A 115343-nucleotide genomic window follows, 5' to 3' on the forward strand; every position below is an offset into this window, starting at 1 on the left:
TATTCTTTGAGAGCCTCATTTCATCCCTTTCCCACTGTCATCTTTCTGGACTTCCAATCCTCTTTCCAATATCCCAACGGACTGATTTTTACTATTCCAAACAAAACCGGTCTATTTCATCCTTATTCCCTGATTATTAACGAAATTAACAAGATTTCATTACCTGCGAAGTAACGGAATACTTAGTAACAAAACAAGTATGCGAAAGGGGTTCAAAATGAGAGATTATTCACTTTTTATTTTTTTAAATTTATAAATTTAAAGTTTTCAATTATGAACAAAAAGTTTCTAAGTGTGATCCTGTTCAGCGCCTTAATGGTGGGCACTGCAGGAACGTTCACGTCTTGTAAGGACTATGATGACGACATCGAAAGCTTGGACAACCGCGTATCAGCAGTAGAAAAGCTGGTAAGTGACCTTCAAGCTAAGATTGACGCTGGATCGGTCATTACCGGCGTTGACAAAACAGAAGATGGCATTGTCATCAAATTAAGCAATGGCGAATCTTATCCTATCAAGAACGGAACAAACGGCACAAACGCTCCCGTTTGGAGTATTGTAAAAGACGCTAACGGTGACTATTGGTGGGCTAAAGACAATGTACAAACAGAGTTCCCTGCACGCGGTGAAAAAGGTGAACCGGGCAACGGTAGCGCTGGTCAAGACGCTAAAACCATCTATTACTACCCAGGTACTGAAGAAACTGGCAAGTTGCATGGCCAAGCAGAAGCTGGCTACTGGGTGAAAGTAACAGAAGAGAAGGGTAAAGATCCTTTATATGAAGTACAAACTACGAAATGGTTACCGGAAGGGACTCTTTCAGCAGTTTGGAATACAAAAGATGAAACTCTGACCCTTGGTAACATGAAGGATGAGAACGGCAAATTGGTTGAAAAGACTATTTCTCTGACTACTAAGTTGAAAGCATTGGTATTCATTCCTGATTTGTATGAAGACGGAGTAGAAGCTACTAAATACAAATATGCCAACGGTGATTTCATCGAAGCTGAAAAGAACGCAATAGAAAGTAAAGATGACCACAATGTAGCTTATGTAATCAAGAAAGGTACAAGTGCTACCAATTGGATTACTTTGAAAGATGCCACTAAGAAAACTTATTGGATGCCTTCAACCAGCGCAATGTACTATCACTTGAACCCGCTAAATGCCAAGCTGAAAGATATTGAGTGGAAATTCTTGGCAGCTACTCCGGAATATGTAGCTACAAAAGCTACTCCTGCTGTGGTAACCCCTATCTTCCAAAACGCAGGTAAGACCATTGACGGCGAAAAAATGTATGCTACATACAAACTCTCTGTAGAGGATTTGAAGAAGGGCAATTTGAGCACTCCCGGTGAAAACAACTATATTTCTATCGCAGCTCTGGAAGCAACATTGGTTAATGGCGAAAAAGAAGGTGAAGAAAAGTCTACAGTTACTTCTGACTATGCAGCCATCATGCCGATGATTCAAGGTTTTAAAGCCATTGCGTATACCGATGACAGCAAAATCGTAACAAAAAACACTTGTAAACCTGAACTGTATAAGACAGCTAAGGAAGCTATCGAAAACGTATATACTGTTCCTGCACAATACAATGGTGGTTCTATTGAATTGGCAGATTTACTGTGTATCCATCATGTAGAAAACTTTGGAGAGAAAATTACTGCAACCACTCACAAAAGCATGAGTCTTGCTGAAGCTGCCCAGCTATATAATCTGACTCTCAAGTTTGAAGCTGTTCACTATATCAGCGGTGACAATGATACAGAGGAAAATGCTTACTCTCAATTGGAAGAAGACGGTACTTTCACTCCTTGCTATGTAAACGACAAAGAAGAAAGTGTGGTTATTCCTGAAGGAAGCACAGAAAAGATTGGCAGAAGTGCTATCGGTCGTCGTCCGGCAGTATTGGTTAAACTGGTTGATGCAACAAATAATGTAGTATTAGCAGGTTACATCAAGTTGGAAATCACTGAAAAAGCCGCTACTCCTGATGCAATTGTTATTGACAAGAGCACTCCGCAGTTGCCGTACTTGTGTGGTGAACAAACTGTATCCATCACTTGGAAAGACATGTCCGGTAAGATTCTTGAAGAACTGGGTATGACCAAGGAAGAATTCACAAAGGGTTATACATTTGTAAAAGACGAAACTTATGTAGCAGACGGTAAGGGTGGCTTCATTCAAGTAACAGCTGCTAATAAATTTGCAGCAGACAATACTTACGGTGTAGTTACTGAAACTCCTGACGGTAACACTAGTACAAATGCTATCCTGAACTGGACTAGCAATAAGACTCAAAGAGACCAACTCATCAAGGATTACAAAGATCGCGCCTTGACACTTTATGGCAAGTACAAACCTGTAGCAGGTGGAACAACTTACGCTATTTACGTAGGTATCAAGATTTCCATAGCAGAATTGCCGACTACTGCAAGTTATGGTAACAAACGTGATGCGTTCTGGTATCCTGCTGAAACAGCTTTGGCTGACAGAGATACTGTACGTACCAATGTTCCTGCTCCGGATGCAGCAAACAATGTAGCAAATTATGTGAAGAATCTTGATGACTACTTCTATCACTACGTAACAGAAGCTGGAAAAGAAGTTGAAAAATCAGGCATCGAATTCATTGTATCAGAAGCTTCCAAGCCGGTTTATGGTGAAATCTGGAACAACAAAGACAAAGGTATGGAAATCAAGTACAGCTACTTGTTCTCTGCTAAGAACGATGGTCTGACTATAGGTGGAAAGAAGTTGTTTGTAAGTACAGTTGAAGCTGACAAGAGCAAGAGCAGCACTAAGTTATACTGGGGTGAAAAGAGAGCAACCGCTTCTCTCATCGCAACTCTTGATAAGACAGCCAAGACAATTACTTATGCAAACAACGATGAAGCAAAAGTATTCTTGAACCTTTTCGGTCATAACGAAAACAAGCCTAACCAACAGTTTGCCATCATCGAGGTATCCGCTGTTTATGGTGACTGCGAAATTGAACTGGCTCCCGCTTACAACTTCAACGCTCGCTTCTTGCGTCCGCTGGATATTGAAAGCAACGACAAAGCCAAGTTCTTGGATGCAGAGGCTAACGGTTCTTCCGTATTACTTGGTAACTTGTTCAAGGCCAACGACTGGCGCGACAAACCGGTTATCGTATACAATGATAAAGACAAAGTATATGAAGCTGCTAAAGAAAACAACGTTAACTTGTACGAATACTACGGTATCAGCGCAATAACTTTGGATATTGACAATGCAACTTGTGACGTTAATGTTATCGGTGAACAGAAGCCTATCAACAAGGACGTTATCAAGCTGACAATCCTTGATAAAGTAGGTGGTACTGCAATTTCTAACCCGATTGACATCAAAACTACCAACATCAGCAAGTTGAACTCTGTAGTATTGAACTACAAGAACAATATGGGTAACACTAAAGACTTCACCATCATGGTTCCTGTAAAGGTCACATACACATGGGGTACAGTAAGTGCTAAAGTTGCCATTGCTGTTGATGGTACTATTGCCAACAGATAATTTTGTAAAGAACTCATCGCATCCTAAAATGCGGTAATATAATAAAGGTGCGTCATAATAAGGTGACGCACCTTTTTATTTAACAATGCACGATTAATAAATATATCAACAATGAACAATAAACAAATCCTTTTTATGCTTCTTCTCTCAGCAAGCTTTCTACTCGGAGCATGTTCAACAAAAGGACACGAAGAGAAGATGAAGACACAGAAAGAGGCAGAAGATGAGTTTGTAGCCACTTTGACTGCTGCAGACTCAAGCGCTGTTCTTACATTATGTACACAGTGTATGGATCTTCTAAAAGCTAAAGAGACTGACAAGGCTCTTGATATGCTTTACTCCATTGATGACGCTGGTATAGCCAAACCCTTAACGATACAACAACGGGAAGCACTGACCAAACGTTTCCAGCGTTTCCCGGTAATTCGTTATCGATTGGATTACCTCAGCTTCTCTACACAAGGAAATAATGACGTGAAGTACAAAATAGAATTTACGCCACGTTCAGATTCTGACACTCCAGGTAGTAGTATGGGGTTCATGTTCAACCCCATAAAAGCAAATGGGGAATGGGTACTCGCCATCAAAGACGGTAGACAGCCTAGTCGCGAAGCTGCTACCCCACTCCATGATGATGCACCTGCCCCAGTAGATGTAATTGTAGAAAAGTAATCAAAAACACAAGAAAGGCCCTCCTTTTTGTAGGAGAGCCTTTCTTTATATTCCACAAATCGTTTTACTACATTTAGAAGAGATACGCCGCAGACACCTGCCAAGTCTTATTCTTGGCACCGATGGCATCACCCGCATTCTTCCACGTAAATGAGTCGCCCATCGGGAGCTGATAGGTCACGCCAACCTGGAGATGCTTCAGCAGCTTCACACCGGCACCCAGATTAAGTGCCACTTGAGCCTTCTTGCGGTCTACGTAATCCTTCTTCTTGAAGTCGAAGAAGAAATCGGGACCGGCTGCCACATAAATACCCAACAAACTACCCAAGCCAATGGTATATTTCAGATTTACGGGTACTTCCAGTCCTGTTTGCTTCACCTCGTCCTTGCCGCGCTGAGAGAACAGCAAAGCACCATCAACACCCAAGCCTACAATGGGAATGGTAAACTCAGCCATCGGACCAATAAAGAAACCGGTAGAATTATCCTTGTTTCCCTTATATCCGCCATCCCAATCTATTTTCGTCATATTCACACCACCCTTAACACCCCACTTCAATAGTTGGGCCTGGGCAGGCATAGCCATAAACATACAGCATACAGCTATCACGAAAGCACTAAAAATCTTTTTCATAATCAATTGTGTTTAATATTACGGGACAAATATATGCAAATTCTTCCTAAAGAAACAACGTATGTTAGCATTTGTTCATTTACGAGAACAATGAATCACAAAACGCATTACCTTTGCAACCTGAATCAAAGAAAGATACCACACAGATAAAATAAAAAGCTATGATAAAAATCAGAAAGACGCAACCCACAGACATTGCAATCCTTATGGACATCTTTGAACAAGCGAAGCACATCATGCGGAAAGACGGAAATATGCTGCAGTGGAGAGGCAACTACCCTTCCAGGGAAATCGTCATAGCAGACATCGAACAAGGAAACAGCTATGTGTGCACCGACGATACCGAAGAAATTATCGGAACCTTCGCCTTTATCCGTGGAAACGACCCCACATATACGCATATCTATGAAGGAAAATGGGTGGAAGATACGCTTCCTTACGGCGTCATTCACCGGCTGGCAAGTACAGAACACAGCAAAGGAGTGGCCAATGCCTGCCTGCAATGGTGCTACGAACAAATACCCAACCTACGTGCAGATACCCACCGGGACAATCATATCCTGCAATACATACTGAAGAAGCACGGATTCAAATATTGCGGCATCATCCTTCTGGCCAATGGAGACGAACGGCTGGCATTCCAAAAAGTAGAAGGATAGACAAGGAAACCACGAATCTTTCATTTAAAGGAGTTATCAGCCGACAAGTCGGCTTAGGAGTTAAAGCCAATACTCGTGCGTATGTATTCACAGAAGTATCGGCTTTAACTTCTTCAACTCCTGACGGAGCGGAGCGAAGTGATAACTCCTCCAATTCCTTTAAATGAAAGAACCGGGCAAGAAAACTCAAATAATCATAACCCTTCAAACATTATCTGCCATATAATTGTATATATAGCAGGTTTCCACAATGTTGTGGAAAACAAAAACAAGATAACATATGAAGGATTATAAACGTATGACAGTCGGCGAAATCGTAGCCGACAACTTCAACAATGCCGGGATATTTGATAAATATGGCATTGATTTCTGCTGCCATGGTTCCGCACTGCTTCCCGAAGCCAGTAAAACTGCCGGAGCCGATATGGAGAAGGTGATAGAAGAAATAGAGCATCTGGCTCCGACAACCTCCGAAAATATTGATTTCAAGAGTTGGCCTCTGGACTTATTGGTGGACTATATTCTCAAAATCCACCACCGTAATATCCGTACACAAGGTCCCGAGATTGAAGAACTGCTGGATAAAATATGTCGCGTACACGGTGAAAAACATCCGTCACTCTACAATGTGCAGGCTCTCTTTCATGATTCCCTCTCCGACCTCAATGCCCATCTCGACAAAGAGGAACTGGTACTGTTTCCCTACATCTATGAGATGGTAAAGGCTAAGCTGGAAAATACTCCCCTGCCCGAATTCCACTGTGGAAGCATCGAAGCTCCCATATCCGTCATGATGGCAGAACATGACATTGAAGGAGAACGCTATCGCCACATAGAGCATCTGACCAACGGCTATACAGCTCCAGAAGATGCCTGCAACAGTTACCGCCTCGTACTCCAACAGCTTAAAGCATTTGAAGAGGCCTTGCACCAGCACATCCATCTGGAAAATAATATCGTTTTCCCACGCTCCATCAAAATGGAAGCAAAATTAAGAGAACAGCCATGACACAAATCAGAATCAAACGGGTATATGAAGAACCCAATGCAACAGACGGCTACCGTGTATTGGTGGACCGGCTGTGGCCTCGCGGCATAAAAAAGGAACATCTGAAATACGATGTCTGGGAAAAGGATATTACCCCTTCACCTGAATTAAGAAAATGGTTTCACGAAGACCAAGCGGAACACTGGGAGGGGTTTGCAGCCATGTATCGCAAGGAACTGGAAAATTCGGAAGCCGCCCTTAGGTTCATTGACACCATAAAACACCACCATACCATAACCTTACTATATGCTTCCAAAGCACCGATATACAACCATGCACGCATCCTGCAACGGTTTCTGCAGGAGCACTTAGACTAATTACTCACAATCTTTACAGTAAAAGCAAAGATGAACTGTAACTCTGGAAAGGCTGTTCAACGAATTGGTGCTACAAGGACACAAACTTCTTTTTCAAGTCGTCCACTCCCATTCCCGTAAAATAATCCTCTATAAAGTCCCAGCGCTGTTCATCCGTCAGCTTATCTGTTCCGAAGAAGAAAGAGAACAAGTCAATCTGCTCCTGGAATATCTGCCCGTTGGTATCCAGAATCAGATTGCGGTAATCATCGCCAAGCGCAAGTTCCTGCAGAGTTTCGGGGTCATTGAAACGGACAAATACGCAAGGCGTACCGCCACCCTCCACACTGAACGAAAGGCAGTCAAGCATAGAAAGCAGATTAAGCAGCATATTCAAGTCCGAGAAAGGAGTGCAATAAAACACCAGGCGGTCTCCCTTACTGCCCACTATGCGTTGGCTAAACAGTTTTTGATAGCGCGACAAAAGCAAATCAAAGCCTTTGGTCACCGTAAAAGAGAGTTCATTGGAATCCTTCTTTTTCACACTGCTGATATAGCTTACACTGCGGCCTTCCTCCGTGCGACTCTCCAGCAGGGAACCGATAAAGCGTTTGGCAGAGCGCACGTCCATGCCATGCTCGGCAAAGACAGCCCGCAATTCTTCTTCATCAAAACGTCCTTTCGACTTTATCAATGACGTTTTCAGCATCGTTGTCAGGCTCTTGAACAAGGCATCCATCCGCTCACGGATGACAGTGGCATCTTCCTTCAACAACACCTCATGCTTGCCTACAGACACGGCACGGGCTCCCTCCCACAACGTTCCATTATTCAGTTTCTGTTTGAATTCCTTGTAGCCAAGCTCAGGGAAACGCTCTTCCCAAAGCGCTTCCAGACGTGCGACGTAAACCCCGTCCTCCCCTTCTACCTTTGTCAGATAGCTATGGAATTCACGGGCAAAGACATCACCCGTCTTGTCCTGGACATATCCTTCGGTCAACAGATTCTTGGGGCTGATTTCAAGCAGATGCCTTCCATAACGCTGCATCAAATCGTCTTCCAGCCAAAGCAAGGCGGTCTTGATGAGCTGTCCCAACTCCGCTTCATACTCCAGCTTGTTCTTTGTACGCGGCAGTTTCACCACAAACTCGAAATCGGACAAAGATACCATGATTTCCGGTTTTTCCCCTTTCATGCGGTACACTTCCATGAGTTTTCTCAGAATAAGCACCAGCTGTTCCTGGGCAATGTTCCCTGTCTGATGCAGACGCTTCATATAATAGAAATCCCGTTCATGGTAGTCGGTAGCGGCAATACCCTGTATCTCCGTATCACGCGCGGCACGCCCTATCTCCTGAATATAGTCGACAAACGTACTGGATGGCGCCACATGGTATACACGGTCTATATCACTGATGTCCACTCCCATACCAAAGGCTTTCGTAGCCACAATCAGTTTCTTGGTTCCTTCCTTGAACTCTTGTACAATGGCAGCTTTCTGTTCCTTGTCCTTCTTGCCATAATAGGAGGCAACCAGACGCCAGTCCGCCGGCTTCACCCACGTCTTCAAGCGCATGTCGATGCCACCCGCAAAAGGATAATAGAGCAATGTCTTGTGCCCGTCCAGGAAGTCCTCCACCCGCGCAGCCACCACGCGCTGCTTTGCCTTGTCGTATGTCTCCCCGTCCTCCATCTCCATCTGACGGATGTCAAAGCCAATATTCCGGCGCTTCACTGTACCTACATAAAGCACGCAAGGCTCCATCTGCAAGGAACGAATAGTCTCGAATATCATGTCATTACCTCCTTTCGGGTTCCAGACAGCCGTAGCAGTCAATGCAAACAACGGGAAATTATAGCCGAGAGTCTGTTTCAAAGCAGTCAGGTAGCGCCCCAAGAACCAATAGTCCACGCGGAACTCCTTGCCCCACGTAGTGACCGTATGCGCCTCATCGACCACCACCAGACCGATGCGGCGCTCGCCTACAAAATGCTTAATGTCGTAAGAGAGAAGCAATTCCGGCGAGAGATAGAACAAATCAATCTCCCCCTCACGCACCTGCCGGTAAACCTCCATCTTCTGTTCCGGCGATAAATCGGACGAGGCGTATGCCACACGCATATACCCCAGCTCTTGCAGACTTTCCACCTGGTCTACAATCAACGCCTTCAAAGGGGAAACCACAATGGTAAGCAGATTATACTCCTTCCCCAGATAGATGGCAGGAAGCTGGAACAACAAAGATTTTCCGGAGCCGGTAGGGGCAGTCAGCAAGATATTGTCTACCTGCGTTTCACCTTTCCAAGCCTTTTCAGCCTCCAGTATAACGTTCTCTATCAGCTGTCCCTGCGAAATGCAGAGTTTCTCTTTTCCCTTGGACAAGTCATCGTAAATCTCAAGATTACGAAACTGTTCGTAGCCGTAAGTCTCCTTTAAAATCGTGTTTATGGTTTCGCGGCAGTTTTCAGGCAGATGCCTTTCCTTCAAATCCGGTAACCGGCGTGTTGTTGCTTCTTGTACATTCATTATTATTGTAGTGTGGGGATATTAAAAAGAAAAGAAGTAATTCTTCAACCATAGTTATCGGTTTTGGAATTACTTCTCCCTATGTTTCAAAATATTACCAGACATACCGGTAAGTTTTTTCTTTTAAAGCGTATCAATATTCCTCCTCGTTAAAGAAAAAGTCCTCTTTGCTGGGATAATCGGGCCAAATATCTTCTATGCTTTCATAAATCTCGCCTTCATCTTCCATTTCCTGCAGATTCTCAATCACTTCAAGCGGAGCACCCGAACGCATGGCATAATCTATCAATTCATCCTTAGTTGCCGGCCAAGGAGCATCTTCCAATTTAGATGCTAATTCCAATGTCCAATACATAGTCTCTAGTATTAAAATTGTGAATATTAAGTCCTATTTCTATTTTTCGGCAAAAGTATAACAATTTATTTCACTTGCAACTATTATTCCAAAATATTTCACCTTTTTTGTCGTCTTGATTCATTTTACGGGAAAGAACGAACAAATAATCAGACAAGCGGTTCACGTAAGCCAGTAATTCCGAAGCGATTTCCACTTGTTCGGCCAGAGCAAGAATCCGACGCTCTGCACGACGGCAAACCGTACGGCAAACGTGGCAGACTGCCGCACCGCGACTTCCGCCGGGAAGAATAAAGGCTGAAAGAGGAGGCAAAAGAGTATCCAAACGGTCTATCTCCCGCTCCACCATTTCCACCTGCTCCGAGCTGATGATACTGGCTTCTTTCAGCTCCATTTTCTCCCGGTCTGTGGCCAGATGAGAGCCTACGGCAAAAAGTCTGTCTTGCACTTGCTGCAGAAAATCTTTATCCTTTCCGTCAAGCAGGTACGTGATGAGAAGACCCAGATTGGAATTTAGCTCATCCACCGTACCGTATGCCTCAAGGCGGATATGCGTTTTAGGTACACGGGTTCCACCTACAAGAGAGGTGGTTCCTTTATCTCCGGTTTTGGTGTATATCTTCATAAGGAATTAATGTTTAGGGGTTAGAGATTAATGTTTAGCAGCCAGTAAGTGGAGCTAAGCACTAATCACTAACCGCTAATCACTATTGAAACGCCTAAAGATAATCAAAAGTTGACAATATAGTCTTGTTTTATCTTTGTTTTATCGAAGAATATGATACCAAGGTCATAAAGGTCGAACGTAATACCCGCCCGCCCGTCCTGCTTCATACGTTTCCAGAGGGCAGACATCTGCGGAGTGTAACGGATACCCTCAATCACAAAAACAGACTTTCCCCTGGTACGGGTGGAACAGATGCGGAAGACCTCCTCTACAAAATCGGGATGACGATAATCGTGCAAATAAAGGAAATCAACGGGAACGCCACTCTCCAGAAAGAGCTCGGAAAGGTCGGAAGCCGAAGTATAATCTGCCCCCTCCTTCCCCGCTTTCAGATAGAGGGCAGAAGCGGCAAGCGTACCGGCATCTACAATAGTCTCCGGCTGGGTATAGTTTACCAGACGGAACAGAAGGCGTTTTACTTTCTTCGATTCGTACTTCCAACGTTTATCTTTCTCCAGCTCCAGTTGCTTCTGGGCCTTGGCCAGCTCTTCATATTTATAATAAGCCGTACTTTCGTAAATTACATGCGTAATCAGGTTAAAGGCAAAAGGAGAATGTACACCGTAGCCGCAACGGTGCCGGAAACGGTACAGCCAGATAAAAGGCCGTTTTAGAGTAAGCAAAATACGATTCATTATTTTAATGCGCTAATGTACCTTCGAAAGTCACCCCTTCACCCGAAGAATAATTCTCCGTAACAGTCAGGAGTACCTTGTTATCCTCAAAGCAGAGCGTAAGCCCAAGAGCGCTTATCCAGTTGACATAATGTACTTTCAGTTGCAAAGCATCAGGTGACGCCCACGCATAACTGCCTGCCACCTGGAAAGGGCCTTCTATACCCTTAAAACGCCCCTTTGCAGCAACCGAATACGGAGGATAGCCATCAATTGCCGCTTTCGACCATTGCTTATAGCCAAACGGAAGACTGTATGTCTTTCCGTCTTTCTCCACCACAGTCATCACTACTTCTTGCTGCTTGAATTGCAGCTCGATAGATTGCCATCCGTATTTGTTCTCTCCGAGCAGGATGCGCTTGCCTGCGTATTTCTGTGAAAGGGAGGAAGCAGCCTTTCCTTGCACTAACGGCAGTTGATAAGAACGCTGTTTCTTCTGCAGGCGCTTGTAGTCCTTACCGGGCGCTAATACCTGGTCACCGACCTCCGGCAACAAGCGGTTCCAGACCAGACGACGCTGCCGACGACCGTCTATCAATGTACATTCGGTAATAACCACTACCATATCCTTATCCGGAACAATCAGAATGTATTGTCCCAAAGCCCCGTCAGCACGTACAGCACCCGGATATTCGCAAAGCCACATCTGATAGCCATAATCTCCTATCTGTCTGGTCATCATCTGCTCCACCCAGGAAGCCGGAAGCAACTGCCTGCCTTCCCAAACACCCCGGTTCAGCAGCAGCAATCCGAATTTTGCCAATGACTCGCTCTGGATATGCAGTCCCCAGCCACCGGTATTGATGCCTTCGGGGCTTATCTCCCACGCAACGTCCGTGATATGCATCGGGATGAAAAGCTTCTGCTTCAGATAATCCAGCAAGGTCATGCCCGTCACCTTCTGCACAATGGCAGAAAGCATATAGGTACTAATCGAATCATATTCAAACTTCTTGCCCGGAGTTTTCACCGGTTTGGCAAGGAAGGTACGTATCCAGTCGGAAGTGAGGTTGCGCATATTCCAGTCGGGAGTGATACCCGACGTCATGGTAAGCAGGTCACGGACAGTCATGTCTGCCAGATTAGCGGAAACCGAATCCGGAAGAAATTCCGGGAAGAAAGCGGCGACGCGGTCTGTCAAACGCAAGCGGTTGTCTGCAATGGCAGGCCCTACGGCAGCCCCGACAAAGGTTTTGGAGCAGGAATACATGGTATGGCGATATTCCGGCGCGAACGGAGCCGGATAGATTTCTCCGATGACCTTGCCGTGACGCAGCACCACCACGCTGTGGATGTCTGTTTTCGGCAATGCCATCAGTGAATCAAACAAGGCAGTGACAGCCTTGGAAGGGACTCCTTCTGCCTCGGGTGTGGAACGTGGCAACTCATTGATTTGTGCATGAACTGCCAACGCTCCCAGCAAGCCGAGAAACAAGAAGAAAAAACGTACTCTATTTTTCATAATTATCTAAGATATTTGTTCTACATGCGCTGCAAATGTACAGCATTCGGGCGCGAAAGGCAAATTACTTGATAATTTTGTCGGGGAACTATTTTTAGACAGAAGAACAAAAGGACATATTTTACTTTATGACTTTTGTTCTTCTGTTCTTTTGTTCTTCTGTCTAAAACATCTTCTGTTCTTCTGTCCGAATCATCAGAAGAAACACACCGTCGCTTCTTCTCCCTTGTTCAAGTCCAACGAGAATGCCGGTTTCTTGTAAGTATATGTATGTCCTCCTACCGTCACTTCGGCACGGACAGCACTTGCGGGCATCTTTACTGTAAATTTACCCGGAACAAGAGCGGTAACAACAGCCCTCGTTGCCCGTCCATCCTTCCAGTCCAGGTCTATGGAAGCACCGCCGCGTACGCGCATTCCACGGAAGTTGCCGGTAGTCCAGCTATCCGGCAGGGCAGGAAGCAGATGGATAAAGCCTTCATGACTTTGCAGCAGCATTTCGCCGACTCCCGCCGCACCACCGTAGTTGCCATCAATCTGGAAAGGAGGATGCGAACAGAACAAATTAGGGAAAGTGCCGCTACCATGACCTCCCGTCGCAGCATCGACAGCAGGATGCAGCAAACTCTTGAAGAGTTTCCAAGCACGGTTTCCGTCACCCAAACGAGCCCAGAAGTTTATCTTCCAAGCACGGCTCCAACCAGTACCCTCGTCTCCACGACGGTTCAAGGTCATCCGGCAGGCTTCGGCAAGCTCGGGGGTAAACTCCGGCGAAATCAGGTTTCCCGGATGCAGGCCGTAGAGATGGGAAACGTGGCGGTGGTGTACATCCACTTCCTTATAATCTTCCAGCCATTCCTGCAAGTATCCTTCCTTACTGATTTGCATGGGCGGGAATCTCTTCAGGTCCACCTCAAGCTTCGCCACATAATCCGCATCACAATCCAGCAGGCGAGCGGCGGCGATGACATTAGTATAAAGCTCAGTGAGCAGTTGCACATCCATAGTGGGACCCATACAAATGCTGACGGGAGTCACGCTGTCACCCGGCACATAGAAACTGTTTTCCGGAGAAGAAGTGGGGGCAGTTACCAGCCAGCCATGCGAAGGCTCCTGCACCGTAGTGGAACTAAAGAACCGGGCGGCACCTTTCAAGACTGGATAGATACGGCGCAGATAATCCTTGTCCTGCGTATACAGATAGTGTTCCCACAAATGGGCACACAACCAAGCGCCACCGGTATTGGTAGCTCCCCAGGAGGGGTGTTCGCCGGGAGCGGTATAATTCCATACGTTGGTCATCATGTGGAGCACCCAGCCATCTGCCTCATCGCCATAGAAGGTACGCGCACTTGCCTCTCCCGAAGGGATAAGGCGCTCCATCAGCGTCGTCAGCGGCTGATAGAGTTCGGAGAGGCCGGCTTGCTCCAAGGGCCAGTGGTTCATCTGGATATTGATGTTCGTATGATAGTCCCCGTTCCAGGGAGTCGATACTCCATTTGCCCAGAGTCCTTGCAGATTGGGCGGCAAGCTGCCGGGACGGGTACTGCTGATGAGCAGATAGCGTCCGTAGTTATAGTACAGAGCAGCCAACGCCGGCGATTCCTGCTGTGTGAAGCGGAGGATGCGCTCGTTCGTCGGGAGCGTATCATCCGGCGTGGCAGGAAGCGTCAAGGAAACACGGTCGTAGAGGGAACGGTGAGCGGTGACATGGTTGGATAATGAAGAATGGAGAATGGCACATGGAGAATTAGCGGGGGCGGTGAAAGGACGGAGCAAGCTGTCGCAGACTTCCGCATAGCGTTCGCCCGGGAAGTCGGTACCGGCAGCGGCATAGGAGGTAGCGGCAGAAAGTATCAGCCAGGCTTCCTGCCCGTTCTTCAAGCGGATACCGTTTTCCGGGCTGACAGATGATTCACCACCGTTCTGTACGAGTTGCATGGCTACACAGTATTTCATACCGTCCAAACCGGGTTTACCGCTTTCCAACATGCCGTCCATCAAAAGGGTGTTCCCTTGGACAGTCACCGAGCTATGTTCCGCACGGCTCAAACGGGCAGAGAAGTTCAGAGCCCCTTCATGTCCGGCAACCAGATGAATCAGCATGACATCACGGTCACGGGAAACAAAATACTCACGGCGATAATCGACATCTTCCAGCCTGAAAGCCGTGTATGCCACCGCATCGCGCAAGTTGAGCCAACGGCGATAGTTGTTTAATGGAGAGTTGAGAATGGATAATGAAGAATTGTAGGTAAAATCTATATCCAAATCGCCCAATACCTGATAGGTTCCATATCTCCCGTCAGTCTCCTGCTTCTTCGGAACAAAACTGCTGTACATCAGCTCCTGTGCCTCTCGGTTCTTTCCCTCAAACAACAGTTGCCGGATGGCAGGCAGACTCTTCGAAGCATCCGGATTGCTATAATCCGCCTCCATTCCGCTCCATAATGATATTTCATTCAGCACAATGTGCTCACGGAGAATGCCTCCGTCGGGCATCATGCCCAAGCGTCCGTTGCCCAAAGGAAGAGTCTCCTCCCAAATAGCGGCAGGCGACGTATAGTACAACTGATGATTACAACTGTCGGCAGGCGCATCGGCTGCACGAAGCAGCAACGAGGCTGCAAGCAGAAATAGAGTGGCAAGTGTCTTCATATTGTTTTTTGATTCTGATTTCAGGCTGCAAACTTACTGCATACACTTTGCAGCACTGCTGCATACCTTTTGCAGTGACGCTGCAAAGCAATTGCAGTAGCGCTGCAAAAGGTATGCAGTACCACTGCAAAACAGTTGCACTGATTTTGCAGTGGTTACGCACTGATTATAAGATTATTGCATTTCGAACGAAACTATACCACGGACGTCGGCAGACGAAGCGCAAACGTATGCCTTGAACTTACCCGGTTCGTACTTCCAAGCTGCGGAAGCCTCATCGTAGAACTTCAAATCATCCGGAGTAAGGGTGAAAGTCACGCTCTTCTCCTGGCCCGGTGCCAAAGCGACTTTTGCAAAATGTTTCAGTTCCTTTACAGGACGAAGCACACTGCATTTATCATCGCCTACATAAAGCTGTACAATCTCTTTTCCGGCAATGCTACCCGTATTCTTCACGGCAACTGTCACCGTCAGCGTACCGTCGGCAGCCATGGCCTTGGCAGAAGCCACCGGTTTGCCATATGTAAAGGTAGTATAGCTCAAGCCATGACCGAAGGGGAAGAGAGCCGGAATCTCCTTGGTGTCGTGCCAACGATAGCCCACCAGAATATCTTCCTTATACTCCTGCTTAATGCTGTCGCCCGGATAACTGAGTTCATCAAAAGCATGTGCACCGCAATCCGTCAACTTGGCAGGGAAAGAAAAGGGCAACTTTCCGCTTGGATTCACCGCACCACTCAGGATGTCAGCCAGAGACTTGCCACCCATGGAGCCTAAATACCAGCCTTGCACAATGGCAGGAACCCGGGATACCCACGGCATTTCCACCGCATTACCACTGAGAAGCACCAGAACCAGGTTCTTGTTTACCCCCAGCAAAGCTTCAATCAGTTCATCCTGCCCGAAAGGCAAGCCGTATTCCAGACGATCGCCGCCTTCACAATCCTGGAAGTGGTTCTTGTTCAATCCGCCTACCAGTACCACCAAGTCTGCCTTTTTCGCCATTTCCACGGCTTCTGCACGGAGTGAGTCTACCACATTCTGCGGAATTTCATCTGCACGGCCGTACATCGGACGACCGGCGGCATAGCCTTTCGCATAGGCTACCTTATCACCATAAACGGCACGCAAGCCATCCAGCGGAGATACCATATCCTTCACTTTCAGTTCGGAAGAGCCTCCTCCCTGATTCAGCAAGCGTACGGCATTATCGCCCACCACCAGGATATTCTGATACTTGGCTGCATCAATCGGCAGCAACGGGGCACCTTTCTTTATCACCGGAGCATTCTTCAACAGCACAATTCCCTCATTGCCTATCTCGCGGGCAGCGGCATAATGCTCTTCCGTAGCTACCGAACCATAGGGTTTCTGACGGTTCATCGCCGTACGGAATATCAAGCGAAGAATGCGGGAAGCCTTGTCGTCTATTGTAGACATCGGCACTTTGCCATCCTTCAACATCTGGAGGTAAGGGCTGGCAAGGTAATAATCGTTATAGGTAAATACACTCTCGGACGTCAGACCGTTGGTGTAAGAACCCATTTCAATATCCAGACCGTTGACGGCAGCTTCATAGGTGTCGTGGGCACCGCCCCAGTCGGTAATGACACAGCCGTCGAACTTCCAGTCATCTTTCAGAATCTTGTTCAGTGTGAAATCGTTATGGCAGGCGTGCTGGCCGCGAATCTTATTGTAAGCGCCCATAATGCTCCAGGCACCTCCCTCTTCTACTGCAGCCTTGAATGCCGGCAGATAGATTTCATACAGAGCACGGTCGCTAAGATTCACATCAATATGTCCGCGCCACAGTTCCTGGTTGTTCAGCGCATAGTGCTTGACACAAGCTGCCACTCCGTTCTTCTGCAACTCCTGGATGTAAGGTACGCACATCACACTGGCCAGATAAGGGTCCTCGCCCATATATTCAAAATTACGACCGTTCATCGGAGTACGGTAGATGTTGACGCCGGGGCCCAGCAACACATCCTTTTCACGATAGCGCGCTTCCTCACCGATGGCCTTGCCATACTTTGCAGACATGTCCGGATTCCAGGTAGCGGCCAGACAAGTCAAAGCCGGGAAAGCGGTAATGCTGTCATTGGTCCAGTTGGCATATCCCCAGTCATTCCAGTTGATTTCGGCACGGACACCGTGAGGGCCGTCGCTCATCCAAAGCTCGGGAATGCCGAGCCGCGGAACACCCGCACTGCTGAATTTACTCTGCGCATGGCAAAGGGCTACCTTCTCTTCCAGTGTCATCCGGCTGAGAGCATCCTTTACACGTGCTTCAATAGGTTGTGCATCGTCCATATAGACCGGTGTCTGTGCAGACACGGTACTGATGGAGCATGCAAGAAATAAGGTTGCTAAAAATTTATTCTTCATGTCTTAATTGGTTAATATGCTAATGTGCCAATTAGCACATCAAATTATCATTTAACTTTAATCGCCGTCGTCGCCTTCTCCAGTCCATCAGCCGTAGCCGTCACCTTGACACCACCCGGTTCACCGTTGTTCTGCAGTACCACCAGGCACTTTCCGTAGAAAGCCTTGCGGTGGTTGTCCTTGAACTTCTCCATAGAGATGGGGCTTCCGTTATCCACTCCAGCAATGAAGCCGGCACCTTCTACGGCAAAGGTCACATCGTTTTCGGCATTCGGACACAAATTTCCATCTTTGTCCAGAATCTCAACCGTAATGAAACTCAAGTCTTTGCCATCTGCCTGAATGGTACTGCGGTCGGGGCTGAGACGAATCTGCGCAGGTTCGCCCGCTGTCCGGATTTCCTGCTCGGCCACAGTCTTTCCTTCCTTGCGGGAAACAGCCTTTACCGTACCCGACTCATACTTCACGCGCCACATGACGTGGAAATCGTCTTTTCCCTTGCTGCGCACACCCTGCGATTTTCCATTCACGAAAAGCTCCACTTCGTCGGCATTGTTATAATATGCCCACAAATCGATGTCTTGTCCCTCCGTCCAATTCCAATGCGGGAAAAGATGCAACACCGCCTTATCCGGACGCCACTCGGACTGATACATGTAGTAGACATCCTTCGGGAAACCGGCCAAGTCGATAATGCCAAAGTAAGAGCTGCGTGCCGGCCAACCGTAAGGAGTAGGCTCACCGATATAATCGAAGCCCGTCCAGACGTATTGTCCACTGATAAAGTCGTTGTTCTTCACATGACGCATAGTACCTTCGTGACGGTTGCCCCAAGGAACATGACAGTTGTCGTAGGAGGAGCAAGAGAACGAGGCATCATAGAAAGGCTTATCCCAACGTGCGGGCCAGACAAACATCGAATCACTCGGCATTCGGTAGTAACCGCGTGTCATCAGGCCGGAAACACTTTCCGTCACGATGAACGGCTTGCCGGGGAAGTTCTGAGGAACACCTGCAAACCAATTGTCATGGTAATTAAAACCGATTATATCGAGCGCACCGGAACGGAACAAATGATTGTTCGGGTTCGGCTCGTTGCAGCCTGCCGTCACGGGGCGCGTGGCATCGAGCTTTCTCACCATATCCGCCAGTTTCTTTGTCAGCAGTGAGTTGACGGACATTTCTCCGTCCTTTGCCAGCATATCCGCACTGTGACCGAAGTTCAAGACCAGATTGGCCTCTTCCAGACTCAAGGTGTCGGCTTTGGCATCCGTCCACTGCTCCAGCACTTCGTTGCCGATGCTCCACATGAAGATGGAAGGATGATTGCGGTCACGCACGATAAGGTCAGTCAAATCGCGTTCGTGCCATTCGTTGAAATAGCGTGAATAATCGTGGCGGGTCTTTTTCTTGCGCCACATATCAAAGGTCTCGTCCATCACGATGAAGCCCATACGGTCGCAAAGGTCGAGCAACTCCGGTGCGGGAGGATTATGGGAGCAGCGGATGCCGTTGCAACCCATTTCTTTCAGAATCTCCAACTGGCGCTCGATGGCGCGCGTATTCACCGCAGCTCCCAGGCAACCCAAGTCATGATGCATGCAGACACCATTTATCTTCACTTGTTCACCATTCAGGATAAATCCTTTTTGTGCATCGAAGCGGAAAGTACGGATGCCGGTAGGAGTATAGTAACGGTCGAGTACCTCGCCGGTCTGCTTATCCTTGAGGATGCTTTCTACCCTATACATATAGGGCGTATCAATACTCCAAAGACGGGGATTCTTCAAGTGTATCTCCTGCTCCACTTCTGCCGGAGTAAGAGGCATCAACTGCGCTTCCGACACAGCCTCACCCACCGCATTGCCGTCAGCATCCACTAACCGGGATTGCAGGACGACATCGGCCATCTGTGCTTCTGCATCGTACTGTAGTTTGGTGCGTATCTTCAACTGGGCACTGTTCTTCGACACATCTTCTGCCGTAACATAGGTACCCCATTGCGCTATATGAGCTGGATTCAGCTTTGTCAGCCATACATTACGGTAGATGCCGCAACCGGAATACCAGCGCGAATTGGGCTGTTCGGCATTGTCCACACGAACCGCCAACACATTCTCCACTCCCCACTTGATATAGGGAGTCAGGTCATAACTGAACGAGATGTACCCGTAGGGACGTGTCCCCAATTCATGGCCATTGATATAAACGGTGGAGTTCATATAGGCACCATCGAAATCTATGCGATAGCGTTTGCCCTCATCGGCCTTATCGGCAGTAAAAGTCTTGCGATACCAGCCTATACCACCAGGCAGTGCACCTCCACCCGTTCCCGAAGGATTGTCTTTACTGAATTCTCCTTCAATGGCCCAATCGTGGGGTAAGTTCAGTTTCCGCCAGTCTGCGTCATTATAATCCGGACGGGCTGCCGCCGTATCGTCTCCCAAGCGAAAGGCCCAGTCGGCAGTAAAATCCAAGCTACGGTCATCGCCAGCTACCTCTTTAGGAGCATTGCAACCGGCCAGCAGGGACAGCCCGATGGCCAAAGACAATATGATTTTATTCATAGTAATAAATATCTAAAAGATTATCGAGTGCCTATTCCTCTCTCACAGCTATTCAGAAGTAGGGAAGTTCCTGGCACCGGGGAAGGCATCGTTCGGCACCGAGGAACGACGAGAACGGTACCGGGAAGATTTCTCTCCCTGGCACCGTCGTCTATCATTCTGATTATAATTTTACGGTTTGTGCTTTTCCGTCATACTTCACCGTTGTGCCTTTCGCCTTCAAATCGAACGGTTGCGGCTGGTCTTTGCTTACCTTCACCACATTGAAAGTACGTTCCTTCAGCATACCGGGGAAGTCACCCGTACGGTCGCCGATAACCAGTGTACCCTCAGCATCGTTATAGGCAAACGGTATAGTGGCATATTGTCCCTTCTCGTAGTTATAGTTCACACCTTCATCCTCATAGAGCGTAAACGCGCCGTCCTTACCCGTATAAACATAGAGAGTGATTTCCGAAGCCGGTTTTTCATCACTGTATTGCATATCCGGACCATAAGGTACAATGGCACCTTCGCAAACGTAGAGCGGAATACGTTCATAAGGAGCATCCACTGTCAACTTCTGGCCACCGTTCACATACTTACCGGAGTAGAAATCATACCAACCGCAGCTTACCGGGAAATAAACCTCGCGGCTGCGTGCACCGTATTCGTAAACCGGAGCCACCATCAGGGCAGAACCGAACATAAACTGGTCACCTATATTGTTGACGTTTGCATCAGCTGTGAAGTCCATTACGAGCGGACGCATGATGGTATAATCATTGAAGTAAGTCATACCAGCCAAAGAATAGATATACGGCATCATGTTGTAACGCAACTTCGTATAGTAAACGATGGAGTTGTAGCACGGATGTCCTGCCGGAGCAATGTTCCAAACCTCACGGTACGGATACTGGCCGTGTGCACGGAACAACGGGCAGAAAGCGCCGAACTGATACCAACGGGCATTCAACTCTCTCCATTCCTTATAATCGGTATTTTCACGTCCGGTCTTGTTGAATTCCATCTGACCAGCCACATAACGGTTCTCTACACAGAATCCACCGATGTCCATAGTCCAATAAGGGATACCGCTGACAGCAAAGTTCAAGCCGGCAGAGATTTGCGCTTTCATATCTTCCCAACGGGTAGCGATGTCACCACTCCAGGTGGCGGTAGAATAGCGCTGCAATCCTGCAAAGCCGGAACGTGTCAACAAGAAGACGCGTTTGTCCGGTTCCACGCCACGCTGTCCGTCATAGATGGCTTCGGCATTCATCAGTGCGTATGCATTGAAGAACTTGGCAGAGGGGCCGAGTGCTGTCGGACCGCAAAGGTCCTTGCGGTATTGCAAATCCGTACAGTCGCGTATGTTCGGTTCGCTGGCATCCATCCACCAAGCGTCAACACCCAGAGGATAGTAGTGGTCTTGCATCTGCTTCCAGAAGAGCTTGCGTGCATCGGCATCGTATGCGTCATAGAAAGAGCCCAGATAGCCAGGACCGACCCAGTCTTTGATGCTGTCTTTGATAGCCTGCTGATACATCCAACCTTTTTCGTCAAATTCCTTGAAGTGTTCGGTCGTAGCATAGAACTTGGGCCATACGGAAATCATCAGACGTCCGTTCATGGCGTGGATGGAGTCGACCATTCCTTTCGGGTCGGGGAAACGTTCAGGGTCGAACTCATGGCTTCCCCATGCATTCTGCTTCCAGTGCAGCCAGTCGATTACGATATTGTCGATAGGAATCTGACGTTCACGGAATTCCTTCAAGGTGGAGAGAACCTCCTCACGCGTATTGTACTTCTCACGGCTCTGCCAGTAACCCATCGCCCATTTCGGCATAATCTGGGATTTACCTGTCAATGTACGGTAGCCGCTAATCACATCGTCCATATCATCACCATAAACGAAATAGTAGTCTATTTCATTCTGCATTTCACCCCACCAGGAGAGTTTGTTCTGTTCTTCATCAGCCACCGGACTCAATACCCGCAGACCGCAGTAAGAAACACCGGCATCAGGCTTCCACTCTATCTTCAACGGAACGCGCTTGCCCGCTTCCAGATTGACAGCAAACTTATAACTGTTAGGATTCCAAGCCGTACGCCAACGTTCGGGAACCACCAACTCATTATCAATATATACTTTCATGTAGCCTGCATAGTAAAGGATGAAGCGGAACAAGCCGCTTTCTGCCGGTTCTATTTCTCCCTCATAAACTACGTCGGACCCTCCGAACGGGAACTCCGCAGGCAAATTAATCACCTTACTCAGATGTGCGGCACGGTCCAGATGTTCAAAATAAAGAGAATCCTCACGACGTACAAGGGTTTCCACGTCTTTCTTGCCCGGAATATATGTACCGGTCAAAGCACCTTCCTTGCCCTCTTTATCATAAAGTTTGAAGACATCACCCAGCTGTGAGTAATCGCGCGGGTCACCGAAACGGCAGAGCGAATAGCTGTCCCAAAGCACACCGTAGTTCTTATTAGACACGATAAAGGGTACAGACACCTTTGTATTGTACTGGAACAGTTCCTCATTCTTACCTTTATAGTTGAACTCATCCGCCTGGTGCTGGCCCAAGCCATAGAAAGCCTCATCATTGCCTGCCGACTGGAATACCTGACGTACTGTATATCCTTTCGTACCTTCCACTTCCACCGGAGTAAAGGTCCGCCCGTCAGAGTCTTCAGCCAGAATCTGCTTGCCGTCGGCATCCGTGAAGCGTACCTCACCCGTTGTCTTGGACACAATGGCACATAATTCCGATGTCTTGACAGTCACTTCATCGCCCTGCTCTTCGACCTTAAAGTCGGTCTTATTCTGTTGAGGGATCACAATGAGACTCTGCTCCTTTGAAAATTCCTTCTCAGGAGTAGCCGATACATGAATGAGCTTCTCGCCCATTACTTCTAATCTTACTTTACGCACATCCGTCGGTTGCTGCTGCTTGACTTCCACAACAACACCGTTCTCGGTCTTTTGGAATCCGCCTCCGGAACATGCGGCGAGCATCCATCCGGCAAGCAAATAAACTGAAGTGTTTTTCAATTTCATATTACTGTTTTTAAAGTGATTTTTCTCCGATATAAAAATAGAAAGTTTACTTCAAAAACGAGTCCTCCCGATGTTGAAACAATAGGGCGCTTTTGATTACCCTAAAAGACAATATGTTTCCGTAAGGGGTATCTTTTGTTATTTACCCTCTCTTTCCTGATAAACAGAGGGCAAAACACCGAATTCATCCTTGAAATATTTGCTGAAATACTTGGGGTTGTTAAAGCCCAACTGATACGCTATCTCCGATACATTTTGCTGACTCTCGCGCAGCATCTGCGCCGCTCTTTTCAGACGGATGACACGGATAAATTCAATGGGTGTCTTACCGGTTATCTGCAAGAGTTTCTTGTAAAGATGTACCCGGCTCATACCCAATCCCCGACTCAACTCTTCTACGGACAAGTCACACCGACCGATGTTCGCCTCCACATATTTGATGGCATTTTCCACCAGCTTTTCATCCAACGAAGTAATGGCTATTTCACTTGGTTCGGGGTCAATGAGCGACTTTGCCTTGCGCTTCTTGCTCAGGTCAATCAACTTGCGCATACGCAGAATAAGGATTTCCACATTGAAAGGTTTCGTCACATAATCATCCGCACCGATGGTCAACCCCTCCACTTTATCTTCCACAGCCTGCCGTGCAGTGAGTAATATCATCGGAATGTCACTCGTGCGTTTATCGGTCTTCACCCAGCGGCACAATTCATTCCCATCCATCTCGGGCATCATTACGTCGCTGACAATAATATCCGGCATCAGTTCCGATATTTTCTGCCAAGCTTCCCGACCATTGGAAGCTGACTGTATACGGAAATACAAGCTCAGACTATCTTTCATGAAGGCAACCAAATCTTCATTATCATCCACAATCAGGGCCAACGGCTTTTCTTTTTCATCTTCATTATCCTCCATATCGTCCAGCAAATCAACCGAAAGCGCTTCCTCTTCCATACCCGGCAAAAGTTCCTCATGCTCTTCCACCTCTTCTGTAAGCGGTGCAGGCTTGGGAGGACTTACACGTATATGTTTAACCGGGAGCTCAACCAGAAACACACTACCGGAACCCACATTGTCGACAACGCGCACCGTACCCTCATGCAGCGTCACAAAGTCGCGTACCAGGCTCAAGCCAATACCGCTACCCGTTGACTGGTGCTCCGGTTCTTCCTGCTCCACCTGATAGAAACGTTCAAAAATCCGCTCCTTGTCTTCATCCCTGATACCGACACCGGTATCCGATACCTTTATCAGCAATCTTCCGGACATCTCTTTCGACATTTCCAATGCCACATCCACGCGTCCCCCGTCCGGAGTAAATTTGAAAGCATTGGACAGAAGATTCATCACAACTTTACCAATTTTATCCTCGTCGAATGACATATTCAGCGATTCCATAGCCGAAAAGAATGTCAGATGCACATGTTTCTTTTCAGAAAGCATCAGGAAAGAAGTACAGATGCTACGCACATACGCCACTATATCTCCCTCGGACAAGGTGAGATGCAGTCCTGCCATCTCATTCTTACGGAAATCGAGCAATTGGTTGACCAGATTCAACAAACGCTGTGCGTTGCGGTACATCAGTTGCAGCTTGCCATGCAGCTTTTCGTCCGTAATCTCCTTCATCATACTTTCCATCGGCGATATAATCAGCGTAAGCGGCGTACGCAACTCATGGCTGACATTCGTAAAGAAGCGGAATTTCATCTGGCTCAACTCCTCCTTCTTCTTCGCATCTTCCTCTATCTGGCGGATTCTGAACTTATTGCGTTCCCTTCGTTGTACGACATACAGTGAAAAGAAGACAACTCCTACTATCAGAAGGGCATAAACAATATATGCCCACGGAGTCATCCAGAAAGGTGGAAGAATGACAATCTTCAAAGAAGCCTCTTCAGTACCCGCATATCCGTCACTGTTTGTAGCCTTCACTCTTAAGATGTAAGTTCCCGGAGCCAAATTGGTATAGGTAACGCGATGCATATCGGACATACTCGTCAGCCAGTTCTCATTAAACCCTTCCAATTTATAGAAATACTGTGTCTTTTCGGGCAGCACGAAATTGTCCGACGCGAACAGCACCGTGAACACATTCTGCTTATAAGCCAAGACAACTTCTTCTGTTTCATTCAAAGCTTCCTTCAAGATGACACGTCCTGCATACTCCTTGCCCACCTTCACGTCTTCATTGAACAACTGGAAACCGGTAAACATGACCTTGGGCAACGTACGGTTATACTTTATGTTGCCCGGCTGGAAGCGATTCAGCCCATACAGTCCTCCCACTACAATCTCGCCCGTATGCAGTCGTTTGAGGGAACGCTGGTTGAAGTCACAACTCTGCAACCCGTCCTTGTCATTATAGGTATAGCAACGGAACACAGGCTGCTCCGTCTTGCTGTCAACGGACAACACCACGTTTATCAGTTCTCCTCCGGTGCTGATCCATATACTTTTGTTTTCATCTTCCGTAATACCTAATATCAATAGTTTGGAGAAACCGGGTTTGATAGGCACTTCGTACAATTCATCCCGTTTGCTGTCATATACATTCAAGCCTTCACGCGTGGCTATCCATAACAAACCGCGACTATCTTCGTAAACTTGATTGATATTTTGGTTGGAAAGTCTGGTCTTACCCGATTTTGTACCTGCAAAATTTGTAATCTCGACGGTCCTCAGGTCCATGAAAGCCATCCCTGCCGAAGTACCGATAATCAGATTATTGTCACAGCTGATGCAGAGGGATGAGATATAGTCCGACACAAGGTTTGAATTACCTGTAGAATAGGTGGTAAATATCCCCGTCTGAGGATTCAGGCATTGCAATCCTCCCCCCAACGTACCGATCCAGATATTTTTGTCCGCATCTTCTGCCAATGCCCATACATTGTCATAGACCAGCGAGTTACTGTCTCCCTTACGGGACCGGTAATGGATAAAGCGGTTTCCATCATAACAATTCAGTCCGCCCCAGAAAGTACCAGCCCACACTCTGCCGCTACTGTCCCGAAGAAGGCAGACTATGACATCACTCGAGATAGAGCGGGGATCTGCCGTATGCGAAAAAAACATACGTTCATCCGTCACGCTATTCCAGCGAATCAACCCGCGGTCGTTGGTCCCCACCCATACGATATCACCGCCTCCGTCCTCCACACAATTGATGTCGCCTACATCGGCAATGCCGAATTTGAAGACACTTTCATTATAGAAAGAGACGCCCTTCTTGTAGGTTCCCACCCACATCGTACCGGCCTCATCTTCATAAAGAGCCGTTATTGTATTGTTGGACAGAGTACGCCCGTTATTAGGATCGTTCGCCAGACGGATTTTCCGTCCCGCCGGTTCTATCAATTCAATGCCATCCTGATCCCTGCCTACCCATATACATCCGTATTTATCCTGTGCCACTGCACGTACGGTATTGTAGGTGTCCGTTCGGGGAGAACGCTGTTCCCAAACCTTCTGAGAAAGGCTATAAATCCACATCCCCTCCACACTGAATATCCACGCCCGCCCACTATGGTCGACAAACAAATCAAAGGTAGCATTCTTTACTTCCCTGCAATCTTCGGCAATGCCCGGATTGGTCCACTTGATATTTTGCTTTTCCTCATCTATACAAGCCAAGATACCGTTACTCAGAACCAGCAGGATTCCTTCGCCGCATTCTTTCATGTCGGACACTTCGGCTTTCGCAAGCAGTTCATCCGCTCCCTTTACTGCTACGGCATTTTTCTGTTCCTCTCTATAGCTGTAAACACCTTTACCATTAATATAGATCCAGAAAGTCTTTTCCTTATCAATATAGATAAGCGAAGGATTTCCGGTCAGACCGACGTTCCACATCCAAGCTTCCACATTACGGTCAAAAACATCGGAAGCCGAGTTGTAAATGGCATACCCACTTCCCGTACGTATCCACAAATTACCGGACGCATCTTCTTGTATATCCTCGACATAACTATCGGGAAGAGATTTCTCATCATCTTTCTGGCTGCGATAAATCTTAATATTGTAACCATCATAGCGATTCAGCCCCGAAGCTGTACCAAACCACATGAATCCGTTTGAATCTTTATAAATAGCATTAACCTGATTATTGGAAAGTCCGTCTTTCACTTCCAAATGTTTAAACATGTAGTCGTGTGAAGCAGCAGAGAAACATACCATCCAAACCCACAAGAGCAGTAGTTGCAGTCTTTTCATACTATCAGAGCTAAGGGAAGTTATTTTTATTGCAAATGAAGTGAAAAACGAACAGAAAAGCAAGAAAAGGCAAGGATTTTTAAAGAAGGAGAAGCATATCCCTCGCGGACATACTTCTCCGTAACCAATCAAAAAAACTATATCAACAATCCTTGTAACCTATAAAACCTATTTGTATGATACTTTTAAAAACTGTCTTTTATTCTATCCACCACTCAATCAATAAGGGTATTGACCGGCTGCGGCTCCCTTCATGATGCCCTCAATGGCATAAGCCTCCTTCGCCGTACCCGTACCACGGTTCATGTCACCGCCGGTTTCCCAATAGAAGGGGACGCAACCGTGGTTTTTCGCCTCGCGGGTGACTACCTCATTCCAATAGGCGCGGCTCTTGTTGTGCATCTCCTGGTCAATGTCGGGATAGGCAGGTTCGGCAGTACCCTCTATCTTGTCTTCTTTTGTACGCTTCATGGCGCTGTATTCACCCACAATCACAGGAATTCCCTTATCTGCATAGGCCTTCTTCATCTTCTGGAACTGTTGCTTCACATAATCTTCTTCGTTAGCGGTGGCATTGTGAATGGAGCCGGACACATGATTGTCCTTACCCCAATAAAGGAATACATTGCTCCAGGTTTCGTCATGGTTCATCATGGTGAACTGATAAGGATCATAGAAGTGAACTTCCACCATCAGACGGTCGGGTACTTCATCCTTGGGCATCGTATAGTCATTCACCGTCTTGTCAATATTGGTATAAGGGCCTTGCACAATCAGACAACGGCTCGCATTATTTCCTCCGGTGGCACGCACGGCATCTATGAAGGTCTGTTCATATTTCAGAATGGCATCTATGGCCGATGTCCCAACGTTCCCCTGGTCTTGCTGTCCGGGTTCGTTACATCCGGCAAAGAGCAGGTGTTCGTCATAAGCATTCAGTTTATTGGCAATCTGTGTCCAGATAGCTTTCTGCTTGGCATCTACTTCGCTGCTGTAACCATGAGTGATACTCTCTTCGAGCCAACCGCCATCCCAATGGATATTGACAATGGCATACATATCATTGGCTACACAGTAACCCACCACTTCGCTCACACGGTCGAGCCATGCAGCATCTATCTCATAGGTCGATGGATTCACAATGTAATAATCCCACGCACAAGGGATGCGTACCGCATTAAATCCCAATGCCTTCAGCCCTTTGACATATGCCTCGCTTACTTTAGGATTTCCCCATAACGTTTCGCCCGCTATCTTGTTCTTGTTATCACAAGCTTCCAGCGTGTTGCCGATATTGATACCTGCATACATCTTGGCGGCAAGTGTCCTGGCATCGCTTTCCATATTGCCGGTTTCGCCCGCACCCTGCTTTACGGTCACAGTCTCCGTCAGGCTACCCAAAGTAAAAGAGATATGGCCTTCGCGCGCTCCCAAAGGATTGGGAGAGACGGTAAACTTGAAAATCTTGTCTTCCATGGCACGGGTATTGACCGCCTTTATCCAAGAAACATCGGAAACGGCTTGTACGTCACCATTGGTTTCCACCACCACAGAAACATCTCCTCCCGCAGCTGGCAGGTCGAAAGAGGTAGAGTTGGATATGATTAATCCGTCCGCAGCCGTTTGTTTCACTGTGAAGCTCCCTACTTCGCTGCCTCCGGCTTTCACCGTTACCTTGGCTTCACGGTCACTCGTGTCCGTATTGGCTTCTGCCATAACGGTATACTTCAAAATACTACTCGAAGCAGAACTTTCGGCAGTAACCTTACACCACTCCGGTGCACTGCTGGTAACTTCCAATGCAACGTTCGACTTGATGTTCAGCGTACTTGTTCCTCCGGTCTTGGAGAAAGTCATTCCATCCGTCAGAATGTTCGCGGGAATCGTTATTTCCGGAGTCACAGTATCATCATTGCCGGAACATGCGGCAACGAAAGAAGAGAAAAGCAGTGCCGACAGCACCAGGCAAATTTGGAATTTTTCAATGATATTCTTCATCATGTCTTTACGTATTAAAAATAATGGTTAAATCAGTGAGAGCAAAAGTAGCGGAAAAGGCGGAAAACACACCGATGCCATGTTATCTGCAACGGTATCATTTGTTTCCGAATAGGGCTCAAAAGTTATCATTGAATGACATCAGACACATCCGGCTTGCTTGAACCGAAAGAATACTTTATTTTTGTGTATAAACACTTCCTTCAACTACCCTGATTCATATATCTGATAAACTATTTAAAATACAATGTATTTATGAGAAAGATGATGTTACTTTTAGGACTGGCGCTCAGCCTGTCCTGCTTTTCACAAAACCGGCAAAGTTATCAAAATCCCGTTATTCCCGGTTTCCATCCCGACCCGAGTATCTGCCGCGCAGGAGATGACTTTTATCTGGTCAACAGTAGTTTCCAATATTTCCCGGGCGTACCGTTGTTCCACAGCAAAGACCTCATCAACTGGGAACAAATCGGACACTGCCTGACGCGCCCCTCACAACTGCCGCTTCACGACGCCGGCCCATGGGGAGGAATCTATGCACCTACCATCCGCTACAACAGCGGTACATTCTACATGATTACCACCAACGTGTCCGACAAAGGCAACTTCCTTGTACACACTACCGACCCGCGTGGCGAATGGTCAGAACCCGTATGGCTCAAGCAAGGCGGTATAGACCCGTCCCTCTATTTTGAAGACGGCAAGTGTTACCTCGTCAGCAATCCGGGCGTAGGTATCTATCTGTGCGAAATCAACCCCAAAACCGGCGAACAACTCAACGAGTCCAAACGCATCTGGAACGGCACGGGCGGACGGCACCCTGAAGGGCCGCATATTTACAAGAAAGACGGCTGGTATTATCTGCTGATTTCCGAAGGCGGCACGGAATACGGCCACAAAGTGACAATAGCCCGTAGCCGCGATATAGACGGCCCGTACGAAGAGAATCCCGCCAATCCCATCCTGACCCACATCAACAAGAATGCACAAAACAGCCCGATACAAGGAACCGGCCATGCCGACCTGATACAAGCCCCTGACGGTTCGTGGTGGATGGTGTGTCTCGCTTTCCGTCCGCAAAGCGGCAACCATCACCTGCTGGGACGCGAAACGTTCCTTGCTCCCGTGCGCTGGGACAAGAATGCCTGGCCGGTAGTAAACGGAGATGGCACAATAGCCCTGCAAATGGATGTGCCAACCCTACCGCAACATCCTCTTGCCCCCAAGCCTGCACGCACCGATTTCAAAAACGGCAAATTAGGTCCCGAATGGGTTCATATCAGAAACTATCATCCGGAAAACTATACCTTTGCTTCCGGTAACCTCCGTCTGAAAGCAACCCCCGTAAACCTGAACAACGGGAAAGGCAGTCCTACTTTTGCCGGCCGCCGGCAAGAACATATCGACTTCACAGCCACCACTTCCATGCAACTGAAAAAAGCCGCCAGTGGCGACGAAGCCGGCCTGACGGTCTACATGTTCGAATCGTCCCATTACGATTTATTAGTCAAGCAATTGGCAGACGGGAAACAAGCTGTAGTATTGCGCTACCAATTGAATGAATTGACCCATACGGAAAAGGAAGTTATTCTGCCCCAGGGGAAAGTACAACTCCGTGTAAAAGGCAGCAACGAAATCTATTCGTTCGAGTATGCCACAAACGGAAAGGACTTTAAAGAACTGGGCCGAATGAATACGCGCTATATCAGTACAGAAACTGCCGGTGGCTTTACGGGAATCATGCTGGGATTGTATGCCATCTCCGGTTCTCAAACCTCAAAAGCATATGCAGACTTTGAATACTTTGATTACGAAGGAAAATAGCAGCCAATCTTAGAGAAAGCCCCTGCTTTTCTCCGCTTCCGCCCTTTTGTCTGTCCGGTTCAGTACAAAGATTCATGAACGGCCCACTTAGGTGAACAAGTTTGTTCACCTAAGTGGGCTGATTTGTTCACTACTATGAACAAGGCGGACCACCTTAGTGGAGATACCATAAAATCACTATGTTTATCGCAATAAGTACCCATCCCGTCCGAACAAAGTACAAGGCAAAGAGCTATCAAAGCGCCGCCTTACGGACCACCTCCTTTATTTTATTCTCTCTATGGTTCTTCAATCTATATCAGAACGATGCACACCGGTGAGGGCAAAACAAAAAATCCGGGATGGCCTGCATCCCGGATTTCCTATCTAACCAGTATATTTCCGTCTATCCCTCTTACCATTCAGGAACAGAGAAAAGAGTGTGGAACGTGAACTTCACTTCCATAGAACTGCTGAAACCAAGTTCCTTGATAACATCACCATCAGGAGTACCGAAAGCGCACCCTTTATCCTTTGTTGCCCCATAGCAATTCCAAAGTTCCAGACGATACTTCGGGGATTCATTGGCATCGAGCACTTTGGATGCATCAAATGTCACTTCCTTGCCATCCAGATAGAGGTTGTCAAGCGTGGCATGCAAACCGGGGAAATACTTGTAGATGTCAGCCACTTCAACGAAGGTCATGATGGAACCTGCCGCATAGTCGGCAGATTCGTACTTAATGTCGAACTGAGAAGCCACAAGGCTGTACTGGAAGTTCTCGTATTTCACCTCGAACGTAGCTCCTGCGTTATATCCCCATGCACTTCCCCAATCCGGATTGACAGTAACCAGATTGGGCGTATAAATACCTGCACCGGTACCGTCGGTAATGACGGTGCAGACAATCTCAAGCTTCTCCTTGAAATGGATGGCAGGCTCGGTACCTTGATTTTCTACATTGCTGAACGGACTGAGAGGAACAGCATTGCCTACAGAACCCGCCCCATAAGCATTGAACAACTGAACACGGTACTTGCCGTTTCCTTCAATGTCGCCATAATAGAAGCGGTTGGCATCAAACCGGATGGAAGTACCGTCCAGCTTGATGTCGTCAATGCGTACAAACGAATTGGGATAGCGCTTCGCCATACCGGCAAAGTCAAGCGTAAACACCATAGCATCGGTACAAGTTCCCTCGAAAACAAACGTGTGCTGTCCAGCCAAGTCTTCGGGTGAAATGGCTACAAGCAGTGCATCCCAACTTCCTGCCCATGATGAATCGGCGATATTGAGCAATACAGGAACCTGCGCATCGGCATCGGCCTTGGCCTGGCTGTAATAGTTCAACGAATAGCCATAGTCGCCATCGGGCAGGGCAATCTGCAAGCCGTCGGCAGTCAACGACAGAATGTTCAGCTTACCACTCTTCGTGCCAATCCAAGTATTGGCACAAAGCACATCTATGTCGATGTCAATCACTTTATTCGCCTCGTCAATCGTAAACTTACCGGTTTCATCGGTCACGGTACCGTCTTCGGCAATACGATGAATATTCACCGTACCGTCCTCCTTGAGCTCCATATAACCATAGTCCTTTCCGTAAGTATAACCTATCCAGCCATTATCCGTACCCATCTCCCAATGAATCTGCTGTTCAATGTTGGGTTGTCCGTTGGAAACTGTGCTCCAGTTGTCCGTAACACCCCACTGCGTGAAAGGTCCTTCAAACACGTGCTGCTTACCGTCCTGGCCATTGTCAAGATACCACTTCTGATAGAGCAGAGCCTTGTTGAACGGTACGTTCTTGGCTGTGGAAACAGCGCGTACAGCCATACCTTGATAAACTGCGGCAGTGATACGGTGATTGACAGAAGCTGCAAACTGGTAACCTACCGCAAATTCTGTATTGGAAGAGTTGACAGTACCGGTGAGGTAATATCCTTCAGTACCCAGCGCCGTCACATCGTTTGCCACACGCGTACCGGCTGCAGGCAGGAAGATGGAATTACCATTAGGACCGGTGAACTTGAAACCTGTCACTCCATTCTGCTCAGTCCACTCTTTCTGGCACAACGTGAAGAGTTCCTCGAAATCATCGGCAGTAGGCAGTGTGGCACGCCCTTGAAATGCACGGAAAGCCAAGTCGGAAGCCGTTTTATAAGTATCGGCCGAAGCATAGTCGGCAGGGTCGATGCTATTGTTGCATCCGGTCAGGTCACCGAATCCGAAAAGGCCACCCAGTCCAGTCTCGCTCTTGGCACCCACATTGAAGCGAGCCCACTTCACGGAGAGTCCCAGGTCGACAAGGTCATTGTCGAGATCGAAGTCATAGGCAGGAGTAGTGAAGCTCTTCACCTCACCATACACAATGCCGCTACCCAGATTGAGGTAAGCCGCATAATAGTATTGCGTTTCGGGCACCAACCCTTCATGGACGAATGAATAGCTGTCCTTAAGTTCCTCACTCTTCACTATAAGGCCTGCACGAACCGCTTCTACATCGGATGAAGTAGAGATAACAACACCACAAGTAGCATCGGCCGTAGCATCGGTCAATGTCCCACCCAATACAGCCGAGGCGAAGTCGACAGATGCGGCATCGGCAGTAGCCACCTTGGCATCGGTGGTGAGCAAGCTTTTCACCTCACCTTTGTAATACACCTTACCCTGCAAGCATACATAAGCCTGATAATAGAGCGTAGAGTTATTGTTCAACCCGTTCAACTGAGCACTGAAGGCGCTGCCGTCATAAGCAGCCTGCACGTCCTCGGGCAGGTTGTCTTGCGCAAAACCATAGAAGAAGCCGGTCTTATAGCTTCCGGCATCCATGCCATCCAACCCGGAGAGCGTGGCATGGAGTGTAGCGGTAGTGGCGGTCACATCGGACGACCCCGTCACCACCGACGATTCGTTCAGAATCGGGGTGGTGTGGATAGTATAGTCGTCATCTTCACTGCACGAAGCCAGCGAAAGACCCAGTACAAGTGAAAGTATTCCTAAATATATCTTTGTCTTCATATATACTAAATTCATTTAAGTGGTTATTCAATGGTCATCGAAATTATCTCAACCTTCACATCCGGCTGTCCGTCTTCGGTGGCAGCCACAGTAGCAAGTCCCTTATTCTGGATACCGATACAGATACAACTGCTTCCTTCGTAAGTCACAGTGGCACCGGTGGTATTGGTCACGGACACAGTCTGTACAGCTCCTTCGGCAGTATCAAAGGCCACGGCATGAGCCAGGTTGTAGCAGTCATCTTCCCAAGCATTTCCGATGTTATTGTCCATAATCACGGTCTTAGGAGTCGCGCCCTCGTTCCAAGTGATTCCACTCAGCACTTTGTACTGTATCTTCAGCGTCTGGTTCTTTTTCAACTTCACCTTCGTGATGTCGATCGGCCATCCCGCGTCACCACCGCCCCAAGGATTGTAGAACTGCAAGCGCAAACGATCGGGATTTCCGTCACCGAAAAGAATTTGTACCTTGCTGTTGTCTACCTTGATTTCAGTAGGCCCGGTAGGTCCGGTAGCGATAGGTTTGTAGTTGAGGTTGGCACAAAGATAAGAATCCACGGCTCCCTTGTCATTGGTCGTTGCAGGCACACCCATCTGGAAAGAGCTGGTGACATCGCAAGCCATTACGGTAAACTCGCTTCCCTTCACTTCCACCGTGCGCTTATCACCGGTAGCGGTGAGGACGGTTATCTCAACCGGATTGCCGTCGGCATCCATAAATTTCAATTTGCCGTCTTCAATGGCAAGCTTACCGGCATTGGTACCGTCATCCCATTTGTAGCCATCGGCCGTGCTGCTCAATACCAGCTCATAGTCGGCAATGGAAGCATCGGCCACAGGTGCCCATGAAGAACCGTACTGTCCCTTCACTACGCTTTCCCAAGCAGCAGAGCCACCATTCCACCATGTCCAGTCATAAGGTTCTTCATCATTGATGAGGAAGCGTGCCTCATTGCCCACATAGGTGACACCGTTGATTTCAGTAGTGAACAGTTTGGTTGCCAAATCTTCAATGGCAGGCTGTTGTACTTCGGCAGGCTGAAGCAAACCCGGATCTTCAGTCGGTATGATACTGGGGTCATTATAAGCCTCTTCGGAAATGAAGTTCCACACCAGCCACCACGGACCTTCGCTATTGGTACGCATCGTAGCTACCTGCAGCAGATAAGGAGTACATTCTATAATCTTGATGTCGTTGGTATAGTTGGAACAGACATCATCAAAACCCTCGTTATGCAATGAATAGGTACCGCCATAGAAAGATATGACAGGGCGTTTCGGGTCAGACACATTCAAGTTGAAAGTTCCGGTGGCATCCGTCGTGCCCGAAGCAGCCACCCGATGAAGTTCCACCGTACAGCCTTTCACAGCATCCAGGCCGAAAGTGATGTACGACTGGAAATAGGGGTCGTCTGCCGGAATGAGCCACGATTGGATACCCGGATCCCAGTTGGGAGCCCAATTAGCGCTACCAATCATAAGGTCGGTAATATTGCTTCCATCATTTTTCACATCAGTGTGGCTCATGTACATCACCGGTCCCGAACAACGGCCAATACCAAAGTTCTTGTCAATGGGAACCCACTTACGGCTCTTGCCCACTCCACCTGCAAGGTTAGCCCAGATAGGGTCTTCGAGCATGGCAAAGTTATTGGTCTCTACCTTGAAGGTATATGGTTCGCCATATACCGGACCTGCCGGTGTGGAAGCGCCGAAAGTCACGCTATATTCTCCGGCAAAAGGAAGTGCCAAGTCAAGAGTGGTCTTTTGAGAAGGACCGCTTGGAGTGACCCACAAGGGAGTGGCTCCCTTGATGAGCGAAGTCAGATGAATCGTATTAGGATCATTGGCATCAGGGGTCACCGTATAGGCGATACCTTCCACCAAATCATCGGAAACATAGGTTTTTGCCCCCATCTCGTACTCTTCGGGCGAGCAAGCGGAAAATATCAAAGCCGCTCCTGCCAATATGGAAAAGAATGATTTAAGTCTCATATCTTATTGTTTTTATTTTTTATTTACTCTATTAATGGTACTCACCATCCGGGATTCTGCACAAGTACACTCTGTGAAAGGTTAATTTGATTATAAGGAATCTGGCTCAAGCCTTTGGTGGCTTTCACACGGTCGGCCCGTATGGTTATTGCATCATCAGCGCCTCCACTCTTCACCTTGACACCATTCAAGGCGAGCTTCTCGGCTGCCACGTCTATACCTTGACGCAGGAGATCCCAATAATTAATGCTTTCAAAAGCAAATTCAAGACGACGTTCTTCCATAATAGCTTGTTGAGACACACTCTTAGCTTGATAGTTGGCCGATACTGTTCCGTTGTCATCAACCTGATAAGCACGCTTACGCACTTGGTCGAAATAAGTTTGCGCATTGGGGCTACCCAGTTCTGCGGCCATCAACAATACGTCGGCATAACGGATAATAACGTAGTCTTGGCGGTTCTGTGTCTGGAAGTCACCGCTACCATCCTGCTTACCGGCATGGCTTCCATCGGCATAGCAAAGGGGAGCATACTTCTTCACAGCATAGCCGGTATATTCACGCCAGTCATTAAAACTGGTGGTAAAGTCGGCCGAACCGGTGATTCCTTCCCCTACCAAATCAATGATAGAAGCCGAACGGCGGAGGTCACCAGTGGGAAACGCTTCCACAAAATCAGGATTTACCGTCAATGCGCCCCATCCCTTGCAATAGGGAGCAGCATTAAGCTGGCGCATACCCAACATCACCTGCCAACGGTTGGAGTCATTATTCCCGTTATAATCCTGAGTAGCGGTAAATTTCAACGCAAGAATGGTTTCCTTGTTTCCATCACCGGCATATGTACCCTTCAAAGTTTCATAGTCTCCTTTTTCGGCCACTTTTGCAGAAGAAGCCGGCCATAAATTTTTGAATTGCGGTACCAAACCATATTCTCCTGAAGCGATTACGTCTTCTACAGCAGCCAAAGCTTCGGCACGAGTCACCTCTGCAGGTTCTTCACCGTAATATCCGGTATAGAAAAGATAGGCACGTGCCAGCAAAGCCTCGGCGGCATATTTTGTAATATGTCCGTCGTTCTTGGTATAGTCGGCCTTGGGATAAGCGTCACCGGGAATATTCTCGATAGCATATTTTAAGTCAGTAAATATGGCACTGAACACCTCTTTGGCAGGTGAAGGAGCGCGATTTTCGTTTACCGGTTCCAGAAAGAGTGGGATATTCCCCCATAAACGAACCATATCCAGATAAAGCAATGCACGCAACGTACGACATTCGCCCATATAGATACCACGTTTGCTATCCGATTCATTCCATACAATCTGCTCTTCATGAGCTATCAGCTCGTTGCAACGATAGACGCCCGCATAATAATTTTTCCAGTCACCTTCGTATAGGTTGAGGTCAGCCGGCGATTGGGAGATGTCAAAACGGTCAATGGCCTGATAGCCACGTCCATCGGCATTTCCGGTAGCGCCAAAACACTCGGCACTCATCACCTCGGAAGCCATATAAAACCCTACCATCATGGCTGATGAAGTCTGGCGCCAACCATCATAACAACCTATCAGAGCACGATAAGCATCTTTTTCAGTCTTATAGAATGTACCGGTTGAAGATTCAGTCTTCGACGTAACATCGAGAAAACTGTCGGTACACGAAGCCAGTCCCAAACTCAGGAGCAGGACACTTGCCATAAATATATTTTTGTTTTTCTTCATATCAGTCTATATTTTAAAATTTCAAGTTAACACCAAACAATACGGTACGGGGACGGGGGTAATAACCTAAATCAACGCCCGATACCCAACCTTGTCCGTTATCTCCTTCGGGACCATAACCTATTTCCGGATCCATGCCGTCATATTTGGTAAATGTGAACGCATTCTGTACCTGAGCATAGATACGGCACTGGCTGATGACCTTACATCTCAGTAGCTTGGCAAAGTCGTAGCCCAAAGTAATGTTACTGATTCGCAGGTAATCACCATCCTGCACATAGAGGTCTGAGAACTGCCAGTTGAGATTCTGGTCTGTGACACGAGGTATGCGATTGCTGGTTCCCTCTCCTGTCCAACGTCCTAAAATTGCAGTAGTATAATTGGCTTGCTTGGAGGTATGGTTACGATAGCTCTGGACAATCTGCTGTCCGAAAGCACCGTTGGCCACTACAGAGAAATCAAGTCCTTTCCAGTTGAAACCGAGATTGAAGCCCATAGTGAAATCAGGAATACCGTTACCAAGATCGGTCTTGTCAAGCTCGTTCACCCGTCCGTCATGGTTGATGTCCACAAACTTCACGTCACCTGGTTGTACGTCAGCTTGCAGCACACCGTTACCAGCCTTAATCCAATCCTCTATTTCTTGATTGTTTTGGAATATGCCTGCTGTCTTGAAACCATAGAAATAACCGATAGGCTTACCATTCTCGGCACGATAGAATTCAGGAGTATTGTCATACAACTGGTTGGTAGAGCCATGAATGATACCATCGTCGTTAGGAATCTCTCCGACCTTATTCTTATTGTAGGCACCGTTGATACCGATATTGTAACTAAAGTCTTTGCCTATTTGGTCATTCCAAGTAAGATTGAGTTCCACACCGGTGTTTTTCACTCCACCGCCATTAATATAAGGAGCACCTGCTCCGGCAGTAGCAAGAATAGGAGCCACCACGAGCCAGTCTTTAGTATCTTTAATGTAGAAATCGAAATTAACACCCAGGCGACTGTTGAGGAATCGGGCATCAAGACCGATATTGGTCTGCTGTGAAGTCTCCCACTTGATGTCAGCATTAGCCAGACGACTAGGGTAAGCTCCCCAGTTGGTTCCGAGCTGTGCCGCAGCATCCGAGTCGCCGTAACCGCTGCCGAAAAGATAGTGTGTATTGGTACTCTTGATAGGAGCCAGATATTGGAATGCGTCAATGTTGGCATTACCCACTTGTCCCCAGCTGGCACGTATTTTCAGGAAGTCGAGCCAGTTTTGCGTACTTTCCATGAATTTTTCGTTAGTAATGGTCCATCCTGCCGATACCGAAGGGAAGTAACCAAAACGGTTGCCTTTGGCAAAGTTGCTCGAACCGTCTGCACGCAAAGTAGCATTGACCATATAAGTTTCTTTCCAGTTCCAACCCAATCGGCCGAAATAGGACACCTTGCGGCTCTCGGTATGCGGATTGCCACTGGCACCCAAGCCGTTGGTCGAATCGGAGGCCGTTCCGTTGCCCACAAAAGCATGCTCCCAATCATCAAAACCTTCTTTCAACATACCATTTTTAGCTTCGATATAAGTGCCCTCGTAACGATAGGCTTCCATACCCAGCAAGGCGTTGAACGAATGTTCTCCCATAGTCCAGTCATAAGAAGCCGTATTGGTCCATGTCATACCCAAAGAGTGATTGGCATTTTGAGATACGGTAGTACGTTCTTCATTATATATATATTGGCTGAACTTGTAGAGAGGCTTGAAACTACGGTATTCGCTGGAACCATAAACCACACCGAATACAGACTTTATCTTCAAATTCTTGACAGGCTGCAATTCAGCATAAACATTACCGGAAAAAGTAGCCGTTTTGTTCTCATTGTTGCTGTCGGTCATCATTAAACCATAAGGGTTTCCATCACCTTTATTCCAGTCACTGGTACTGGTGTCATTGTAAGGCGAATCATAAAGATTATTATCGCTATAGACAGGAGCGATAGGCGATGTTCCGAATGCACCGCGTAAGGTATTATTATATTGGTTGCCTACACTGATACCGTTATTCATCTTATATACAAAACTCACCTGCTCGCCCACTTTCAAAATATCCTTGAAAAGTTTGTGCTCGCTGTTCACACGGAAATTGTAACGCGAATAGTTAGACACATCCGAACCGCCGACAATACCTTCCTGACTCATATATCCTAACGAAAGGGCATAAGTGGAAGTTGCGCTTCCACCAGTGACACCCAGCGTATAGCTCTCCGTTGTGGCATTATCTTTGAACATAGTATCTACCCAATCCGTATCATACACATTGCCGTTGGCATCGTAAATAGACTGGTATTGGCTCCAATCGTAAGCCGAAAGTCCGCTATTCAAAGCCTGCTCATCCATAATGGCCATATACTCTTTTGCATTCAGCATATTGGCCTTACGAGCTACATTCTGTATTCCATAATAAGCATCGAAACTAATCTGCGCTTTACCTTCGCGCCCTTGCTTGGTAGTAATAAGCACTACACCATTAGCACCGGCCGAACCGTAGATAGCCGCACTAGCCGCATCTTTCAGTACATCTATACTTTCAATATCGGCAGGATTCAAAGTAGAAATATCACCACCCACACCATCAATCAGATAAAGAGGAGCACTATTTCCCACGGTACCAAGACCACGGATACTCACTTTCATGTCAGCACCCGGTTGACCGGAAGTCGAAGCAATACTTACACCCGGTGTCTGTCCCTGCATAGCCTGCAAGGGATTGGTTGTATTCATCTTGGCTATTTCGTCACCCTTCACCTGAACAGTGGCACCCGTCACCAATTTCTTCTTCTGGACACCATAGCCCACTACAACCACTTCATCCAACATTTCCGTGTCCTCCTTCAGCACCACATTGATGACGGAAGAAGTACCTACCTTGATTTCCTGTGATTGATAACCGATGTAAGAAAACACCAGTGTCTGTCCTTGTTGGGCACTTACCGAATACCGGCCATCAATGTCGGTAATTCCACCCGTAGCGGTTTCTCTCACCTGCACGCTGACACCTATCAACGGCTCACTATCCGTAGCCGATGTCACAACACCCGAAATGGTCTTGTTTTGAGAAGGATTAGCCTGCAGGCTACTGATTGCAGGTACAAGAAAAAAAAGTACCAATGCAACACGGCATAAACGCAGATTTATGCACTTTTCCAAGAATGTTTTTCTCATTGTACATTATTTAATGGTTAATATCAAAGATTCATTGTGTTCTTCAATTAATACCAAAGAACTCGGATGCAAATGTATGGAGGAACAAGAAAAGAATGTCGAGAAATTGTTACGAAGAGTATATGATTTCGTTAATCAAGGCTTCTAAAATGTTACTAAAAAAGGTATAATTTGTTTTCCGTCCCTTCTCTAAGCCTTTTGAAGAGGGGCTATTCTTCCCATTCCCCTCAATACCGGAATTGGTTTCACCTCACTTTTCCATCCCCAATATACTTTCTCCGGAGTACAAAGAACCATTTCTTTCTAAAAACGTTCTCAAGGAAGAACAACCTAAAGCTTAACAGATAATGAAAAAATTAGTAGTATTTGCAGTACTTGCCGCAATCGTGGCAAGCTGCGCCGATGACAATCCGCCCCAGATAGAAAAAAGCAGTGAGTTGGTATCACCACGACTTTTGATGGACGTGTCCACAGAAAGCGGACAAAGCCCGCTGACCGGCATACTGACCATCATGCCCTGCAAGGCGGGCACCTCTATTTATTATGGAAACTACATAAACCGGAAGCTGACACCTTTTTACGGTTACTACCAAGTTAAAGACGGAGCTTTCTATAACGATGGCGTCAATCGAGAGTTATCCTTACCCGCAGGTCTCTATAACATGATTTATTGGGGAACCCCTAAATACGAGGAGCCGATTTATGCACATCCTCTCATGAGGGACCCGGTCTACATCTTAGGCGAAGACATGTCCCGGCAACACTTCTCCCTATTCAAAATGGAAGCGGACACAACCTATTATCCGGTATTCGACCTGGTACACGCCGTCCAGCCTGCCAACATTGGAAGTGAGGACCTGAAAGCATCCCTCAAACGGGTAGTGACCGGACTGAAAGTAATCATCAAGGACAAGAACAACGGCATCCTCAGTTCGAGCATCGACAGCATGGTGGTGCGCATCACCAATATTGCTGGAGAACTGAATTTCTACACCGCCGCTCCTCAAGGAAGCCCACGCACAGTAGCCTTCCCTCTGGTCCGTTCCGTCGACGGTACACAAATGAGCAACGCCACCGTCATGCTCTTCCCTTCTTTCGGGAAACCGGAATTCCAGATGAGCATCATACTGAAAAATGGAAACGTGAAAAGTTTCAAGCAAACATTGAACGGACCTTTGGAAGCAAACTCCAAACTGACCCTGACCCTCACTCTGGGAGACATCTTTTCCGAAGAATCATCCGGAGAATTCACCCTTGACAACTGGAACGAGGAAAGCCAGACAATCGATGTCCCTTCATTGGATTGAGCTTGCAGCATCAAGGAAAGATAGAACGGTGCGCGTCCATCTTATAAAAAGGCAACGTGAACCAGAAAGTGGAGCCCTTGCTCAACTGTGACTCCACCCCTATCTCTCCTTTCAGTTCCTTCACAATGTTTTGCGAAATGGCCAGTCCCAGTCCGGTACCTTGCTTAAAGGAATCCAGCTTCACAAAGCGGTTAAAAATCCCCTGCGCATTCTCAGATGATATCCCCGTCCCGGTATCGGTGACATAAAAACGGATATAGCTATTTTCGGGCATTCCGTAACCAATGGTAATACTACCGGCAGCAGTAAACTTCAGCGCATTACTGATGAAGTTATTGAATACCTGAGTAATTCTGCGCTGATCGGTATACAGCAGCAAACCGGGCAATGGCGTAACCGTGACCAGACGCACGTCTTTATTGGTCAGCCTGATACTTGTAGCCTGCTCTATCTCGGACACCATTTTATTGATATCCACGTTAGCATAGACATACTCCAATGTACCGGCTTCTATCTTCGACAAATCCAGAATGTCATTGATGAGCTGCAACAGCAGTTCATTATTCCGCTCTATAATATCGAGATACTCCACCCGTTCTTCCTCAGACACTTCCGTGGCCAAAATACTCGAAAAACCAACTATTGCATTGAGCGGAGTACGTATCTCATGACTCATATTGGCCAGGAAAGCCGATTTTATCCGGTTGGACTCCTCAGCCTCCTCTTTGGCCAGACGTAGCTTGCGCTCCATGATTTTCAAATCAGTAATGTCCCAAGCAGTATAAACAATCCACTTGCGACCATCAGAAAGCTTTATAAAATTATTGTTCTGGAAGGTAAACCGCTCCTCGTTCTTCTTGGTAAAAAAACGTCGTATACCTTCTTGTGGAATCCCCGTCTTGACCAACTCTTCATCCTCCTTCCTAATTAAAGCCGCAGCCTCTGGCATTGTTTCAAAATCCGTCTTGCCTATAGCCTCTCTGGCCGAACATTCAAAGAGTTCCTCTGCCTTTTTATTCCAAAAAGTATAGCGCATCCCATCATTCACATCCTTCACTTTTGCCGCAATGGGAAGATTATCAAGAATGCCTTCCAACAGTTGCAGATACCTCTCCCGGTCCCTTTCCCTCAATTTCTTCATCCGCCTCTGCATGAAGAAAAAGAAGAGGCACAGCACCAATGTACCTAAAAGAATGGAAATATAGACCATCTCTCTTTGAACAAACCCGTCGGGAATATCAAGCCTTTCCTGCAAGGTGAAAGCAGTATCGAAAAGTTCGGGGCTTTCAGCCATTTTGTCAGCCAATGCCGGATGAACAAAGATTATACAAAAAGAGAAGAATATCGTCAGTAACCGAATACTTCCGAGAGGTAAAAAAAGAGGAACATGTTTTGTCATAATTGGCAAACATTTAATAATTAAATAGTTAGATAAGATTCCAGCTACTGCAAATTTAGAAAAAAATAAATGCGAAAACAGTATCTACGAAATAAATTTGCATTTTACACCCATTATTTTGTATTTAATGCCGAGAAGAGAATATTTTGAGAATAACCCAATACAAAAGGATGATACAGCACAATCAGCTAATGCCTATATGAGCTTATCAGGAAGGAATCGTCGCTTTTCAAAACATGAGATTAAAACCTTTTTTACGTCCAGTATTGTATTTCTCAATCTCTGACGCAAATGATTTTTTCAGCTGCGCTGCCATAAAGTCCAAGAAAGGCTGACTGTTCTCATCTTCTTGCGACTGCCGCAAAGAAAGAATATAGTCGCCCCTATCTTCTTTAAAGATTTTCGTCGGAAAAAGATGATGGCAGAACTGGATATAGTTCATCAACAAACGAGCCGTTCTCCCATTGCCATCTACCCACGGATGAACGGTTACCAAATTGAGATGAGCATTGAAACTCAATTCATATCGTTCCCGAAATGTTTCCATATTCTTTTGCTTTTCTCTCAATATAGAACAAAGTTCTTCTACTTTAGCGGGAACTTTAGGATAGCTCATATAAGAACACCCGCCCACCCCAGCAGTAACGCCGCACAAACGAAATTCACCTTTAGAAGAATCAAAAGAACCGCCCATTACATTATATACACTCCCAGTAGTACGCATTAGAGCAGCATTCAATTTTTGTAAGAAAACAGGCGTAATTTCCGCATTTTGTGCACTTTCTTCTTTGGCGAGTTCGTATGCCTTCTTCAAATCCTCATTCATCAGATGATAGACCAACGGCTTTCCTTTGGCTGTTACCCCCTCATCAAAAAGCAACTGGGTATCCAATTCGGTAAGTGTAGAGCCCTCAATAGCAGTAGAATGGGTAATAAGCGAATAGAGGTAGTACTTTTCATAGTCTACCGACTGACTGATACCAAGCCTCACAAATTCTTGATTCAGTACTTCTATCTCTTGCCAGATATCTGTTCCCATGAGCAAAGGGCATAAAAGATAAGTATAAAAAGAAAGCGGGAAAAGCATTAAAACTTTCCCCGCTTCTTTATTTCGTACCCAGACCCGGGGTCGAACCGGGATGGAAGTGAATCCACTGGTGTTTGAGACCAGCGCGTCTACCGATTCCGCCATCTGGGCATGTTTGACTTCTCAAATGCGGTGCAAAGATACAGCTTTTTTCTAAACCTGCAATACTTTTCCTAAAAAAAGGCGAAAAAAACGATAAAACCTGCTTGAATCATTCCTTGTTTGTAAAATATGCAGTACATTAGCAGAAACTTTTAAAATCAATAGCATGGTAACCAATAAGGATAATTTCTGTGTAATTATGGGCGGAGGAATCGGCAGCCGTTTCTGGCCATTCAGCCGCAAGACACTTCCAAAACAGTTTCTGGATTTCTTCGGTACAGGACGTTCCTTGCTGCAGCAAACCTTCGACCGCTTCAAGCAGGTAATCCCCATGGAAAATATACTTATCGTAACAAATGACTTGTATGCCGACCTTGTAAAAGAACAGCTTCCCGAACTTAAACCCGAACAGATTCTACTGGAGCCGACACGCAGGAATACAGCCCCCTGCATTGCGTGGGCTTCCTATCATATCCGCGCCTTGAATCCGAACGCCAATATAGTGGTAGCTCCTTCGGACCACTTAATCCTGAAGGAAGGCGAATTTCTGGCAGCTATCGAAAAAGGGCTGGACTTCGTTTCCCAATCGGACAATCTGCTGACACTCGGCATCAAGCCCAACCGTCCGGAAACCGGATATGGCTATATACAAATAGCCGAAGCCGCCGGTGATAATTTCTACAAGGTAAAAACCTTCACTGAAAAGCCCGAACTGGAACTGGCAAAAGTATTCGTGGAAAGTGGAGAATTCTATTGGAACTCTGGTCTGTTCATGTGGAACGTAAATACCATCATCAAGGCAAACGAAGCCCTGCTGCCCGAGCTGACTTCCAAACTGGCCCCCGGCAAAGATGTGTATGGAACAGTCCAAGAGAAACAATTCATTGATGAGAACTTCCCTGCTTGCCCCAATGTCTCCATAGACTTCGGCATCATGGAAAAGGCAGACAATGTATATGTGTCATTAGGCGATTTCGGCTGGTCTGATTTAGGAACCTGGGGGTCTTTGTATGATTTGTCTCCCAAAGATGAAGCAGGCAATGTAGCCTTAAAATGTAAATCCCTCATCTATAATAGCAAAGACAATATCGTGGTGCTGCCCGACAACAAACTTGCAGTTATCGACGGTTTGGAAGGTTATCTCATAGCCGAGTCGGACAATGTATTACTGATTTGCAAGAAAGATGAAGAACATACCATCCGCAAATATGTGAATGATGCCCAGATAAAACTGGGAGAGGAATACATTTAAATTAAAAATTAAAGGATAGGTGCCGAAGGCAAAAAAATAGCGGGAGCTGGATGAAGTCCAACTCCCGCTTCCGTTTATTTAGGGGAGGAAAATAAACCGATTAAAGCACTGCACGGATAGCTTCTGCCACAGCCTTGAATTCTTCGTCCGTCAGTTTCAGTTTGGGATTGGAGAAAAGCATATCTTTTTCGTTCTGCATAGGAATCAAATGTATGTGCGCATGAGGCACTTCCAGCCCCAATACCGCTTCTCCTACCTTTCTACACGGAAAGGCCTTGCCGATGGCAAGTGCCACTCTCTTGGCGAAAACATGCATCGCCGCCAAATCCTCATCGTTCAAATCGAAGATATAATCCACTTCCTGCTTGGGAATGACCAATGTATGACCTTTTACCAACGGATTGATGTCAAGGAACGCAAAGAATCTGTCATCCTCCGCCACCTTGTAGCAAGGTATTTCACCTGCGATAATTCTACTGAATATTGTTGCCATAGCTATAAATTATAAAATAAGGCAAGCCCGTATGCGGACCTGCCTTCCTTTAAAAGGATATGTTCACTACTTCCAGGTTAATCATGCCCTGCGGAACTTTAATTTCTGCGATGTCACCTACTTTCTTGCCAAGCAGACCTTGTGCAATCGGAGTATTGACGGAAATCTTTCCTTCCTTCAGATTGGCTTCACTTTCGGAAACGATAGTATAAACCATCTTCATGCCATTCTTCACGTTCTTAAGCTCTACCTTATTGAGAATCTGTACAGAATCGGTTTTCAACTTCGACTCATCAATAATCTTAGCGTCGGCAATGGTCAGCTTCAAGTTGTTAATTTTCATCTCAAGCATACCTTGAGCTTCCTTGGCAGCGTCATACTCTGCATTTTCCGACAAATCACCTTTGTCACGCGCTTCGGCAATGGCAGCCGATATTTTGGGACGTTCCACCGTCTCCAGGTGTTTCAATTCGGCCATCAATTTCTTGTAGCCGTCTTCTGACATATAAGCCATACTTTTTCCTCCTTAAATGTTATGTTAGTTTTTAATGGTACTATAAACAAAAAAGAATTCCAACATGGTCAGCATGCTGGAACCCTCTTTCCGATTTTCCTTTGCAAAGATAGCCTTTTATACAATGCGTGTCAAGCATAAAAGGCTGCTTTGTAACATATTTAAACGAAAACTTCTTATTTATAACATGTTACAGCAATGCTTTCACTGCCGCCTCCAGGTCTTTAATGCTCTCTCCACGGGCACTCAACTCATTGTTCTTGTTGACCAGGAACACAGAAGGCACATTCTTCACATTATAAGAAGCCGCTATAGACGAATAAATTCCATTGCCGTCGCGCACACAAATCCAAGGTAGATTGTCGGCAGTTGTTTTCCAATAGTGCTCGTCTGCATCCAGAGAAACCTGATAGATTTCCAATCCCTGGGCGGCATACTTGTCGTACAAGTCGCGCAACATATAATTATGTGTAGCAGAAACGGCACTCTGATAAACAGTGAAGTCCACAATAACAGCCTTGCCCTTCAGTTCGCTCAACTTACGTGTATTGCCCTTCATGTCACGCAGGTTAATGTCGATGATGCCGGTTTCGGAAATTGCCTCTTCGGGGATTTCCACCACCTTCTGCTGCGGAGTACGGGTATTCTTCATTCCCTTTATCACAATATTGTAGAGGTTCTTGGAGCGGTCGGCATCCGGATAATAATTGTTTAGGCTGGTTGCCACGGCTGCAAAACACTTAATGTCTTCCTTATTGTTCAGAGGGTCGAAAATCAAATAATTATTCAACTTCTGGAACAAGGCGAAATAGGCAGCAGCCGTATTGGGAGCGGCAAAAATATAGCTGATTTTCACTTCATCCTTATAGTTCTTCAATAAAGAGGCAAGACTGTCCTCAAAAACATCGGCACCTATCTTATGTGCCTGCACCGACTGCAGCAATGCATTCACATTATCCTGAAGCTTCATCTGCTTCAGCGTCAAGTCCTTTATCTTCGAGCTATTCGGAGAACCTTCCACTGTATAGGCAGTGGCGAAATCGGTATAAGGTGCCTTTACCAAAACCGTTTCCGTCGAATCTACCGAGAAATTAATAACCTTGTCGTCTACCCGCAGACGGTAAAATTCCGGAGACACCGGACGTACCTGCTTGAAGTGGAAAGAGCCATCCCCTTCCAGTTTTACAGAATCCAAAGGAACAATACCTTCCAATGCCGAGGCTTCCAAATAAAGCATCTTGCCGTCGGCACCAGACACTTCACCCTCTACTTTGAATTTCGGTTCGGAATTACATGCACCCAATGCTATTGCAGCAAGTGCCATAAAAAAGATTTTCTTCATATCGTATCTTCAGTTTTGTTTTGCAAACGTGCCTGCAAATATACTTCTTTTCAAGTTCAGTCAAAGCATTTTCCCTCGTTCTTCCATATAGAAAACTGCAAAAAACAACTAAATACAAACTTTTTATCTCATTCCCACCATTTTACATGAATAAATTATGTATCTTTGCACGAATTTTGAAAGAAAATTAGATATAAAACATTTTTTATGATTAACCCAATTGTTAAGACGATCGAGCTTCCTGATGGCAGAACCATCACGCTCGAAACGGGAAAGCTGGCAAAACAGGCAGACGGTTCTGTAATGCTTCGTATGGGCAACACCATGCTTTTAGCTACTGTTTGTGCCGCCAAGGACGCAGTTCCCGGAACAGATTTCATGCCATTACAGGTAGAGTACAAAGAAAAATTCTCCGCATTCGGACGTTTCCCCGGCGGTTTCACAAAGCGCGAAGGACGCGCTTCTGACTACGAAATCCTCACTTGCCGCCTCGTTGACCGTGCTCTCCGCCCCTTATTCCCTGATAATTTCCATGCAGAGGTATACGTAAACATCATTCTTTTCTCAGCAGACGGCGTAGATATGCCCGACGCTCTGGCCGGACTCGCAGCTTCTGCCGCACTTGCAGTTTCAGATATCCCCTTCAACGGACCTATTTCCGAAGTACGCGTAGCACGCATCAACGGACAATTCGTCATCAACCCTACCTTCGAACAACTAGAACAAGCCGATATGGACTTGATGGTGGGCGCCACTTATGAAAACATCATGATGGTGGAAGGCGAAATGGACGAGGTTTCCGAGCAGGACTTGCTGGAAGCGATGAAGGCCGCACACGAAGCCATTAAGATTCAGTGCAAGGCACAGATGGAACTGGCAGAAGAAGTAGGCTCTACCGTGAAACGCGAATATTGCCACGAAGTGAACGACGAAGAACTCCGTAAGGCCGTTCACGACGCTTGCTACGACAAGGCTTATGCCATTGCCGCTTCCGGAAACAAGAACAAGCACGAACGCATGGATGCTTTCGATGCCATCCGCGAAGAATTCAAGGCACAGTTCTCCGAAGAAGAACTGGAAGAAAAGGCAGCCCTCATCGACCGTTACTATCACGATGTGGAAAAAGAGGCGATGCGCCGTTCCATTCTGGACGAAGGCAAGCGCCTTGACGGACGTAAGACGACCGAAATCCGTCCTATCTGGTGTGAGACCAGCTACCTGCCCGGCCCTCACGGTTCCGCTATCTTTACACGTGGCGAAACACAGTCTTTGTCTACTGTGACTTTAGGCACCAAGTTGGACGAGAAGATTATCGACGACGTATTGGAACACGGAAAAGAACGTTTCCTTCTGCACTACAACTTCCCTCCGTTCTCTACGGGCGAAGCCAAGGCACAGCGCGGTGTAGGCCGTCGTGAAATCGGCCACGGCCATCTGGCATGGCGTGCATTGAAGGGTCAGATTCCTGCAAACTATCCGTATGTAGTACGCGTGGTATCCGATATCCTCGAATCAAACGGTTCTTCTTCCATGGCTACCGTATGTGCCGGAACTCTGGCATTGATGGATGCAGGTGTGAAAATCAAGAAACCGGTATCAGGTATCGCCATGGGATTGATTAAGAATGCAGGCGAAGACAAATATGCCGTATTGTCCGATATCCTCGGTGATGAGGACCACTTGGGCGACATGGACTTCAAGGTGACCGGAACAAAAGACGGTATCACCGCCACTCAGATGGACATCAAAGTGGACGGTCTGTCATACGAAATCCTCGAAAAGGCATTGCTGCAGGCTAAAGAAGGCCGCGAATATATCTTGGGCAAAATCACCGAGTGCATTGCCGAGCCTCGCGAAGACCTGAAACCTCACGCTCCGCGTATCGAGACAATGACCATTCCCAAGGAATTCATCGGTGCTGTCATCGGCCCTGGTGGAAAGATTATCCAAGGTATGCAGGAAGAAACCGGTGCTACCATTACTATTGAAGAAGTGGACAACATCGGTAGAATCGAAATCGCCGGTACCAACAAGAAGAGCATCGATGATGCTATGCGTATCATCAAAGGGATTGTAGCTGTCCCCGAAGTAGGCGAAGTCTACAAAGGCAAGGTACGCTCCATTATGCCTTACGGTGCATTCGTTGAATTCCTGCCGGGTAAGGACGGCTTGCTCCATATCTCCGAAATCGACTGGAAACGTCTGGAAACAGTAGAAGAAGCCGGTATCAAGGAAGGTGATGAAATTGACGTAAAACTTCTCGACATCGACCCGAAGACCGGAAAATTTAAGCTGTCACGCAAAGTATTGCTTCCGAGACCGGAAAGACAAGAAAGACCGGAAAAGAAATAAGAAATCTCTTATTCTTTAAGTATATAAAGCCTGGTGGAACCCCATCAGGCTTTCTTTTTGTCAATACTGCCAGAAATGGCTCTGAAAAAACAAGGCATAATGCTTGCATATTCCAAAAAGATTATGTTTTTTTGCTATGTAAAGCCTTATATTCCATAAAGAACCTCAATTAATGTCCGGTTTAAGGAGCCTACATACTATGAATCTTTTCTCACGCTTTTTCCAGGAAAACCAAGAAAAGTTTTTGGTTTTTGCTTATTCTTATCTCAGGGATAAAGCAGAAGCGGAAGACGTTGTGATGGAATCCATGATTGCCTTATGGGAAAACCGAGACCGCTGGGAAGAAAACAGTAACCTGCATGCCCTGCTGCTGACCATCATAAAGAACAAAGCCCTGCACGTACTCGAGCACAAGCAGGTGCGTCTGCGAGCGGAAGAAACCATCAGCAGCCACAACCTGCGCGAACTGGACTTACGCATCTCCACCTTGAAAGCCTGCGAACCGGACCAGATATTCAACACGGAAATACAGCATATCGTAAATAAGACCTTACAGGAAATGCCCGAGCAAAGCCGGAAGATATTCATGTTGAGCCGATACCAGAACCTGGCAAACAAGCAGATTGCCGATAGTCTGGACATATCACTTAAAACCGTAGAGGCACACATCACCAAAGTGCTGCGGATTCTCCGGCTGAGACTGAAAGATTATCTTGTTACCATACTCATAATATTAATATCCTAAAAAATGCTTCTACGGAATAGGGTTACCGCCCACTTTCCGGTTATATATACAAAAGGTAAAAAGAGCACGTTTTAGAAAAGAAATAAATTATTGACAATGAACCAAGAGCTATTATATAAATATTTCAAAGGTATTACTTCCGTTGAAGAAGAAAAGATGATACTCGACTGGATAGACGCCTCGGATGAAAACCGGAACATCTTCCTGAAAGAGCGCATGATATACGACATTTCTTTGTTCTCGGACAAGCAGGGAAACAATGAAAAGAAAACGGTGCGCATCATGCCGATGCTCCGCTGGACGGCCCGTATAGCCGCCGTCACCATTGTCGCCATTGCCGGTTATTTCATCACCTCCGACTTTTTATATAACAAGGAGGTGCAGTTGCAAACAGTCACTGTGCCTGCCGGACAACGGGCCCAAATTACCCTCGCCGATGGAACACGCGTATGGCTGAACTCCAAGTCCACCATGAAATATGCCGCCAACTTCGGACGCAACGAACGAAATGTGGAATTGGACGGAGAGGCCTACTTTGAAGTAGCCAAAAACAAGAATATCCCATTCTATGTACATACAGAAACGAACAAGGTAAAAGTTGTAGGAACGAGTTTCAACGTCTGTGCCTACAGTGGGAGCCATGAGTTCGGAACCACATTGGTGGAAGGTATCGTCGATATCTATCCGGCCAACAGCAGCCAGATAATCACCAGGTTGCAGAAAGACGAGGTATTTCTCAATGAAAACGGAAAATGTAGAAAGGCCGTCCTTCCTTCCTATGAATATCTACGCTGGAAAGAGGGACTATACTGTTTTGACGACGCTCCATTCAGCGGTATCCTCGGTAGACTGGAGAAATACTATAATGTAAAGATAACCGTTGCCAGTCCTCAACTGCTGAACTACGGCAGCTTTACCGGCAAGTTCAGAGAGCAGGACGGCATCGAACATATACTGCGGACCATCTCGAAAGACCATCCTTTCAAGTTCCGCATCAACGAAGAAAAGGATTCAATTGTTATATATGAGTAAGAAAAAAAGATCGGAAAGTACCCCCATACTTTCCGATCCGAAACAGTCAAAAATCGACCTTAATCAATTTATTAACTTAACACAGTGACAAAGATATGAGAAAAATTTTGTTGATGAGGCTTTTTTATCTAAAAAAATTAGATTTTAAGCAATTATTGCAAACCTATGAAAATCACATTATTCCTTCTCCTGCTTGTTATATTTCAGGTGTACAGCGGGAACTGCTACTCTCAGAATGCCAGGGTCAGCATTCAAAATGCCCGGCTGAGAGTAGGGCAAGTTCTCGAGCAAATTGAATCGCAAACAGAATACTTATTTGTATATAACAAACAGAACGTCGATGTACGCCGTACCGTCGACATCAATGCAAGCAACCAAACTGTTTCCGAAGTACTTGACCAAATGTTCAAAGGGACAGACATCAAGTATGTGATGGAAGGCAAAAACATCGTTTTAACCAAAAACAGCAGGAGTGCTGAGGATAAGACAGACACTCTGCAGGAAATGGCTACTGTAAGAGGAAAGGTGACGGACTCCAAAGGCGAACCGATTATCGGTGCCAACATTCTTGAAAAAGGGACCGCCAATGGTGTTATCACCAATACCGAAGGAGAATTTAGTATGAATATCCCTCCTTATGCCACTATTGTCGTATCCTACATCAGTTATGAACCGCAAACCATTGCCCTGAACGGTAGAAATAATCTCCACATCCGGATGGAAGAAAAGAGCCTCGCCCTGGAGCAAGTAGTGGTAACCGCCATGGGTATCCAGAAGAAAATGTCCTCATTGACCTATTCTACCCAACAAATAAGCAGCAGTGAGCTGACCCGTGCCAAAGAGCCGAACATGATTAATACACTGGCAGGAAAGACGGCCGGAGTACAAATCAATAAAACCGCCAATTTAGGAGGTTCTGCCAAAGTCGTCATTCGCGGTGCACGCTCTGCATTTGCCAGCGGCAACAACCAGCCCTTGTACGTAATTGACGGTGTTCCTATGCTGAACAGCTCAACAGAATCCACCTCCACCGTAATCGGCGGTAACTACGATGGATTGAACCGTGATGCCGGTGACGGGATTTCCAACCTGAATCCGGACGACATAGAAAGCATCAACATCCTGAAAGGTTCTTCTGCCGCCGCGCTTTATGGTTCGCAGGCAGCTAATGGCGTCATTCTGATCACCACTAAAAAGGGAAAGGCCGGACTGCAGCGCGTTACATTCTCCTCCAACCTGACCGTAAGTCACGCCATCAGTACCCCCGAATTCCAAAATACATACGGCCGGAACGAAGATGGCGGTACGGCAAGCTGGGGTACAAAAGGCAATGTAACGGACTATGACAACATAGGCGAATTCTTCAGCAATGGCATCACCACTTTCAATTCGCTGGCCATCACTACCGGAAATGAAAAGGTACAAACTTATTTCTCATACGCCAACACCACGGCTAAAGGAATTGTGGACAATAACAAACTACAGAAGAATAACCTGAACCTACACGAAACGGCCAGCCTCTTCAACAACAAGCTGAAACTGGACGGCATTGCAACACTAATGACCCAAACCGTCAAGAACTCCCCTGCTACCGGCGGCTATTATCTGAATCCGCTGGTCAGCTTGTACAGTTTCCCACGTGGCGTAGACATGAGCACTTACAGAGAAAACTTTGAAACGTGGAATGCCGACCGCAATATGATGACACAAAACTGGATTGAAAAGAATGGAGATGGTACCGTCAGTGAATGGGGACAGAATCCCTACTGGCTGAAAAACCGCGTGCTCAGTGGCTACAAGCGTTATCGCGCTGTGGCATCGGCCAGAGCCAATCTGCACATTACGGACTACTTCAACCTGCAGGTACGGGGTAATGTGGATTATATCAGTGATAAATTCGACAATAAGATGTATGCCACTACAGCTCCCAACATCGCCGGCAAATACGAGGACAAGGAAAACGGACGTTACATCTGGTCGGACAGCCAGGAAATCCAAGTCTACGGTGACGCAATGGTCTTGTTCAACAAGGAATTTGATGACTTTTCCCTCAATACGGCACTGGGAGCCAGCATCAACATGAGTAAAGTCAATTCACTGACAATAGACTCAAGGCTTGCTTCCCTCTACAAACCGAATGTATTTACCGTCCCCAATGTAGTGATGGACTCCAAAGCAGCCGTAAATCAGAGCATCGACAGCAAACGCACGCTCCAATCAGTATTTGCCACCATGCAGTGGGGCTGGAAAGGACTACTATACTTGGACATTACCGCACGTAACGACTGGTCATCCACATTAGCCCACACAGACAGCAAGAATACCGGATTCTTCTATCCCTCCATAGGAGCTACCTGGATTCTTAACAAAACCTGCTCCCTGCCCAAATGGATAAGTTTTGCAAAAGTGCGCGCTTCATGGGCGGAAGTCGGTAATGACCTCCCGATAGGAATCACCAATCCGGTAGACATCATCATGGTAGGCGGCAGTATCAATGTAAATACCGTAGAACAGCGCGGTGACCTAAAACCGGAAATCAGCAGCTCCATCGAATTCGGTACAGAATGGCGCTTCTTCCATCACCGCTTCGGGATAGACTTCACTTGGTATCAGACCAATACCAAGAACCAGTTGTTGAGAATGGACAATCCTACGGGCTCCACCTATAAATACCGGTATGTCAATGCCGGAAAAATACGTAACCAGGGTTTTGAGCTGACGGTAGACGCCACTCCGCTACTATACAGAAACTTTTCGTGGAAGAGTCTCATCAACATGTCCGCCAACAAGAACAAAGTAGTGACCCTGCATCCTGACTATCCGGAATTTTCCTACTACGAAGAAGGTTTCAACGCAGGCTATCAGATGCGTGTCAAAGAAGGAGGCAGCCTGGGGGATATTTATGGAAATGCTTTCCGCCGTAACGAGGATGGCAGCATCATGGTTGATGAAACCAGCAAAAGGCCTTTGGGAAATACCGGAAACAAGGATTTGCTTGGGAATGCCAATCCTGACTTCACGATGGGATGGAGCAACACACTTACCTACAAGGACCTGGAGCTCTATTTCCTGATAGATTTCCGCTTTGGCGGCGAAGTCATGTCACTGACACAGTCTGAGTTGGATGCCAACGGCGTGACCAAAGTCACCGAAGATGCCCGCGCCCGAGGATATGTAGAATACCAGGGACAGAAGTTCAACGACCCGAGAGCATTCTACAGCGCAGTAGGCGGCAGAAATGCCATCTCCGAATATTATATGTACGACGCAACCTGCATCAGACTCCGTGAAGTATCACTGAGCTATTCTTTCCCGAAAACGATACTGGAAAACAGTAGATTCATAAAGGGAATCGACGTATCATTGGCAGCGCGCAACTTGTGTTTCTTAAAGAAGGAAGCACCGTTCGACCCCGATGCAGTAATGTCCGTAGGCAACAACAATCAAGGAGTAGACGTGTTTGGCATGCCTACTACCCGGAATATCGGCTTTAACCTAAGATTAACCTTTTAAAATGAATACCTTATGAAAAACAAGTGCATCATATTCCTTTTCTGCCATAGCATATTGCTGCTTGCAGCTTGCACCGGCGGTTTTGAGAACGACAACGAAATCAAGGGAGGTTTCTCGGACGACAAAAAGGAAATAGATTTCCAGAACCTGACTGCTCCATTCGAACCCATACAGTCGGGTATCTACTTCAATATAGGTTCTGTTGGCTTAAATTGGGTATGGCAGATGACACAATCCCTGAACCATGACATGTTCTCCGGCTACTTCATGGACCCTATTCCTAAATTCATGAAATCCAACGCCTGCTACAACCTGAACTCAGGCTGGACCAATGCCGCATGGCAATGTACTTACGGATATGTCTACACGGAGGTGCAGAAGGCAGAAAAGAACTTTTATGGCAATGACAACTTGAAAGGCTACCTCGGCATTACCGAAATTTTGAAAGTGGAACTGATGCACCGCATTGCCGATACATACGGTCCGCTGGTCTACCATCAACTGGGTGAGACACCCCGGGTTTACGGACTGCAAGAAGCCTATACACGCTTCTTTGCAGACCTGGACGAAGGGCAGCAATTGATAAGGGAATACCTGGACGAGGGCGGTGACAACAACAAATTCAAAGAGTATGATATGCTGACCAACGGCAAGACCTTGAAGGAGTGGTTAAAGTTTGCCAACTCACTACGTTTGCGCCTTGCCATGCGCATCTCCAATGTGGATGCAACACTTGCCAAAGACCAAGCAACCAAAGCACTGAATGACAATCAAGGTGTACTGGAAGGTGCAAGGGAAACCATCGCTGTAATGGGCAAGAACTATATCAATCCTTTGTGTGCCGTTGCCGGTTGGGGTGAAGTCTACATGAATGCCTCGATGGAATCCATTATCAACGGTTATGAGGACCCGCGTGGCAAGAAATGGTATAACACCGCCCTTCTCGAAGGTTATCAAAAACAGTTGTTAGGCATTCCCATCGGGTTACCCATGAAAGACGGTGACGCCAACATTTACAGTTTTTGCTCTTCCCTCAACACAAGTACCATCGGCGAAAAGACCGGAGCCGTATTGATGAGTGCGGCAGAAGTCTGGCTGCTCAGGGCCGAAGCAGCCCTCCGTGGCTATACCAAAGAGAATCCCCGCACATGCTATGAATACGGGGTAAGTACTTCATTTACACAGTGGGACTGTGCCGGTGCCTCCGAATATCTGGAAAGCGACAAAACCCCTGCCGATTATAAAGATGTAGTCTCAGGCGGCAAGGTAGGCAAGGACATGAAAGCCTTGATTACCATATCCCCCAAATGGGAAGAAGATGCAGACATAGAGACGAAACTCGAAAAGATTATTACCCAGAAGTGGCTGGCATGCTGGCCCGAAAGTTATGAGGCATGGGCTGAGCAACGCCGTACCGGATACCCCAAACTTTTCAAGGTCCAAAACAACACCGGAAAAGTGATTGATACGGATATCATGATCCGCCGCCTTCCGTTCTCAACGGACGCCGCCACTGCCGACCCGGCACAATACGCCACCCTCACGGAAAAACTGGGTGGCGCAGATAACGGCGCCACCCGCCTTTGGTGGGATACGGGGAAAAACTCTTTCTAGAACAGACTCCACGCAACCGTAAGCCCTGCCATCACAATGGCTACCATGCTCATCAGCTTGATTAGGATATTCAAGCTCGGACCGGATGTGTCCTTGAACGGGTCTCCTACGGTGTCACCCACGACTGTAGCCTTGTGGACTTCACTGCCTTTGCCGCCAAAGTTGCCTTCTTCCACATACTTTTTGGCATTATCCCATGCACCACCGGCATTTGCCATGAAGATGGCAAGCACGAAACCACTGCTCAATCCGCCAATCAGCAGGCCGAGCACACCGGGAACACCGAAAATAAGTCCCGTCGCAATCGGAGCAATGATAGCTATCAGTGACGGAATCACCATCTCGCGTTGCGCCCCTTTCGTCGAGATTGCCACACAACGCTCATAATCAGGCTCCGTTTCTCCCGTAAGGATTCCCTTGATTTCGCGGAACTGGCGGCGCACTTCGTCTACCATATGGGCCGCTGCACGCCCTACCGCATTCATCGTCAATCCACAGAAAAGAAATGCCATCATCGAGCCCAGAAACATACCGGAAAGAACTTTCGGATTCATCAGCGTCACATCGTAGTGATGCATAAAGTCGAAGAAAGTGGCATCTTGAAGAGCCACGGCATCGCCATGAGGAAGCGACAGTTCGGTAGTCCCGAGGCGGGTCAGCCCGATACGGATTTCCTCGACATAAGAGGCCAGCAAAGCCAATCCCGTCAAAGCGGCGGAACCGATGGCAAAGCCTTTGCCCGTAGCGGCTGTAGTATTGCCCAAGGAGTCAAGCGCATCGGTACGCTTACGCACCTCTTCACCCAGACCGGACATTTCCGCATTGCCACCCGCGTTGTCAGCTATCGGTCCGTAAGCATCTGTAGCAAGCGTGATGCCCAATGTAGAAAGCATACCTACTGCGGCAATGCCAATACCATAGAGCCCCAGACCCACATTAGAGAAGTCGAAGCCCGAAGCAAAGAGATAAGAAGCAATGATACCTATCACCACGGCAATCACCGGAATAGCCGTAGAAAGCATTCCCAAGCCTATACCGGAAATTATGACTGTCGCCGGACCGGTCTTTCCGCTTTCACTCAGCTTTTGGGTAGGACGGTAGGATTGGGAAGTATAGTACTCCGTAGACCGCCCGATGATGATACCTACTATCAAACCCACTATCACGGAGCAGGAAATCCACAGCCAGTTGTCCAACTTCAGCAACCACAGGATAAAGAAAGTGGCGACAACTATCAAAATAGAGCTGAGATTAGTACCGAAAGCCAGTGAGTTCAGCAAGTCCTTCATCTTCGCATTCTCTTTGGTACGCACGGAGAAGATACCGATAATGGAAAGCAATATTCCGACGGCTGCAATCAGCATCGGAGCGATTACGGCCTTGAACTGCATCAGCGTATCACCCGAGTGGATAAAAGCCGCAGCACCGAGGGCAGCCGTAGCAAGGATAGAACCGCAATAACTTTCGTACAAATCAGCCCCCATACCTGCCACGTCGCCTACATTGTCGCCTACATTATCCGCAATCGTGGCAGGATTACGCGGGTCGTCTTCGGGAATACCGGCTTCCACCTTTCCCACAAGGTCGGCACCTACATCGGCAGCTTTTGTATAGATACCGCCACCTACGCGTGCAAACAATGCCTGCGTGGAAGCGCCCATACCGAAAGTCAGCATGGTAGTGGTAATGATGCAGAGTTTATGGGTGGGAGTCATTACATCTTCCGGAATTACAGCATTCAGCAACAGATACCAGAAAGATATATCAAGCAAGCCAAGGCCAACCACTACCAGTCCCATCACCGCACCGCTACGGAAAGCCACGCGTAGTCCGGCATTCAGCGATGTGCGTGCCGCATTGGCAGTGCGAGCCGATGCGTAGGTGGCCGTCTTCATACCCAAAAAGCCGGAAAGTCCGGAAAAGAATCCTCCGGTAAGGAAAGCAATCGGCACCCAGGAGTTCTGCACTCCGAAACCGTATGCCATAATGGAGAAAAGGATAACCAGCCCCAGAAATACCCAGCCCACAATCTTGTATTGTTGGCGAAGGTAAGACATAGCACCTTTGCGCACAGCAGCGGCAATCTTAATCATCTGAGGCGTACCCTCACTCTCTTTCATCATCTGACGATGGAAATACCAGGCAAAACAAAGTGCCATAATAGAAGCGGCTGGAACCAGCCAGAATAGGATTTGGTCCATAGCATTTATTCGTATTAAAAGGTTGAACGAAAGCCTAAAAATATTGATTTGAAACGAAATAAGCAAATGAAAAAGAAAAGAAATCCAAGCAAGCATGTATTTATACTGGCGAATAAAACAACAAGCAGTACCCTTTTTTACCTATTTTTTGTATTTAATGAGAAGAACAGAGCACATATAGATATATATTACAACTTTTATAGTACCTTTGCAACAAGTAAACAAGCTAAAAACAAAGGCATTATGAAACCAATCTATTCTAACCTGACATGCAAGATGCTGGCTTTGACATTATGCAGCATTATGCTGGCATTCCTATCCATAGGATGCGAACATGACGTCTACAATCCCGATAATGGAAAAGACGATGAGAAGACTCCCAACTCTTTTGATTTTTCTACGACATCTTCCATCCAAGTAAACGTAAAGTATGATGTCCCCGAAGGCTATAAAGTACTTTTTGAAATCTATCTTGAAGACCCGTTCACGATTGACAAAGATGGCCAGATTATAAAACGCACAGACCTGGAACCGGTCATCAGACGCATGACAGACGGTAACGGTGCATATAGCGGCAAGGAAATCATCAATTCGGACCATGGGGACGAAGCATATATCTATACTTCTTATATAGGGGTCCCCACCCTCTTCAAAACAGTTATTGCAGGAGATGCCATTACTGCCGACATCAAATGGGATTCCACCGATGATAATCCGCAAACACGGGCGGAGGGATGGCAGGCACCCAAAGGATACCATGTATTAGGAACATGGAGCTCCAAAGGATATCCTCATTATTTAGACACAGACAACAAAATCACAATTCCCGGTGATGTATTGACAATCATCAATACGACCTTGAAGGAAGGAGGCACATGCCCTAAGCAATACCGACAAGCCATAGATTTTGAAATCAATGATCCGGAAGGGCGCAATGCGGAAGTATCCATCCGGATAATTGGAGGAACCAGCGGTGCAGCGAGCGCCTTTGGCTATTATTGCTATAGGGCAGACGCATCTTTAAGTGAAATTAAAAAAGCCCCCAAATGCATTGTTTTTCCAAACACTCTGATGGATAATTATTATAATAAAAAGGCTTCCGGACTACAAGGCGGTGAAAGTGTAAAGCTTCATTACATAGACCCCGACGGAGTGGACCAAGGCACCGTATTTCCCAATGGAGTAAAAATCGGATGGTTCCTATTGAATGACAGCTTCTATGGCGGAAACAATAAGCCTTTCTACTCTACTACAAAGCTGAATGGGGACGGCCGTACACATACAGCCGCATTCCGCATCGATGATTTTGTCGTATTGTCCTTTGAAGATTGGACAGACCAAGACTATAATGATATACAATTCAACGTATGGTCCAACCCCATCGAAGCCATCATCAATCCGGATATTCCTGATATCAAACCTGACGGTGGCAACGAGGATAAGAAATACAGTCTGGAATACAAAGGAATCATCGCTTTCGAAGATAATTGGCCCAGAAAGGGTGACTATGACTTGAATGATGTTATTGTAAAATACCAGTCCGTATTGAACTTCAATGATGCCAATCAGGCCCTTTCTACAGAAGACACCTATGAGTTGCTTTGGTCCGGTGCCACTTTCAAAAATGGTTTCGCTTACCAACTGAATACAGAACGCAGCAATATGTCAACTGAAATATTGGAAGCCCCCACAAGTTTCAACGGACAAGGACTGGATACAGACCTTTCCAAAGCTACCGTCAATGTATTTCTAAGTGCGCTCGATGTAACAGAGAGAAATACAAAAACCGCTACATATAAGATAAAGAACACCTTCAAGACTCCACTATCACACGAAACGCTTGGAATTCCCCCTTATAATCCATTCATCATGGTACATGACGAATTGAAAGAATCACGCATCGAAGTGCATTTGGTCAACTATCCTCCTACTGAAAAGGCAGACATGGCTCTATTCCATACCGAAGAGGATTTGTCCTCTGTACCGACAAGCTATTATGTAGCCAATGGCAACTATCCTTTTGCCATTCATCTAAGTGGAGCCACAAACTTCAATACTCCTGAAACCCAGCCGATAGACAAGAGCTTTGAACATTTTATGGATTGGGTCAATTCCAATGGAACAGATTATAAGGATTGGTACAAATAACCGATAAAAGATACTCCTTATAAAGAAAATGGCAACCATTCACAGGGTTGCCATTTCTTATATCTTCCTATGTTGTAATATAGTAGAGCGAACTTATTCCACCGTTACAGCCGTACCGCATGCCGTAACCATCAACATGCTGCCACTGCCTCCTACCGTTTCATAGTCCAAGTCTACACCAATCACGGCATTGGCACCCATAGCACGGGCATGTTCTTGCATCTCGCGCAAGGCTATATCTTTAGCTTCGCGCAGCACTTCTTCATAAGAGCCACTTCGCCCACCCACCACGTCGCGGATGCTGGCAAAGAAATCGCGGAATACATTGGCACCGATAATCGTTTCACCGGAAACGATGCCATAATAGCGGGTGATACGTCCACCCTCAATAGTCGGGGTTGTTGTTACTAACATAATTCATTTTTTTAGTTGTTGACATATTAGACGCAAGGAATGAAAGAAAGGTTGCAAAGCTTTGCTTTGGTCAGAACATCCGGCTGACACGAACTATACCTGCCACCAGCACATCTATCTCCTCCCGGGTATTGTAAAGCCCGAAAGATGCACGCACTGTTCCTTCGATGCCAAGACGCTGCATCAATGGTTGGGCACAGTGATGTCCCGTGCGTACGGCAATGCCAAGACGGTCGAGCAATGTACCCATATCAAAATGATGGATATCACCTACCAGAAACGATATGACACTACCCTTGTCTTCTGCCTCGCCGAAGATACGCATACCGGGAATCTCTTTCAGCCGTTGCATGGCATACTGGGTCAATTCGTGTTCATAGGCGGCAATCTTGTCCATCCCAACCAGCGAAACGTAGTCCAAAGCTTTGGCAAGTCCGGTAGTACCGATATAATCCGGCGTACCGGCTTCAAACTTGAAGGGCAATTCATTGAAGGTAGTCTTTTCAAAAGATACATGCTGAATCATCTCTCCACCGCCCTGATAGGGAGGTATCCTATCCAGCCACCCCTCTTTACCATAAAGCACCCCTACCCCCGTAGGACCATACACCTTGTGCGCGGAGAAAACGAAGAAATCGGCATCCAGATCCTGCACATCTACCGGCATGTGGGGAATGGACTGGGCACCGTCCACAAGCACCGGAACACCCTGCTCATGGGCAAAAGCAATCATCTCCTTGACGGGATTGACCGTACCCAGCACATTGGAAACATGCGCCACACTGACAATCCTGGTACGTTCGGAGAACAACTGCCTATATTCGTCCAATAAGAGTTCGCCCTTGTCATTCATCGGAATCACCTTGATGGTAATTCCACGCTTGGCGGCAAGCAGCTGCCAGGGAACAATGTTGCTATGGTGTTCCATCACAGAAAGAATCACCTCATCCCCCTCCTGCATAAATTCCTCACCAAAGCTGGAGACAAGCAGGTTGATACTCTCCGTCGTACCACGGGTGAAGACAATCTCATTCGTGCTGCGAGCATTGATGAAACGTCTCACCGTCTCACGCGAGGCCTCGTGCAGCTCTGTAGCCTGCTGCGACAGGAAGTGCACTCCGCGATGCACATTGGCATTCACCGAATAATATTCGTCCGTAATGGCATTTACTACCTGGCGAGGTTTCTGCGTAGTCGCGCCGTTGTCCAGATAGACCAACGGCTTGCCATATACCTCACGGGAAAGGATAGGGAAATCAGCTCGAAGCCTCTCCCCCAGCCCCTCTCCCATAGGGAGGGGAGCCAAGATACTACTCTTATTTATATCGTTGTTCATAATGAATCGAAATTATAAGCTATCACTTGCAGATGGCGCACCCCTGGCATTTGTTCAGTTCCCCCCGGAAACGCTTCTCTACCAGCAGATGCAGACGGTCTTTCAAAGCATCCAAACGGATGGTGTCGATAACTTCGTTGACAAAAGCGAACATCAGCAGCAGGCGCGCCTCGCGCACCGGGATACCACGCTGCCGCATATAGAAGAGAGCGCTTTCATCGAGCTGCCCCACCGTAGCGCCGTGACTGCACTTCACGTCATCTGCATAAATCTCCAGCTGAGGCTGGGTGTACATATGTGCATCTCGGGTGGCACAAAGATTGCGGTTGGTCTGTTGCGAACTGGTGTGCTGTGCGTCAGGGCGCACTAAAACCAGACCGGCAAAGGCACCTACAGCCTGCTCGTCAAGGACATACTTATAAAGCTCATTGCTGGTACAGTTGGGCACGGCATGGTCGATTGTCGTATGATTGTCCACATGCTGATTCTTGTCTGCAATGGCCATACCGCACAGATTCAGCTCCGCATGTTCACCGGCAAGCGTCACACAGGTTGTATTCCGTGTAGTTCCGTTGTGCAAGGTCATACCATTCAGCAATACATTACTATTGGCTTCCTGCCTTACATACATATTGCTGATACGTACCGTACTGGTGTGTGTCTCTTCGAGTTCATAAAAATCGAAAATGGCATTCTCACCGGCAAAGATTTCTATCACCTGCGTTGCCAGGAAGTTCACGCCGTCCATCGCATGGTCACACACCAACAAGCGGGCTTGTGCACCCTCCTCCAGAATAATCAGCACACGGCGGTTCACCATAAAATTGACGTCACCACGCAGGATATTCACCAGCTGAATAGGTTTCTCTACCACCACGTTCTTAGGAACATAAAACAGAACGCCGTCTTGTGCAAAAGCGGTGTTGAACGCCGTCACCCCATCCTCTGCCGTATCAGCCAACTTGCCATAATATTTCTTCACCAAATCGGGATGTTTCTCGGCCACCTCCTTCAGGCTGCCGAAGATAACCCCTTCAGGCAGATGGGACTTAGGCAAAGCCCTGCCATAAAAAGCATCGTTCACCACAAAATAAAGAGCAGTGCTCATATTGGGAACATCGCACTTGAACACTTCATAAGGATTCACCGGAATTTCCAACCGGTTCAAGTTCAAGCCATAATCCGGCTCAAAGAACTTGCTGATATCCGTATATTTGTATTTCTCCTCCTTACGGGTGGGAAAGCCCAAGCGCTCAAAGTCAGCAAAAGCAGCGGCACGCGGCGCATTCAGCACCTCGGCACTATGCCGGCATATCATCGCCTCCGTTTGGGAGAAAAGGTCTATGTATTGTTGCTCTACACTCATGTTTTCAGATTATGAGTTTATAATTCACCTGCTTCTTTCCTTATCCAATCGAAGCCACGTGTTTCAATCTCCTTCGCCAATTCCGGTCCACCGGTCTTTACGATACGTCCACCCAGCAGTACATGTACCGTATCGGGTTTGATATAGTCCAACAACCGCTGGTAGTGGGTAATGACCATAGCACTGGTTTCCGCAGTCTTGAGTTTGTTGAAACCGTCGGCCACAATACGCAAAGCATCCACATCCAATCCGGAATCCGTCTCGTCCAAAATAGCAAAAGTCGGTTCCAACATCGCCATCTGGAATATCTCGTTACGCTTCTTTTCACCGCCGCTGAAACCTTCGTTCACGCTACGGTTGGCCAGCTTGTTGTCCAACTCCACAATGGCACGCTTCTCGCGCATCAGCTTCAGGAACTCACTGGCCGACAAAGCAGGCAGATGGCGGTACTTGCGTTGCTCATTCACAGCCGCACGCATGAAGTTCACCATCGACACGCCCGGAATCTCTACCGGAGCCTGGAAAGAAAGAAAGATTCCTTCATGTGCACGGTCCTCAGGACTCATGGCAAGCAAGTCCTTGCCATTAAAGGTAATTGAGCCGCGCGTCACTTCGTAAGCAGGATGGCCAACCAACACATTACTCAACGTACTTTTACCAGCACCGTTCTGTCCCATCAGTGCATGTACTTCTCCATCACGTATGGTCAAGTTGATGCCTTTCAATATTTCTTTGCCATTGATGCTGGCATGCAGGTCTTTTATCTCTAACATCTTTATATTTACTATTTGACTATTTACAATTTACTATTTATAAATCACCCCACGCTTCCTTCCAGCGAAATGGCAAGCAATTTCTGCGCTTCTACGGCAAACTCCATCGGAAGTTTATTCAAAACCTCTTTGGCATAACCGTTCACAATCAGCCCCACGGCATCTTCCGTAGAAATACCGCGCTGATTGCAGTAGAATATCTGGTCCTCACTGATTTTGCTGGTAGTGGCCTCATGCTCCACGATGGCCGTTTCATTGTGAATATCCATGTAGGGGAAAGTATGCGCGCCGCATTTGTCACCAAGTAGCAAGGAGTCGCACTGGCTGTAATTACGAGCATTGTCCGCTTTCTGTGCCACGCGCACCAAGCCGCGGTAAGAGTTTTCGCTCTTTCCGGCAGAAATGCCTTTGCTCACAATGGTGCTCCGGGTATTCTTGCCCAGATGAATCATCTTTGTTCCCGTGTCTGCCTGCTGATGGTTATTGGTTACTGCCACACTATAGAACTCCGCTGTCGAATTGTCGCCGGAAAGGATGCAAGACGGATACTTCCAGGTAATGGCCGAACCTGTTTCCACTTGTGTCCAAGACAGTTTACTGTCCACCCCTTTACAATGGCCACGCTTCGTCACAAAGTTATAGACACCACCCCGGCCCTCGGCATCACCGGGATACCAGTTCTGCACGGTGCTGTATTTCACTTCTGCACGGTCGTGCACCACAATTTCCACAATGGCCGCGTGCAACTGGTTCTCGTCACGCATCGGAGCCGTACACCCTTCCAGATAAGAAACGTACGAATCATCATCCGCCACAATCAAGGTTCTTTCGAACTGCCCCGTATTGCGGGCATTGATGCGGAAATAGGTGGACAACTCCATCGGACAACGTACCCCCTTCGGGATATAGACAAAAGAACCGTCGGAGAACACCGCCGAGTTCAGTGCCGCAAAGAAGTTGTCACGATAAGGCACCACCGAACCGAGATATTTCTGTACCAAGTCGGGATGCTCGCGTACAGCCTCGCTGAACGAGCAGAAGATGATTCCTTTCTCCATCAGCGTCTCCTTGAAGGTAGTCTTTACAGACACCGAGTCCATAACGGCATCCACAGCCATACCGCTTAACGCCATCTGCTCTTCCAGCGGAATGCCCAGCTTATTGAAAGTCTTTATCAACTCAGGGTCTACCTCATCCATGCTTTTCGGTCCTTCCTTCTTCTTCGTAGGGTCGGCATAGTAGGATATGGCCTGATAATCTATTTCGGGAATGCGGAGATGTGCCCATGTAGGCATCTCCAATGTCAGCCAGTGGCGATATGCCTTCAGGCGGAACTCCAGCAACCATTCCGGTTCTCCCTTCTTCTCAGAGATAAGCCGCACTACATCTTCATTCAGCCCGCGCTCAATGATGTCTGTATGCACGTCGGTCGTGAAACCGTACTTATACTTCTCCTGAGTGAGTTCCTTTACATATTTATTGGGTTCTTCTTGTTGCATCACTTCTATAATTACAAATTATGAATTACAAAATCACGGTTCACGGTATCAGTCAAAGTCTCCGTTTACAATCTGCTCCGTAACCGCCTTTGCTGCGGGAAAGAATATCCCGGCAAACTCTTCCATAGGATAATATAACACTGATTCTTTCTTTTTTGTTTTGCTAATCAGCGTATTGTCTCCGTCTATAAATTCGATGACACCAATCAGCAGGCTCGTCAGCAGGAGGTACTTCAAAGCCCCTAGACCAGCCCCCAACCAATGATTGAGCCAGCCCAGCGAGACGGCCTCCATTGCCCGGGTCAGCAGAGAAGCCACCAGGGAGAAGAGCAAAGGAACAGCCAGCCAGATGAAGACAAATGCCAGTACTTGCGCCACTGTCATAGAGTCTGTCAACATGGGGCACAGCTTCACTGCCAACGAGGCATACAAAGCCTTTGCCGCCAGCAGACCGACAATCAGCCCCAGCAGAGAGGCCAATTGCTTCACAAAACCTTTCATGAAGCCGATGATTGCGCCCAAGCCGAAAGCAGCCAATATGATGATATCTATAATTGCCATAAAATTAATGTACCAATGTGACAATATGCTAATGTGCCAATATGCTAATGGGTCAATGAGCAAATAACTAATATGCAAAATGTGCCAATTGCCCTGCGGCATTTTCTGTACGCGCAGCCAATTGGCACATTAGCATATTTGCACATTATTCAATTATAATGTTTGCTTCACTTCTATTTCTTCGTAAGATTCGATAATATCGCCCACCTTGATGTCGTTGCAGTTTGTCAGGCTGATACCGCACTCGAAATTGGTACCTACCTCCTTCACGTCGTCCTTGAAGCGCTTCAGGGCATTGATGGCACCCGTAAAGATTACGATACCGTCGCGTATCAAACGGGCCTTGTCGCTGCGTTTCACCTTTCCGGTCTTGACCATGGCACCTGCCACCAGTCCCACCTTCGTGATGTTGAACACTTCGCGCACCTCGATGGTTGCCGTTATCTGCTCCTTCAATGTCGGTGCCAGCATACCTTCCATGGCAGCCTTCACCTCTTCGATGGCATCGTAGATGACGGAGTACTTGCGGATATCCACACCCTCCTGCTCTGCCATCTTGGCGGCAGCACCCGAAGGACGTACCTGGAAACCGACGATAATCGCATCCGAAGCGGCAGCCAGCGAGACATCCGATTCGGAAATCTGACCGACACCCTTGTGGATTACGTTTACCTGCACCTGCTCCGTAGACAGCTTGATTAAAGAGTCGCTCAACGCTTCCACAGAACCGTCCACGTCACCCTTCACAATCACGTTCAGCTCATGGAAGTCACCCAGCGCCAGACGGCGGCCCACTTCGTCGAGCGTCAGCATCTTCTGCGTACGCAAACCTTGTTCACGCTGCAACTGTTCGCGTTTGTTGGCAATCTCGCGTGCTTCCTGCTCCGTTTCGATTACGTGGAACGTGTCGCCAGCAGCAGGTGCACCGTTCAAGCCCAATATCAGGGCAGGTGTAGAAGGACCAGCCTCCTGCATGCGTTGGTTACGCTCATTGAACATAGCCTTCACCTTACCGTAGCTGGTACCCGCCAGCACGATGTCGCCCATTTTCAAGGTACCGTTGGAAACGAGTACCGTAGCCACATAGCCACGACCCTTATCCAATGAGGACTCGATAATGGAACCGGTAGCACGGCGGTTCGGGTTTGCTTTCAGCTCCAGCATTTCTGCTTCGAGCAGCACTTTCTCCATCAACTCGGGTACACCGATACCCTTTTTGGCAGAGATATCTTGCGACTGATACTTACCGCCCCACTCTTCCACCAAGAAGTTCATGGCAGCCAGCTCTTCCTTAATCTTGTCGGGGTTGGCAGTCGGTTTATCAATCTTATTGATTGCAAATACAATAGGAACACCCGCAGCCATGGCATGGTTGATGGCTTCCTTTGTCTGCGGCATCACGTTGTCGTCAGCAGCCACAATGATGATGGCAATATCCGTAGCTTTGGCACCACGGGCACGCATGGCGGTAAACGCCTCGTGGCCCGGAGTATCGAGGAATGTAATCTTACGTCCGTCGTCCAGCGACACGTGGTAGGCACCGATGTGCTGTGTGATACCACCCGCTTCACCGGCAATCACATTCGCCTTACGGATATAGTCGAGCAATGAAGTCTTACCGTGGTCTACGTGACCCATCACCGTTACAATCGGAGCGCGAGGTTCCAAATCTTCCTCATCATCCTCTTCCTCTACGATGGCCTGCGCCACTTCTGCGCTTACATATTCTGTCTTGAAGCCGAATTCTTCAGCCACCAAGTTGATGGTCTCGGCATCCAGACGCTGGTTGATGGATACCATCATACCAATGCTCATACAAGTGGCGATGACCTGAGTAACAGAAACATCCATCATGCTTGCCAACTCGTTGGCCGTCACGAATTCCGTAATCTTCAGTACCTTGCTTTCTGCCATTTCCATGTCTTCCAATTCCTGCATACGGCTGGAAGCCATGTCACGTTTTTCCTTACGATACTTGGCACCTTTGTTCTTTCCTTTGGAAGTGAGGCGTGCCAAAGTTTCCTTTACCTGCTTTGCTACATCTTCCTCGCTAACCTCCTGCTTGATGACCGGCTTCTTGAAGCGGTCCTTATTGCGGTTGCGGTTATTATTGGCATTGTTTCCACCAGGCTGGTTTCCACCTTGCGGGCGGGCACCCTGACCTTGCTGGGCACCTGCGTGTCCACGGTCGTTGCCACCACGCTGGAAGTTGGAAGCATTGTTGATGTCCACTTTCTCCTTATTGATACGGACACGTTTCTTCTTGCCGTTGGCATCGCCGGCAGCGGTATCCTTCAACTTGCTGTCATCACGGCGGATTTCCTTGATGATAGCTTCCTTCATCTGCTTCTTCTGATCCTGACGAATCTTTTCCTTCTCTTCACGCTCCCTGCGTTTCTCCTCTTTCGATTTCTTCTTTGGGCGTGTGGATTGGTTCAGGGCCGCCAAGTCTATCTGTCCGATAACATTAATCTTCGAAACAAACTCAGGCTGATGTATCTTGAAGATTTCTTCTCCTTCTTCTTTCCCCTCTTTTTCAACCGGTGCTTCTTCAGCTGCCGGTGCGGGAGCAGGCGCTTCTATCATTTCTTCCTTTTTAGATTCTTGTTGAGCCTCTACAACCGGAGCAGGCTCTTCCTTGACAACGGGTTGTGGCTGCGGTTCCGAAACGGGCTGCGGCTCGGACTCAGATGCCGGCTGTACCTCCGGTTGCGGCTGTGGTTCCGGTTGGGGAGCAGGAGCAGGTTCCGGTTTCGGCGTTTCTACAACTGCCGGTTCCTCCACCTTCTTCTCCTCTACCGCTTTTTCCGCTTCTTTCTCTTTTTCCTGAGCAGGAGCAGGTCTACGGTTCAGTTTGTCCAAATCAATCTTGCCTACCGGCTTGAACTTCGGACGTGCGTCTTCCGGAACAACCGTCTTAATCTCCTCGGGCTTCGCTTTCTCCTGCGTTTCCCTATAGCCGTCAATAGACACGGACGCCTTGTTGCGGTCCTTGCTCTGACGTTCCTGGCTGAAACGCTCCGACTTTATCTTAAGGTCCTTATCTGTACTAAACTCCTTTTTGAGCAGTTCGAACTGTTCATCCGTAATTTTTGTGTTCGGATTTGCCTCAACGGTAAATCCCTTCTTTTGCAGGAACTCGACAGCCGTCGTAATCCCTACATTTAAATCTCTTGTTACTTTGTTTAACCTTATCGTCATCAATTTTTTCTATTTACGATTTAACCATTTACGATTTACGATTGATAATACTCGGAGCGGAACGACTTACATTTACAATCAAACTCTAATCGTAAATCGTAAATCGTAAAATCGTAAATCATTCATTCTCCTCTTCAAACTCCTGTTTCAAAATGCGCAATACCTCGTCCACCGTCTCTTCTTCGAGGTCCGTCTTCTCAATCAACATCTCACGGGGAGCGTTCAACACAGCCTTAGCCGTATCGATACCGATAGCCTTGATGGCATCGATAACCCAACCGTCTATTTCATCACGGAATTCGTCCAAGTAGATGTCTTCATCCTCTATGGCCTCATCCAACTCGCGGAACACGTCGATGGTGTACTCAGTCAACATACTGGCAAGCTTGATATTCAAACCTCCTTTACCGATAGCCAGCGACACCTCTTCGGGTTTCAAGAACACTTCAGCCTTGCGTTCTTCCTCGTTCAAGCGGATGGAAGAAATTTTGGCAGGGCTCAAGGCACGCTGTATAAACAACTGGATATTGGACGTATAGTTGATAACGTCGATATTCTCGTTGCGAAGCTCGCGGACAATACCATGAATACGGCTACCCTTCACACCCACGCAGGCACCTACCGGGTCGATACGGTCATCGTAGCTCTCAACGGCAATCTTGGCACGCTCGCCGGGGATGCGGGCAATCTTCTTGATGGTAATCAGTCCGTCATTGATTTCGGGTACTTCCATTTCGAACAGACGTTGCAGGAAGACGGGCGACGTACGGCTCAGGATAATCTTCGGATTATTATTCTTGTTGTCCACACGTGCCACTACGGCGCGGGCGGTCTCGCCCTTGCGGTAGAAGTCACTCGGTATCTGTTCGGTCTTGGGCAGCAACAGTTCGTTGCCTTCATCATCGAGCAGCAGCATCTCTTTCTTCCAAATCTGGTAGACTTCCGCATTGATGATGGTACCCACTTTATCAATGTATTTGTTGTAAATACTATCTTTCTCCAGTTCCAATATCTTGGAGGCCAGTGTCTGGCGCAAGTTCAAGATGGCACGGCGACCGAAGTTCGCGAAGATAACTTCATCCGTCACTTCCTCGCCCACTTCATAAGAAGCATCAATCTTTTGTGCTTCGGACAATGCAATCTGCAGGTTCGGGTTTTCCAAATCCTCGTCTGCCACTACCTCACGGTTACGCCATATTTCGAAGTCACCCTTGTCCGGGTTTACAATTACGTCGTAATTCTCATCGGTACCGAACATTTTCGCAATCACACTACGGAACGACTCCTCGAGTACGCTTACCATCGTGGTTCTGTCGATATTCTTCAGTTCCTTAAATTCCGAAAATGTATCTATCAAGCTGACAGTTTCTACTTTTTTGGCCATAGTCTTATTTAAAACTGATTAAGTATTTAGTGTATTTTATCTCTTCATACGTAAAGGTCAAGTCCTCGTCCACCAGCTTGGGACGCTTGGCACCTTCCTCTTTCACTTTCTTCTGAATGGTCACGACGAAATGCTGTTCGTCGGCTTCCTTCAACACGCCGCTGAGCTTGCGGCCGTCCTTTGCCAGCACTTCCACTTCCTTGCCGATGTGGTTAATGTACTGCTGCAGTACCTTGAAGGGCTGTCCGATGCCGGCCGAACCGACTTCCAACTCATAATCCTCATCCTCACGGTTCAACTTGGACTCGATGTAGCGGCTCAGCTCTACGCAGTCCTCAATCCAAACACCTTCTTTGTGGTCTATTTCCACCAAAATCTTGTCATCCGGGCTGATTGTCACCTCCACAAGGAAGTAGTCCTTTCCTGCCAGCCACTCGTCAACAATCTGACAAACAGTTTTCTTTTCTATCATAGATTAACCATTAGGAACAAAAAAGAGGAGCTTAATCGCCCCTCCACCTTTCATCCATTTTCGGTTGCAAAGATATAAATAATCTGTTCGACTACAAAATATTAGAGAAAAAAAGATTGATTTAACGGTTCAAACGGGAATTATATTACAAACACACCCTTTCAACACTTCAAGATAAGGGGTAAAACATATAATCTTATGAGACAGAAGCTTATACTTTATGAAATGAATTATCACGTTCCATACTGCATGAGATGCACATGTCAAGCACAACGAGATGCGCATCTCGGACAACATGAGATGTACATCTCATGCATACAATCTCTATTGTTTCAAGAAAAGAAGTAAGGAGGTACAAGCGGAAAGAAGATACTGTTGAAAGACAACGCGGAAAAATAAAAGGCCGATAGCTTGTTTCATGCTATCGGCCCTTTTACTATGGTTCTAAAGGTCTAAAAGACCTTGTCGTATCACTTATTCGGAGTCTCCCACTTCTTGGTATCCGTACAAACCACGTTCACTGTCTGGTCACCCGTCTGGATGCGGAAGTCACCTTTCTCCAGAATCCACTTGCCGTCATAGCCTACAAAAGCAAGGTCGGAGCCTTTCAGTTTCAGTGTCACGGTCTTTGTCTCGCCCGGTTTCAGTTCCACCTTTTCGAAAGCGCGAAGACGGCGGGTATCGGGAGTAAGGGAGGCAACGAGGTCGCTGCTGAAGAGCAGCACGCTTTCCTTACCAATGCGGTTGCCGGTATTCTTCACATCAACGGTGAAAGTAAGCACATCATCAGCGGTAAAGTCCGACTTATCCACCTTGAGGTTGCTGTATGCAAAAGTGGTATAGCTCAATCCATAACCGAACGCCCACTGTACGGACACTTGCGCATCGTAGTTATAAGCACCTTCCATCTGCTTGCCGATGTGTTCGCACGGTTTGTAGTCGTACGTAATCAGTGAGTTGATTTCTTTCGGATAAGTGAAAGGCATCTTTCCGCTGAAGTTGGCGTCGCCGGCAATGAGGTTTGCCAACGCATCGCCACCATAGTTACCCGGAAGCATAGTATTGACAACCGCTTTAGCCAGTGGCTCGATGTCGGCAATCAGACGGGGACGGCCTTCGTTCAGTATCAGGACGATGGGTTTGCCGGTCTTGGCAAGAGCTTTCACCAAGTCAAGCTGATTCTGGGAGAGGGTAAGGTTTGTCAAATTACCCGGAGTCTCGCAGTAAGAGTTCTCACCGATGCAAGCCACGATGTAGTCGGCAGCCGCAGCGGCAGCTACAGCTTTCTCTATCTCCGGAGTGTTTTCTTCCCACCAGTTGCCACCTTGCTTATAAGTGACGCCAGCTTCGTAGATGATATTCTCCGCACCGAATTTATTGGTGAAGGCCTCGAGGATGGTATTATATTGGCCTGCATGCTCATCGGCCTTGTCACCCTGCCAAGAGTAGGACCAGCCGCCGTTGAGGCAACGCATGGAGTTGGCATTCGGACCTGTAACCAGCAACTTCTTGCCTTTTGCCAGCGGCAATATACCGTCTGTATTCTTCAGGAGTACCAAAGATTCCTCGGCAGCCTGGAGGGCGGCGGCGGCATGTTCTGCACCACCGAACAAGGGGAAGTCTTTCAAATCGTAATAGGGCTTTTCAAACAGATTGAGACGGTACTTCAGGCGCAGTACACGGCGAACAGCATCGTCAATGCGGCTCATGGGGACTTCTCCTTCTTCCACCAGCTCCTTCAAGAGTGTACAGAACTTCCAGTCGTACGGGTCCATAGACATGTCGATACCGGCATTGATGGCAAGCTTGATGGCTTCCTTCTTATCCTTGGCTATGTGGTCGCGGCTATAAAGGTTGTTGATGTCCGCCCAGTCAGTCACAATCATACCGTCCCAGTTGAGGTCTTCTTTCAGCCACTTGGTCAGCAGCTCATAGTTGGCATGGAAAGGCAGACCGTTGTTCATGGCGGAGTTCACCATCACGGAGAGGGCACCTGCTTTCACCATTTCCAGATAAGGAGCGAAATGCTTCTCACGCATATCCTGCTCGGTGATGGAAGACGGCGTACGGTCCTTACCGGAAACGGGAACACCATAACCCATATAGTGCTTCATACAAGCGGCAACGTTGTTCTCGCCAATCAGGTTGGGGTTCTCGCCCTGGAAACCGATAACTGCTTCACGTCCCATTTCGGCATTGACGTAGGCGTCTTCACCATAGTTTTCCCACATACGCGGCCAGCGGGGGTCGCGTCCGAGGTCGGTCACCGGGGCATACGTCCAGGGAATGCTTCCCGCCTTTGTTTCATAAGCGGAGATGCGTGCACCTTCACGTGTCAGTTCACGGTTGAAGGTAGCTCCCATATTGACGCCTTGCGGGAAGAAAGTACCACCCAGCGTATAGGTAGTTCCGTGTATCTGGTCTACACCGTACACACAAGGAATACCCATCACCTCCATGGATTTCTCCTGAATGCGTTTGATGATTTCCTGCCACTTCTCCACGCTTTGTGCCACACCGTTAGGCACGTTCAAGATGGAGCCTACTTTGTATTTTCCGATGACAGAGTCGAGCATCGCCTCGTCCAACTGGAAGCCCTTGGCATTCTCAATACCCTGGATACGCATATAGAGCTGCATCATCACTTCTTGCGAAGGCATCTCCTTACCCAGCTTGAACTCTTTCTCTAACTTATACCTCTTGACGATTTTCTTCAAATCATCTACAGTTATATCTTTCGGATTGAGACCGGCGAAAGGATTGGCGCGTTTCTGCAGGAGGTCTATGGTGAGTTCGCACATCTGACCGACTTTCTCGTCAAGCGTCATCTTCTTCAGCAAAGTCTCAATCTGCTGTTCTATTTTCTCGTCTCTTGGAATGGCAGGCGCAACAGTGGTCTGCGCCGTAGAAGCAAGTACTAACCCTGATAGGGCTAAAGATAAGATTAACTTTTTACTCATGGTTGTGATATTGGTTTATAATAGTTGCACTATCTGTTTATACGAGGTACAAAGATAAGAACATCCTGCCATACCAAAGGGTACAACAGGATGTTTTTTAGGGTATGATTTGTTATTTTTTCAGACAATCCTACTCTCATCTCTTCAAGAGACTCATCGGTTCCTGAAGTTTCAGGATGTCGTTCGTCTTCTGCGTTGCGGCAGCTACTTCAGCCTCCAGCATAGCCTTGATGTCGCGTGAGGAAGCTCCGACGAGGAACTTGTAGTTTCCGGGAGTTACCACCCATGCCGATGCAGCCTCATCGTAGGAAGCCAGGTCATCAGCATTCACTTTCAGCGTCACCACAGTAGTTTCGCCCGGTTTCAGCTCCTTGGTCTTGGCAAAAGCCTTCAGTTCCTTTTCGGGCTTGTTGGCAGCAACATCGGGAGCGGATACATAAAGCTGAACCACTTCCTTGCCTGCTACCTTACCGGTGTTCTTCACTTCTACAGACACGGTATAGACACCGTTGTCTGCCTTGACAGCAGCCTTGTCGTAAGCAAAAGTGGTATAGGAAAGACCGTAACCGAAAGGATAGGAAACCTGCTTGCCAAAGGTGTCGAAGTAACGGTAACCCACGTAAATGTCCTCTTCGTAATTGGTATAGTCCACGTTCTTCACGTCGTTCTTCTTCCCGCCTTTGTTCATGAGGTCGGTGCTCACACGCATGTCTATCGGGAAGTTGTCGGAAGAAGCGGCATCTTCAAACTTCACCGGGAAAGTCATTGTCAGCTTGCCCGAAGGAGAAGCCTTGCCACTCAGCACGTCGGCCACACTGTTTCCTCCCTCCTGGCCTGCCTGCCATGCACAAAGGATGGCATCGGGAACAGATTTCCAAGAAGCGGTTTCAATCACCCCGCCGATGTTGAGTACCACCACTACCTTCTTTCCGGCAGCATGGAAAGCATCGGACACGGCTTTCAGCATGTCCTGCTCTTCTTTGGTAAGGTTGAAGTCAGCTACCATACGGTCGAGGAACTCACCAGAGGTACGTCCCAGCGTCACCAGTGCCACATCGGCCTTGGCAGCCTGCTCGCGGATGACCTGTGCGGACACAGCCATCTCAGCCGGACGGGTATCGGGCATGAACCACTCTTTCTTATCTTTGGACAGACGTTCTTTCTCGGCTTTCAGGTAAGCTTCATAGCTATTCTTCAGCGCTTCATCCACCACATAGCCGGCATTCTTCAAGCCGTCCAATAGCGAAACGGTATAAGCGCGGTTCACGTTGCCCGAACCTGTACCGCCTGCAATGAAATCGTAGGAAGTGCAACCGAAGAGTGCCACGTTCTTCACGTCGGCAGCCAGCGGCAGAGCACCGTTATCGTTCTTCAGCAATACCATGCCTTCCGTTGCCGACTGGCGAGTAACGGCAGCATGCGCCTTCAAATCAGGCTTGTTGGAGTATTTATATCCCTTGAAGTGGGGAGTCTGGAGAATCATCTCCAGAATACGCTTCACATTCTGATTGAGGATGGCTTCATCTAACGCTCCGTCCTGCACACCCTTCACGATGGCTTCGTACTGCTTGGGCAGACCGGGCTGCAACATGTCGTTGCCTGCCACCATCTGTGCCACGGCATCCTTGCCGCCAAACCAGTCGGTCATCACCATGCCCTTGAAGCCCCATTCGTCGCGCAACATGGTTGTCTGCAACTCCTTGTTTTCCGAAGTGTAGACACCGTTCAGGTAGTTGTATGAGGACATCACGGTCCAAGGAGCGGATTCCTTCACGGCAATCTCGAACCCTTTCAAGTAGATTTCGCGCAAGGCGCGTGGAGATACATGCGCATCCGTAGCCATACGGTTGGTTTCCTGGTTGTTCACAGCAAAGTGCTTGATACTGGTACCCACACCGTTGCTCTGCACACCACGTACGTAGGCGGCGGCAATCTTACCCGACACCAACGGGTCTTCAGAATAATACTCGAAGTTACGTCCGCAAAGCGGGTTACGGTGAATGTTCAGCGCCGGAGCCAACAGCACGTCCGCACCGTATTCCAGCACTTCGTTACCGATGGACTGACCTACACTTTCCACCAGTTCCTGGTCCCAGGTAGAGGCGAGCAAAGTTCCGATAGGGAAATGAGTACAATAGTACGTAGCCGAATCCCCCTCACGCTTGGGGTCGATACGCAGTCCGGCGGGACCATCAGCCAGCACCACAGCGGGAATGCCGAGGCGTTCAATCGGGTATGTGGTTCCTGCCGCACCCGGCACCAGCTTTCTCGTTGCACCGATTACGGCACTGTCACCCGAGAAACCTGCCATACCGGTACCCACTACCAGATGCGCCTTTTCCTCCAAGGTCATGGCGCCAATCACCTCATCCAGAGAGGACTTTCCAAGCTGCGGCACACCCGGTCCGCAAGCTGACAAAACAGCCATTGCTGCTGCCATGGATATGATATTCTTCTTCATAATCTTATTTAAATATCTTCGGTGCGAATTCTGTCAGGTAAATACGCCAGTTCTTCCAGATATGACCTTCTCCGGTTTCATAATATTCATATTTGTAACCCTTCTCGTCCAACATCTTGCGGTAGTCGTTATTGGCCTGGAACAAGAAGTCTTTATTACCGATAGCGATGTAATAGAGTGCCGGTTTCTTGGCAAACTGGGTTTTCAGTTTGACTTCAAGGTTGTCATAAATCGGAGACTTCACATCTTTGTTGGGCATGATGGCTGCCGAGAACAGACCTACATAGTCGAACATATCCGGATATTGCTTGGAGATGTGCATGGAGTGGTAACCGCCCATAGACAATCCGGCAATGGCACGACCCTGCTTGTTGGCCTGCGTACGGTAAGTCTTATCAATGAACTTCACCACGTCGGGGAAAGCAGTCTCGAAAGAGCCTTCCATCGTCTTGGGCAGATTCATGCTGGGAGCGGCAAAACCCAGTGACGATTCACCCGGAGCAGCCTCCAACGCAGCGTTACCGTTGGTCATTACTACAATCATCGGCTTGGCCTTGCCTTGGGCGATGAGGTTATCCAGAATCTGTGCCGTACGTCCCAGTTCGCTCCATGCGTTCTCGTCGCCACCCATGCCGTGTAGCAGGTAGAAGACGGGGTAGCGCTTGCCGCTTGTCTCATATCCGGCAGGCGTATAGACAGTCAGGCGGCGGTCCATACCCAGCGTAGGGCTGTTGTACCATACCTTAGATACCGTTCCATGAGGAACCTTATTCACTTTGTAGAGATCGATGCGCTCGTCACCACCGATGATGAATACATTCGTCACGCTTGCCACGTCTCGAATCATATAGACGTTGGCAGGGTCGTTAATCTTCAGTCCGTCTACCAGGAAAGTGTAGCTGTAGAGTTCTGGTTTCAGCGGTTCGGGAGTAGTGAATTCCCACACACCGTCCTTGTTCTCTTTCAAATCTGCCACACCCGGACCATCAAACTCACCAAAAGGAGTCTTGATTTTCTGCGTAGGCAGGAAGTCGCCAGTTACTTGCACCTTTACGGCTTTCGGCGCCTTCAAGCGGAAAGTTACTGTATTGTTGTCGTGTATCTCAGGTGAGACCACGGGAGCGCCTCCCCAGAGAGCTTGTTGCGCGAAAGTCATCGCACACATCAGCAACAGAGCTGACAAAATAGAAATTCTTTTCATGATACGTATGTTATTTTGTTATTAAATTAGTTATACCAAATCCTCTTATTTGAACAACTTCGGCGCGAACTCCGTCAGATAGATTCGCCAGTTCCTCCAGATATGTCCCTCGCCCGTTTCAAGATACTCGTACTTATAACCATTGTCGTCAAGCAACTTGCGAAAATCGGCCACACCTTTATAAACAAAGTCCGTCTTGCCGCATGCGATGAAGTAAAGAGCCGGTTTCTTGGCAAACTGAGTCTTCAGCTTACCTTCGAAGTCGGTATAGACCGGACAAGTCGATTTATCGTTTCCGGTACTTGCACCGGAGAAAAGACCTACATAGTCGAACATGTCCGGGTAATACTTGGAAATATTGCAAGAGTGGAAACTACCCATAGAAAGCCCGGCAATGGCACGGTTCTTCTTATTGGCAAGAGTGCGGAAATTCTTCTCCACGAACTTCACGATTTCGGGGAACGAGAGTTCAAAAGCACCTTCCGCCACCTTCGCTCTTTCGTCGGGACGCATGGAGGGGGCAACAAAACCCTTGGGAGATTCACCTGCAGCAGCATCTTGCCAAGCATTGCCGTTAGTCATCACCACAATCATAGGTTTAGCCTTGCCTTGTGCAATGAGATTATCCAATATCTGCGAAGTACGGCCAAGAGCAATCCAAGCTTCCTCATCACCACCTGCACCATGAAGCAGATAAAATACCGGATAACGCTTGCCGCTGGTTTCATAACCAGCCGGAGTGTAAATCGTCAGACGGCGGTCCATTCCCAGCGAAGGACTATTGTACCACATGCGACTTACCGTTCCATGGGGTACCTTATTCACTTTATACAAATCGGCACGGTCACCACCGATGATAAATACATTGGTCACGGTAGCCACATCCCGAATCATGTAAACATTGCTCGGGTCCATCATTCTCAATCCGTCCACAATAAAGGAGTATCCATAAAGTTCCGGCTTCAATGGTTCGGGAGTAGTAAATTCCCAAACGCCATCCTTCCCCTCTGTCAAATCGGCAATGCCCGGTGCATCATAATCGCCACGAGGAGTCTTAATAGTTTGTGGAGGCAGAAAATCACCGGTAATCTGCACCCTTACAGCCTTAGGAGCTTTCAAGCGAAAAGTAACCGTGTTGTCGTCATGAATATCAGGAGAGACAACTGCCGCACCTCCCCAAAGAGCTTGCTGTGCAAAAAGGGTGACACAGCAGACCAGCAGCATCGCTGCCAAACTTAATAATCTTTTCATAATTTCTTATATTAAATGAATTAGCTTCTTGTTATTTAGCAAAGCAGCGACTTACAAAAGGCAGGCACATATAAAGTGCCGAATGCCAATATTCGCTGGTATGTCCGCCATCCCGCACACGGAACTGGCAAGGGATACCGGCATTACGCATCGCCTGGAAAAACTCTATATTACGGTCCAGCAGAAAGTCATCGTCTCCGCAATCCACAAACCACTGTACAGTACGAAGCTGTGCCTTACGCGCAACATCTGCCTCAGCCACATACCTGATGCAACTATGCTCCTGCACAGAACGCGTCAGTACAGCCATCTTGTTTGTGGGGTCGGGGTCTCTTCCCACCTCCTCACCACTAACGGGGATGTTCATCAAAGCACTCATAGCATAAGCAGCACAATACATATCCGGATAGCGCTGTGCATAGCTTGCCGTTCCACCTCCGCCCATAGAAAGTCCGGCAATGGCACGATGCCGCTTATCACCTTTCACCCGGTAAGTCTTCTCTATATAAGGAAGGAACTCCTTATAGAAGAAATCTTCGTAAGCCCAGCCCGGCATGTTGAAGTAGCCGTTCCAGCAAGTAGCCGGATTGCCTCCGGCATTAGGGCTGACGATAATCATCTCGCAAGCCTCGCCCGATGCCACCAACTGGTCCATCACGTCCTTCACACGTTGGTCTGTAAACCAACTGGTATTCACCCCCGACATGCCGTGCAGCAAATAGAGGATAGGATATTTCCTATCCGTTTCATTGCTATAGCTTTGCGGCAGATAGATGGTGTAGGCACGGTGTGCTTTCAATACCTGGCTGTAGATGCTGTCGGTCACTACCTTGCTTTGCGGTCCCCATGCAGGATTTTGTGCATTTGCCATCCACAGCAAGCAGACGGCTAAAAGAGAGAGTATCAATCTTTTCATGGTATCGATTTAAAAATGTACTACAAAATAAGCGTTTTCCACTCTAAAACTAATTGATATATATCAGTTTTTTCACGCATATCCCCCTCATCTCTTCACCATCGGATACACAGCCACAGGCACTTGCGCCCGCATGGCATCATGCACTTTCTGCTTGCGTGCCTTTGTCACCCTCTGTACCGCTGTGCAACGCACATCGGCCGAAGATGCGGCAACCATCCACTGATATTCACCCTTAGCCAACTCCCAAGAGCTGTTTTTCTCATTAAAGGAAGCCATGTCCATCACGTTCCAAGTCAGAATCAGTGTCTGGCTCTCGCCCGGCTGGAGCAAGGCAGTTTTGCCGAAGGCCTTCAACTCCTTGGCAGGCTTGTCAAGTCCCCCATTCGGAGCTTTCACATAGAGTTGTACAGCTTCACGCCCTGCCACCTTGCCGATGTTCTTCACGCTCACTTTCAACTCACAGCGGTCGGCATCCATTTTGGCGTTCTCTACCGCATAGTCAAAAGCAGTATAGCTCAAACCATGACCGAACGGATAGGAAACCTCTTTACCGAAAGTGTCGAAATAGCGATAACCCACATAGATTCCCTCTTCATAGTTGGTGAAATCCACATTTTTCTCCGGTTCCTTCGGTTTCTCCTCTTTCTTTTCGGACTTGAAGTTCATGCCGGTACCCATAGCAAACGACGGCATCTTGAACTCGTAATCAAAAGGGAAGTTAGCATCCGACGGCGCATCGCCATATTTCACGGCAAACGTCATGGGTAACTTGCCCGAAGGATTCACCTTTCCGGTCAGGATGTCCGTGATACAATTACCCACCTCTTGTCCCGGCTGGAAGGCACAAACCACTGCATCTGCCAGTCCCTTCCAAGAAGCAGTCTCCACCGGGCTGCAGATGTTGAGAACCACCACCAGTTTCTTGCCTGCAGCACGATAAGCGGCAGACACTTGCTTAATCAGAGCCAATTCGTTCTCCTTCAGGAGGAAATCTTCCACACGGCGGTCACAGCCCTCGCCACTGACACGCCCCAGCGTAAGCACGGCAATGTCGTTGGCCTTCACTTGTGCAGCCAGTTCCTCGGCAGTGGGCAGGAACTCCTCGGCACGGGGCAGCGGAGTAAAGGCGAAAGGCGGTTTTCCGTGAGGAAAGAGCCGTTTCTGCTCGTCGGCCATATGCTTCTTGTAGCAGTTCAGCAATTCTTTGTCCACGATGTAGCCCGCATTGCGCAAACCTTCTACCATAGAAACCGTGTAATAGCCGATGCCCGTACTGCCAAAGCCCATGCCGGCAGGAACCATGTCATAGGAAGTAGTTCCATAAAGGGCCACTTTTTTGATGCCGGCAGCCATGGGTAGCGCCTGCTTGTTATCCAGCAGCACGATACCTTCCGCACCTATCTCACGGTCTACTTGCGCATGAGCCTCCAAATCGGTTTTATTGGGATACTCGTAGCCGGCAAAGGTATGGCTCTTGACCACAAACTCCAGCACACGCTTCACGCTGCGGTCGAGGAGTGCCAAATCCAGTGTACCGTTCTCTACGGCTTCCAAAATAGCTTTATACTGGCGGTCTTGCCCCGGTTGAAGCATGTCGTTTCCTGCTACGATGGAGGTCACGGCATCTTTTCCGGCATTCCAGTCGGACATCACCAGTCCCTTGAATCCCCATTCGTCGCGGAGGATGTCTTCTGTCAGTTCGCGGTCCTCGCAGGTATATTTGCCGTTCACCTTATTGTAGGCGGTCATCACGCTCCAGGGCTGAGACTCTTTGACAGCAATCTCGAAGCACTTCAAATACAGCTCGCGCAAGGGGCGCTGTGTCAGGCGAGAGTCGTTGTTATTGCGGTTGGTCTCCTGGTTGTTCACGGCAAAGTGTTTCAGGCAGGTACCTGTCCCCCGGCTCTGGACTCCATTGATATAGGCAGCAGCCATTTTACCAGCCAACACCGGATCTTCCGAATAATATTCATGGTTACGTCCGCAAAGCACATTTCGCATCAGGTTGACACCCGGTGCCAGCAACACATCCAAACCATAATCCTTCACTTCCATACCCAAAGTACGTCCCACCTTATGGGCTGCATCCGGATTGAAAGTAGCTGCCACCGTGGTGCTGGAAGGGAATTCCGTAGCATGATAAGTACGGCTGTCGAATTCCCGCTTGGCAGCCATCGCCAACCGGTGCGGTCCGTCGGCAAGATAGGCGGAAGGGATACCCAGTCGGGGAATGTCGTAAGTACGTCCCGCTGTTCCGGGAAACTTGGTATCACTTCCCATCGACATCCCACAACCGATGACGAGGTGTACCTTCTCTTCGAGGGTCATAGCACTGACCACTTCGTCGATATTGTCGGCACGCAGTCTGACTGACTGATTCGAACCGGTCGTCTGTGCAGTCAAGGCAGATGCCAGACAGAGTGAAAATAAAGTAATTGACAATCTTCTCATATATATTATATTTAAAAAGCCACAAAAGAAGCCCCCGTACAATTAGCTGATTCCCACGGGGGACTTCTTCTACAAACAATTAATCAGTTAGAAAAATCTAATTTTGTTTATCTGCATCAGACGACGAAGTTAGATTTTGATTCTTTATACGCTTTACCAACCTGCATTTTGTTCCATATTCGGATTCAAGCGGATCTCCTTTGCCGGAATAGGCAACAAATAATGTCTTTCCTTGAAACCATAACGCGTTTTATCCTTGTTATACTGAATGTATTCTACCGCTACATTATCCGGCTCATCTTTTCCTGCCTTATTTGACAAGATAGGTGTTCTTTCACCCTGATCCTTAAGCAAAGCCTCCGCATCTTTCCAACGGATAATATCCTGATAACGGGTATATTCAGAACAGAGTTCCAGTCTCTTTTCCAATTTAATGGCATCCAGGGTAGCTGTCTTAGCATCCAATCTTGCACGCTGACGCACCTCATTCAAGCAAGCATCAGCTTCGGATTGATTGCCATCCTTCAGGTTTGCTTCAGCTGCCAGTAACAAGACTTCAGCATAACGCATCCAACGATAGTTATTATATGAACACCAGAACCCAGCAGGAGATTCTACATTCGAGAAGCGACGTTTCCACATGAAATAACCTTCATTAATCAAACTCTGCCCTTTGGCAACCTTGACACCCAATTGAGTAATTTGGTCATAGGTTTTCATTGTCTGATTCAACCGATAACCATCTACACCCTCTTCCTGAACAAATGCATCATACAACTTTTTCTGAGGAACCATAAATCCCCATCCGGTACCATTAAACTGATTGTTAGAGCCAGACATATCCAACTTATCAGTGCGCCAATGATTCATCACCTCAAAGAAACTGAACTCATCCATGGAATTACTTGCATCAAAAATACGGTTACTTTCGAGCATACTTTCACAATTATACTCAGCCTTGTAGGTCAAGATATCCTCATAATTTCCATCATAAAGTTTATACTTACCGCTAGCTCTAACCTCATTCAAGACAACAGCAGCTTCATGGAATTTTTCTTGCCATAAATAAGCTTTACCCAATATAGCTTGTGCCAACTGCTTGGTAACACGCCATGTCGTTTTATCATCTACACTCTTCTTTTCCTCCAAGAGTCCTGAATTGATAGCTTCAGTCAGGTCCCGCTCTATCAACGCCCAAATATCAGCCTTAGGCGAACGAGCCAACTGATATTCGGATTTATCAAGTTCATGGTCTACCAATGGTACATCACCCCACATAGAAACTAAATCAAAATAAGCAAAAGCACGGAAGAACTTGGCTTCAGCACAAGCCTTCTTCTTCAAATCAGTATCAGGCTCAACACGTCCCAGAATCACATTCGCCTTATAAATAAGCTGATAGTAGCTTTCCCATACGCCTCCGATAAAACTTTGGTCTGAGCCAAATGAATATTCATTACAGCCTTCCAGCTCTGCATTGTCATTACGACCACCACCACCTGCCCAAACATCGTCCGAAAGGGCATTCTTCATCATCGTATAGTTATAGTATGTACCCTTGAGTTGTATATAAAGCGCATCAGCCGCTGCTTGAGCTTGTTCGTCAGTTTTATAATAAGTGGAAAAGTCCAATACACCTTTTTGAGGTATATCCAATTTGTCTTCACACGAAGTGCCAGCCAATATAAGGAGCGCTCCGAGCATTAAAGAATATCTTAATTTCATATGTTTTTCATTTTAATAAGTTCATAAAAATCAGAATGTCACACTCAAACCAAGAACAACCTTCTTTGAATTAGGATAACTACCTTTATCCACACCTAATGAATTTCCGACACCGGTAACTTCAGGGTCAAAACCAGGATAGTCTGTAAAAGTAAAGAAGTCCTCAAGTGAGCCATATATACGTAGATTTTCAATTGCTACCTTCTTAATCAGTTGCTTCGGGAAAGAATAACCTAACTGAATCTGTTTAATTTTAAAATAAGAACCGTCAAATACACAACCGGAAGAAGTCAGATACTTGGTATAATCTGTAGCGCCTGATGCAGGAGTCTTCCCATTGCGATTGCTTTCTGTCCAGCGGTTTTTTGTAAAATAAGTCAGCTGATTCAAATTGTAATCCACACGGTTCAAGCCACAGAACACATCGTTACCTTGAGAACCCGTACCAAACAAGATAAAATCAAATCCCTTCCAAGCTGCATTCAAGGTAATACCATAAGTATAGTCGGCAATTCCCTTACCAATTTCTGTCTTATCATTATCCGTAATACCTTCTACACCATCAATATCTCTAAAGATTGGCTCACCGGTTTTTGAATCCACACCCATGAAATCATAACCATAAAAATACCACGCGGGCTTACCTACCTCAAAACGAGTAATGGCTCCATAAGTCACATAAGTAGCCCCATCAATACTTGATAAAGACTCATGCATCTTGGTCACTTTATTCTTCAATGTAGCAACGTTGGCACGGACACCATAAGCAAAGTCACCAATACGATCTTGCCATCCCAGTTCCAATTCAAACCCCTTGTTCGTAATATTACCGGCATTAACTGGCGAGAAACTGTTACCTACTACAGTTGAAGCCTTAATGCCCGAAACAATCAGGTCTTTTGTCTTTTTATGGAAATAATCGGCTGTAACAGTCAAACGGCTATTCAAGAAACGGGCATCAATACCTATATTGGTTTGTTCAGAAGTTTCCCATTTAAGTCCGTCATTACCGGTAGCAGAGGGAGCATAACCATTGATGTAAGAGAAATTATTATTATCACCTACAGCCAAATGCCCGGTAGCACCAATTGATACATTCCATTTATAACCGCCCAATGATGCAGTAGAACCATTCTGTCCCCAACTGGCACGGAGCTTTAATTGTGACAGCCAGTCTTCAGTTCCTTTCATAAAATTTTCCTCCGAAAGAACCCAACCCAAAGAAACTGCCGGGAAATAGCCCCAACGTTTGTTCTTTGGCAACACAGAGAGGTCAGCAGCATCGGCACGCAGTGAGAACTGAGCCATGTACTTTCCGGCATAGTCATAATTCAAACGTCCGAAGTAAGATAATTTACGAGTATAGGTAGGCTCACCACCACTTACATCCTTTACAGCATCAGATGTAGCATAGGCAAAGTAGAAGAAATTAGGATCATTCTGCAAGAAACCCAAATGCGAAACTCTGTTAATCACATTTCCCCACATATCTGTAGTATCTTCATTATATCCCTTCTTACTTCCGCTAACGCCATAAGAACGGCTCTGACTATAAGAAGTTCCCAACATCAATGTTGCGTTGTGTTTGCCAAAAGAACGGGTGTAGTTCAAAAAGTTCTCCCACTGATAATAGGTTGGGCTATAATCCGAAGCCGAAACCTCCACCCAATCACGTTTAGCCTTGTCAGTATAGTAATAAGATTGCCCCACGCCATAAGAGGAAGTTGAAGCCAAACGATAAGAAAGACGAGAAGTAACGGTAAGCCCCTTGATAGGCATAAAATTCAAATAAGTAGAACCATTGATATTAAAGCCTCTGTTCTTGGTATAAGAGTTGTCACGCATGGCAAAAGGATTGATAGCTTCGGCATTGCCAGTGAAAGCTGATACACCATAAAGGTTGCCGTTTCCATCGCCCAACATATTCTTATGATCCTTATAGATGGTAGCCATATTCAACGGCAAGTCATCAATAGGATAAAGAGGCTTGGTCAGAGGGTCTAATTGTAATACAGAAAGCATCATGCTACCATACTCATTGCCCTCGGCTACGGACTGAGTTTTGTAGTGCTCAATCTGATTATTGGTACCTACCTCCAGCCAAGGTTTGATTTTCCAGCTGGCATTTACCATTCCCGTGAGTCGTTCATAAGTATCGGCATTGCCGACAATCATACCGTCGTTATCAAGGTGGGACAATGACAGATAGAAAGAACCTCTGTCGCTACCACCTTGGAAAGTCACATTATGACGTACCATCGAACTGTTTTCAAAAGCCTCATCGACCCAATCCGTATCGGTTTTTCCATCCCAATAGGTATCAAAAGCACTCTGGGTAAGCTTCTTGTTTTCCAAGAAGAATTCCTTATACTGCGCAGCATTCATTACTTCGGGTACTTTACCCAAACTCTGTGAAGTATATTGAAAATCGTATGTGATTTTACCGTTTCCTTTTCCTTTCTTTGTAGTAATCAATACTACACCGTTACCGGCAGCAGCGCCATAGATAGCTGCAGAAGCACCATCCTTCAAAACTTCCATAGACTCAATGTCATTAGGGTCAATACCACCAATATCGCTGGCAATACGTCCATCCACTACATACAGCGGATCGCAAGAGCCGTTAGAACTTATTCCACGGATACGCACCTGTGGAGAAGCACCCGGTTTAGCAGATGCACTGAGCACTTGCACACCAGCAGTTTTACCCTGCAATGCCTGCTCAGCACGGGTAATGGTACGTGCTTCCATATCTTCTGATTTTACCGAAGATACGGCACCGGTCAGTGAACTTTTCTTCTGCACGCCATAACCTACCACCACCACTTCATCCAGCGTTTTAGTGTCTTCTTTCAATATCACATTCATTACTCCTGCCACTGCTTTCTTTTCTTGTGTCAGGTAGCCGATGTAGGAATAGACAATCGTCGCTCCTTCTTTCACAGACAAAGAGTAGTTGCCGTCCATATCCGTAATGACACCGTTGGTAGTGCCTTTCTCAAAGATACTCACGCCAATCATCGGTTCATTCAGGTCGTCAGTAACCCTACCGTTCACCTTTATAGTCTGGGCTTGTGCCAGACTGAAAGGAAGACAGATCAATAGGAAGAGTGCCATAGCTGCAAGTCTCTTCCGAGCTGTTTGCTTCAGATTTTGTTTCATTTGATTAAATTAGATTTATGTTAATAATAAAAGGTTTCTTAAGAAAGTGTCAGAACCCACGTGTAGGAAATGCCATCACTACCTCCAGCAGTTCCTTGTCATGGTTATACTTCACTTGGCAATCGTTATTGAAAATCATCGTTGCTCCCTTTTCTGCGGTATAAGGTTCCCACTCGGGTAACCCTTCGGCATTGGGATTGCCCGTACGGGCAAAGTTCAACCACGCGCTGCTCATCTTTTCGCCCAAAGCTTGTGCTTCAGCGCCACCCCCGGTCATGGAAGCGTGGCGCACTACATTGTTGAAGGCAAAGGGAATGTCCATGCAGTGCGTGCTGCGAAACATGCCGTCAAGTACGGGCGATTCCCACGCGAACATGTACATATAGACCGGAGCACCCTGCTGCGCAGCTTTCAGTTTAGCCTGCTCCACAGCACCGGGACGGAACACGAAGTCCACATCCACCAAATCTTTAGGCTGATAGCCGGGGTAGGCTTTCTCGAAAGCGGTAAGGAACTCGTCCGTACGTTCGCCGTATTTCTTTTGCAGGAATTCCACCGCTTTTTCTTTGGTAATGGTACGAAAAGCGGGGACATAAGTACTCATGGTAAATTCGTGCAGAGTAGTGCCAATCATTACCGGAATGCCCTTGCTTTGTGCTGGAGCTTGAGGGTCGAAAGGCTGTACGGGCAGTACATCGCCGTCCACCGTAGGCGCCCAGCCAAAAATGAAGGAAGACACCCCCTCCTTCTCTGCCTCTGCACGCACTTTGGCTATCGCCTTGTCACCGGCGGCAAGCACCTTGTCATACGGCATCTTGCAGAGTTCGTCTATCTGCGAAGCCTTCAGACCAAGTTCTTCCATCACGGCACTGCCAATGCGACGAGAATACTTTTGCTCCATCGTGCGAAGCATAGATCCGCTTTGTACAATGGCTTTATGGAACAAGCCTCTCGCCGATGGCGTGGCAAGTAGCGTAGAGACCTTGCCTCCTCCACCGGATTGACCGAAAATGGTAACATTCCGAGCATCTCCACCGAAGGATTCTATATTCTTATTCACCCATTGCAGTGCCGCCACCAGATCAAGCAGTCCGGCATTGCCCGATTTTGCATATTTATCGCCATAGGCGGAAAGGTCGAGAAAACCCAGGACGTTGAGACGATGATTCAGCGTCACAACCACTGCATCCCCTTTCTTTGCCAGATTTGTTCCGTCATACGAGGGAAGCTCCTGACCACTGCCGGCGGAATAACCTCCACCATGCAGCCACACCATGACGGGGCGTTTCTTCCCGTCTTTCAGTCCCGGTGTCCAGATATTCACCCGCAGACAATTCTCGTCAGGATAACCGTCATCCCAGTTGAAGGCAAACGCCTGCTCGTCGCTGTACCATCCCATGCGCTTGCCTTGCGGACAAGTAGGGCCATAGGCACGGCTGCTGCGGACGCCTTCCCATTTATCAGCGGCCACGGGCGGCATAAAACGTTCGGCTTTGGCATATGGGATACCTTTATATATATAGATACCATTTTCCACATATCCGGCTACTTTTCCTGATTCGGTCTCGGCAATGGCGGTTGCCGAAGAAGCCGTAATCTCCCCCTCCTGCCCACAAGCAGATGCTTTCTCTATTTTAGCTGTCCCTCCGCACGAGGAAAGTAGGATGGCGGAGAATGCTAACACTGACAAGAATTGCTTTTTCATATTATGTATTAGTTTTATGTTTTTATGATTGCAATATTAGCACATTCTCCCCAGAAGGATTTTCTACGTTATCCAAACGGCTTTCCCCGATGTTCAAAACAGCTTTCTCCAATGTTCAAATGTTTGCAGATTTGTTCAAAACATGCTCTCCGGCAGTCTCTCTCTCAATTTTTATGAGTATTTTCGCATCGTAATGCAGAGATTCGTTGAACAAAACAAATGGATGACATGCCAATGCTTTTAGTCTACACTATATATTATGAAATACATTAAATACTTACTTCTATTGTGTTTAATCACCGCGTGCAATCCGTCGGACACAAAGCCCACACCGGAAGGCAGCATCGAAAGCCCCGTCATCACCAATGACCTCTCCAATCAGAAGGTCACCGCCTTTGCCGAAGATGCACAAGGACACATTTGGATAGGAACTTCACGAGGGGTAAACAAATATAATGTACACGAATATCATCAGTATTACTGTACGGATGACTCGCTGGATATACCCGATAATCAAATCAACGACCTCTTCCGTGATTCACAAGGCCGGTTGTGGGTAGTCACCGTAAATGGAACCAGCCTATACACAGACAAAGATAATTTCCAAAATATCCCACTGGACTTCCCCAATAAAAACGGCATCCAAATACTCGAGAACAAAGACGGAAAGATTTTTCTGAACATGATGCACAACCTTGCCGTATATAATCCACAAACACACAAATTTGACGTACCCATCAAGATATTTGACCCAAACTATACCTTCAACAACCGCTGCTTCATAGACCAGAGCAACAAACTGTGGGCAGTGACCCCACTGTCTCTGCGCCGCTACAACTCCTCCACACTAGCGCTGGAAGACTCCATTCCAATGCAAGGCATTTTTCCCACCCACTTCTTCATGCACACCAACGGAATCCTATGGCTGGCGGGAAACCGCCAGATAACATTGTTCGACACACATACGCACAAATTCAAGGAAACACCCCAAGCCCTTCGGAGCCATCCGTTGCTGCTGCATGCCAACGTCAACTACATCCACCCTTACGGCAGCAACAGCCTGCTGCTGAATACCGACCAACAAGGAATGTTTCTCTACAACTACGTGGAAGGATACGTGATACATCAGAGCGAAAACGGTTTTCCCTTCGAAGTGCCTCACTTCAAGATAAGCACCATGTTTACCGACTCACAGAAAAACCTGTGGATAGGCTCTGTAGACCAAGGCTATGTCGTGCGTTACAACTATAAAGAACGTTTCAACACCAATAATCATCTCAGCTCATACCTGAACCGAAAGTCAGTGCTGTCCGTGGCAGTGGACAAGGAGCGAAATCTCTGGATGGCCACCATGATAGACGGGCTGTACGTTTACAACATGGACAGCCACGAAGTGAAAGAAGTGGACTCGGCTGGACTTCCGGGAAAAAGCGCTACCGACAAACCGGACATCACACGCGTATTCGTAGATGATGAGGGCTACATCTGGCTGGCGGCCCTCTATGCGAGCAAGGTGATGAAATGCAGCTATAAAAACGGCATACTGAAGACAGAGTCTATTCATGACATCTTCCTACCACTGTCGTTTGCACAAGATCGTTGTGGAACAATTTGGGTGGGTACATACAGCCCTAAACTTTATGCCAAAAAGCGTAAAGAAAAAGAATTTGTCCAAACAAAAGTATTTTCCTGGACGGGAACCTTCATACCCGGACTCCTTCCACGCAACAACGGAAAGATGTGGACCACTGCCTTCATGAACCCAGTCATGCAAATCAATCCCGACAATTGGGAAAGCGCTGAAGTACCATTCGAGAACACCGACTGGCAAGCTTGTATCCAACGTTCAGTATTCATCCCTACCGACATCTTCGAAGACAGTCGTGGAGATGTATGGATTGGGACCGTCAGCAACGGACTGCTGCACTATTCTGCCGCCACCGGAAAAATCGAGACCATAGAGGGTACACCCTGCCGGGACATCTCTTGCATTGAGGAAGATGCACAAGGCAATATATGGGCAGGCACACAATACGGGCTGGGCAAATATGACCGCACCGTAGGGAAATTTACCAACTACTATGCCGCCGACGGCATAGGCGGCAATCAGTTTTACGACCGTTCTTCATGCCGCCTGCCCGACGGGACACTTGTTTTTGGCGGTACGCACGGGCTGACTTTCTTCAACCCTATGGACGTAAGTACCAAACGGGAAATTCCACTGCTCTTCGAGGATTTGAAGATACACAACCGGTTGGCACGCCCACAAGACAGCGAAAGTATAGACAAGCACCTCTCCTACCGACCGGACATCTGCCTGGACCACAATCAGAATGGTTTCAGCATCTCCTTTGCCGCACTGGACTACTGCGAATATGAACGCGTACATTATTATTACAAGATGGACGGTTTCGACAAATATTGGATTGATGCCCGCAACAACCGCGAGGCCTACTATGCCAATCTGCCTGCCGGTACCTACACCTTCAAAGTTAAAATAACCAATAACGACAAGAGCATTGTAGAAAGGGAGAATTCCATACGCGTCATCGTAAAGCCCGCCCCTTGGCAAACGTGGTGGGCATGGTGTATCTATCTGCTTATTGCCGCCGCCATCATCGGTATCTTCATCCGTGCCTGGCTACGTATCAAGCAGGAAAAAGAAACCACCCGGCGTGCCAAACTTGAGAAGGAGCAGGAACAACGGGTGAACCGCATGAACATGAGTTTCTTTGCCAACATCTCGCACGAGTTCCGCACCCCGCTCACCATGATTTCGGGCCCGGTGACACAACTTTGCGAAAGTCCCAAGATAGAGGGAGAAAACAAACAACTGCTTTACATCGTACAACGCAGTGTGGGGCGCATGCTCCGTCTGGTGAACCAGCTGATGGACTTCAACAAACTGGAGAATGACACCCTGAAGCTGCGAGTGAAACGGACTGACATCATCTCGCAACTGCAACGCTTTGTAGATATTTTCCGCATCAACGCCAACGAGAAAGGCATCGCACTGAACACTTATGGCCTGGAGGATACTTTCCTCATGTGGCTGGACGTGGACAAGCTGGACAAGATTGTAGGAAACCTGCTTTCAAACGCCTTGAAGTTCACTCCGAACGGTGGGAAAGTGGAACTGTGCTTCGACGTCATTACCCGCGAAGAGGCTGCGCGTCTCTTTACGCTGACCGACAAAGACATCGACACGCAATACGTCAAAGTTGCCGTGGCCGACAGCGGGAACGGAATCCCCGAGGAACAGTTGGAGAAGGTATTCGAACGCTACTACCAACTGGACAATCAATCCAAAGGCACCTATAACTGGGGAACCGGCATCGGCTTGTACTACGCCCGCAGCCTGGCGCTGCTGCATCACGGCTACCTGAAAGCCGGTAACCGTACCGAAGGAAGCGGAGCCGTCTTCACCCTGCTGCTGCCGGTGAATGACCTCTCCTATACCCCCGAAGAATGTACCCTCCCCGAAGAAGAACAGAACAAGGCGTTTCCGATACAAACGGAAGAACAGTATCAACTGGAAAACACAGAGAGCATCCGGCAACAAAAGCAAACCCTGCTGGTGGTAGACGATGATACGGAAGTGGCCCACTACCTGAAGGCCCTGCTTTCTCCCGTCTACAACGTTGTCTGCCGCTTCGATGCCGACAGCGCCTTCAAAGCCATGAGCGAAGAAGCTCCCGACCTCGTACTGAGCGATGTAGTGATGCCCGGAAGAAACGGTTACGACCTCTGCCGACAGATAAAGGAAGACTTGCAACTATGCCACATCCCCGTGATACTGGTAACAGCCAAAGCTACTGTAGAGAACCAGGTGGAAGGTCTGAATACCGGTGCAGATGCCTACGTAACGAAACCTTTCGAGCCCAACTACCTGCTGGCGCTTATCAAATCCCAGCTGAAGAACCGTGAGAAAGTGCGCAGTCTCCTGAGCCGTTCCACCCAAACGGATGAGATTGAGGAGAACGTGCTCTCCCCGCAAGACAACACCTTCATGACCGAACTTTACCACCTGATGGAAAACGAACTCTCCAATCCGGAACTGGACGTGGCGCGCATGACCGAGCTGCTGAAAATCTCCCGCACCAAATTCTATTACAAGGTAAAGGGGCTGACGGGTGAGAACCCCAGCGTATTCTTCAAGACCTACAAGCTGAACCGTGCCGCCAAATTGATAAAGGAAGGGAAATATACCATCTCAGAGATAGCGGACATGACGGGATTCAGTACACTGTCCCATTTCTCGACCAGCTTCAAGAAACAATTCGGGGCGACGCCGAGCGAATACAGCAAGTAAAAAACCAGTCGGTTCAAATTTATTCATTACATTTGTACCATTCTTAAAAAAACTTTTTATCCATGGCACACCGACTGAATACCAACAAGCAGTTTATGATAGGCAACGGCATCCTTGCTTTCGCCGTGATTTTTGTAGTTGTCATCTTTGTCTACATGAGCATGAGGCTGCAACAACGGAAAGAAGGAGAACGCAACTTCATCGAGACATACACCATCACACTGACGAAAGGATTTGCCGGAGATTCCACTTCCATATTCATCAACGACAGCCTGCTGGTGAACCGCACCATTGCAGAAGAACCTTTCACCATCGAAGTGAAACGCTTTGCCGAGCAAAACGCACTCATGATTGTAAACAATGCAACTGAAAAGCTTTCCTTATTTGAGCTAAGCGAAAAAGGGGGCGAATACCGGTTCGAGAAGGAAGGGGAAGAGGTGAAGCAGCTGGCAAAAAATTAGGGATAAAAAGTTGTGAAGCATTTTGCTCTCATATTTCGGAGTCAACAAGCTTTTTCCTGGCTTACCAACAGCCACTACAAAGACATCACATAACTTTTGCAGTGCTACTGCAAAGACATTACACAACTCCTGCAGTGACACTGCAGCGATACTGCATACCTTTTGCAGCGTTACTGCAAAACAGTTGCAGTGTCACTGCAAAGGTATTGCAGCAGCACTGCAAAAGGAGTGCAGTGACAGTGCAAGAGGTATGCAGTAGTTTTGCAGTATCACTGTCTGTAAAACAAGGAACTACTTACCGTCCATACTAATCTCTAACCATTTATTTTCGTTTGATATTTCCGAAGCTCCGCTCTCAATGCTTGTGCCTTTCCATCAGTCATCCGGTCGAGCAAATCCCAGAAACGCTCCCCGTGATTCATCTCGCGGGTATGTGCCAGTTCGTGCAGTAGCACGTAGTCTATCAGATGCTTGGGAAGAAGTACCAGATAATAGGAAAGGTTGATATTGCCTTGTGCCGAACAGCTTCCCCAACGCCCGCTGCTGGAATTTATCTTCACACTCTTGTAAGGAAGGTTGTGCTGCATGGAAAGCATATACAGACGGGGCGGAAGAATAATCTTCGCATTTCGCCGTAAAGCTTCCTCAATTACCTTGCGCAGCCAAGCCTGCAACTTCTCATCCGAGAAATCGGCATCAGGAGGACAGATTATCTGCATTTCCCCCAATTCCGAACGGGACAAGAACCGTTCCCGTTGTCCGCTGACCAACGTCAGTTTAAAGAACTCCGTATCAATGCGGTAATCCAAATCAATCAGCTTTCTGACCTGCTTCTGTCTGGCAGCCCTCAAACGCGGACGAAGCTGCTCGATGGCATTCTCTACCTCGGCAAGAGAAGTCCGGGGAGGCACGGTCACGTGAATTCCATCCTCCTTTGTACGGAAAGTGAGACGCCGTGCCCGGGCATTGACCCGGACAAACAAAGGACCTAGCTCTTTATCTTCTATAATGCGGTTTACTGTCATAAATCAAAGCCTCTCCCGTAGGAAGGGGCGGGGAAGAGGCTTTGCAAATGAACAAAGAATCGTCCAAAAAAGCAAGCAAACACCTGACAAAAGCGGACGGAGTGTCCGATAATGAACACTATGTAAAAGTTATTACACTTTAGTTATCAGCGACTTACACTTGTGGCACAATAATTGATTAAAGTATGATGACCGAGCGTCCTTTGAAAAAAGCATTTCTACATGCAACTTTTTCAAGGCAAATCACGTCTAACTAATAAATACTGAATCACAAAAAACAAAAAAATATGAAAGCTCTAACAACATTTATCGCAATCGCCTTATTGGCATTCAGTACAACCGCTTGTTCACAACAACACACATACCGTTCCGGAGGCTTCGGCAGCAAGACGGTCAAGGCAAGCAAGAACTATGTAACCAAAGACATAAAAGTGAACAACTTCACCAAGCTGAGTGTAGCCGGCAGCCCCGACGTGACCTACACGCAGAAGTCCGGCAAACCGACAGTGGAAGTATACACCTCGGACAACATTGTAGACTTACTGGATATCCGTGTCAAGGACAATACTCTCTACATCGGCTTCAAGAAGAATGTCAGCGTATCCTACAATAAACTGGAAGTACGTGTGTCCGCAGAAAAGTTGAACGGCATTGCCGTGGCAGGTTCGGGAGACGTGGAACTGAAAAACGGACTGAAGACGGACAACCTCAAAATTTCCGTAGCCGGTTCGGGTGACATCAGTGGAAACAACATCTCCTGCATAGACCTCGATATTTCCATCGCAGGCTCGGGAGACATCAACAGCAGCGACATCACTTGCAATGACCTCCAAGTATCCGTTGCAGGTTCAGGTGACATGAAGCTGAACAACGTAACGGCCAACTTCACCAAAGCATCCGTTGCCGGTTCGGGCACCGCTATCCTGAGTGGCAGCACCCAAGAAGCTGAATACAGTGTGGCAGGTTCGGGTGATTTGTTTGCTTCCGATTTCGTTGCCAAGAAAGCATCCGCCAGTGTTGCCGGTTCAGGCGACATCAAGTGCCATGCCACAGATTTCCTGAAAGTACGCACCAGCGGAAGTGGCAGTGTAGGCTACAAGGGCAATCCGGAACTGGATTATCCGAAGAAAGGACTGTATAAGCTCTAACATTGGAAAATATAGACTTTAAGATTAATAATTATAAGCCTAAACTAAATTCTCTCTCAAATAATTACCTATAAAGATGACGAAGGACTCCCGCGAGGAAGTCCTTCGTTTTTTGTACGCCCCACATCTCCGAAGCACGGGAACAACTATCATTTATCTACATTCAGAATACCCGACTCATTGTCGCTGTTATTGATGCGTCTGTCGGATGATTTGTAACGCTTGCCGAACTCGAAGTTATAACTCAGCTTGATAACCGCCATCTGTCCTATCTCTTTCGCATGGCTCCACGAGGTATAGGGTGCCACTTTGCTTACCCGTTCCTTACCCGTCTTGTAGTTGTTGGTGAACGGGAACATCATCCCTACCCCCAGCTGCAGGCGCTTGTGGGTATAAGTGGCCAGAATGGCAGTCTGATTCTCGCCCTTATAAATCGTTTCGCCCATCAGTTCGTTCGCCCTTTTACTGAATTGTCCCAACAGAGAGAACTGCTTATAATTGAACACGGCAACCAGATTGTAATAGAAGTCATTATACGTATGGGTATAGGTATTGCCGTTAGACCAGTAACGTGTAAATCCACCATCTATACTCAGCGTCAGGAAATTCTTCAGACTACCAATGTTCAGTCCGCGGAATGTGAAAGAAGGGCCAAAGCGCAGAAACTGTGCAGAACGCTGGTTCTCGCTCATCGAAACCAACTTGTCTCCCTCGGCAAACACACTCTCCATGATGATATTCTTGTGATAGCCATGTGTCACATTCAGCATGAAGACGAACTTCTGCTTCATATAGGAGTAGTTCAACGTATTGTTAAAGACACTGTAAGTCTCCAATGCCGGATTGCCGCGTACTATCTGGATGGTATCTATCGCCTGCTCCACATTGGTCAACGCACTGAGCGAAGGAATCTTGGGTTCGACATTGAACCGATAGTTGATGTTGCCGTTCTTGTGCGGCGAGAAGTTCAGACGGACAGTGGGGGTAAAGGTGTAATAGGTATGTTCCTCCCCTCCTTCCTTGAAATAAGAGCGGGTCAATCCGGCACTCACACCATAACTCACTTTCTTGATATTTCCCTGCACCTCGGCAAACGCCGCTGTCTTTGCCTGGTTCATTTCCGAAACGACGGGTGAGGAGCCTGCATACTCGTTCCTGGCATACATCCGGTAGTGCCGCAATCCGGAACTGAATACGAGGGACTTGAAACGCTTGTCGTAGATGGCTTCACCGATGATGGAACGCTTGTTTCCCGTCACATCGGTTTCAAGCATCGCCAGGTCTTCGGCTTGAGGAGTATATTCGTGGTAGAGCCTGTTATTGTCGGTGTGCATCAGCGTACCGGTCACGCTCATCGTAAGCATCTGATTCTTCGGTAATGTACGCTGGTAATAAAGGTCGAGCGAAGGAGTGTAGCCGGACTGCTTGTTCTTCAGTCCGGAGAAGATATAGTTATCGGCATCCGCAGCATCATACAGCTTGTTCGACTGGTTCAGAGAGGGAGCATCATAGATACTGTTGCGGAACACGACGTTGAATACGTACTTATCCTGCTCCGTCAGATTGTAAGAGAGGTCGATATTGTGGGTAAAGTGCTTGTTTTGGTCGTGAAGCCCCTCCTGCACACGATGTATCGTCTTATTTTCCAACACATATGTCTCATCTATATCCGTATACGTTTTCTTGAAGTTACGGGCAGACAAGTTATAGAACAATCCCCATTGTGACTTTTTATGATTGAACTTGGCCACCACATTGTCCTCGCTAAACAATATGTGGGGAGCATTAGTGGCTTGTATATTGACCAGTCCGCCCGTTTCGCGGCGGCGGACAATGATGTCTACCACAGCCCCCAGGCTGCTGTCGCCATAGCGCTCTCCCGGATTTTCAATGAATTCTATTCTTACAATCTCCTTGGGCAGGAGGGCTGCCACTTCGGTGGAGGTAGCCACAATACCGTTGATACGTGTCTGTACACTACCGCCATTGGCTTCCAGGCCTTTGCCAAGAGCATCCACCTTCAAGTGCGGAATGGCAAGGTTCAGCATCAGGTCGTAGGGATTGTAGGAATTCTTCATGGCAGTGGCGGTAGGTACTACAACCATGCGGTCTACTTTCTGCGTGATATTGCTGCCCGATATCACCACCTCGTCCAGCGCTACCGACTGTTCTTTCAAGATGATATCCCCCATCTCTACAGTGCCTTGGGGGTTCTTGATGACAATCTGCTCGTCGATATAACCGATGTAGGAGAATTTCAGCAGGAAATCTGAACCGGTGGCGGTTTTCAGAATGAATTTACCTTTTCCATTCGTAGTGCTTCCCGTAACGAATGAAGAGTCGGGTAAGGAAATCAGGGCTACATTGACAAATTCCACCGGCCGGTTCTGCTCGTCTATTACCGTACCGTTCACTTTCACTGTTTGCGCCGCTGCGGCAAAGCTACCCAATAGGTATATGATAGCTATAACAAGAATCTTTTTCATAAATGTCGGCGTTTAGAGTTTGTCTTTTAAAGCTGACTCGATGATTGCCTTTATCTCTTCTGACGAAAGAGATTCTTTATTGGTCCACTCCTTGTCTCTCTCCTCCGAGATATCCAATACGGAATCGCAATGTTCCGACATCAGCAGAAAGAGCATTTTCTCTGAAATTTCGCCCGACGCGTTTATTACCTCATAGTGCACTTCGGCATACTTGCAAAATTTGCCGTCTACGTTACGACCGCACTTACGCTCCAGGTATCCGTAACGGAATTTCTCACCTTCACCTAACTGCGACTTAACATATTCCTTAGTTGCCGACTTTATTTTATACTGGTCGCTTCCGGGGAAGTAACATGAAGTAAGAGATACAAGTGCAAAACACGCTACGATTGTCATTGTTCTGAATGTACTTTTCATAAGACTTTTTGTTTTTTGATTTGATGCAAAGTTAAGGCGAAAAGTCGCTTAACTCCTACTAAATCGCACTATTAAAAGTCTTAGCACTCAATACTTAAAGTTCTGATTATCAACAACAATATATTATAAAAGTCTTAATCCGACTTCTTCCGGTCTAAATGACTCTTATGCACTCCACAATATCCTGCTTTTCGCCTGCATTTATCTTCTTTCGGATGGAAGTTTTACGCACGTAGATGGTCGCACTTGTCTGTTGGGTCACCACTCCGATTTCTTTGGTGGAGAAACCTGCACAGAGCAAGCAGCATATCTGCACTTCCTTATCGGATAAGAGTTGTCCGAATCTTTCCACCATGCGGGAGTAGAATCCGTCGTATAGTCTATCGATTACCGGATAAAGGTCCGCCCAGGCAAGCAGTCCTTCCACCGGAATCTCCTTATTGCTGATGCCCGAGATAAGTTTCAGCAATGCCTGGTTCTGTGAGGTAGGTGTATTGGCAACAAGCCGTATGATACCCAGCTGCTGCAGAAGCAACTTCTTGAAGAAAGCGTCGCTATTCTCCTCTTGGTTATCCGATGCCTTCTGGGCATCTTCCAGTAGACGGGTCAGTGTATCAATACGTTCTTCGGCTTCGGCAAGGCGTTTCCTTCTGTTGCGGATATAGAAACTCAAGGACAGCAGCACCCCGACAAGCAGAACGGCAACCAGTACAGAATACATCCGCGTCTTTTGCCGCTTGATTATCAGCTCGTAGTTCAACCGCTGAAGATTGTTCTTGGTCTCCAGCTGTTGCTCTATTACACTGTTCTGGTCCCTCATCTCAACTCTGACGGAGTCGGCAAACCTGCCGAAGGTGATAATATCCAAAGGTGTACCGGAAGTATAGTCCAGAACGGTTTTCAGCTGTACCAATGCACTGCGTACGGAGAAGCCTTCGGCTTTATCTCCTCCGTGATTCTGTTCATTGGCCCATGCCTGGTTCCAGTAGTAACGGGCAGAATCAAGCTGATGAAGGTTGAGAAAGTTTTCGGCAAAGGTAATTTGCAGCATCACATGGTTACCCACTGCCGGCATCAGACGTTTGACACGGCGCAGGAGGTCATTGGATTTGACGTATTCGCGGTTATTGGCAAGCGCTGTGGCATAGTTCCTCATATAGTGACAAGCCGAAGCCGTATCGGCTGCCGCCAATGCCATATCGATGCTCCGTTCAAAATAATCAGAAGAAGAAGGATGGTTAATCAACGCCATATTAAGTCCTAAGTTATAGAATACGGAACTACGTTCTCGGACAGACAGTTTATCAGCGTATTGCAATATCTTTTCCATCAGCTCTATCACCTGGGAGTGATCATTTCTCTGATAAGCCACCTCTGCCTTTCCCCGATAAAAAAGAAGAAGCCAGAAGGTGTCTTTCCGGGCTATGGCATAGTCCAAGCCATTCTCAATCGCTTCATCCATGCGCTCCTCCTGCTTCATCCATTTATAATAAGAGGCTTCAAGCAGGTAACTATCCAACATACGGGAAGAGTCTTTCTGCTCACGATAGTAGTGTATCGCGCCGGGAAGCAGCGAATCTTCCACCAATGACATACCCATACGGTAGCGGGCCTGCGCACAGTTCCAAACGAACTTCATCCATTCCGCTTCTGAAAATCCAACATCCTTCTCTATGGAATTAAGCAACTTTAGCGCACTGTCCGGACGGTTCTGTAACAAAGAATCGGTCCGCGCCAAAAGTATTTTGTGGCCATTATGGTCATTACAGCCAACGAAGCACATAATGCCTAAAAGCATTATACAGATATATAGTATGTTTCTCATGGTCTCCATTATATATTTGGAGCGAGTAAAGTTGAGAAAAAAAACAGTAGATTCCAAACTATATATACTGTAAATAATAACTCGCAGGCAAAACAATAAAGGGACGCTGCATCACGCAGCGTCCCTTCTATTTTAGTTAGTTTTTATAAGATTTTGAGAGAATTGAAACTTCACAGCCTCAAGTTGTTTTAATAAAGCACACTAACTATTATGTTTAAAGCAAATGAAAATGTTATTTTAAAAGCAAATGAAAATATCTATTCCTTGATTTCCAGTTCCTTGTCCACCCGGCGCAGGCTGTCCATTACCTGCTTCTCATGAGACACGACCACATCTCCCGAGAGAGCTACCGACGGTGCGGAAATCTGTTTACCGATAGTATCGGCTGCGGCCACCTCCTCTACATCCGAGAAAAATGAATGTTGCATCACATTCCCCATCGAAAGGACCACTGCTACTACTGCGGCGGCTTTGAACAGCGGCATGAAGCGTGCAGTCAATGTCAGGCGCTTTGCCTTGACCACCGGAACTTCCACTTCGGCAAGCACCCGGGCATCAAAATCCTCACCCAGATGCACTTCCTGCTGAAGCTGCTGATATACGAACAAATCCTTGTAGCGAAGCAAGTGCTTGGGCACATCGCTTCCGCTAAAGAAAGCACGCAATTCAGCCTCCTCTTCCAAAGAAGTTTCGCACTGCCAGTAGCGTTCCAAGAGTTGTTCTATATATTTAGAGTCCATAACCTTCTATATCAATAAACGTTTGTTTTACTTTTTGCCGCGCCCTGAAGAGGTTCACTTTTACCTGCTCCTCGGTCAAGTTCAGGACTGCTGCTATTTCTTTATAGCTCTTACCTTCCACATCCCTAAGCTGCATAATCAGCCGCTGCTTTTCGGGAAGTCTGTTCATCAGCCGGTGTATCAACGCCATCCGTTCCTTGTTCACCAGCTTCTCGTAAGGGCCCGATGCATCGGAGGCCTGCTCCATTTCGGGGGTCAGCTCCACGGTACGGGAGTCTTTTCGCTCGCTACGGTCTATCGCCAGATTTCTTGCCACTGTCAGGCAATAGGCTTCGATAGAGCCGAATTGCGACCACTCGTCACGCTTGTTCCAGACCCTTATCAGCGTTTCCTGCACGACATCCTCTGCCTCTGCCCTATCGAACGTAATTCTCAGGGCTAACCGAAAGAGCTTGTCCTTCAGCGGGAGAATGTCATTGCGAAAGCTGAGTTCTTGCATCTCTAATAAATTGACGGTTAAGTATTCAGAAAGTTACAGTCTACTGCCGTTTTTTTTTGAATTATTTTCGGATACGGGTTCCACTGTTCCCGTTGATGGCTGATGCTAAAGTAATTACGACCTCAGTCACACCGGCATTCAATGCCTCGAAAGAGTTCTCCAATTTTGGAATCATGCCACCTTGAATCACTCCATCGGCTACATATTGCTTAAATTCCTCCGGCGTTATCTGTGGAATCACGCTGTCATCATCGTCTTCGCTGCGCAGCACACCCTTCTTTTCAAAGCAGAACACCAAAGTTACATCGAACAAACCTGCCAAAGCCTTGGCGGTCTCTCCGGCAATAGTGTCGGCATTCGTATTCAGCATGTGCCCGTCTCCATCGTGTGTCAACGGAGCCATCACGGGAACCACACCCTTATGAATGAGGTCTGCCAAGAAAGCATCATTCACCTGCTTCACATCGCCCACAAACCCATAATCCACCTCCTTCACGGGACGCTTTACCGAACGGATTACATCCATATCGGCTCCCGTCAAGCCCAGTGCATTGACACCACGCGCCTGCAAGCCGGCAACGATATTCTTATTCACCAGTCCGCCATACACCATGGTCACCACCTTCAGCGTTTCGGTATCAGTGATGCGGCGGCCATTCACCATTTTACTTTCAATACCCAGTTGGGCAGCGAGCTTCGTGGCCGAGCGTCCGCCTCCGTGTACCAAGACCTTGTAGCCTTCGATGGCTGCAAAGTCATCCAATAACTTATAGAAGGTGGCTTCCTCTTCTACAATCTTGCCACCCACCTTTATTACAGTCAGTTTCTCCATTTTATTCCAAATAAGTATATCCGTACAGTCCGGAACGGTAATTAGACAAGAATTCCTTCCCTTCTTCCACAGAGATACGCCCTTCCTTGACGGACTGCGTCACCCAAGTTTCCAGCGTACGTACCAGTTTTTTAGGATTATATTGCACGTAGTCCAACACCTCAGCCACCGTCTCGCCGTCAATCAGTTGGTCGATGGTGTAGCCTTTGGAATTGACAGACACATGCACGGCATTCGTATCACCAAACAGATTGTGCATATCTCCCAGAATCTCTTGATAAGCTCCGACCAGAAAAACCGCCAGATAGTAGTGTTCCTTGTCGCGCAACGAGTGCAGCGGCAGGGTGGTCGTATCGGCACGCGAGCTGACGAAATTGGCAATTTTGCCGTCCGAGTCGCAAGTCATATCCTGCAAGGTAGCCTCGCGGTCGGGTCTTTCATCCAGCCGTTGTATGGGCATGATGGGGAACATCTGGTCGATGGCCCAGGAATCGGGCAATGACTGGAACAGCGAGAAGTTACAGAAATACTTGTCGGCAAGCAGCTTGCTCAACTTGCGGAATTCCTCGGGGCAGTGCTTCATGCCGCTGGCAATGGAGTTGATTTCGCGGCAGATACTCCAGTAGAGTTTCTCTATTTGTGCACGCGTATTCAGGTCGACGATGCCATGGCTGAAAAGGTCGAGTGCCTCTTCGCGTATCTGCTGCGCATCGTGCCAAGGTTCCAGCATACTGCGCTGGCTCAGATTATCCCAGATGTCATACAGTTCCTTCACCAGTTCGTGAGCATCCTCTCCCGGTTCCCAGTCGTCGTCCATTTCGGGCAGGGAAGCCGTTTCCAGCACTTCGAAGATAAGCACGGAGTGATGGGCAGTCAGGCTACGTCCCGTTTCGGTAATGATATTGGGATGAGGGAACCCGTGTTTGTCGGCAACATCGACGAAAGTCGACACCACATCGTTGACATATTCCTGGATGGAATAGTTGACGGAGCTTTCGCTACTTGAAGAGCGTGTACCGTCATAATCAACTCCCATACCGCCACCGGTATCCACGAATTCGATGTTGAAGCCCATCTTGTTCAGCTGCACAAAGAATTGCGAAGCTTCACGCAAAGCATTCTTGATGCGGCGTATCTTGGTTATCTGACTGCCGATATGGAAATGTATCAGCTTCAGACAGTCCTTCATATCTTTTTTCTCCAAGAAGTCCAGCGCTTCGAGCAGTTCACTGGATGTCAGTCCGAACTTGCTGGCATCTCCTCCGCTTTCTTCCCATTTGCCACTTCCACTGGAAGCCAATTTAATGCGAATGCCGATATTAGGTTTCACCTTCAATTGCTTCGCCATCTTGGCAATAAGATTCAACTCATTAAGTTTCTCTACAACAAGAAAAATGCGTTTGCCCATTTTCTGTGCTAACAGTGCCAGTTCAATGAAGCTCTCGTCCTTATATCCGTTACAAACCACGAGGGAACCCGGGTCTGTATTGACCCCTATCACAGCATGCAACTCCGGCTTTGAACCCGCTTCCAGCCCCAGATTGAACTTCTTCCCATGGTTAATCATCTCTTCTACCACGGGACGCATCTGATTCACTTTAATGGGATAGATAATAAAGTTCTCTCCTTTATACCCGTACTCGTCGGCTGCCTGTCTGAAGCAGCAGGACACCTTCTCGATGCGGTTGTCCAGAATATCGGGAAAACGCACCAATACCGGAGCCGCTACATCGCGCAACTGCAACTCGTCCACCAACTCTTTTAAATCGACAGCAACCCCATCCTTACGCGGTGTCACCACAACATGACCTTTGTCATTGATACCAAAGTACGAAGTGCCCCAACCAGTTACGTTGTACAGCTCTTCTGAATCTTCAATACGCCATTTTCTCATCAGTACATTTACTATTAGACTATTTACAATTTACTATTTTCCCACTATAGTGTGTCTTATAAAGGGGGCGACAAAAATACACATAAATCTAATATATCCAGCTCCTCGGACTGAAAAATACACATTTACAAGGGATTAAAGTCCTAAAAGTTGGCGTAACCGTTGCACGGATTCGCTAATCTGGCTGCGGCTTTCCAGATAACCGGCATCAAAGCGATAACGGGCCTGCGAGTAGAAAGGCTCACGCTTATCCAGCGCCTCCACAATGAAGGTGCGCAAATCTTCGTCCGTCTTGCCTTGCAGGATGGGGCGTTGCTGCTTCGCCACCCGGAGCCGGCGGAACAGAATATCGGGGTGTACATCCAGAAACACCGTCTGCCCGCAACCGTTCATATACTCCATATTGTCAAAAAAACAAGGAGTACCGCCACCGGTAGAGACCACGACATCCTCAAATTCCCCTACTTCATGCAGCATGTTTCGCTCCAATTCACGAAAAGAGGCTTCTCCCCGCTCGGTGAACAATTCACGGATTGATTTGTGAAAACGTTCTTCGATGTACCAGTCCAAATCAATGAACGGCACATTCATTTCGCGGGCAAAAGCCTTTCCTAAAGTAGTTTTACCGGCTCCCATGTAGCCGGTCAAGAAAATACGTATCATATCTGCTACGAGTTACAGGTTTCCTGCAAAGGTAGCAATTCCAAGCTGAAAACGCCTCTGTATCAGAGAAAAATTTTGATACGCTTGCTTAAATCTTCGAATTCCTTTTCTCCCGGTTCACCGGTGGGTGTACCGAAGGGCATCTGTGCAATCATCATCCAGTCGTCGGGCAGGTTCCAGGTGCGACGTACCTCGTCGTCAATCAAGGGGTTATAATGTTGCAGGGAGGCGCCCAACCCCATATCTTCCAGCATAGTCCAGATGGCAAACTGGTGCATAGCGGAGGTGTGCTGTGACCAAGTGGGGAAATTATCCTTATAGGAAGGGAATGCTTCCTGCAGCTTCTTGACTACAGAAGTATCTTCAAAATAGAGCACAGTACCGTGTCCGCTGGCAAAACAGCCGTCAATCTTGGCTTCCGTCTTGGCAAAAGCCTCGGCAGAGATGCGTGCTTTCAGGGTTTCCTTCACGATGTTCCACAATTTTTTATGTTCGTCGCCCAGCAACAATACAATTCTTGTAGACTGTGAATTGAAAGCTGACGGCACATTCTTTACGGCTTCACGAATAATGTGTACTATTTCTTCATCCAGTACTGGCGAATCGCTGCCGATAGAGTAATAACTACGGCGATGCGCCATGGCTTCTGCAAATGTTCTCTTCATTTTTTGTCCTTTCTTTTTTTATTGAGTCTTCTCTTCTTTATTTTATATCCGCCATACAAAGAAACAAATGAAAGAGTTAAGTTGTTCGGATTTTCTTTTTTACCTTTGTCCGCAGTTATGAAGAAAGAAAAATATTACGTCGTATGGGCGGGAGTCAGCCCGGGTATCTACACTTCCTGGACAGACTGCCAACTGCAGACCAAAGGCTACGAAGGAGCAAAATACAAGTCATTCGAATCACGCGAGGAAGCGGAAAAAGCCTTTGCCTCTTCGCCGTACGCGTACATCAAGCGGTCAGCCCCTTCTCCTGCCAAGACTATTCCCGGCGCCGACGCTCCCCTTCCCACCGCCGTCGCGGAAAACAGCCTTGCCGTAGACGCGGCTTGCAGCGGAAACCCCGGTGCCATGGAGTACCGGGGAGTACACGTCGCCAGCCGTCAGGAAATCTTCCACTTCGGGCCGATGTATGGAACCAACAATATCGGCGAATTCCTCGCCATTGTCCACGGACTTGCCTTGTTGAAACAGAAAGGTTTCGACATGCCCATCTACAGTGACAGCGTGAACGCCATCAACTGGATAAAACAGAAAAAATGCAAGACCAAACTGCCGCGCGACGCCAAGACCGAAGAGCTTTTCTGCCTGATAGAACGTGCGGAGAAGTGGTTGCGCGAAAACACCTACACCACCCGCATCCTAAAATGGGAGACAAAGCAATGGGGGGAAATTCCGGCCGACTTCGGAAGGAAGTAAAAAAACGCGGGCACCCCGGATTCTTCATCCGGTTGTGCCCGCGTCAAGAAAATGATGCGGCCGAGCTTATGAATGAATAGCCGCCATCATGTTTTATTTGCTATACGATGCCTTCACGAAAGGAGCATCAAGCAAGTAGTCAAGACTCTGCTTCACACTCTCTTCTACGGGGCAGCTGTATTTCTCAATCTCAGCTACGATGTGGCGCACGCCAGCAGTATCCGTATTCTTGAAGATAGCATCATAACCTACCATACCACTCTGCCCAATCTCGCGGTGATCCTTGATATGGAGCATGGTGAAGCGTCCGGGATACTTGTTGAAGTAATCCACCGGGCTGTTCTGGCCGCGCACTACCCAGTAAACGTCCATCTGGAAGAATACATATTCGGGATTGGTGTGTTGCAGCATGTAGTCCAGCATCAGCTCCTTGTCTTCCACTTTCTGGAATTCATGGGCATGATTGTGGTAACCGTATTTCAAACCGGCAGCCTGGCAGCGCTTGCCCACTTCATTGTAATAGTCGCAGTAGGTCTGCAAGTCTTTCAATGTCTTGGGAACGGAGAGATACGGAGTCACGATATACTCCATACCGGCCTCCTTATGGGCAGCAATGCACTGATCCCACCATTTCAAGGCTTCCGTAAAGTCGCCCGAAGCCAGTTCCTCGTCCGACAACCCGTGGGTAGTGTGCGAAGAAAGCACGGTCATACCGCTCTTTTCCACCATCTGTTTGAACTCCTGGGGAGTCTTGCCGTAGAACTTACCGTCATTGTAGTTGGCGGCCTCCACACTGGTATAGCCCATATCAGCCAAATCCTTCAGAATCTGGTCGAGGTTACTGCCGTCCTTCACCAAGTCTCTTACAGAGTAGAGCTGGATGGCTACTTCCTTTTTCGTCGTTTCCGGCGCCGTTTCCGTGCTGTGGCTGCTGCAGCTTGTGGCCATCATGGATAAGCACAGTGCTGACAAAATCATCATATGTTTGATTCTCATAGTACTATCTTTTTAAAAGGAATTAGTCGAGAACCTTTACACGGATGTTGCGATACCAAACATCGTCGCCATGATCCTGTACACCGATAAAGCCTTCGTGGTTTTCACCACCGCAGTTGTTCAACAGTTCGAAAGCCAAGGGCCACTTCTCTTCGCTGAACTTGCTTGCCTGCAACATTTCAGTCCATTGCTTAGTCCACAAGTGATATTCCAGTACGTTTTCATCGTTCTGTCCGTGAACTACAGTACCTTTGTATACCATAATCTTTGCCTTGTTCCATTCGCCGAAAGGTTTGGCGTTCTGCGGAACAGCCGGTATCATGTCGTACAAGGAAGCAGCCTGACGGTTGTTGTCCTTACCCAGTTTGGCATCCGGATGATTGGCGTTATCCAGCACCTGGAACTCGGGAGCAGAGATATAGATGGGTTCCAACACTTCGTTGCCGTCCTTGTCCTTTGAAGTAACTTCCTGAGCCAGATAGAAGATACCGGAGTTACCACCTTTGGAAATCTTCCATTCCAGTTCCAGCTCAAAGTTCTTGAACTTATGGGCGAAAATCAAGTCACCGCCCTCACCGGTCTGTCCTTCGCCGGTACCGGTTCCACAGAATTTGAGGCAACCATCCTCAATAATCCATCTGGAAGGCACTTTGTCCTTACCGTATCCACGCCATCCGTCCAGGCTCTTTCCATCAAAGATAGTGATATAACCGTCCGCATCAATCGGCAGGTTCAAGCTGTCCGTTTCAGGCGCTTTCAGAGACTTGGAATAAGACAACGCAGTAGTAGTAGGAGCCGCAGCTTCCTCCGTAGCGTTCGATTTTTTTGCACCACCGCCACAAGAAGCGAGTATACCGCCAATAAGGCAGCAAGCCAAAGGATAATATATTTTCTTCATAATCTGAAAAATTAAATAATTAGTATTCGTTTATGAGCACCGGAAACCAGGTTCCGGTGCTCTTTTTAATGTTTATCTGGGCATATCGGGCAACTTCCAGCCTTCACGGTAGTTATGCTTGATGAGCTCTTCTGCAAAAGCCTTGGCATTTACCGGATCTGTCCATGTCTTGTCGAAGCTCGGATGGCCGTTGTGTATCTTGAAGCCGTCCTTGATGACTGTACGCAATGTCTCGTCGTCGCCGATATTGGTGAAGCGCATGTTGGCTCCGTCCCATTCCAGTGTCTTGTTCAGGCCCTGCAGACGGATGGCCAATACACCCATTGCCACCATTTCGTTCATCGGTCCTGCTTCGGAGAAATCAGACTTAGGCATTACGCGACTGGAAGGACTTTCCTTACAAGCACGTACCCAGTCCATCTCATGACCGCCATTCATAGCCTTCGGCACACGGCGGCAAACCTTCGGTGCATTGGGCACGCGGCCAGAAAGTAACCACGGGTTCTGTCCGTAGCAACCGCAAATCAGCGTATCCTTCGTTCCGTGGAAGATAGTCAGACCGCCACCGCTCTGCATCAGTTGCTTTCCTTCGGGGAAGCCTTTCGGACGGTCGGGCATCATGCCACCATCATACCAGTGAACTTCCACTTCGGGCATAGCCACCTTCGGCATATTTTCACGTGCGGGGAAAGTCAGCTTCACGTGCTGTGCTTGCGGAGCGCAGGCATTGAGCAACAATGTAGACGAACCTTCTACCTTGGTAGGATACAGCAACTTCAAAGCTCTGAACGGCTGGTGCAGGATGTGGCAAGCCATATCGCCCAAAGCACCCGTACCATAATCCCACCATCCGCGCCAGTTCCAGGGATGATAGATTTCGTTATATGGATTCATCTTGGCAGGACCGGTAAACAAATCCCAGTTCAGGGTTTTGGGAATGCGGTCTTCCTTTTCGGGAACATTCAATCCTTGCGGCCAGATGGGACGGTCGGTAGCACATTCCACCTTCGTCACGTCACCGATTTCGCCGTTCCATATCCACTCGCATACCAAGTCGGTACCCTCGTCCGAAGAACCCTGGTTACCCATCTGGGTAACTACTCCCGTAGAAGCGGCCAGGCGGGTAAGCAGACGGGACTCATATACGGAGTGCGTCAACGGTTTCTGGCAATATACATGTTTGCCCATCGTCATGGCATCAGCAGTAATGATGGCATGTGTATGGTCGGCAGTAGCGATGATAACGGCATCGATGTCCTTACCCATCTCATCGTACATCTTACGATAGTCCCAATACTTCTTCGCATTGGGAAGCTCATCGAACACACCTTTCGCGTAGCGCCAGTCTACGTCACAAAGCGCCACGATATTTTCCGTAGCCTTCACATGGTTGATGTTGGTGTGTCCCATACCGCCGATACCTACGGCAGCAATGTTCAAACGGTCACTGGGAGGCACGTGTCCGTGGCTCTTACCCAAAATGCTGCTTGGAGCAATGGTAAGACCCGCCAAAGCTAAACCTCCGGTCTTAAGAAATTCTCTTCTTGTAAATTTCGACATGGTTCTTTAGATTTTAAAATCGGTTAATATAATGAGTTTTAAAACAATCCTTAATTACAGTAGGCATCAGACTACCGTCTTCTTCGGACGGAGCAGTCCGTAACCTTCTTTCATATGCCTCCGGCGCTCCCTGATTTCCTCCAGCGTCTGCAAGTCGCCTATGCCGGGCAGGTCGTGGCGGTGCGCATCCTCCAGGAAGGTCCATCCGTATTGGGAAGCAATGGCCGAGTCTCGCATCTGCGGCAATCTCGGATCGCGTTTCCCGCTCTCGATGGAGTCTGCCATAATGTTGCAGAGCTTGTCCAGGTTCTTTCCGCCAAACGGTTTCTCCAGGCGAAGCGTACGGTTCACGCCATGAAGCTCCACTACGGCAGTCCGGAAATCATGCGTCATGCGCACGATACCTTTTGTACCGATAATGTCCGTATATGCATTATGAGTCTGGTTTCTGGAGAGTTGTCCGTAGACGAAGCCTTGTGTGACATCGAAGGCGATGCCGTTCTCGAACGTACCGTGGCACTGTACCCACCAAGGGTCCTTGTAGTCCCACATCCGCATGCCTTGGGCATGCCAGGTCTTGTATTCACTGTCGGCATACCAGCGGGCAATGTCTATGTAGTGCATGCCGCAGTCGTGGTAGGCGGGACCCTCATATTCGTGTCCCTCGCCCGGCGCCAATCCCGGAGTCATGTGGCAGATGCGCAAGATAGCCAGTTCGCCAATCTCGCCTTCATCGATAAACTGCTTCATAGCCTGGTGATACCAGGAGTTCCGCAGATAAAGGTTGACAGCGGCAATGCGATCATACTTTTCAATCAGGTCCACAATTTCCCATTCCTTATCAATGGTATCGGCAATGGGTTTCTCCGTCAGGATATGCTTATTGCTCCGGACAGCTTTCTCTATTTGTTCTTTTCTGGAATTTGCCAATGCAAAAAGACCAACAGCTTCTACACTCTGGTCATCAAAGATTTCTTGTTCATCGGATATGATTCTGGATGAAGGGGAAAGGTTTCTTGCCAATTCTCGGGAGGCCGGATCGGTATCGCAGATATATGCGATGTCCCATCGACCGCTTTTCTGCATTTCCTCCCAATACATTTGCCCCATTCTGCCGAACCCTATCAAACCAACTTTTATTTTCATGGTAGGCGAATATTAAATATTTACAGTTATAGTATTATCGGGGTCGATTGAATTACATGATTAAGAGTACTTGGACTGATAGTCATAGTAGCTGTCGTCGTAGACGTTGGATATAATTTTTTCATGATATTTGCAATGTTTATGTATGTGTTCTTTGCAAAAATAGGATAATTAGTGATAGAATGGAAGCAAGCAGATATTAAAAAAGCGTAAAAGGCAAAAGAACGCCCTTTATTCATCATTGCCTAACAAGCCGTGAAACACTCTGCCGGCAGCCATCAACACCCACCTACATTATAGATTCTGCGTAAGAAGTATAGAAGAGAAAGAAGAATTAATAGGCTGTTTGCAGGAAATTAACTTCCTATTTAGTCATAACAGCCTAGCACAAGCGGGTGGAAGCAAAGTACGCAGAATTTTATTGCTATGAGAGAGACTGCATATCATTCAGTCTCTTATAATAGCCGTTCTTCTCGAGAAGTTCCTCGTGCTTACCACGTTCCACGATTTCACCTTCATAGAGTACACAAATCTCATCCGCATTCTTGATGGTGGAAAGGCGGTGGGCGATGGCAATCGTGGTACGGGTCTTCATTAGCCGTTCCAGAGCCTCCTGCACCAGTCGTTCGCTTTCGGTATCGAGTGCTGAAGTGGCCTCATCGAGTATCAGGATAGGCGGATTCTTCAAGATGGCACGGGCAATACTGATACGCTGGCGCTGTCCGCCGGAAAGCTTGCCGCCACGGTCGCCAATGTTGGTCTGATAACCGAGTTCGGTCTCCATGATGAAGTCGTGGGCATTGGCAATCTTTGCCGCTTCGACCACCTGCTCCATAGTTGCATTTTCCACACCGAAGGCAATGTTGTTGAAGAAGGTGTCATTGAACAGAATGGCCTCTTGGTTCACGTTTCCTATCAACGCACGCAGGTCGTGGATGCGAAAATTCTTAATATTCACACCGTCAATTGTAATCTCACCTAACTGCACATCGTGATAGCGCGGCAGCAAATCCACCAATGTAGATTTGCCGGAGCCGGACTGGCCGACAAGTGCAATGGTTTGTCCTTTGGGCACCATCAGATTGACGTGCTTCAACACTTCGCGCTTGCCGTCGTAACTGAAGGAGAGGTCCTTAAATTCAATCCGGTCATTCATCCCGTGCAGCGGCAACGGGTTTACCGGTTCCTTAATGGGGTTCTCGGCTTTCAGTATTTTGTCCACACGTTCCATGGATGCCAGACCCTTTGGAATGTTGTATCCTGCCTTTGCAAAGTCTTTCAACGGATTGATGATACTGTACAGAATCACCATATAGAAGATGAACGTTGATGCTTCCATGGAAGTGCCGTCGCCCAGAATAAGCAGACCACCGAACCACAGTACCAATACAATGAGCAGCGTACCGAGGAATTCACTCATCGGATGTGCCAACGACTGACGGATGGCTACCTTGTTGGTTGCATCACGCAGCTCGTCGCTGCATTGCTTAAAACGGTCCACCATCTTGTCTTCTGCTATAAAAGCCTTGATTATACGCAGTCCACCAAGCGTCTCTTCCAATTGCGACATGGTATCACTCCATTTCCCTTGGGCTTCCAACGACTTACGCTTCAGTTTCTTGCCGACTTTTCCCATCAGCCAGCCCATACCCGGCAATACCAGGACAGTAAACAGAGTCAGCTGCCAGCTGGTTACAATCAGAGTGGAAAAATAAAGCAGAATCAGGATAGGATTCTTGAGCAGCATATCCAGTGAGCTGGTAATGGAGTTTTCAATTTCGCCTACGTCACCGCTCATACGTGCAATGATGTCCCCTTTCCTTTCTTCAGAGAAAAAGCCGAGCGGCAAGTGCATCACTTTGGA

Annotated in this window: 73 protein-coding genes and 1 tRNA gene (1 of these 74 cut by a window edge); 18 read left to right on the forward strand and 56 right to left on the reverse strand. The window is 47.6% G+C overall.

Annotated elements, in window-relative coordinates:
• The first annotated feature begins 273 nt into the window (after positions 1 to 273).
• Positions 274 to 3540 carry a PL29 family lyase N-terminal domain-containing protein gene (locus tag DW096_RS07585; protein ID WP_227212783.1) on the forward strand — a complete coding sequence of 1089 codons (3267 nt, stop codon included), beginning with the start codon at positions 274 to 276 and terminating at the stop codon, positions 3538 to 3540.
• A gap of 111 nt (positions 3541 to 3651) precedes the next feature.
• Positions 3652 to 4212, forward strand: a complete 561-nt coding sequence (locus tag DW096_RS07590) for a hypothetical protein (protein WP_034532595.1) — start codon at positions 3652 to 3654, stop codon at positions 4210 to 4212.
• A gap of 73 nt (positions 4213 to 4285) precedes the next feature.
• Here DW096_RS07590 and DW096_RS07595 read toward each other — a convergent pair whose 3' ends face one another.
• Positions 4286 to 4846, reverse strand: coding sequence for a porin family protein (locus DW096_RS07595; protein WP_035447725.1), 561 nt, complete (start codon positions 4844 to 4846; stop codon positions 4286 to 4288).
• Between the two features lie 161 nt (positions 4847 to 5007).
• Here DW096_RS07595 and DW096_RS07600 point away from each other — a divergent pair, with 161 nt between their 5' ends.
• The 3 genes from DW096_RS07600 to DW096_RS07610 all read left to right on the forward strand — a co-directional run bounded on the left by DW096_RS07600 (position 5008) and on the right by DW096_RS07610 (position 6870).
• Positions 5008 to 5505, forward strand: a complete 498-nt coding sequence (locus DW096_RS07600; protein WP_008661945.1) for a hypothetical protein — start codon at positions 5008 to 5010, stop codon at positions 5503 to 5505.
• Positions 5506 to 5785: 280 nt separating this feature from the next.
• Positions 5786 to 6514 (forward strand): iron-sulfur cluster repair di-iron protein, encoded by a 729-nt coding sequence (gene ric / locus DW096_RS07605; protein WP_005824443.1) that lies wholly within the window; start codon positions 5786 to 5788, stop codon positions 6512 to 6514.
• Positions 6511 to 6870 carry a DUF488 domain-containing protein gene (locus DW096_RS07610; protein WP_035447724.1) on the forward strand — a complete coding sequence of 120 codons (360 nt, stop codon included), beginning with the start codon at positions 6511 to 6513 and terminating at the stop codon, positions 6868 to 6870. Before ric ends, DW096_RS07610 begins: the two co-directional genes overlap by 4 nt.
• A gap of 70 nt (positions 6871 to 6940) precedes the next feature.
• Here DW096_RS07610 and DW096_RS07615 read toward each other — a convergent pair whose 3' ends face one another.
• The 11 genes from DW096_RS07615 to DW096_RS07665 all read right to left on the reverse strand — a co-directional run bounded on the left by DW096_RS07615 (position 6941) and on the right by DW096_RS07665 (position 29472).
• Positions 6941 to 9376, reverse strand: coding sequence for a DEAD/DEAH box helicase (locus tag DW096_RS07615; RefSeq protein WP_009037345.1), 2436 nt, complete (start codon positions 9374 to 9376; stop codon positions 6941 to 6943).
• A 133-nt stretch (positions 9377 to 9509) separates the two neighbouring features.
• Positions 9510 to 9731: a DUF2795 domain-containing protein gene (locus DW096_RS07620; RefSeq protein WP_002558131.1), complete on the reverse strand. Its 222-nt coding sequence runs from the start codon at positions 9729 to 9731 to the stop codon at positions 9510 to 9512.
• Positions 9732 to 9801: 70 nt separating this feature from the next.
• Positions 9802 to 10356, reverse strand: coding sequence for a cob(I)yrinic acid a,c-diamide adenosyltransferase (locus DW096_RS07625; RefSeq protein ID WP_005824436.1), 555 nt, complete (start codon positions 10354 to 10356; stop codon positions 9802 to 9804).
• 104 nt (positions 10357 to 10460) lie between these two features.
• A complete protein-coding gene (locus tag DW096_RS07630) occupies positions 10461 to 11093 on the reverse strand; it encodes a hypothetical protein (protein WP_008661954.1) in 633 nt (210 codons plus the stop codon).
• Positions 11094 to 11097: 4 nt separating this feature from the next.
• Entirely contained in the window at positions 11098 to 12594 is a 1497-nt protein-coding gene (gene bas-suc, locus DW096_RS07635; RefSeq protein WP_118930950.1) for a 3-succinylated cholic acid synthase, read from the reverse strand.
• Between the two features lie 195 nt (positions 12595 to 12789).
• Positions 12790 to 15252 carry a glycoside hydrolase N-terminal domain-containing protein gene (locus tag DW096_RS07640; protein ID WP_120028722.1) on the reverse strand — a complete coding sequence of 821 codons (2463 nt, stop codon included), beginning with the start codon at positions 15250 to 15252 and terminating at the stop codon, positions 12790 to 12792.
• 174 nt (positions 15253 to 15426) lie between these two features.
• On the reverse strand, positions 15427 to 17640 hold the full coding sequence (locus tag DW096_RS07645; RefSeq protein ID WP_118930951.1) for a glycoside hydrolase family 3 C-terminal domain-containing protein: 2214 nt from the start codon (positions 17638 to 17640) through the stop codon (positions 15427 to 15429).
• 47 nt (positions 17641 to 17687) lie between these two features.
• Positions 17688 to 20207, reverse strand: a complete 2520-nt coding sequence (locus DW096_RS07650) for a glycoside hydrolase family 2 TIM barrel-domain containing protein (protein ID WP_057258763.1) — start codon at positions 20205 to 20207, stop codon at positions 17688 to 17690.
• A gap of 163 nt (positions 20208 to 20370) precedes the next feature.
• Positions 20371 to 23253 (reverse strand): TIM-barrel domain-containing protein, encoded by a 2883-nt coding sequence (locus DW096_RS07655; RefSeq protein WP_120028723.1) that lies wholly within the window; start codon positions 23251 to 23253, stop codon positions 20371 to 20373.
• 138 nt (positions 23254 to 23391) lie between these two features.
• Positions 23392 to 27471, reverse strand: a complete 4080-nt coding sequence (locus DW096_RS07660; protein ID WP_227212781.1) for a hybrid sensor histidine kinase/response regulator transcription factor — start codon at positions 27469 to 27471, stop codon at positions 23392 to 23394.
• A 219-nt stretch (positions 27472 to 27690) separates the two neighbouring features.
• Positions 27691 to 29472 carry a cellulase family glycosylhydrolase gene (locus DW096_RS07665; protein ID WP_061411118.1) on the reverse strand — a complete coding sequence of 594 codons (1782 nt, stop codon included), beginning with the start codon at positions 29470 to 29472 and terminating at the stop codon, positions 27691 to 27693.
• Positions 29473 to 29724: 252 nt separating this feature from the next.
• Between DW096_RS07665 and DW096_RS07670 the strand changes: the two genes are divergently transcribed.
• Positions 29725 to 31293, forward strand: a complete 1569-nt coding sequence (locus DW096_RS07670) for a glycoside hydrolase family 43 protein (RefSeq protein ID WP_117963026.1) — start codon at positions 29725 to 29727, stop codon at positions 31291 to 31293.
• A gap of 394 nt (positions 31294 to 31687) precedes the next feature.
• On the opposite strand, the gene DW096_RS07675 is transcribed toward DW096_RS07670, so the two are convergent.
• Genes DW096_RS07675 through DW096_RS07690 form a run of 4 tightly spaced genes read right to left on the reverse strand, consistent with a single transcriptional unit; the run spans position 31688 to position 41217 of the window.
• Positions 31688 to 34309: a hypothetical protein gene (locus DW096_RS07675; protein WP_117963024.1), complete on the reverse strand. Its 2622-nt coding sequence runs from the start codon at positions 34307 to 34309 to the stop codon at positions 31688 to 31690.
• Between the two features lie 8 nt (positions 34310 to 34317).
• Complete coding sequence (locus tag DW096_RS07680) at positions 34318 to 36288, reverse strand: hypothetical protein (RefSeq protein WP_005824411.1); 1971 nt, start codon at positions 36286 to 36288, stop codon at positions 34318 to 34320.
• A gap of 41 nt (positions 36289 to 36329) precedes the next feature.
• Positions 36330 to 38009 (reverse strand): RagB/SusD family nutrient uptake outer membrane protein, encoded by a 1680-nt coding sequence (locus tag DW096_RS07685; protein WP_005824409.1) that lies wholly within the window; start codon positions 38007 to 38009, stop codon positions 36330 to 36332.
• 13 nt (positions 38010 to 38022) lie between these two features.
• The gene (locus DW096_RS07690) at positions 38023 to 41217 is read right to left on the reverse strand and encodes a TonB-dependent receptor (RefSeq protein ID WP_117703778.1); all 3195 of its coding nucleotides are present in this window, start codon (positions 41215 to 41217) and stop codon (positions 38023 to 38025) included.
• Between the two features lie 347 nt (positions 41218 to 41564).
• On the opposite strand from DW096_RS07690, the gene DW096_RS07695 reads away from it, so the two are divergent.
• Positions 41565 to 42524, forward strand: coding sequence for a FimB/Mfa2 family fimbrial subunit (locus DW096_RS07695; protein ID WP_005833650.1), 960 nt, complete (start codon positions 41565 to 41567; stop codon positions 42522 to 42524).
• Between the two features lie 10 nt (positions 42525 to 42534).
• Here the strand turns inward: DW096_RS07695 and DW096_RS07700 are convergent, their stop codons facing one another.
• The 3 genes from DW096_RS07700 to DW096_RS07710 all read right to left on the reverse strand — a co-directional run bounded on the left by DW096_RS07700 (position 42535) and on the right by DW096_RS07710 (position 45121).
• Positions 42535 to 43923 (reverse strand): PAS domain-containing protein, encoded by a 1389-nt coding sequence (locus DW096_RS07700; protein ID WP_005824402.1) that lies wholly within the window; start codon positions 43921 to 43923, stop codon positions 42535 to 42537.
• A 229-nt stretch (positions 43924 to 44152) separates the two neighbouring features.
• A complete protein-coding gene (locus DW096_RS07705; RefSeq protein ID WP_034525383.1) occupies positions 44153 to 44962 on the reverse strand; it encodes a Fic family protein in 810 nt (269 codons plus the stop codon).
• Positions 44963 to 45037: 75 nt separating this feature from the next.
• A tRNA-Leu gene (locus tag DW096_RS07710) sits at positions 45038 to 45121 on the reverse strand.
• A gap of 157 nt (positions 45122 to 45278) precedes the next feature.
• On the opposite strand from DW096_RS07710, the gene DW096_RS07715 reads away from it, so the two are divergent.
• Positions 45279 to 46364 carry a mannose-1-phosphate guanylyltransferase gene (locus DW096_RS07715; RefSeq protein WP_005824399.1) on the forward strand — a complete coding sequence of 362 codons (1086 nt, stop codon included), beginning with the start codon at positions 45279 to 45281 and terminating at the stop codon, positions 46362 to 46364.
• A gap of 100 nt (positions 46365 to 46464) precedes the next feature.
• Here DW096_RS07715 and DW096_RS07720 read toward each other — a convergent pair whose 3' ends face one another.
• From DW096_RS07720 to DW096_RS07730, 3 genes are all read right to left on the reverse strand, one after another.
• The gene (locus DW096_RS07720) at positions 46465 to 46857 is read right to left on the reverse strand and encodes an HIT family protein (protein ID WP_005824396.1); all 393 of its coding nucleotides are present in this window, start codon (positions 46855 to 46857) and stop codon (positions 46465 to 46467) included.
• A 49-nt stretch (positions 46858 to 46906) separates the two neighbouring features.
• On the reverse strand, positions 46907 to 47371 hold the full coding sequence (gene greA, locus DW096_RS07725; protein ID WP_005824394.1) for a transcription elongation factor GreA: 465 nt from the start codon (positions 47369 to 47371) through the stop codon (positions 46907 to 46909).
• A gap of 190 nt (positions 47372 to 47561) precedes the next feature.
• Positions 47562 to 48713 carry a thioredoxin-like domain-containing protein gene (locus DW096_RS07730; RefSeq protein WP_005824390.1) on the reverse strand — a complete coding sequence of 384 codons (1152 nt, stop codon included), beginning with the start codon at positions 48711 to 48713 and terminating at the stop codon, positions 47562 to 47564.
• 207 nt (positions 48714 to 48920) lie between these two features.
• Here DW096_RS07730 and pnp point away from each other — a divergent pair, with 207 nt between their 5' ends.
• The 5 genes from pnp to DW096_RS07755 all read left to right on the forward strand — a co-directional run bounded on the left by pnp (position 48921) and on the right by DW096_RS07755 (position 57969).
• The gene (pnp, locus tag DW096_RS07735; RefSeq protein ID WP_005824386.1) at positions 48921 to 51065 is read left to right on the forward strand and encodes a polyribonucleotide nucleotidyltransferase; all 2145 of its coding nucleotides are present in this window, start codon (positions 48921 to 48923) and stop codon (positions 51063 to 51065) included.
• Positions 51066 to 51237: 172 nt separating this feature from the next.
• On the forward strand, positions 51238 to 51810 hold the full coding sequence (locus DW096_RS07740) for an RNA polymerase sigma-70 factor (RefSeq protein WP_118930953.1): 573 nt from the start codon (positions 51238 to 51240) through the stop codon (positions 51808 to 51810).
• Positions 51811 to 51906: 96 nt separating this feature from the next.
• Complete coding sequence (locus DW096_RS07745; RefSeq protein ID WP_061411110.1) at positions 51907 to 52842, forward strand: FecR family protein; 936 nt, start codon at positions 51907 to 51909, stop codon at positions 52840 to 52842.
• Positions 52843 to 53007: 165 nt separating this feature from the next.
• Positions 53008 to 56355, forward strand: a complete 3348-nt coding sequence (locus DW096_RS07750; protein WP_035447711.1) for a SusC/RagA family TonB-linked outer membrane protein — start codon at positions 53008 to 53010, stop codon at positions 56353 to 56355.
• A gap of 12 nt (positions 56356 to 56367) precedes the next feature.
• A complete protein-coding gene (locus DW096_RS07755) occupies positions 56368 to 57969 on the forward strand; it encodes a SusD/RagB family nutrient-binding outer membrane lipoprotein (RefSeq protein WP_009037366.1) in 1602 nt (533 codons plus the stop codon).
• Here DW096_RS07755 and DW096_RS07760 read toward each other — a convergent pair.
• On the reverse strand, positions 57966 to 60170 hold the full coding sequence (locus DW096_RS07760) for a sodium-translocating pyrophosphatase (protein ID WP_009037367.1): 2205 nt from the start codon (positions 60168 to 60170) through the stop codon (positions 57966 to 57968). The two genes, DW096_RS07755 and DW096_RS07760, sit on opposite strands and share 4 nt — an antisense overlap.
• 66 nt (positions 60171 to 60236) lie before the next feature.
• Between DW096_RS07760 and DW096_RS07765 the strand changes: the two genes are divergently transcribed.
• Positions 60237 to 62318, forward strand: coding sequence for an LruC domain-containing protein (locus tag DW096_RS07765; protein ID WP_034529148.1), 2082 nt, complete (start codon positions 60237 to 60239; stop codon positions 62316 to 62318).
• 93 nt (positions 62319 to 62411) lie between these two features.
• On the opposite strand, the gene DW096_RS07770 is transcribed toward DW096_RS07765, so the two are convergent.
• From DW096_RS07770 to DW096_RS07855, 18 genes are all read right to left on the reverse strand, one after another.
• Positions 62412 to 62732 (reverse strand): heavy metal-binding domain-containing protein, encoded by a 321-nt coding sequence (locus DW096_RS07770; RefSeq protein ID WP_005824368.1) that lies wholly within the window; start codon positions 62730 to 62732, stop codon positions 62412 to 62414.
• 70 nt (positions 62733 to 62802) lie between these two features.
• Complete coding sequence (locus DW096_RS07775) at positions 62803 to 64023, reverse strand: cysteine desulfurase (protein WP_008661986.1); 1221 nt, start codon at positions 64021 to 64023, stop codon at positions 62803 to 62805.
• A gap of 67 nt (positions 64024 to 64090) precedes the next feature.
• Entirely contained in the window at positions 64091 to 65434 is a 1344-nt protein-coding gene (gene sufD, locus DW096_RS07780) for a Fe-S cluster assembly protein SufD (RefSeq protein WP_005824364.1), read from the reverse strand.
• A 17-nt stretch (positions 65435 to 65451) separates the two neighbouring features.
• Positions 65452 to 66207, reverse strand: coding sequence for a Fe-S cluster assembly ATPase SufC (gene sufC, locus DW096_RS07785; RefSeq protein WP_005824362.1), 756 nt, complete (start codon positions 66205 to 66207; stop codon positions 65452 to 65454).
• 44 nt (positions 66208 to 66251) lie between these two features.
• Positions 66252 to 67706, reverse strand: coding sequence for a Fe-S cluster assembly protein SufB (sufB, locus tag DW096_RS07790; RefSeq protein WP_005824359.1), 1455 nt, complete (start codon positions 67704 to 67706; stop codon positions 66252 to 66254).
• A 48-nt stretch (positions 67707 to 67754) separates the two neighbouring features.
• On the reverse strand, positions 67755 to 68267 hold the full coding sequence (locus DW096_RS07795) for a CvpA family protein (RefSeq protein WP_008661989.1): 513 nt from the start codon (positions 68265 to 68267) through the stop codon (positions 67755 to 67757).
• 153 nt (positions 68268 to 68420) lie between these two features.
• Complete coding sequence (gene infB, locus DW096_RS07800) at positions 68421 to 71468, reverse strand: translation initiation factor IF-2 (protein ID WP_118930954.1); 3048 nt, start codon at positions 71466 to 71468, stop codon at positions 68421 to 68423.
• Positions 71469 to 71586: 118 nt separating this feature from the next.
• On the reverse strand, positions 71587 to 72852 hold the full coding sequence (nusA, locus tag DW096_RS07805) for a transcription termination factor NusA (RefSeq protein ID WP_005833693.1): 1266 nt from the start codon (positions 72850 to 72852) through the stop codon (positions 71587 to 71589).
• A gap of 4 nt (positions 72853 to 72856) precedes the next feature.
• A complete protein-coding gene (gene rimP, locus DW096_RS07810) occupies positions 72857 to 73324 on the reverse strand; it encodes a ribosome assembly cofactor RimP (protein WP_005824352.1) in 468 nt (155 codons plus the stop codon).
• Positions 73325 to 73794: 470 nt separating this feature from the next.
• The gene (locus DW096_RS07815) at positions 73795 to 76284 is read right to left on the reverse strand and encodes a glycoside hydrolase family 3 N-terminal domain-containing protein (protein WP_118930955.1); all 2490 of its coding nucleotides are present in this window, start codon (positions 76282 to 76284) and stop codon (positions 73795 to 73797) included.
• A 136-nt stretch (positions 76285 to 76420) separates the two neighbouring features.
• A complete protein-coding gene (locus tag DW096_RS07820; protein WP_118930956.1) occupies positions 76421 to 78745 on the reverse strand; it encodes a glycoside hydrolase family 3 C-terminal domain-containing protein in 2325 nt (774 codons plus the stop codon).
• A 4-nt stretch (positions 78746 to 78749) separates the two neighbouring features.
• Positions 78750 to 79946 carry an esterase gene (locus tag DW096_RS07825; protein WP_117887719.1) on the reverse strand — a complete coding sequence of 399 codons (1197 nt, stop codon included), beginning with the start codon at positions 79944 to 79946 and terminating at the stop codon, positions 78750 to 78752.
• Positions 79947 to 79991: 45 nt separating this feature from the next.
• On the reverse strand, positions 79992 to 81197 hold the full coding sequence (locus tag DW096_RS07830; RefSeq protein WP_008661994.1) for an esterase: 1206 nt from the start codon (positions 81195 to 81197) through the stop codon (positions 79992 to 79994).
• 31 nt (positions 81198 to 81228) lie between these two features.
• The gene (locus DW096_RS07835) at positions 81229 to 82113 is read right to left on the reverse strand and encodes an esterase family protein (protein ID WP_008661995.1); all 885 of its coding nucleotides are present in this window, start codon (positions 82111 to 82113) and stop codon (positions 81229 to 81231) included.
• An 87-nt stretch (positions 82114 to 82200) separates the two neighbouring features.
• Positions 82201 to 84567 carry a glycoside hydrolase family 3 N-terminal domain-containing protein gene (locus DW096_RS07840; RefSeq protein ID WP_005825856.1) on the reverse strand — a complete coding sequence of 789 codons (2367 nt, stop codon included), beginning with the start codon at positions 84565 to 84567 and terminating at the stop codon, positions 82201 to 82203.
• A gap of 153 nt (positions 84568 to 84720) precedes the next feature.
• Complete coding sequence (locus DW096_RS07845; RefSeq protein WP_005825857.1) at positions 84721 to 86271, reverse strand: RagB/SusD family nutrient uptake outer membrane protein; 1551 nt, start codon at positions 86269 to 86271, stop codon at positions 84721 to 84723.
• 51 nt (positions 86272 to 86322) lie between these two features.
• A complete protein-coding gene (locus DW096_RS07850; RefSeq protein WP_005825858.1) occupies positions 86323 to 89454 on the reverse strand; it encodes a TonB-dependent receptor in 3132 nt (1043 codons plus the stop codon).
• A 49-nt stretch (positions 89455 to 89503) separates the two neighbouring features.
• Positions 89504 to 91159 carry a carboxylesterase/lipase family protein gene (locus tag DW096_RS07855; RefSeq protein ID WP_005825859.1) on the reverse strand — a complete coding sequence of 552 codons (1656 nt, stop codon included), beginning with the start codon at positions 91157 to 91159 and terminating at the stop codon, positions 89504 to 89506.
• 259 nt (positions 91160 to 91418) lie between these two features.
• On the opposite strand from DW096_RS07855, the gene DW096_RS07860 reads away from it, so the two are divergent.
• A complete protein-coding gene (locus DW096_RS07860; protein ID WP_005825860.1) occupies positions 91419 to 95471 on the forward strand; it encodes a hybrid sensor histidine kinase/response regulator transcription factor in 4053 nt (1350 codons plus the stop codon).
• A 62-nt stretch (positions 95472 to 95533) separates the two neighbouring features.
• On the forward strand, positions 95534 to 95932 hold the full coding sequence (locus DW096_RS07865) for a hypothetical protein (protein WP_005825862.1): 399 nt from the start codon (positions 95534 to 95536) through the stop codon (positions 95930 to 95932).
• Positions 95933 to 96246: 314 nt separating this feature from the next.
• Here the strand turns inward: DW096_RS07865 and DW096_RS07870 are convergent, their stop codons facing one another.
• Complete coding sequence (locus DW096_RS07870) at positions 96247 to 96957, reverse strand: SprT family zinc-dependent metalloprotease (protein WP_118930957.1); 711 nt, start codon at positions 96955 to 96957, stop codon at positions 96247 to 96249.
• 287 nt (positions 96958 to 97244) lie between these two features.
• On the opposite strand from DW096_RS07870, the gene DW096_RS07875 reads away from it, so the two are divergent.
• A complete protein-coding gene (locus DW096_RS07875) occupies positions 97245 to 98105 on the forward strand; it encodes a head GIN domain-containing protein (RefSeq protein WP_005833734.1) in 861 nt (286 codons plus the stop codon).
• Between the two features lie 149 nt (positions 98106 to 98254).
• Here the strand turns inward: DW096_RS07875 and DW096_RS07880 are convergent, their stop codons facing one another.
• From DW096_RS07880 to DW096_RS07920, 9 genes are all read right to left on the reverse strand, one after another.
• On the reverse strand, positions 98255 to 100591 hold the full coding sequence (locus tag DW096_RS07880; RefSeq protein ID WP_005833736.1) for a TonB-dependent receptor: 2337 nt from the start codon (positions 100589 to 100591) through the stop codon (positions 98255 to 98257).
• Positions 100592 to 100603: 12 nt separating this feature from the next.
• Positions 100604 to 101008, reverse strand: coding sequence for a hypothetical protein (locus DW096_RS07885; RefSeq protein ID WP_057281895.1), 405 nt, complete (start codon positions 101006 to 101008; stop codon positions 100604 to 100606).
• A 154-nt stretch (positions 101009 to 101162) separates the two neighbouring features.
• Complete coding sequence (locus DW096_RS07890; protein ID WP_227212777.1) at positions 101163 to 102833, reverse strand: LuxR C-terminal-related transcriptional regulator; 1671 nt, start codon at positions 102831 to 102833, stop codon at positions 101163 to 101165.
• A 257-nt stretch (positions 102834 to 103090) separates the two neighbouring features.
• Positions 103091 to 103573: a hypothetical protein gene (locus DW096_RS07895; protein ID WP_016272056.1), complete on the reverse strand. Its 483-nt coding sequence runs from the start codon at positions 103571 to 103573 to the stop codon at positions 103091 to 103093.
• Entirely contained in the window at positions 103563 to 104072 is a 510-nt protein-coding gene (locus DW096_RS07900; RefSeq protein WP_009037385.1) for an RNA polymerase sigma factor, read from the reverse strand. The genes DW096_RS07895 and DW096_RS07900 overlap by 11 nt, the downstream gene beginning before the upstream one ends.
• Positions 104073 to 104133: 61 nt before the next feature.
• Entirely contained in the window at positions 104134 to 104904 is a 771-nt protein-coding gene (argB, locus tag DW096_RS07905) for an acetylglutamate kinase (RefSeq protein ID WP_057281894.1), read from the reverse strand.
• 1 nt (position 104905) lies between these two features.
• Positions 104906 to 106798: a biosynthetic arginine decarboxylase gene (gene speA, locus DW096_RS07910; protein ID WP_005825878.1), complete on the reverse strand. Its 1893-nt coding sequence runs from the start codon at positions 106796 to 106798 to the stop codon at positions 104906 to 104908.
• 135 nt (positions 106799 to 106933) lie between these two features.
• A complete protein-coding gene (locus DW096_RS07915; protein WP_005825881.1) occupies positions 106934 to 107461 on the reverse strand; it encodes a shikimate kinase in 528 nt (175 codons plus the stop codon).
• A gap of 62 nt (positions 107462 to 107523) precedes the next feature.
• Positions 107524 to 108126, reverse strand: coding sequence for a nitroreductase family protein (locus DW096_RS07920; protein ID WP_057087425.1), 603 nt, complete (start codon positions 108124 to 108126; stop codon positions 107524 to 107526).
• Between the two features lie 117 nt (positions 108127 to 108243).
• On the opposite strand from DW096_RS07920, the gene DW096_RS07925 reads away from it, so the two are divergent.
• Positions 108244 to 108879, forward strand: a complete 636-nt coding sequence (locus DW096_RS07925; RefSeq protein WP_057281933.1) for a viroplasmin family protein — start codon at positions 108244 to 108246, stop codon at positions 108877 to 108879.
• Between the two features lie 93 nt (positions 108880 to 108972).
• Here the strand turns inward: DW096_RS07925 and DW096_RS07930 are convergent, their stop codons facing one another.
• The 5 genes from DW096_RS07930 to DW096_RS07950 all read right to left on the reverse strand — a co-directional run.
• On the reverse strand, positions 108973 to 109875 hold the full coding sequence (locus tag DW096_RS07930; RefSeq protein WP_005825894.1) for a sugar phosphate isomerase/epimerase: 903 nt from the start codon (positions 109873 to 109875) through the stop codon (positions 108973 to 108975).
• A 22-nt stretch (positions 109876 to 109897) separates the two neighbouring features.
• Positions 109898 to 110773 carry a DUF1080 domain-containing protein gene (locus tag DW096_RS07935; protein ID WP_005833755.1) on the reverse strand — a complete coding sequence of 292 codons (876 nt, stop codon included), beginning with the start codon at positions 110771 to 110773 and terminating at the stop codon, positions 109898 to 109900.
• A 72-nt stretch (positions 110774 to 110845) separates the two neighbouring features.
• A complete protein-coding gene (locus tag DW096_RS07940; protein ID WP_005825899.1) occupies positions 110846 to 112333 on the reverse strand; it encodes a Gfo/Idh/MocA family protein in 1488 nt (495 codons plus the stop codon).
• Between the two features lie 66 nt (positions 112334 to 112399).
• Positions 112400 to 113479, reverse strand: coding sequence for a Gfo/Idh/MocA family protein (locus tag DW096_RS07945; RefSeq protein ID WP_005825902.1), 1080 nt, complete (start codon positions 113477 to 113479; stop codon positions 112400 to 112402).
• Between the two features lie 424 nt (positions 113480 to 113903).
• A protein-coding gene (locus tag DW096_RS07950; protein WP_005825904.1) for an ABC transporter ATP-binding protein crosses the window boundary here: on the reverse strand, positions 113904 to 115343 show its 3' portion. It continues 399 nt past the right edge of the window; only the last 1440 of its 1839 coding nucleotides appear in the window; its start codon lies off the right edge, out of view; the stop codon is at positions 113904 to 113906.

The sequence above is a fragment of the Bacteroides sp. AM07-18 genome (assembly GCF_003602695.1).
Classification (GTDB): Bacteria; Bacteroidota; Bacteroidia; order Bacteroidales; family Bacteroidaceae; genus Bacteroides; species Bacteroides uniformis.

Coding starts and splice junctions, on each gene's coding strand:
- DW096_RS07840 (WP_005825856.1), bottom strand. CDS start 84,567: ATGAGAAGATTGTCAATTACTTTATTTTCACTCTGTCTGGCATCTGCC.
- DW096_RS07825 (WP_117887719.1), bottom strand. CDS start 79,946: ATGAAAAGAATTTCTATTTTGTCAGCTCTGTTGCTGATGTGTGCGATG.
- DW096_RS07845 (WP_005825857.1), bottom strand. CDS start 86,271: ATGCTCGGAGCGCTCCTTATATTGGCTGGCACTTCGTGTGAAGACAAA.
- DW096_RS07770 (WP_005824368.1), bottom strand. CDS start 62,732: ATGTTAGTAACAACAACCCCGACTATTGAGGGTGGACGTATCACCCGC.
- DW096_RS07730 (WP_005824390.1), bottom strand. CDS start 48,713: ATGAAGAAAATCTTTTTTATGGCACTTGCTGCAATAGCATTGGGTGCA.
- DW096_RS07880 (WP_005833736.1), bottom strand. CDS start 100,591: ATGAAAAAGATTCTTGTTATAGCTATCATATACCTATTGGGTAGCTTT.
- greA (WP_005824394.1), bottom strand. CDS start 47,371: ATGGCTTATATGTCAGAAGACGGCTACAAGAAATTGATGGCCGAATTG.
- DW096_RS07595 (WP_035447725.1), bottom strand. CDS start 4,846: ATGAAAAAGATTTTTAGTGCTTTCGTGATAGCTGTATGCTGTATGTTT.
- DW096_RS07860 (WP_005825860.1), top strand. CDS start 91,419: ATGAAATACATTAAATACTTACTTCTATTGTGTTTAATCACCGCGTGC.
- DW096_RS07830 (WP_008661994.1), bottom strand. CDS start 81,197: ATGAAAAGATTATTAAGTTTGGCAGCGATGCTGCTGGTCTGCTGTGTC.
- sufD (WP_005824364.1), bottom strand. CDS start 65,434: ATGAGTGTAGAGCAACAATACATAGACCTTTTCTCCCAAACGGAGGCG.
- DW096_RS07685 (WP_005824409.1), bottom strand. CDS start 38,009: ATGAAGAAAAACAAAAATATATTTATGGCAAGTGTCCTGCTCCTGAGT.
- DW096_RS07670 (WP_117963026.1), top strand. CDS start 29,725: ATGAGAAAGATGATGTTACTTTTAGGACTGGCGCTCAGCCTGTCCTGC.
- DW096_RS07665 (WP_061411118.1), bottom strand. CDS start 29,472: ATGATGAAGAATATCATTGAAAAATTCCAAATTTGCCTGGTGCTGTCG.
- DW096_RS07865 (WP_005825862.1), top strand. CDS start 95,534: ATGGCACACCGACTGAATACCAACAAGCAGTTTATGATAGGCAACGGC.
- DW096_RS07935 (WP_005833755.1), bottom strand. CDS start 110,773: ATGAAGAAAATATATTATCCTTTGGCTTGCTGCCTTATTGGCGGTATA.
- DW096_RS07815 (WP_118930955.1), bottom strand. CDS start 76,284: ATGAGTAAAAAGTTAATCTTATCTTTAGCCCTATCAGGGTTAGTACTT.
- DW096_RS07655 (WP_120028723.1), bottom strand. CDS start 23,253: ATGAAATTGAAAAACACTTCAGTTTATTTGCTTGCCGGATGGATGCTC.
- DW096_RS07920 (WP_057087425.1), bottom strand. CDS start 108,126: ATGAAGAGAACATTTGCAGAAGCCATGGCGCATCGCCGTAGTTATTAC.
- DW096_RS07720 (WP_005824396.1), bottom strand. CDS start 46,857: ATGGCAACAATATTCAGTAGAATTATCGCAGGTGAAATACCTTGCTAC.
- DW096_RS07695 (WP_005833650.1), top strand. CDS start 41,565: ATGAAAAAATTAGTAGTATTTGCAGTACTTGCCGCAATCGTGGCAAGC.
- DW096_RS07705 (WP_034525383.1), bottom strand. CDS start 44,962: ATGGGAACAGATATCTGGCAAGAGATAGAAGTACTGAATCAAGAATTT.
- DW096_RS07760 (WP_009037367.1), bottom strand. CDS start 60,170: ATGGACCAAATCCTATTCTGGCTGGTTCCAGCCGCTTCTATTATGGCA.
- DW096_RS07625 (WP_005824436.1), bottom strand. CDS start 10,356: ATGAAGATATACACCAAAACCGGAGATAAAGGAACCACCTCTCTTGTA.
- ric (WP_005824443.1), top strand. CDS start 5,786: ATGAAGGATTATAAACGTATGACAGTCGGCGAAATCGTAGCCGACAAC.
- DW096_RS07915 (WP_005825881.1), bottom strand. CDS start 107,461: ATGATACGTATTTTCTTGACCGGCTACATGGGAGCCGGTAAAACTACT.
- DW096_RS07870 (WP_118930957.1), bottom strand. CDS start 96,957: ATGACAGTAAACCGCATTATAGAAGATAAAGAGCTAGGTCCTTTGTTT.
- DW096_RS07745 (WP_061411110.1), top strand. CDS start 51,907: ATGAACCAAGAGCTATTATATAAATATTTCAAAGGTATTACTTCCGTT.
- sufC (WP_005824362.1), bottom strand. CDS start 66,207: ATGTTAGAGATAAAAGACCTGCATGCCAGCATCAATGGCAAAGAAATA.
- sufB (WP_005824359.1), bottom strand. CDS start 67,706: ATGCAACAAGAAGAACCCAATAAATATGTAAAGGAACTCACTCAGGAG.
- DW096_RS07850 (WP_005825858.1), bottom strand. CDS start 89,454: ATGAAACAAAATCTGAAGCAAACAGCTCGGAAGAGACTTGCAGCTATG.
- DW096_RS07590 (WP_034532595.1), top strand. CDS start 3,652: ATGAACAATAAACAAATCCTTTTTATGCTTCTTCTCTCAGCAAGCTTT.
- infB (WP_118930954.1), bottom strand. CDS start 71,468: ATGACGATAAGGTTAAACAAAGTAACAAGAGATTTAAATGTAGGGATT.
- DW096_RS07615 (WP_009037345.1), bottom strand. CDS start 9,376: ATGAATGTACAAGAAGCAACAACACGCCGGTTACCGGATTTGAAGGAA.
- DW096_RS07890 (WP_227212777.1), bottom strand. CDS start 102,833: ATGAGAAACATACTATATATCTGTATAATGCTTTTAGGCATTATGTGC.
- DW096_RS07925 (WP_057281933.1), top strand. CDS start 108,244: ATGAAGAAAGAAAAATATTACGTCGTATGGGCGGGAGTCAGCCCGGGT.
- DW096_RS07930 (WP_005825894.1), bottom strand. CDS start 109,875: ATGAGAATCAAACATATGATGATTTTGTCAGCACTGTGCTTATCCATG.
- DW096_RS07835 (WP_008661995.1), bottom strand. CDS start 82,113: ATGAAAAGATTGATACTCTCTCTTTTAGCCGTCTGCTTGCTGTGGATG.
- DW096_RS07755 (WP_009037366.1), top strand. CDS start 56,368: ATGAAAAACAAGTGCATCATATTCCTTTTCTGCCATAGCATATTGCTG.
- DW096_RS07715 (WP_005824399.1), top strand. CDS start 45,279: ATGGTAACCAATAAGGATAATTTCTGTGTAATTATGGGCGGAGGAATC.
- speA (WP_005825878.1), bottom strand. CDS start 106,798: ATGAGAAAATGGCGTATTGAAGATTCAGAAGAGCTGTACAACGTAACT.
- DW096_RS07675 (WP_117963024.1), bottom strand. CDS start 34,309: ATGAATTTAGTATATATGAAGACAAAGATATATTTAGGAATACTTTCA.
- DW096_RS07765 (WP_034529148.1), top strand. CDS start 60,237: ATGAAAAAGAAAAGAAATCCAAGCAAGCATGTATTTATACTGGCGAAT.
- nusA (WP_005833693.1), bottom strand. CDS start 72,852: ATGGCCAAAAAAGTAGAAACTGTCAGCTTGATAGATACATTTTCGGAA.
- bas-suc (WP_118930950.1), bottom strand. CDS start 12,594: ATGAAAAATAGAGTACGTTTTTTCTTCTTGTTTCTCGGCTTGCTGGGA.
- DW096_RS07640 (WP_120028722.1), bottom strand. CDS start 15,252: ATGAAGACACTTGCCACTCTATTTCTGCTTGCAGCCTCGTTGCTGCTT.
- DW096_RS07680 (WP_005824411.1), bottom strand. CDS start 36,288: ATGAGACTTAAATCATTCTTTTCCATATTGGCAGGAGCGGCTTTGATA.
- DW096_RS07885 (WP_057281895.1), bottom strand. CDS start 101,008: ATGAAAAGTACATTCAGAACAATGACAATCGTAGCGTGTTTTGCACTT.
- DW096_RS07630 (WP_008661954.1), bottom strand. CDS start 11,093: ATGAATCGTATTTTGCTTACTCTAAAACGGCCTTTTATCTGGCTGTAC.
- DW096_RS07645 (WP_118930951.1), bottom strand. CDS start 17,640: ATGAAGAATAAATTTTTAGCAACCTTATTTCTTGCATGCTCCATCAGT.
- DW096_RS07945 (WP_005825902.1), bottom strand. CDS start 113,479: ATGAAAATAAAAGTTGGTTTGATAGGGTTCGGCAGAATGGGGCAAATG.
- DW096_RS07895 (WP_016272056.1), bottom strand. CDS start 103,573: ATGGACTCTAAATATATAGAACAACTCTTGGAACGCTACTGGCAGTGC.
- pnp (WP_005824386.1), top strand. CDS start 48,921: ATGATTAACCCAATTGTTAAGACGATCGAGCTTCCTGATGGCAGAACC.
- DW096_RS07585 (WP_227212783.1), top strand. CDS start 274: ATGAACAAAAAGTTTCTAAGTGTGATCCTGTTCAGCGCCTTAATGGTG.
- rimP (WP_005824352.1), bottom strand. CDS start 73,324: ATGATAGAAAAGAAAACTGTTTGTCAGATTGTTGACGAGTGGCTGGCA.
- DW096_RS07750 (WP_035447711.1), top strand. CDS start 53,008: ATGAAAATCACATTATTCCTTCTCCTGCTTGTTATATTTCAGGTGTAC.
- DW096_RS07875 (WP_005833734.1), top strand. CDS start 97,245: ATGAAAGCTCTAACAACATTTATCGCAATCGCCTTATTGGCATTCAGT.
- argB (WP_057281894.1), bottom strand. CDS start 104,904: ATGGAGAAACTGACTGTAATAAAGGTGGGTGGCAAGATTGTAGAAGAG.
- DW096_RS07795 (WP_008661989.1), bottom strand. CDS start 68,267: ATGGCAATTATAGATATCATCATATTGGCTGCTTTCGGCTTGGGCGCA.
- DW096_RS07900 (WP_009037385.1), bottom strand. CDS start 104,072: ATGCAAGAACTCAGCTTTCGCAATGACATTCTCCCGCTGAAGGACAAG.
- DW096_RS07775 (WP_008661986.1), bottom strand. CDS start 64,023: ATGGGAGAGGGGCTGGGGGAGAGGCTTCGAGCTGATTTCCCTATCCTT.
- DW096_RS07855 (WP_005825859.1), bottom strand. CDS start 91,159: ATGAAAAAGCAATTCTTGTCAGTGTTAGCATTCTCCGCCATCCTACTT.
- DW096_RS07740 (WP_118930953.1), top strand. CDS start 51,238: ATGTCCGGTTTAAGGAGCCTACATACTATGAATCTTTTCTCACGCTTT.
- DW096_RS07650 (WP_057258763.1), bottom strand. CDS start 20,207: ATGAATAAAATCATATTGTCTTTGGCCATCGGGCTGTCCCTGCTGGCC.
- DW096_RS07690 (WP_117703778.1), bottom strand. CDS start 41,217: ATGAGAAAAACATTCTTGGAAAAGTGCATAAATCTGCGTTTATGCCGT.
- DW096_RS07600 (WP_008661945.1), top strand. CDS start 5,008: ATGATAAAAATCAGAAAGACGCAACCCACAGACATTGCAATCCTTATG.
- DW096_RS07820 (WP_118930956.1), bottom strand. CDS start 78,745: ATGAAGAAGAATATCATATCCATGGCAGCAGCAATGGCTGTTTTGTCA.
- DW096_RS07660 (WP_227212781.1), bottom strand. CDS start 27,471: ATGAAAAGACTGCAACTACTGCTCTTGTGGGTTTGGATGGTATGTTTC.
- DW096_RS07610 (WP_035447724.1), top strand. CDS start 6,511: ATGACACAAATCAGAATCAAACGGGTATATGAAGAACCCAATGCAACA.
- DW096_RS07620 (WP_002558131.1), bottom strand. CDS start 9,731: ATGTATTGGACATTGGAATTAGCATCTAAATTGGAAGATGCTCCTTGG.
- DW096_RS07940 (WP_005825899.1), bottom strand. CDS start 112,333: ATGTCGAAATTTACAAGAAGAGAATTTCTTAAGACCGGAGGTTTAGCT.
- DW096_RS07700 (WP_005824402.1), bottom strand. CDS start 43,923: ATGACAAAACATGTTCCTCTTTTTTTACCTCTCGGAAGTATTCGGTTA.